An 80,983-nucleotide genomic window follows, 5' to 3' on the forward strand; every position below is an offset into this window, starting at 1 on the left:
GAGGTGAGTTCCTAGACAGCTCCCACCACACCGGAGGTCTTCGCCATGTTCAAGACCAGACCAGTGTCAACAACGCTCGTGATCAATACACCTAGCGCGCGAGTCGCGGACCACCCGTGCCCGGTTACGTGCTCGGCACCGGTCCCGTGGAGGCTCGGATCACCAGTTCCGGGTCGAAGAGGAGTTCGCCGGTCGGCACCTCGCGGTTGCTGACCAGGGCGAGGACACTCAGGCCCACCTCCAGGGCGAGCCGGTCGGCCGGCTGGCGGACGGTGGTGAGTGCGGGGTCGGTGAACTCGGTGACGGTCGAGCCGTCGTAACCGACCACCGAGACGTCCACGGGTACGGAGAGACCCTGTCGCCGGATGCCCCGGATGGCGCCGAGGGCCATGTAGTCGCTGGCGGCGACGATGGCGGTGGCGCCCTGCGCCACGAGGGCCGCGGCGGCGGCCTGCCCGCCTTCCACGGTGTAGGACTGGCGGACGACCCACCGTTCGGCGTCCTCGGCGCCACGCCGGGCCATCGCCTCGACGAAGCCGCGCACCCGCCGGTCGGCGGGCCGGTTCCCGGCGGGGCCGGAGGCCATGCCGATGCGGCGGTGGCCGAGCCGGTGGAGGTGGTCGACGGCCAACTCGGCGGCGAGGGCGTCGTCGGTGGAGTAGACGGGAACGGGCACGCCGTCGGCGAACTCGCCGTTGATGCCGACATAGGGGACGCGACGCTGGCGCAGCAGCTCGTAGCTCTCGGTGTCGGCGCCCTCGACCGTGTTGGAGGCGGAGAGGAAGACCACGGCGGTCACGCCCTTGTCGATGAGCGCGGTGAGGAAGTCCAGTTCCTGGACGCCGCCGGGGAAGACGGGGCACAGGACGGTCTTGAGGCCGTGGGGGGCGAGCGCGGACTCGATCCGCTCGGCCACGTCGGCGAAGAACGGGTTCGAGACGAACTCGGTGACGACTGCCACCAGCTGGCCCTGGGTGGGGCGCTCGTAACCGAGTTCGGCCATGGCCCGCTCGACCGCCTCGCGTGTCTTGCGGGACACGCCCTGGCGCCGGTTGATCACCCGGCTGACGGTGGCCTCACTGACCTGTGCGCGGGCTGCGACGTCGGTGATGCCGACCTTCATCGCGGTCCTTCCGTGAGTGTGAGCGACACCAGGCCGCCGCGCGGGACGGCCAGGGGCCGTGGTCCGTCGGGCAGGAGCGTCAGCGGATCATTCATCATACGGCCGTCGGGGCCGTGGACCCGGGCCCTCACCGGTCCGCCCCCGCCGGTGACCTCGACCATCACCCGGTCCCTACCGGAGCCGTTCACCAGATGGAAGGTGCGGTACGCGGCCGTGTCGAGGGTCGCGACCCGGTCGCCGTGCACGCTGACCAGGCACTCCTCGCCCCGGGCCGAGTGCACCAGCGGGTACAGCTCGTCGGGCCGCCCCGGCTCGGTCTCGCCGTCGAGAATCAGCTCGCGGTGCCGGCGCCACCACCCGAGCCAGAACCGCACGGTCTCCCGGTGCTCCCGGGGCACCTCGTCGAGGCGTACGGAGATCTGCGGTACGGAGTGCAGGGCCCCGATCAACTGCCGGGCCACGGCCTCGGCACCGGCGCCGCGCGACCACATGAGCATGTCGGAGTGGACGGCGCCGCCGACCGCGAGGAGAGCGGTGTCGAGCGTGTTCACCCGGTTGGCGGTGGCGTCCGCCGGGCAGTCGAAGGAGCGCAGCATGTTCCCGTACGGGGCCATGCCCGGGCCCGTGTACGGCTGCGCAGCTCCAGCAGGATCCCGGGCCGGACGGCCTCGAACTCCTGCCGCAGCCCGTCGAGGAGCAGGGTCATGGCGTGGCCGACGTCGCCGCCGCCGTCGCCCGCGTATACGGCGGCCTCGTCGAGGAAGTCGAGCTTCAGCCCGTCGAGTCCGTATGCGCGGACGAGGGAGACGCACAGGTCGACGACGTGCCGGCGCACCTCGGGGCGGCGGGGATCGAGGACGTGGGCGCCGGGCACGGTGGCGGGGCGGGGGGCCGCGGCGGCCCACCGGTCGTGGCAGTCGGCCTGCGGGCCGAGCAGCAGGGGCGCCACCCAGAGGAGGTGGCGCAGGCCGTGGGCGCGGACGGCGGCCACGTGTGCGGCGAGGTCGGGGAACTTGGCGGGATCGGGCCGCCAGTCGCCGACGCCCGCGTAGCCGCGGCCGTTGCCGTACTCCTGCCAGCCGTCGTCGAGGATCAGGGCCCCGCAGCCGAGCTCGGCGGCGAGCGCGGCCTGGGTCTCGACGGCGGCGGCGGTGACGTTCTGGTTGAAGGCGTACCAGGTGGAGTAGACGGGGACGCGGGCCGTGTCCGGGACGTGCATCGGAGGGTGGGCGGCGGCGAGGTGGGCGCGGATCGGGCGCAGGGCGGCGGCGACGGAGGCCGCGCGGGGCGCGAGCAGCAGACGGTGGGGGCGGTCGGCGGCGGGCAGCCGGAGGTGGACGACGTGGGTGTCGTTCTCCTCGGAGACGCCGAAGCGGACCGTGGCCTCGGTGACGGGGTCGGCGGCGGCCCAGGTGAGGAGGGTGGCGCCGGAGTGCTCGTACAGGGATCCGGCGGCGGGGCCGTCGACGAGGCAGGTGGCGGCCCGCCCGGCCCAGTCGGGGACGAGGGTGCGACGCCAGCCGCCCTGTGGATGCCAGTAACCGGCCGCGTCGCCGAGGGGGACCGAGAGGCGGATCTCGACGGGCACTCCGGGGGCGTGGACGTCGAGGGCGCGCAGTCCGTCCGGCAGGCGGGTCAGGGTCCAGGAGGGGGTGGTGCCGGGGGAGAGGAGGGCGATCGAGACCCCGTCGTGAAGGGGTTCGGCGGGCACCGGGGTCTCGTGCGCGGTGGTCACGGGCTCGTCGGCCCGGGCCTGGAGAGTCATGGTCATTCCTTGACGGCGCCCGCGAGGAGGCCGGAGACGAAGTGGCGCTGGAGGAGCAGGAAGACGACCGCCATGGGGACGGCGGCGACCGACGTGCCGGCGAGGATCGCGCCGTAGTCGGTCTCGTCGAGTCCCTGGAGGGAGGCGAGGGCGACGGGGATGGTGAAGGTGAGCTCGTCGCGCAGCACGATCAGTGGCCACACGAAGTCGTTCCACTGGTAGAGGAAGAGGAAGATCGCGAGGGCCGCGAGGGCGGGCCGCATCGGCGGCAGCGCGACCCTCAGGAAGAGCCGCAGCCCACCGCAGCCGTCCATGCGGCCGGAGTCGAGCAGCTCCTGCGGGAGCGCCGCCATGGACTGCCGCATGAGGAAGATGCCGAAGGGCAGGGCGAGGTTGGGGGCGATGACGGCCTGGTAGGTGCCGAGCCACTGGAGCTCGGCCATCATGCGGAAGAGCGGGACGAGGGTGATCTGGGTGGGCACGACGAGGCCCAGCATGAGCAGCCCGAAGAGGACTTCGCGGCCGCGGAAGCGATAGGTGGCGAAGCCGTATCCAGCGAGGGTGCAGACCGTGCCCGCGAGCAGCGTGTAGACACCGGCGATGCCGAGGGAGTTGAGGACGACCCGGCCGAAGTGGGCGGTGTCCTGGAGGGTGGCGAGGTTCTCGGCGAGGTGGCCGCCGGGGAGCAGCGGCGGGGGGCTCGTGAAGAGTTCGCGCGAGCTGTGGGTGGCGCCGACGACGAGCCAGTAGAAGGGCACGGCGACGACGGCGAGGGCGATGGCGAGGCCGGAGGTGAGCAGGAGCGAGCGGCCGGCCCGCCGGCCCGGGGCCCGGTCCGTCATGGCGTGTCTCACGACTTGTCTCCCAGGAGGCGGAACTGGACCAGGCCGAGGAGGCCGATGAGCAGGGTGAGGGCGTAGGCGAGGGCGGAGGCGTAGCCGAAGTCCGCGTAGGTGAAGGCGTTGCGGTAGAGGTACACGCCGATGGTGAGGGTGGCGTTGTCGGGGCCGCCGCCGGTGAGGACCGTCGGCTCGTCGAAGAGCTGCAGCGTGCCGATGGTCGACAGGACGGTGGTGAGCAGCAGCGCGGGGCGCAGCCCGGGCAGGGTGACGTGTCGGAACGCGGCGAGGGCGCCGGCCCCGTCGACGGCGGCGGCGTCGTACAGCTCCGCGGGCACGGTCTGGAGGCGGGCGAGCAGGATGACGGCGTTGTAGCCGGTGTAGTGCCAGGTGAGGGCGAGGCCCAGGGAGATCCGGGCCCACAGGCCGTCGGTGAGCCAGGGCACGGGGTCGACGCCGACGAGGCCGAGCAGCCAGTTGACGAGGCCGTAGTCCCTGTTGAGGAGGACGGAGAAGACGATGCCGTACGCGACGAGGCCGGTGACCATCGGAAGGAAGAAGCCCAGCCGGAAGACCGGGCGGCCGCGCAGGAGCGTGGAGTTCAGGGCGACGGCGAGGGCCGTGGCGAGGGCCAGCATCAGGGGGACCTGTACGGCGAGGACGATCGCCGTGTTGCGGAGCGCGGTCCACAGCAACGGGTCGTCGAGCAGCCGCCGGTAGTTGTCGAGGCCGACGAAGGTCTCCGTGCCCGCGACGGTGCGGTGCAGGCTGATCACGAAGGACCAGCCGATCGGGTAGAGCTTGAAGACGGAGAAGAGCAGCAGGGCCGGCAGTACGAAGAGGTACGGGGCCGCCCGGCCGCGCCGCCGGGGGCGGGCGGCGGCCGGGAGCGGTGTGGCCAGGCTCACCGGGCGGCCTTCCGGCCGGTCTGGCGGACGAGTTCGGCGGCCGCCTCGCGGAGCACGGTCGCCGGGTCGGCGCCCTTGAGGAGCACCTTGGACTGGGCGTCGGTGACCAGCTTGAGAGCGCGGGCGTAGTCGGAGGTGTAGTTCACGGCCGGGGAGGGGGCCTTGAGGGCGGCGAGGAAGATCTCGCCCTTCTTCTGGCCGCTGAAGAAGGCCGAGGGCTCGTGGAAGACGGCGTCGTCGTAGGCCTTCATGAGCGCGGGGGCGATGCCCTTGCCCCGGTAGATGTGCACCTGGGAGGCGGGGCGGGTGAGGGCGAACTCGACGAAGGACCAGGCGGCCGCCTGGTGTTCGCTGCTGCCGGCGACGGCGAGGTGGGTGGAGTTCACGGTGGCGGCGGTGGGGCCGCCGCGGCGCACGGCGGGCGGGAGCCGCACCTTCCACTTGCCGGCCTCGGCGGGCACCTGCTCCTCGACGATGCCCCCGAACCACGTGGGCCAGGGCACGACGGCGTTGGTGCCCTGCTTGAGCGAGCTCATGAGGGCGTTCCAGCCGCCGGCGAGGTCGCTGACGAGACCGGCGTCGTTCATGGTCTTGATCAGCGTCATGGCCCGCACGGCCTCGGGCGAGTCGAGGGTGACCCGGCCTTCGAGGTCGAAGTAGAAGGCGCCCTGGAGCTGGAGCAGCAGCTGGAAGAAGTTGGCGGCGTCGGGCTGGGAGGCCGGCTTGTCGATGCCGAGGAGGTGGACGCCGGTCTTGGCCTTGAGGCGCTTGCCGGCCTCGATCGTCTCGTCCCAGGTCTGGAGGGCCTCGGCGTCGACACCCGCCTTCTCGAAGAGGTCGGCGCGGTAGTAGAAGCCGGCCGAATTGGCCTCCCAGGGCAGGGCGTTCACACGCTTGCCGTCGGGGCAGACGGTCTGCCAGAGGCCGGCGGCGAAGGCGTCCTTGTGCTTGGTGGCGCCGAGCAGGCCGAGGTCGGCGGTGCCCCTGACGCCCGGGCGGTTGAGCGTGCCCGACGGAGGCGGGGCGGCCGGCTGCTTGACGGAAGTCGCGACCCTCACGGCTGGTGACGAAGGGAATTCGCGAAGTAGTAATTAGGTGAATCTCATACTGAATTACCGTCAATAGGCTCGATCTGTATATCTCGATTCGATAACGAGATTCTTTGAAAAGCCTAGACCTTTCACGTTCGCTTCCTCAACTAGCCCAATTTTTAAGAGAAGTGAGTGTTCATCAGATCGGTCAGGGAAGTAACGGTCTGATATCTCGATGGTCATTCCCGTTTGCCCGAATTCTCCACCGTGTGTGTCTGGCAGGCTTCCGCCACCCACTCCTCCGACCAAGGATTTGAGGTGCGCATGACCAGACATCGCAGGAAGCCTGAACACAGACGCAAGCCCAGGGGGTTGATGCTCGCCACCGTCGCCGTGGCGTCGGCGGCGGTGATCGCGGCAGGTATCGCCTACGCCGGCATAGGGGGTGACGCTCAAGCGGGGACGCCCGCAGCGGGCATACCCGCGCAGGCCGGGTCCACCACGGCCCCCCTCGCGCCGGCCGCCGTGCCGGCCAGGGACGAGGAACCCGAGCCCATCGTCGGAAAGCCCGCCAACGACACCCGGCGGGGGATGGTGTACGACGGGCTCAAGGCGGCCGCCAAGGGCGACCGTTGTACGGGTGTCTACCGCACCGAAGCCGGACTGTGCACCCACGGCCCCGACGCTCCGCCCAAGGGCGTGGACATCAAGGCGGACGTGGCTCCCGCCGTGAGAGCCAAGGCGCCCGCGACCGGGCGGCCGCAGGACGCGCCCGCCGCCGATGCCTCCGGGGCCAGGACCGCGGCCGCCGCGGCACCGGAGCCGGCCGCGACGTCCGGAAGCCAGGCCGTCGCAGCGGGTCCCGCGGGTCAGACCGTCCAGTGCGACGGTGACGGCAGTACCGGCAACCGCGTGCAGGTCGTGTACGTGCACGGCTCCGACCGTGACCGGTACGCCGAGTACGTCGCCTCGTTCCGCAAGTGGGCGGCCGACGCCGACCTCATCTACGCGACGAGCGCCAAGGAGACCGGCGGTGTGCGGCACATCCGCTACGTGACCGCGGCCGACTGCACGCCGACCGTGCTCGACATCGAGCTTCCGGCGTCCGCGCTCGCCGAGTTCGACGCCACCAACAGGGCGCTCGCCGACAAGGGCCTCAACCGTCGCGACCGCAAGTACATGATCTTCGCGGACACCAAGGTCTACTGCGGCATCGGCACCTTCGCCGGTGACGAACGGCCGGGCCAGAACAACCAGAGCAACTTCGGCCCTTCCTACGGACGTACCGACGCCGGCTGCTGGGGCGGTCACACCGCGGCCCACGAACTGGGGCACAACCTCGGCGCGGTCAACAACAGTGCGCCCAACACCAGTCGCGGCGCGCACTGCACGGACGAGTACGACGTCATGTGCTACTCGGACACCCCGTACTACCCCCAGATGCGGTACGTGTGCTCCAATCAGGCGGCCGAGAACATCCTGGACTGCAATCACGACGACTACTTCGACACCAACCCCAGGGCGGGAAGCTATCTGGCCACGCACTGGAACATCGCCGAAAACCAGTTCCTGATGCGGTCCGGGGGCGGCACCGGCCCCGACCCGAACCCCAGCCCGACGCCCACGCCGAGCCCGACGCCGACACCCACCAGGCAGCCCACTGGCGGCCCAGCGGTGACGGTCGGTCAGATCCAGTCGACGGCCGCTGTCGTGAGCTGGCCCCAGGTCGACGGCGCCACCTGGTACCAGGTCCTGCTGAACGGCAGGCACCTCACCTGGGTGCAGTCGGCGGTGCTGCGCATCTACAACCTCCAGCCCGGCACCGCGTACCAGGTCGCCGTCTCGGTCCGTGACAGGTCCGGCCGTGACAGCGGGGCTGGACCGACGGCCACCTTCCGGACGGCCGAAGCGGGCGGTGGCGCGACCACACCCGGCACCCGCTACACCCTCGGCAACGCGGGTACCGGCATGGCCGCGGAGATCTGGGGCGGGCGCTCCGCCGACGGCACGGTGCTCGTCGGGGCGCGGGCCACCGGCTACGCCCAGCAGCAGTGGCTGTTCGACGACGCGGGCGGCGGACTCGTCCGCATCCGCTCCGCCGTCTCCGGCAAGTGCCTGCAGACGGGCGGAGCCCCGGCCCAGGGCATGTGGATCGCCCAGCAGACGTGCGGCAACGTCGCCACGCAGAGGTGGAGGCTGTCCAGCGGCAGCGGAGCGATCACCGTGACCGACCCGAGCGGCGGCTACGCCCTGGCGGTGAGCAACCGCGCGTATTACGGGAGCTGGCTGCTCGACATGCGGCGCACCGACGGCGGTGCGACGCAGTCCTGGACGGTCCAGAAGCTCTCCTGACCTCGATCTGAACCCCCACGGCGACCTCTGGGTCGCCCCAGCGCCGGTGAACGGTCACCGTGGCCGTTCACCGGCGCCACCGCGCCGCACCCACGTACCAGGAGCACCGCAAAGATGCGTACACACCGCGCAGTCCGTCCCGGCACGGGCCTCGGCCTCCTGCTCATGCTCGTCGCCCATGCCGTGGCCCTGCCGACCACGGCCCAGGCCCACGGCGACACCGTTGAGGTGGTGGTGACCGGCCAGCGAGACGGCCATGTCACGACCGAGATCACTTGGGAGAACGACGGGGACGCCGTCGACGAGGCCGTCGCCGCCACGGTCAACGCGACCAGCCCCGACGGATCTCGTTCCATGGGCCCGTGGCCGCTGGTCCGCGACCACGGCACACGTACGGGCTGGAGCACCGCCGAGGTCCTCACCCCCGGCACCTGGAAGGTCACCGTCGACGTGGGCTTCCCCTCCCTCGGTCATGGGGAGGGAGAGATCTCGGTCCCCGCGGTCGACCCGTCACCGCCCGGCCCCCGCCCCACCCCTCCCACGCCCGCTCCGGTCCCCACCACGGCCGCCGCTCCGGTCCCGCCCGCGCCGTCCTCTCCCTCCGCGAGCCCGGTGGGCGACCGGGCAGACCGCACGGCCGAGTGGACCGTGGCCGGTCTGGCCGGGTTCGCCCTCGTCGGCGCCGCGGCCGGCCTGCTCGTACGGCGGGCCCGAGCCCGCAGGCGTTGAGGCCGTGTCATCGCAGCGTTCGACGACGCCCACCGCCTACGACCAGTCACCGCCGAGGCCGCTGGTGAGAGGTTCTGACGGTTTGCCGTCCACGCCGATCGGCACGTCTCCGGCGATCAGCACCCGGTGCATGATCCGCGGGAAGTCGAGGTGTGCGGCGTCACGAGGGGCCATGTGGATGGTGGCCCGATTGTCCCAGATCGCCACACTGCCCGGCTCCCAGCGGAAACGGACCGTGTATTCGGGGCGGACCGCCTGCTCCAGCAGCATCTCCAGAACGGCCCGGCTCTCCGAGCGGGACAGACCGATGATCTGCTCGACGTAGAAACCGTTGACGAACAGTACGCGTTCGCCGGTTTCCTGGATGACCCGTACCAACGGATGCGCGGTGGCCATCTGATGACCGAGCAGCTGCTCTACGTACGCGTCATGGCCGGGCCGCGGTTGGTAGCCGACTCCGAGGCGGTGTTCGGCCCGCAGCCCGTCCACGAAATCGCGCACGGGCGCCGACAGCCCCCGGTAGGCCGCCGCGAGGTTGGCCCAGGTGGTGTCACCACCGTACGGCGGCACGGTCTCGGCCCGCAGGATCGTCGCGGCCGGCGGGTCGATGTGGTTGCTCCAGTCCGAGTGCCAGGGGTGAAGCAGGGTGTCGTTGCGCCGGTGGAGCCACTCCGCCCGCTCCATGCCGTACCGTCCGGACAGCTCCAGCCGATCGGCCGTCGTCTCGATCTCGGGGACGTCCGGCGGGGATGCGCTGCCGCGCCGCGACCGGACGATCGGCCGGCCGAAGCGTCGGGCGAGTGCCACCTGCCCGGCGTGGTCCAGTCGCTGCCCCCGGAAGAAGACGACCTTCCACCGCAGCAGTGCCGCTCTGATCGCTTGGACCACGACGTCATCGAGATCAGCCGTCAGATCGACGCCGGTGATCTCCGCTCCGATGTGTCCCGCAACCGGATTCACCTCGACCCCGGTAGCACGCACCGTCTCTCTCACGACCGCAGCCCCACTGTCGTCATCGGATCTACCTCGAGGCGTTCCCGTGCTGCCCCGGCAGGCAAGGTTCCCACTCCGGGGTCTTTCGAACCCCAGCCGTGCGGGCCGGGCGCGGCGCGGGCGGCCGCCCATGGCCCCACGCCTACGCGGCCAGGGATTGACAGCTGCTGCAGCGTACTCAGCTCCGGTCCGGGCTCAGTTCGATGTGGTCCGGGGCCAGGTCGACCGCCACGCGGTGCTCCATGCCCAGGGCTGCCAAGAACTTCGGAGGGAGCTGGACGCGTCCGGAACGGTCCAGGACGACGTACTCGCGTTCGCTGAGCGATTCCTCGCCGTGTTCGTCGGTGACCACGCGGCGTAGGACCTCTGTGCTGGTCCGGCCGTCGCGGATCGCCACCGTGCGGCGGACTTCGCCCGCCACCATGGGGTCGTGCGTCACGATGACCACCGTCACGCCGAGTTCCCTGTTCACCGTGCGGAAGGTCTCGAAGACCGACGCGGCCGTCTCCGAGTCCAGTTCGCCCGTCGGTTCGTCGGCCAGCAGCACCTTGGGCTGGTTCACCATCGCCACGGCGATCGCGACGCGCTGCTGCTGGCCGCCGGACAGCTCCGCCGGGCGCCGGTGGGCCAGATCGCCGATCCCCAGGGCGTCCAGGACCTCCGCGACCCGGGCGGAGCGCCGTGCGGCCGCGCCGCGTCGGAAGCCACCGCCTCCCCCCAACTGCATGGGCAGGGCGACGTTCTGGGCGGCCGTGAGGAACGGCAGCAGGTTGCGGGCCGTCTGCTGGAAGACGAACCCGACCGCTTCGCGCCGGTAGCGCAGCCGGTCCCGCGCCGACAGTTCCAGCAGGTCGTAACCGGCGACCGTCGCGCTGCCCGCCGTTGGCACGTCCAGGCCCGCCAGGATGTTCGTGAGGGTGGACTTGCCGCTGCCCGAGGCGCCCACGAGGGCCACCAGGTCACCCTGGTCGACCGTCAGCTCCAGCCCTTGGAGTGCCTGCACCTCTAGGCCGTCCGCGTTGAAGATCCGGACCAGGCGATCGCAGGCGATCGCGGTGTCCGTCGTCCGGACGCGGGGCTCCGCGGCGGCCGTCACCCGGCGGCGCAGCTCCTCGTACGTCGGCTGGTCGGTGGTCAACTCTGGTCTCCTGCTCTCAACTCGGTGGTGATCTGCCGTCGCCCGGATGTCGCCGCCTCGACGAGCACGGCCGCGGCCACCAGGGCGGCCAGGCCCAGGGCCTGGGTCAGTACGGGCCCCGCCGTGAGCCGTATACCGGTCGGAACCCGTGCGCCGACCAGCGTGGACAGGTCCATCGCCGGTCCCAGCAACGCCACCGCGGCCGCCGCCGCCAGGGCCCCGCCCAGCGCTGCGGCCAGCGTCTGCGGCAGGGCCTCGGAGAGGATCAGGGCCACGCCCTGTCGGCGGCGCAGCCCCATGGTGCGCAGCCGTGCGAGCAGCGCCGTGCGTTCGGGGACGGTCCGCATCAGCGTCAGCAGTACGGCCAGCAGCGCGAAGCCGGCTGCTGCGGTCACGGAGGCCCAGAAGAGGCGCTGTGCCGACCGCTGGAGCGGATCGGTGCCCAGCTCGGCGACTGTCTCGGCAGCGGTGCGTACGAGATACAGGTCGTCAGCCGGGTCGGTCGGGGTGGCCGGGTCCTGAGCCGCGGCGGGAGCCGGGGTCGGGGCGGCCGACGGGGCCGGGAGCGCGGCCCGGACCAGTGCGCGCAGCTGGTCGCCGCCGACGGAACCGAGGCCGTACCACCGGTTCGGTCGGTCGGCGCCGTCGATGAAGGCCGTTGCGGGGCCCGCCGGCAGGACGACGGTCGCGGCGCCGGGAACCGGCAGGGCCGGGGTGCAGTCGATCACGCCGGCGACCCGGGCCCGCAGCTCTTCGCCGTTGCCGGCCCGCAGCGCGTACGCCTTCGGGCCGGCTTGTCGCGCCAGGCCGGCGCTGAACAGCGCGGGCACCGGGGCCTCGGGGGACCGCGCGTCGCCTCCGGCGAGCAGGGCGGGGTCGAAGGAGCCGCAGCCCAGGGCACGGGACAGCTGCGCGTATGCGGCCGGCTCGGCGACGACCACGGTGACCTGGGTGGCGTCTTGGGCGGTGCCCAGGACGGAGAAGTCGTCGTCGATCCACAGCGGCACGGACGTTCGTATGCCCGGCAGTTCGCCTGCGGCCTTCGCGAGCCCGCGCGGGAGCGGCGTGTCCCCGTATGCGGTGATCTTGGCGTCGCCGCCGACCGTCAGCCGTGCGACGCCCAGCCGGGCCGAGTCCACGGAGTCCAGGACGGCCGCCCCGAATCCGCCGGTGGTGACGGCGAGGAGGAGCGCGAGCATCGGCAGGACGGTGGGACTTGTCCGGCCGCCGGCATGCGGCCCGGCGTCCCGGGCCCCGGAGCCGCGTGCGGCCCGTGCCAGCCCCAGGAAGCCGACCAGCCCGGAGCGGCGGGCGGCCGCCGCCGCGAGCCACCCGGTCACCACCGGCTGGAGCCGGGCCAGCAGCAGCCCCGCGCACAGCGCGAGCAGCAGCGGGGCCGCGACCAGCAGCGGGTCCAGGTCGCTTCCGGCCGGGGCGATCCCGCGGCGGCGGACCTCCAGCACCGCGGCGGCCGTGGTGACGAGGACGAGCAGCTCTGCTACGGGCCTGCGCCACCGTCCGGCCGGGCGCCGTGGGGACAGCAGCACGGCCGCTCGTACCGGGAAGGCCAGCAGCGTGAGCAGTGTGACGGCCGCGGCCGAGAGCAGCGCGGGTGCGAGCCGGGGTGTGGGGAACAGCAGGACGGCGAGCGCGGTGGCGGCAGCGGCCGCCGGGAGCACCGTGACGGCGCTTTCGCCGAGGAGCCGGCCGACGATCGTGGTGCGCGAGCCGCCGCGCGCCAGCAGGAGCCGCAGTTCGGCCTTCCGGCGGTCCGTGGCGAGCGCGCCGGCGAGGCTCAGGACGACGAAGGCGACGGCGCCGATCCCGGCGGGTCCGATCGCGGTGAGCGGTGCGGCGGCCTGTCGGCGGACGTGGGCCTCCTTGAGGAGCTCGGGCAGCCACGAGGTGCTTTGCAGCCACTCGCGGTTGGTCTCCTGGACGAGTGCGGTGGCGGTGGGGCCGCCGACGTACGAGGCGATGTCCTTGGCCGTGGCGTCGAGCCGGTCGGCCCGCAGGCGATCGATGTCCACCGGGAGCCGCCAGAAGTCTTCGGCGGAGTGGCCCCAGGTGTCCAGTCGGTCCAGGTCCCCGGCGCCGACGAAGGCGTCGACGTCCCAGGAGAGGTTCTCGCCGTTGTAGTGCTTGCAGGCGCGGGCGAGGCACTCCAGGTCCACCCAGAAGTCATCTGCTTCGTCGGGGACGGTGAACAGACCGACGACCTCCACGGACGGCGCGTCGTCGGAGATCGGCTTGCTCTTCAGGACGGATCCCAGGCGGGCGCCGAGCGTCCGGGCCGCGCGCTCCGAGAGGGCGACCTGCAGGGGCGGCGCCTCGGCGGCGCCCTGGGAGGCTCTCGCGGGCGCGTCGGCGCGAGTGGTGGGTGCGGCGCTCGGCCAACGCCCCTCCACCAGTTTCACGTGCGCCTCTGCCTGCCGGACGTACAGCAGGGACATCCTGGGCGGGAAGCCGGACGGGCGCGAGAGTTCCGGATTCGTCAGCGTCTGCCGTTCGGTGGTCCGTGTGCCGTGGACCACCGTGTCCGGGTCGACCTGGAAGACGGCTCCCGTACGGGCGAGCATGCTGTTCAGCGTCGCGTCCAGGGCTCGGGGGTCCTCGCCGGACTCGGGAGCCGGCGCGGCGGACAGCAGGCTCGTGTTCCTCGGCCCGCTGTTGTGCAGGAAGGACCGCAGGGCCTGGTCCGCGCTCCGGTCCTGGACCCGCGGCAGCGCGGCGGCCAGCAGGACGGCGACGAACGCCAGCACGGCGCCCAGCACCGTTGCCAGTCGTGCCGCCCGCAACCGGGTCCAGACCCATGGCGCGGGCCGCGGGGCAGGGCGGGACGGCGGGACGGCGGACGGCGGCCGGGTCGTCACATCTCCTCCACGGTGCGCAGCCGGACGGCGACATCGCGGCCTCGGGGGCCGCTGGATACGGCCGTAAGCAGGGGAACGGCGGCGATGGCGGCGGCCGTCAGCAGGGTCTGCCCGAACGGCATGTCCGCCCGCACGGGCGGGAACGGCCGTCCGGCGGCGGGGGTCAGCACGGTCAGGGGCGCCATCAGGTGGACGAGGGCGACACCGAGCCCGGTCCCGGCCGCGGTCCCGATGGCGATCAGCACCCCGCCCTCGGCGGCGGAAGCCCGGGCCAGCGACCGGCGCGGTGCGCCGAGCGCCAACAGGATCGAGGATTCCCGTCCGCGCACGCGCCGTTCGGCGGCGACGGAGGTCGCGAAGCCGATGGCCGCCACGACCGCGGACGCGGCGGCGAGGACGGCCAGCACGCTCTGAGGGCCGGCGCTCAGCGGGTCGTCCAGCAGGCGCGCGGTGGTCTCGTCGCGCAGTTGGACGCGTTCGGTCCTGCTCCCTTCGCGCAGCTCGGCCGCGGCGCGGGCCGGGATCGGGTCGGCGGCCGAGGCGGCGGGCAGCCACCACTCGGTGGGCGGATCCGGCTGCTGGCCTGAGGACTCGAGCAGGAACCGGCCGATCGTGCGCAGGTCGACGGCGAGCGCCGTCCGTCCGGCCACGGGAAGTGCGTCCACGGCGGCGGTGATCCGCACCGGGACGTTCGCGCCGTCCAGCATGACGCGGACCGTCTCGCCCACCGAAGCACCGATCGACCGCAGGTAGCCGGTGGTGGCGACCGCCGGAACCGCGGCGGGCAGTGGCGTGGCGGGCTTCGGGAACAGCATGGTGCTGACACCCCTGTCGGTGCCGAACCCGCCCCAGTAGCGCAGCCGCAGTACGTCGGTGGAACCGGCCGGGACCGGGGACAGTGCGGGGACCTGGAAGGAGGGCCGCCCTTGTGGGGGAGCCGACTGCCAGCCGCCCGTGGCCCTCGCGGTGCCCGGCGCGGTGACGCTCACGGCGCCGCCGTCCACGGTGTCGGAGACGGTGATCCGGCGCACGGTCAGTTCGGCGCCGTCCCCCGCGGGTTCGCCGTTCCCGGCGTACGAGAGGCGCATGCCCGCCAGCGTCAGCGGCGCGGCCGCCGACCCGATCGGGGCACCGGTCAGTGTGTCCAGAGTGAACGGAAGAGTGGCGCTGCCGTGGGCGGGCAGGGTGACCGACGGCGTCGCATGGGTCGCCCCGAACCGGTCGCGCAGCAGCAGGCTCACGGCCGCCCAGTCCGTACCAGTGGACCGTACCGTCACGTCGAGGTTGATCCGGCGGGGGGATCCGGGCAGGGCGAGGCCGGAGGCCTGGGCGGGAGCGGGGGCCGCTCCCGCGGCGCCGGTCGCCGCCGGAGAGGCCGGGCCACCCGCGGCGAGCGGGGCGAACAGCTCCCGCATCCCGTGGCCGCCGCGCAGATCTGCGCGCAGCGGCACCCGCTCGTCGACCTTGGTGGCATCCAGTGCGAGGAGGTCGACGACGGTTCCGTCCGGCAGCTTCTGCTCCCGGCGGACCACCGGGTTCAGGCGGTCCCCGCCCGGCAGCGCCCCGTAGCGTCCGCCCTGCCCCATCGGAGACATGCTGCTCTCGGAGATCCGGAGGCCGCCCGCGGTGGCGAAGTCGGCCTGGTCGCGCTGGGAGGCGGACCAGGCGGTGTGCTGGCCGAGAGCAAGGACCCCGCTCGAGACGGCGAGGACGAGCAGCAGCACGGGCCCGGTGGCCCGGCCGGGCCTTCGGGCGAGCTGCCAGCCGAACAGGGCCGGGGCCAGGCCCCGGCCACGCGCCGACAGCGGTCCCGCAGCCCGCGCTGCGAGCGGAAGCAGCCGCAGGACCAGCAGCGTGCCCCCGCACAGGGCCAGCGGCGGGGCGAGTACCAGGACCGGGTCCACGCCGAGCCCGCCGTCGGCCGATGCGCCGGGCGCGGGGGAGTCCGAACCCGCGTACTGCGACAGTTGCTGGTAGCCGAGTACGGCGAGGAGCAGCACGGCCAGGTCCACGCCGGAGCGGGCAGCACCCGTCACCAGGGCCTGTCTGCTGCCTACGCGGCGCAGCACGGCGGCCGAGGCGCCGCGCAGGAGGGAGGGCAGGGTCGTCAGCAGGACGCACGCCAGCGCGCAGCCGGCCGCTACGGGCCAGACCAGCCAGGTGTCCGGTATCTCCAGGCGGACCCGTCCGAGCGGTCCGAACCGGCCGAACAGGTTGAGCAGGGGCGGTGCGAGCAGCGGTGCCAGGACCGCCGCGGGCAGGGCGAGCAACAGCGACTCGACCGCGGTGAGCGCGCCGAGCCGGCGGCGGGAGACGCCGCGCGCGGTGAGCAGGACACGCTCAGGCTCCTGGCGCACCGTCAGGATGTGGGAGACGAGGAGCAGCGCTGCGGTCGACAGGACGGCGAGCTGGAGCGCGCCCGTCAACAGGGTGGAGCGGGCGACGACCAGGCCCGAGTCCAACTCGGACAGGAGTTGCGGCAGCCCGGTGGCAGCTCGCAGCGAGGCGGTGCGCTCGAGGGAGCGCGCCGCGGGGTCCGTCGCGGTCCGCAGGGCCCCGGCTTCGGACGTGCGGATCGTGCGCAGGTCCGGGGTCAGCAGCGTGAGGCGGTATTCCTGCAGCAGGGTGCCCCCCGTGAAGGCGCTGTCGTCCACCAGGAGCGGGCCGTAGACGGCGAAAGTGTCGGACTGGATCTCCCGGCCGCCGAGCGGGTCGAGCTGCCAGTACCCGGCGTCTGCGTCAGAGGCCCGGTACACGCCGGTGACCAGCACGGTCAGGGGAGGACCACCGAAGCGGTCGTCGAGGTGGACCGGTGCGGGCAGCGCGGTTTCGGCCAGGCCGAGCCGTGCGAGTACCGCGCGCGGTACGGCCACCTGTATCGGCGCCGTCGGGGTACCGGCCCCGGCGGGGACCGGCCCGGGCCACGCACCGGCGAGCAGTTCCACGTGCTCCCGGGCGAGTGCGGCGAGCAGGGTCAAGTCGGCGTCGCGGCCTGGAGCGGCGGCGCCGGGCAGTCCGTACGACCGGCTGCGGGCCACGCTCTGAGAGGCCACCGGAAGCCGCCCGAACACCTCGTCGGCGAAGGTCCGGACGGACTCGTCGTCCTTGGCGCGCAAGGAGGCGGGATGGCCACTGGTGATCACGACGGTGGTCCGGGACTGTTCAGGGCCGGTCAGGGCCCGACGGAGCCCTTCCTCCCCCACACCACGGGTGAATGCCGCAAGCGCAGTCAGCGAGGTTGCGCTGATCAGTACGGTGAGCAGCACGGAGAGAGCGAGGGGCCATCGCCCGCGCAGTCGGCGAACGACGAAGCCGAGCACGTGTTTTGGTTCCTTCCCTGGAGCGTCCGCCAATAGATCACGCGCATGACGCGTGAGTGTCGCCTCGGGAGCCCACGGCCTGCGGACACTCGCTGCTCCGGCGCGCAAATGCCCGCGGTTCATTGCCCATTGGCGGACACCCCTTACCGGATACCGGACGATGCTGCCAGCTTTGAGCCGCAGAGGAAAGGGGCTTGAGTGCCTGATGTTGTAGATGAGTAAATCTGATTCATGGCTGCAGCGGCAGCGCGCGGGACGCCGGCCAGTCCGGCCCGCGCGGGCGACACGACAGGGGAGGGTGCGATGAGGGGCCAGCAGGAACCGGCGGTTGTACCGCCGGCGCGGAAGAGCGGCGACGCTCCGATCGTGGTGGTGGACGACGTGCACCACAGTTTCGGCAGAGGACCGCAGGCCGTCCACGCCCTGCGCGGGGTGTCCTTCGAGGTCCGCCGCGGCTCGCTCACCGCCCTCAGGGGCCGCTCGGGCTCGGGCAAGACCACCCTGCTGAACCTCGTCGGCGGTCTCGACACCCCCGCCGGCGGCCGGATCACCCTCGACGGCACCGAGTTGGCGGCCCTCGACGAGGCGGGCCTGCTCGCCCTGCGCCGCGACCGCATCGGCTTCGTGTTCCAGTCCTTCGGTCTCATCCCCGTCCTCACCGCCGCCGAGAACGTCGGCGTACCGATGCGACTGCGCCGCGTACCGGCCAAGGAGCGCGAGGAACGCGCCCGGACCCTGCTCGCCCTGGTCGGCCTCGCGGACCACGCCGAGCAGCGCCCCGGCGAACTCTCCGGTGGCCAGCAGCAGCGCGTCGCGGTGGCCCGCGCCCTGGCCAACGACCCCGACCTGATCATCGCGGACGAACCCACGGGCCAGCTCGACTCGGAAACCGGCCGATCGATCATCGAGCTGTTGCGCGCGGTGGTACGCAGCCAGTCGGTCGCCATCCTCGTCGCCACCCACGACCCCAACCTGATCGAACTCGCCGACCGGGTCGTGGAACTGCGCGACGGCCGCATCGTGGAGCCCATCGCGGCCGACGACACAAGTCCGACGGCGGACGCGACCCCGCAAGGCGCGGAGGAGCCGGCGAGCTCGCAGCGGCACTGACGGGCGATACCGGGACAGCCACGGAGGTCAGACAGAACCGCCTGCACGCGGCGGCCGTCGTGCGGGCGGCGGATCGGGCAGTGAGCGGCACGGAATCCCTGCAGCCCCCAAGCCCCCGGACCGGCCGAAGCCGACTGATGAGCAGCGACTCACGGAGCACATGACCGAGGGCGAAGACGGGTGACCACCGGGTCTGTGTCGTCACTCCGAGCCGGCGAGGCTCGAAGCCTGCACGGGCAGAAGGCCACAGAGTCGGCCGAAGTCCCGGGTGTCGACGGCGTCGGGGTAACCCCTGATCCAGTCCCTCGGCGGCGGGTCGTGCGGCTCTTCCAGGCCGTGGCACCACTGCGAGATGATGTCGTCGCCGAGAGCGAGGGTCCGTGACGGCGGTGCGCAGTATGACGGCGTGCTGTGGTATGCGGTCGCGGTCCACGGACCAGACGGCTCCGATCGAGGCGCCTTCGTGGGCGATCCAGTTCCGTGCCTGCCTGGCCTTGTGCAGGGTGTCCATGTCCATGGTCTGGCCCATCGCGTGTGCGGCCAGGCCGTGCAGGGTGCCGCCCAGGAGCTTTTCGGCGGAGGCTGCCCCGGCGTCCGGCTCCGAACACTGGCCGAAGTGGCCGGCGACGGAGAGGGCGCGGGTGCGGGAGTCGAGGCCGGTCTGCAGGCCGCCGAGTGTCTTGCGGGTGAGTACGTGGAGCTCGACTCCGATGAGGCGGTGGGGGGACGGCGGCGCGGCCGAGGCGTTCGCCGCGGTAGTGGCGGGCGATTTGGATGCCCTGGATCTGGGCGTCCTGGTGCTCGAGCCGGAACTGGTCGTCCGCCGTTCGGGCCTCGCCCCACGCTGACCGGACCTGCCGTTCCGGGAGCCCCGGCGTACATCTCGCTGAGGAGTCGTCGACAGCCGCGTAGCACTTGAGGACGATCCCGCGTCCGTATCGAGGCGGACTTCTCGGCCGAGAGGGAACCCCGGCCCGCGGTCGCCGTCTTGGTCCTCGTGTCGACTTGATCGTCGAGTCGACCCGAGGAGGGGTGATGGCAGGTCAGGTGCGTAGGACGAGGCGGGCGAAGGCATCGGCGCCGGAGTACCAGGGTGCTCTGGAATCGTTGTCGGTGAACGCCTCACTGCCCGAGGTGTTGGCCCGGGGCATGGAGGAGCTGCGGGCGGCGGAGCGGGCCGGGGACCGGCGGGAGGAGGCGCGCTGCGGGCTGGCCGTGGCGGAGGCCTGCCGCAGGCTCGGGCGCATCGAGGAGGCCGACCGGGCGTGGAAGGCGAGCTACCGGGCGGCGCGTTCGGCCGGTCACGAGGGGGCCATGGCGTGGGCTCTGTGGAGCGGCGGCACGCTGGCCCGACAGCGCGGTGCGTTCAGGCTGGCGTACCGCTTGCTGAGGCTGGCCGCCGAGACGGGCGAGCGGGGCGGTGACGTCGTCGTGCGCGGCTACTCGCTGGCGGGGCTCGCCGAAACCGGGCGGATACAGGGCGATTACGCGGCGGTGAGGAGGCTGCACGAGCAGCTGCTTGCCGAGGCCCGCCGCCGCGGCGAGGCCCGGCACACGGTGTGGGCGCTGGAGGGCATCGCGCAGATGCACCGCAATACCGGCGAATACGACGAGGCCCTGGCCCTGTTCGAGGAGGCGGCCGACACGGCGTCCCGAGCCGAGGACCGGCGCGGGTGGGCATGGGCGCTGCGCGGCATCGCGGACGTGGTGTCCGTGCGCGACGCCGATGTGGAGCGCGCTCTGTCGCTGCTGTCCCAGGCGGAGGAGGCCTGTCGGGAGATGCGGTTGTCCAGTGCGCTCGCCTACAACCACAAGATGCGCGGCAACGTGCTGTACCGGGCGGGCCGCTACGAGCAGGCCCGTGAGATGTACGCGCTGGCCCTTGAGGAGTTCCGCGAGATGGACGAGCCGCGCGGGACGGCGCTGTCGCGACTGGGGCTGGTCAAGGCCTCCGCCCACCTGGGCCGCGACGCCGCGCACACTGCCGCCGACCTGGCCGAACTGCGCTCGACGCTGGACCGTATCGGGCTGCGGCATGCCCGGGACATGGTCGACAAGGCAGCGGCCGAACTGGGGGTGGGCCCGCTGCCGGACCACGGCGGCCACGAGCAGGGCGCCGCGAGGCCCGTGGTGCCGGCGGTCGGGGCCGAGGCGCTTCAGGCCGCCGATGTGGAGTGCCTGCGGTGAGCGCCGTCCCGACACCATTCTCGCCGGTGGGCTCGCCGGGCGCTGCAGTCATGGCCCCGGTGCGTTCCTCACGTGATCGCGACAGTGATCGCGACATTGATCGCGAGATTGATCACGACGTCGATCACGACGCAGCGCCGATCCGTGTCCTGGAGCGTTGTCGTGAACTCGTCCGGCCCGCGCTGGTGGAGGCGGTGGGCAGCCTCCATCCGTGGACCGGTGAGATGGCGGCGTACGCGCTGGGCTGGTCCGACACGGCCGGTACTCCGGATTCCGGCGGGTCCGAGGGCAAGGGAGTACGCCAGGCGCTTGCCGTGCTCGGGGCGGAGGCGGTCGGGGCTGATGGCGCGGAGGCCGTTCCCGGCGCCGTGGCCGTCGAACTCGTGCACACCTTCTCGCTCCTCCACGACGACATCATGGACGGCGACGCCCTGCGCCGGCAGCGGCCTGCGGTGTGGAAGGAATACGGGACCGGCCCGGCCGTACTCGCCGGCGACGCGCTTCTCGCCCAGGCCGTGACCACCCTGGCCGAGACCTCGGGCCGGCACGCGGCGGCCGCGGTCCGCTGCCTCTGCCGGACCCTGAACGCGCTGGTGTCCGGCCAGGCACAGGACCTGCGCTTTGAACACCGTCCGTGGTACGGCCCCGGCGCAGTCGGACCGGAGCAGTACCGGTCGATGGCCGAACACAAGACAGGCTCCCTGCTGGGCTGCGCCGTTGCGCTCGGCGCGGTCCTCGGCGGCGCCCCCGACCGGACCGTGACCACGCTCGAACGGGCGGGGCGCCATCTCGGCCTCGCCTTCCAGGCGGTGGACGACATCCTCGGCATCTGGGGCGACCCCGCCGTGACCGGCAAACCCGTCCACGCCGACCTGCGCAGGGGCAAGAAGACCTACCCGATGCTCGCCGCACTGGCCGGCGGAGGCAGGGCCGCGCATGAACTGGCGGCGCTGCTCGCCCCTCCCCAGCCGCTCGACCACGAGGCCGCCGCACACGTCGCGGCACTCTTGGAGGAGCTGGGCGGGCGGACCGCGACCCGCGAAGAAGCGCGCCGACACCTGGACACCGCCCGCCGCGCGCTGCGCGACACGTCCCTCACGCACACCGCCGCACAGCAATTGGACAGGCTGTTCACGTACGTGCTCGACCGGACCAGGTGATCACCGTTCCGCCTCGGTGATCACCCCGCGGTGACGGCTCGACGACGGGGACCCGCAGCGGAGCGCGGAACGACGGCGGACCGAGAGGACGAGTCGGCGGATCGTCAAAGCTGCCCCGCGTGGGCTGGTACGAAGGCTGCGGTTTCGAGCTGACGGGGACAGGCCCGCGGCCGTCCGGCGGGCCTCATAGCCGACGGCCGAAAGTCAAGCACCATCACTCGTTCGAGTGGGGATCGTGGGTCGGCTCTCCGCCACCGCCATCTCGACCGCTGAGGATTCGGCGGGGCCAACTACGCCGAGGGCGACGATGGAGGACGGCGAGATCGGCATGGAGGGCGCCGGCAGCGACATGCAGGGCCGGATGGAGGTGGGACTACGGGCAGCGCGGAAGGCTCTGACCGCGCACTTGAGCGCGGTGGTCGGCTCCGATGGTGCGGTGCGTGCCCCCGTGTGCCAGCCGGACCCTGGAGTCGGCGTTGCTGTTGGTGCTGTTGCGTCGCCGTGGCGGTCATCTGGTGGCGGAGCGGGAACTCGCCGTGTACCTGGCCACTGCGGGAGCGCAGGGCAGCGGGTTCGATGCGGCGCTGGCGCAGGCGGTGCTGGAGGGCCGCAGAGCCGGTACCGATGTGGTGGCTGACCTGCTGGCCGGCTTCGATCATTTCTCGTTGGCGCGCAAGCGGTTGCTGTTCGACGTGTACCTGGCGGTGGCGGGTGCCGTTCCGTTCGAGGAATCGATTTGGACATGGCTGTGATTGTGGTGTTCGGGACCGCCAGGCACCATCGGCAGAAGCTGGGACGGATGCAGGCAGAAACGAAGGGCAGTGCTCTGCATGAGTCGACGTACCGGTCCATCGGACAGTCCAGGCGCCTGGTGCACCTCGCCGAACGTGCTCAGCAGCACCCGAGCTTCTTCGGTGAGTAGCTGACCAGCAGGTTCTTGGTCCACTGGTAGTGCTCCAGCATCGAGGCGGGAGGTTGACCCCTGGGAGGCTGCGGCACGTCTTCTCGACCGCTCGCTCGACCGGGCGATCGCGCGTCGGACCGCCCCGTACGCGCCGCCACTACGGGGCGCGAATGGCCAAAACGCACTAGGACCGCGCCCCTTGACAGGCGCCGTCGCAGGCCCCCTCGCGCCTCGCGGAGGTACCGTTCTGGACCCGGACGCGCAGGGGGCCGACACCGCCCGCCACCATGGTCGGCGTCCGCGGTGCGCCGACCGGCGGCCATCGTTCCGGCCGCGCGGCGGCGGCCTCTGGGCCGGGCCGGACGCGCCCGGAATACCGCTCGACGATTGGCCGGTTCCGGTAGATCCCGGACGGACCGCCTCCGGTGGATTCTGTAGCCCCGTGTACTTCCGGCGAATCGTAGGAGGTCCCACATGTCCATCATGTCCATCACTCGCGCGGATGAGATTGTCACCGCCTGGCTCCAGGGTGCCGAGACGGCCTTCGGCGCCGACAACCCGGCCGGCCCGCTCTACGTGGGTGGTGCGGCCGGAGAGGCCGCGCTGACCGACGGCACCGAGGCGCTGCTCACCGGGTGCAGCAGCTGTACGGGTTCGCTGCACAGCTACTGCTGCTGACGAACCGCCGTACGGCACCGGACGCACCACCCGGGGAGCCCTCAGGGGCTCCCCGGCCCGGCGAGGCCCGGCGAGGCCCGGCGAGGCCCGGCGAGGCCCGGCGAGGCCCGGCGAGGCCCGGCGAGGCCGGCCCCCGCGTGCGGAAACCCGACCAAGACACCAGGAGAGGACTCAGCATGGTGGAACCGGTGGCAGCGGCCCGCGCGGCCGACGGACCGCCGCCCGAGGGATGGTTCGCGGGCCCCGTGGACGCCTTCGCGGCCCCGCTGTTCGCGGAGCTGGACGACCGGATCCCAGGGATGGCCGGGCTGGCCTCCGACGAGCGGGAAGTCCTGCGCGAGGCGACGCGCGAGGCTCTCCGCCGTACCCTCCAGCTGCGGCTCAACCGGGTGCTCCTGCTTGAGCTGCGGGCTGCCGCCCTCGCCGGCGACCTGCCCGGCACGGACCCGTCCGCGCGATGGGACGCCTTCCTCCGGCAGGCCTCCGCGCCCGGCTTCTCCGAGACCCTGCACCGGCGCTACCCGGCGCTGCGCCGACGGGCCTTCGCCTCCGGACGCCTGCTGACCGAGGGCGCCCTGGAGCTGGGTGCGCGGCTCGCCGCGGACCGGCGGGCCGTCGCCGGCCTGCTCGGGGGCGATCCCGGACCGCTGCGCGCCCTGGAACTCGCCCGAGGGGACACCCACCACGGCGGCCGGGCGGTGGCGCTGGTGGTCTTCGAGACCTCCTGCGTCATGTACAAGCCGCGACCGGTGGAGGTGGACGCCGCGCTGCGATCCTTCGTCGCCGCCGTCCCCGGCGCCGAGGACCTGGGCGTACCGAGGGTGGTGGTTCGGGACGGCTACGGCTGGGCCGAGCACCTCGGGCACCGCTACTGCCAAGGCGAGGCGGAACTCGCCCGCTTCTACCGCGCCCTGGGCGGCTGGCTGGCGGTGATGCGGCTCCTCGGCGGGACCGACCTGCACGCCGAGAACCTCGTGGCCCACGGTCCGGTGCCCGCCGTCGTCGACGCCGAGGCCCTGTTCACCCCCGATGTCGAGGTTCCGCCGAGTGGGCGCGGCGACGCCGTGGACCGGGCGGCCCGGACGATCCGCAACACCGTGCTGCGCACCGGCATCCTCCCGCTGCGCACCGACGGCTACGCCCTCGCAGGCGTGGACCTCTCGGCCGCCGGTGGTCTGCCCGGTCAGCAGCCGCAGATCCGCGTCCCGGTCATCACGGACGGAGGACGGGACACCGCCCGTATGGAGATCGCCGCGGTGGACCTGCCGCCGGCCCGCAACCAGCCCAGCCCCGAGCCGGTGCTGATCCGCCACTGGGACCAGGTGCTCACCGGCTTCGACGGGCTCACCGCGGCCCTGGCGGAGCTCGACGCGGGCGGTGGACTCGACGCGCTGTTGCGGGTGTTCGACGGCTGCCGGGTCCGCAGGATCCGGAGGCCCACACAGACGTACACGGACATCGGCCGGATGCTCTGGCACCCGGCTTCGCTGCACGACCCCGACGCCGCCCTGGCCCGGGCCCGGGACATCCTCCACCGCAACGCCCTCGCCGCCCCGGGCGCGCCCCGCGAACCGGCCGTGATCGACCAGGAGATAGCGGACCTCCTGGTCGGAGACATCCCCGCGTTCGGCGAACGGGTGGGCGGACAACGCCTTGACGCCTTCCTCGCCGGGTGGCGGCGGGCGGACCTCACCCGTGAACGCGACACCATCCGCAGCGCCCTGGTCGGCGCCTACCTGAACGAACGCAGGCTTCCCGACCGGGTACGGACGCCCGCCCGCGCGCCGCACGTCGAGGACCTGGACCGGCGGCGCCGCACGCTGGCGGCCCAGGCCGTGCGGACGGTCTGCGAGGCGGCCGTGCACGGTGCCGACGCCACCACGACCTGGATCAGTCCCGTGCTCACGGACTACGGCTGGGCCGTCCGCCCGCTGGGCGCGGACCTCTACACCGGGCAGGGCGGCGTCGCCCTCGCCCTCGCGGAGTACCAGCGGGAGCAGCGGGCCGGCCGAGCCGATCCGGTGGCCGGTGTCGAGTCCGTCCTTGCCGGCACCCTGGAGGTCCTGTCCGCCACCGAGGACACCACGCCGACCCGTCAGCTCGGCGGGTTCACCGGCGTCGCCTCGCAGGTGTGGACCTGGGCCGTGCTGCACCGCGTCCTCGGCACGCCCGGGCTGCTCGACCGTGCCCGTGCCAGGGCCGCGCTGCTGACCCCGGAAGCCATCGCCGAGGACCGTGCCCTCGACGTGCTCAGCGGCGTGGCCGGCGCGGTCGTCCCCTTGCTCGACCTCGCCGAACTCACCGGCGAGGAGCGGTGGTCGGAAGCAGCCGCGGAGGCCGGTCGGCATCTGGAGCGGACCGTGGTCGTCGACGACCGCGGAGCACGGTGGTCCACGGTGATGTTCCCCGAGGGCATCGGCGGATTCGCCCATGGCGCCACCGGCGCCGGGTGGGCGCTCACCAGGCTCGCCCTCTCGTCCGCCGGGAGCCCGGCCGACCGGCGCCGGTGGTACGAACTCGGCACTCTGGCGCACGACTTCGAGGAGTCGCTGTACACGCCGGAGGCAGGGGCCTGGGTCGATGCGCGGATCGGGGGAGACGTCGACCATTCCACCGCGTGGTGCCACGGCAGCACGGGCATCGGCCTGGCCGCCCTCGACCTCCACCGGCGCACGGGTGACCCCCGCCACCTGGACACCGCGCTCCGCTCGGGGCCGGCCGGCCTGCGCGAGGGGTTCGGCTGGAGCCACACCCTCTGTCACGGCGACCTCGGACTCTGGGAGCTCCTGCACCACCTGCGCGGTCTGAAGGGGTACGAGGGACCGTCCGCCGCACAGGCCGACGCGGAGTTGATCACCGGCATCGAGCAGCGCGGTCCGGTCGGTGGCCTCGCCAAGGAGGCGTTCGCCCCGGGTCTGCTCCCCGGGCTGTCCGGGGTGGTGCACCACCTGCTCCGGATGCACCCCGACGCACGCCTGAGCTCGCCTCTCCTCCTGGCCCACCCCGAGGGGCCGGACACCATCTGACGCGATCTCCCGCCTCGGACGCCGACCGGTGGCGGACTCCGCGAGCGGGTCGGCCCAAGGGCGTACGGGAGTGACCCGCTCCCGGATCGGCCGTCGTCGACGGAGCCGTGGTCGGTCGGCGGCCTCGCCGTACCATCGGCCTCGTCGGCATCGAATCCTTCCGCCGTCGGCGCGGCAGGCCGAGCTCCGTACCCTGTCCGACACCCCTGCTGCTTCGCCGAGGGAGGGGACCATGAAAGGGAGGCGCCCGGTGGGGAAGCGGCCCGTGGAGACGGGGCCGGTGAGGATGGGGCCGTGGCGGTTCGTGCTGTGGTTCGGCGCGGTCAGCCTGCTCGCCGACATCGTGTACGAGGGGGCCCGCTCGGTCACCGGGCCGCTGCTGGCGTCGCTGGGGGCCTCGGCGCTGGTCGTCGGCGTGGTCACGGGCGCCGGTGAGGCGGCGGCGCTCGGGCTGCGACTGGTGTCGGGCCCGCTGGCGGACCGCACCCGCCGCTTCTGGGGCCTGACCATCGCCGGATACGCCCTGACCGTCGCCTCCGTGCCGCTCCTGGGTGCGGCCGGGGTGCTATGGGTGGCGTGTGCCCTCGTGATCGCCGAGAGGGTCGGCAAGGCCGTCCGCTCCCCGGCGAAGGACACCCTCTTGTCCCACGCCGCGGCGGCGACGGGACGGGGCCGGGGCTTCGCCGTGCACGAGGCGATGGACCAGGTCGGCGCCCTGATCGGTCCCCTGTTCGTGGCCGGAGTGCTGGCGCTGACCGGCGGCGATTACGGTCCGGCGCTCGGCCTGCTCGCCCTGCCCGGCCTCGCGGTCCTTGGCCTCCTGTACCGGCTGCGGGCCCGGGTGCCGGATCCGGAAGCCTACGAGCGCGAGGCGGCCGCCACGGCCGTACCGGCGCCGGACCATCAGGCAGGGGACCGACGTCTGCCGAGGGCGTTCTGGACGTACGCCGCGTTCACGGCCACCACCACGACCGGGCTCGCCACCTTCGGCGTCCTCTCCTTCCACCTGGTTCAACGGCACCTGCTGTCCGCCGCGTGGGTGCCGGTGCTGTACGCGGCGGCGATGGCCGTGGACGCCCTGGCGGCGCTGGCCACCGGATGGCTGTACGACCGCCACGGCCCCCGGGTTCTGATCGCCCTGCCGGTGCTCACGGCGGGTGTGGCGATGCTGGCGTTCACCGGCAAGCTGGGGATCGCGGTCGCGGGATCGCTGCTGTGGGGTGCGGCCATGGGCATCCAGGAGTCCACCCTGCGCGCCACGGTCGCGGATCTGGTGCCCAGCGACCGGCGGGCGACCGCGTACGGCCTGTTCGCCGGTGTGGTCGGCGCTGCGAGCCTGGCCGGCGGCGCACTGATCGGCGGCTTGTACGGCTACTCGATTCCCCTGCTGATCACCGTGGTCGTCTCCGTCCAGGTGCTCGCCGTGGTGTTGCTGATCGTCCCCCGCGCTCCGCGGCGTTGATTCCGCCGACGCCGCGGGGCCCGCGCCCGCCGGGAACCGGGCAGCCGTGCCCGTCCACCCGGCACACGTCATCGCCCAGGCGGCCTCATCCGCGTCCCCCGTCGCGCTGACCCCTCGGCGCGCCGCCGTGGCAGCGCCGGGCGGCACCGGCCCTAGTGAGGGGGACAGGAAGTCCCCGATCCGTCGGAGAGCACCATGCACCAGCGCGGCCTCGCAGCCGTCTCGCTCGCCGCCGTCACCCTGTGCACCGCGGTGTGCGGCGGCTGCTCCAGCAGCACGAAGACCACCGGTCAGGCTGGCTCGTCCCCCGCGGCCTCGCAGGCGGCGATGACGTCGGCGAGCGCCTCGCCCAGCGCCTCCGCCGGTGCGGGCGGAGGGACGAGCGTCGCGGTGGCATCCGTCGGCAAGTTCGGCGACATCCTGACCGACTCCCAGGGCAAGACCCTCTACCTCTTCGAGAAGGACACCTCGTCCTCCTCCACCTGCTACGACGCCTGTGCCACGGCCTGGCCACCCGCCCTCACCACGGGCGCTCCCACCGCCGTCAAGGGCGCCGACCAGGCCAAGCTGACCACCACCACACGCACCGACGGCAAGACCCAGATCGTCTACAACGGCCACCCGCTGTACTCCTTCGAGGGCGACAAGGCCAAGGGAGACACCAACGGCGAGGAATCCAGCGCCTTCGGTGCCAAGTGGTACGTGGTCAACCCGGCCGGCGACAAGGTCGAGGGCGACTGATCCGCATGGCCGGCGACGAACGCCCGATGCGGGGAGGGACGCGGCGCGGGCGGACGGTACGGGTCGTGCTCTGGGCGCTTCTGCCGGTCGCGACGGTGGTCGGCGTGTACTGGTTCGGACGCGCGCACACTCCGGCCTACGCCACCAGCCTCTTCGGCACCCGCTTCGGCGACGCCCAGCAGCTGAAGGCCGAGCTCGGTACCGCCCTCCTCGGCCTCGCGCTGATCCAGCTGCTGCTCGCGCTCTGGCTGTACGGTCGGCTGCCCGGCCTGGGGACGGCGCCACGGCCGGTCGGACGGATCCACCGACTCGTCGGCCTCGCGGCCTTCCTGCTGTCCCTGCCGATCGCCCGGCACTGCCTGGTCGGCTACGGGGTGGAGCTGACCGACGCCCGCACCGCCCTGCACTCGCTGAGCGGCTGCTTCCTCTACGGAGCCTTCGTCGCCAAGGTGATCGTCGTCCGGCACCGCCGGCTGCCCGGCTGGGTCCTGCCCGTGGCCGGCGGCGCCCTGGTCCTGACGATCGCACTGCTCTGGTACTCGGCGGCCTTCTGGTACCTCAACACCTTCAACGCGCCGGGCCTCTAGCCGGCCGGGCGTCCATCGCCGCGCTTGAGGAGGGGACACGTGCCCGCATCCGTCGGGCCGGCACGGCCGGGGTGGGCACCCGGGCCGGCACGGCCGGGGTGGGTACAGGACGCCCACCCCGGACCGGGAACCACATGTGTATCGCGAGTGCGGCCAAGGCGTTCAGCGGGGCGGTGGCCTTCAGCCCGGTGGACCGGTGTGCCCTGGCCCTCACGACACGACCGGCGAACGGCTGCCCGTGTCTTGCTGGACCACGGGCGCCCCTGAGACCGGCTTTCACGGTCGCGCTGCGATCGGGCCACGACCGGGCCGCGGCTGGGAAGCCTCGACGACGGCGCAGGGCGCGAATATGGCTGAAAGTAGCGTGGGTTGGGGTGAACCAGGAGATACGCGCTGGTAACTTACGTGAGTTGATCAAGGTCGAGGCCCCCCTCCGCGGAGCCCTTGGCCCGAGCCACCCCCCCCAAGCAAGGAACCGCATTGGCCCGCACCATCCGCACGACGGCCCTTCCACTCGCCCTCTCCGCCCTCCTGCTGTCCGCCGCCCCGGCGTTCGCCGACGCGCCCACTCCGCACCTGGACGCGGTGGAGCAGTCCCTGCGTCAGGTCTCTCCGGGCCTGGAGGGATCCGTCTGGGAGCGCACGACGGGGAACAGGCTGGGTGCCTCCACCCCCGGCGCCTCCGACTGGCTGCTCCAGACCCCCGGCTGCTGGGGCGATCCCACCTGCGCCGACCGCTCAGGCTCCCGGCGCCTGCTGGAGAAGGTGCGCGAGGACATCGCGAACGCCCGGTACAGCGTGGACATATCCACGCTGGCCCCGTTCCCCAACGGAGCCTTCCAGGACGCGATCGTGGCCGGCCTGAAGGAGGCCGCGCAGAAGGGCAACCGGCTTCAGGTTCGCATCCTGGTCGGCGCCGCACCCATCTACCACGCCAACGTGGTTCCGTCCGCCTACCGCGACGAGCTGGTGGACAAGCTCGGTCCGGCGGCCGCGAGCGTCACTCTCGACGTGGCCTCGATGACGACGTCGAAGACCGGCTTCTCCTGGAACCACTCCAAGCTGGTGGTGGTGGACGGCAACTCGGTGATCACCGGCGGCATCAACAGCTGGAAGGACGACTACCTCGACACCACCCACCCGGTGAACGACGTCGACCTCGCGCTGTCCGGCCCGGCGGCGGGCTCCGCCGGACGCTACCTCGACACGCTGTGGGACTGGACCTGCCGCAACAAGAACAACTGGACCGCCGTCTGGTTCGCCTCCTCCAACGGCGCGGGCTGCCTGCCCACCCTGCCCCGGCCCGCCGCCCCGCCCACCGGCGGCGACATCCCCGCCCTCGCGGTCGGCGGCCTCGGCGTCGGGATCCGACAGAGTGACCCGTCCTCGTCGTTCCGGCCCGTCCTGCCGACGGCCTCCGACACCACCTGCGGATTCGGCGTGCACGACTACACCAACGCCGACCGCGACTACGACACGGTCAACCCGGAGGAGAGCGCCCTGCGGGCCCTCGTCGCGAGCGCGACCGAGCACGTCGAGATCTCGCAGCAGGACCTGAACGCGACCTGCCCGCCGCTGCCCCGCTACGACATCCGGCTCTACGACACCCTCGCCGCGAAACTCGCCGCCGGTGTGAAGGTGCGCATCGTCGTCAGCGACCCGGCCAACCGGGGCACCATCGGCAGCGGCGGCTACTCGCAGATCAAGTCGCTGTCCGAGGTGAGCGACGCCCTGCGCGGCCGCCTCACGGCCCTGACCGGTGACGTGCCGAAGGCAAGGGCCGCGATGTGCCAGAACCTGCAGCTCGCGACCTTCCGCGCCTCGGACAAGCCGACGTGGGCGGACGGCAAGCCGTACGCCCAGCACCACAAGCTGGTCTCGGTGGACGACTCGGCCTTCTACATCGGATCGAAGAACCTGTACCCCTCCTGGCTCCAGGACTTCGGCTACGTGATCGAAAGCCCCGCCGCCGCACGCCGGCTGGCGGACGGGCTGCTCGCGCCGCAGTGGAAGTACTCGCAGGCGACGGCGACGTACGACTACACGCGCGGCCTCTGCCAGGGCTGACGCCCTCCCGACCGGCACCTCGGCGCACCTCGGGTCAGCGGCCACCGTGACTCGAGGTGCACACCTGTTGCGGTCCGCGATGTTCGCGTAGTGGATCTCTTTTCGGAACCGGGAAGCGGCTCCGGGGCGGAGCCGATCGTCGGACCACCATGTCGTCCGAGTCGTCGAACGTGTCTGCTCAGGCGGTCCGGTCGCGCATGTGGCCGCCGAGATGGGCATCTCCAGGGCCACGGCCCACAAATGGATCCGCCGGTGGCTGATCCTGGGCCTGCCCACCTCGACCGTGCACCGGATCCTGACCCGCCACCGGGTCAACCGACTGGCCTGGCTCGACCGGCCGACCGGCAGCCTGATCCGCCGCTTCGAACGCGACCGCCCCGGCGAGCTGATCCACGTGGACGTGAAGAGACTCGGCCGGATTCCCGACGGCGGCGGCCACAAGGTTCTGGGCCGCCCGGCCGATCGGGCCACCCGCCCATCAGCCGCGTCGACGAGGCGGCGGGTCACTACACCTAGGTGTTCTGTCCTGGGAGGTTGTGGACGGGTGATGCAGGTCTCGGCTGAGGGATCTTGAACGGGTGAGGGCCTTCCGGGTTCGGTGTGGATTGCGACGTCTACACCGACCAGCAGAAGGCCCTCATGCCCCACCGTAATGCACCCCTGACCGAGACCGGACGCCTGCGCCTGGCCCGCTGCGTGGTCGAGGACGGCTGGCCGCTTCGCCGGGCCGCCGAGCGTTTCCAGGTCTCGCCCACCACCGCCCAGCGGTGGGCCACCCGCTATCGCGCCATGGGCGAGGCGGGCATGGAAGACCGCTCATCGCGTCCCCGATCCAGCCCCCGCCGCACCCCGACCCGCACCGAACGCCGAATCATCAAGGTCCGCCTGTCGCGCCGCTGGGGACCGGCCCGCATCGCAGGCCTCCTGAACCTGGTCCCCTCGACCGTGCACCGGGTCCTGACCCGCTTCGGCCTGGCCCGCCTCACGCACCTGGACCGGGCCACCGGTGCAGTCATACGCCGCTACGAACGCGAACGTCCCGGCGAACTCGTCCACGTCGACATCAAGAAACCGGGCAACATCCCCGACGGCGGCGGGCACAAGACGCTCGGCCGGCAGGCCGGCCGCAAGACCAGGTCGGGCACCGGCTACAGCTACATCCACACCGCCGTCGACGACCACTCCCGCCTCGCCTACAGCGAGATCCTGGCCGATGAGAAGAAGGAAACCGCCACCGCCTTCTGGACCCGGGCCCAAGCCTTCTACGCCGCGTGCGGGATCACCGTCGAACGCGTCCTGACCGACAACGGCGCCTGCTACCGATCGCATCCCTGGCGCGATGCCTTGACAGCGGCCGGGATCACCCATAAGCGAACCCGGCCCTACCGGCCCCAGACCAACGGCAAGGTCGAACGCCTCAACCGCACCCTGCTGGACGAGTGGGCCTACGCCCGCCCCTACCGCTCAGAACAGGAACGACGCGACGCGTTCCCCGACTGGCTGCACTCCTACAATCACCACCGCGGACACACCGCGCTCGCAGGCAAACCACCCGCCAGCCGCGTCCCCAACCTCACAGGGCAATACACCTAGGGCTTGACGAGCGAGATGATCAGCTCGGCCCAGTGTTCCAGGGCCGTGCCCAGACACGTGGCGATCTCGTCGCCTCGTTCGGGGACCGGGTGGAACAGACGGGGCTCTCCGGCAGGCATTGCTACGCCGATCAGGTGCGCGTCCGTGCGTCGGCGCGGGTGCCCGTCCCGGACTTGAGCTATAGCTGATCAGAGGCGTCGGGTTCGCCGGAGCGAACCTGAGATTGCGCCCCGCCACAGTCTGGCACTACGGAGGACGATCGTGGTAAACGGAAGCCATTGGAAGGCCGTCGGACCGGCCGGCACCGGCTTCGAGACCAAGCCCGCCACCTTCGGGGTGGGCGGCCAGTTCGTCGGCAGCGGCGCCGGCGTGGTCGCCAGCTGTGAGGGAACCGACGGCGACGGCGTGACCGGGAGTGGCCGTGGACAGAACAACGCCGGTGTGCAAGGGGTCTCACTCACCGAGCACGGCAACGGCGTGATTGCCATCGCCAATGTCGGCAACAAGGCGTACGGCCTGTGGGCCCGCTCGGATTCGGGTCTTGCGGCCCGCTTCGACGGCAAGGTGTTGGTCGGAGGAGACCTCCAGGTGACGGGCACCAAGGGTGCATTCGTCCGCGTGACCGACGGCACGTACCGGGAGATGTATGCCGTTGAGGCTCCGGAGAGCTGGTTCGAGGACTTCGGATTCGGCCGCCTCGTGGACGGCCGTGCCGACGTCTCTCTGGATCCGCACTTCGCCGAACTCACCGAGGAGGGCCCCTACCACGTCTTCCTGACGGAGTATGAGGCCGCCGGCGGGCTGTTCGTGACGGACCGGAACTCCAGCGGCTTCGGCGTCCGTGCGGCCTCGGACGGTGCCGACGACCGTGAGTTCAGCTACCGTGTCGTGGCCAGACGGAAGGACGTCCAACGCGAGAGGTTCGCGGTCATCCGTGACGAAGTGGACGCCAAGAAGGCCCCGGAGGCGGAGGTCTACTGATCCTCGGCCTCCGGCGGATTGACCTCCTCCTCCGGGCGTTGTCGCTCCGGAGCCTGCTTCCTGCCCACTCAGGTCCTGCCCGTCGCCGAGTATGGGCAGGGTGCCGGCGCATGCCTGACGTAGCGCCGGTAAAGCCGCCCTTCTGAGGCCGGGCTGCAACCTGGCATGGGAGGCGGGGTGACGGGGCGCGGAGGGGTGGCGCTCAGGAAGGTGCCGGGATCTCGTCCAGGAAGACGGTCGCGGAGGTGCGGTATCCGCTGACCTTCGAGGTGACCTGAGTCGGGGTGAGCACCTGGTTCCTGACGTGGAGGACGTAGTCGATCCGCTGGTGGTAGGTGCGGGGTGTGGAGCAGGAATTCCCGCCCAGGTTGAACAGCCACTGGTTGAAGCTGATCGACATCGGGCGCTCGGGGAGGTAGGACGCGCTGTGAGTGCCGAAGAGGTGTCCGTCGACGTAATAGGCGATCGAGGTGTCGTCGAGGGTGAGGAGCAGTTGGTGCCAGCCGGCGTAGCTCCGGCGGCTCTTGGTGGTCTGTCTGTCGACCTTCCATGGGACGGGTTGGTAGGTCTCCCACGACGTGGCGAAAAGGACGGTCGACGGCTCGCCCCAGCCGCCGTTGGGCAGGTACTCGAAGTCGTACTCGGAGTAGTCGTCGGCCATGGGCGCCGTCAGGTCGTTGATGGTGTAGAAGGCCTGTACGAGCTGGTCGCTGTCGGGACCGGACCGTGGGGAGTCGGAGAACCTGACCCGAGCGGCGTACGTGCCGTACTGGAACTTCCTCGCCTTGGTGACGACCTGAGCGTGCCGGGTGGACTCGACGGTCCCGGAGGTGGAGGTCTCCAGGTCCATGACCGTGGTGCCGCCCTCGGTCATGAACGTGACCCTGGTGGGGTCCCAGGTGGCGCCCGGTACGCCGGGACCACCGAAGCCGGAGCGCACGGTCCAGCCGTGGGCCGTGAGCTCCGGGTCCGCGTGTGAGGTGTAGGAGAAGTCGTCGAATAGGGTCTGGCCGCTGCCTGGATGACCTTCCGTGTGGACCGGAGGGTGCTCACCGCGAGGTTCGCCACTGCCCGCGCGGGCGACTCGGCCGACGGGGTGAAAGTCCATCTGCTGGGTTCCCTCCGTACGTGACCGACCGGACCCTCACTGGACTCACGGTGTGCGCTTCCGTCGGCGACGGCGTCGGCGGCGAGTTCGGATACCGCGTCGTGGACCGGCGATGGGGTGTCCCACCCGAGTGGTTCGCTGTCCGACGTGCCCCCTGGGTGTCCAAGGACCTGCCAGGTACTCGGACCGGGGGAGTGGGCAGGCGGACTGCTAGGACGAGGCGTCCTGTGGGGGAGTGGTGCCGACCGATGTCAGGATCCTTTCCTGTGGCTGACCGAGCAGCTCGGGGTGGACGAAGCGCCCCTGCTCATCGGCGGGCTTCTCCTCGTCCGCGGTCAGCGGGTGGGCCTTCGCCCAGCTGTCGCAGCGGACGCCGGTGATCTGCCAGCTGACCTCCAGCCCCGCGAGGCCTCCCGCGATCCCGAAGGCGTGCTCGGCGACGGGCCGGCTGACGTGCAGGTTTGGGGCCGGTGCACCGACGGCGGTGAGCTGATAGCGGAACGACGCGTTCAACGCCTCGAACCATGCGGGGAGTTCGACCGTGGCCTGCCCGTCGGCGTCGAGGATCACCGTCCCGTCGTAGACGTTCTTCATCTCCGAGGACTCCACCGCGGCATGGACGAGGTAGCGGGCCTCGGGGTCGAGGGGGTGGTCGATCCTGAACCGGTTCGCTCCGTCGTGCACCGTCCCGGTGATCACGACGTCGCCGTTGAGGACGGCGGCGTACTTCGTCCCGCTCGCGGTGACCCCGGTGGTCCCGCCGACGGCGACGAGCCCCACCCCCGCGGTGCTGCGTGCCTCGACGCCCGCGCCTTGCGTACTGGTGCCGGAGATGCCGGGGCCGCCGGTGGCGGTGCCCTTGACGCCGGGGTTGGTTGCGCCGCCGGTGCCGGAGACGCCGATGCCTTCGGTGCTGGTGCCGGTCACGCCGGTGCCCTTGGTGCTGGATGCGACGAGCCCCACCCCCGCGGTGCTGCGTGCCTCGACGCCCGCGCCCTGGGCGCTGGTGCCGGAGATGCCGGGGCCGCCGGTGGCGGTGCCCTTGACGCCGGGGTTGGTTCCGCCGCCGGTGCCGGAGACGCCGATGCCTTCGGTGCTGGTGCCGGTCACTCCGGTGCTCTTGGTGCTCGATGCCGAGAGTCCCGCTCCCACGGTGCCGATCGCGAGGACTCCGGGACCGGTGTCGCTGGTCCCCTTCAGGCCGGGGCCGGCGCTGGCGATGCCTTGGACACCGGGGCTCAGGCCACCACCGGTTCCGGAGACGCCGGCCGCCAGCGAGCTGGTGCCGGATACACCCGGTCCCGAGGTACCCGATCCCTGCACGCCGGGGTTCGTTCCGCCGCCTGCGCCCGTGACGCCGGTACCGTTCGTGCTCCTACCGGCTACTCCCGCGCCCTGTTCGCTCTCACCGGCCACACCCGCGGCGGACGCACCGGAGCCGTGGACGCCGAAAGAGTTCCCTTTGCCGACGCCCCGGACACCGGTTCCCTGGGAACTGACGCCCAAGACGCCCACACCGGCGGCCGCTGTCCCCTTGACAGCCGGTTCGCTCCCTCCGCTCTCGGCTACGACGCCCGCGCCCTGGGTGCTCTTCGCCAGGACACCGGGGCCCTGAGTGCTCGACCCGGACAGGCCCGGGCCGGCTGGCGCACTCCCCACCACTCCGGCCGCGGTACCGCCGCCCTGACCGGTGACGCCCGGGCCCTGCGTGCTCGTGCCGGAGAGTCCCGGACCCGCGGTGGCCGTGCCGAAGACTCCGGCGCCCGACGCGCCGCCCGTCCCGGCGACGCCGTCTCCTTGAGCGCTCCGTCCGGAGACCCCGGCCCCGGTCACTGCGGATCCTGTCACGCCGGCTGCCTCGCCCGTGCTCTCGCCGAAGACGCCGGATCCCTGGATGCTCGTCCCCGACACGCCGGGCCCGTCGGTCGAGGCGCCGAACAGGCCCGCGCTGGACTCGCCGGTCCCCAACACCCCCACTCCCTGGGCGCTTCGCCCCTCCACCCCTGGGCCCCCACTGCCGAGGCCGAAGACACCGGGGCTGGAAGGGGCGCCTTCGCCCATCACGCCGGCTGCCTGGGTGCTCTGCCCCCTCACGCCGGGCCCCTGTGCGCCGGTGCCCTGGACGCCGGGACCGGCTCCGTTGGCCTGTCCCATCACTCCGATGCCCTGAGCACTCCTGCCCATGACGCCCGTACCGCCCTGGGCGTGCTTGGACAGGCCCAGGACACCGACACCCTTGGCCTGCAAGTTGACCCCGTAGACCCCGCCGAGCGGGTTCTCCGCCGTCCCCGGACTCCCGCTGGTGCCGACGACGCCGTGGGCGTTCGAACTGTCGCCCCATACCCCGAACTTGACCGGCGGGTTCTCCGTCCCCGGGTCGAAACCGCTGGTGCCTTGCTGTCCTTGGATCGGTCCTGTGGGTGCCATGGCCCTCTTCTTTCCGGATGCACTGCCGACCGGAAGGTCATTGGTAGGTGAGCTGGATGCAGAGCACTCTGACGACGACGTCCGCCGCATTGACGACGTCGACGGTCAGGAAGTACCGATGGGTGTTGTTCGTGATCTCCGTGTCTCCCGTCGGCAAGGTCGCCGTCCCCACCTCATGCGTCTCGATCAAGGAAATGGCACCCCCGTCCTCGTTGGCTATCTGGCGGCCCTTGAGCGCCACTGTCAGAACTCCGTGTGCGGATGCGTTGTCCCCCGTCACCTTGAGCGAGGTGACGCGGGCGTTGTCGGGAAGTGAGATGCTCATGAAGCCGTTGGCGGTAGCTACGTTGACCGGCTTCTCGACCTGGTCGACGCCCTGCGTCCAGGGCTTCGTCACGCCGTCGACCTCGTAGGCGGTCAGGGAGGGGATGAGCGAGACGAACCTCGTCGTGCCCAGCCCGTCGATGAGCGGATTGATGTGCTTGTCGGCCAGCCGAGCGAACTCCTTCTCCAGCTGGTGGAACCGGTCGTTGATGCCGTTGGTGCCGCCTGCCTGGACTCGGTCCTGGTTGTCGATCCAGTCCTTGTGGGCGAACTGGGGCTTGTAGTGCTCAATCATCACGTTCGTCCTTGGCGTTGATTCCGCGCTCATCCCTGCGCAGGTGGAGGAAGGGAGACGAGAAGGGATCCGCGACGTGGTAGGTCGGGAAGGTGTGGACGGGAAGCAGCTCCGCCTCCTCGGTGCCCAGCCCGGCCAGGGCCCTCAGCCGCTCCGTTCGGCACTCGACTCCGAGCGGGTGGAACCAGTTGAGGACGTTGAGGATCAGGTCGTACTGCTCCTTGGTCACGACCACCCCGGACCGAGACGCCGGTTTCCGTTCCAGTTCCGGTTTGAGCGTGATCTCGCACTGGTACGGCCGCAGCCCGTCCGCGGGCAGATACGTTCCGCGGACGAGGATCCGTCCCGGAGCGACGCCGGTGACCCGGCACAGAGGTACACCTGACGTGGACAGTTCCGCCGCCCCGTGGGCCTCGGGGAGCAACGACCATACGAACACCTCTCCCGCCCCGGTGCCCAGCGGGAGCTCGGCGGCGAGACGTGGCGGGGCCGGAGGGACCGCTGCGAGCGGCGCCGGATCGGCGAGCAGCACCGTTCCGCTGTGCCACGGAGCCATGACGAGACAGCTCCGGTACGCCACGCCGGAAGGGCTCGTGGCGAGGGCGGAGCCGCTGTGCCCGGGGCTGAAGCACAAGGGGAGGAGAACATCGCGGGCGACGTCGACCAGGTGTACCCGGGCGGCGGCCGAGGCCTTGCCATGGGTCGCCACGTACAGCACCTTCGATTCGGCGTCCATGCGCAGAGCCACCGGCACGGTGTCGTCGGGGAAGCCGTCGATGACCGCCGGCGGCGCGTGCTCTGACGGGCGGTAGACCAGGATCCGCGCACCGCCGGTGGCTCCGGGGCAGACTACGTAGAACTTCTTTCCGTCCGCCGTGACGGCGGCGGTGCGGGCCGTCGGGTCGCCGGTGACCACGGTCTCCTGCAGGGTGAGCGGGTTGCGCTTGACGCGGCACCACTGACCTCCGTCCACGACGACGTAGAGTGAGGGGCTTCCGGCGGCGACCGCGATCGACCTCGGCGCGGCGGGCAGCGTCAGCGGAGCCGCTTGCTGACCCGTCGACAGGTTGAACGCGCGCAGTGTGCTGTCGCCGCGGCAGCCCACGTAGAGGCGGTCGGCGTCGGCGGCCACTGCGGACGGGCCAGGGCAGCTGATCTCGGCCATGGGGGCGTCGGCCAGGTCCTGCGGCCGCAGCACCGAGATCCGGTCGCGGTAACGGTGCGCCACGAAGAGGTGTCCGCCGCCGAAGGCGAGGGCGCAGGGGAAGGGGGCGACGCGTCGGGAGGGGGTGAGGGCGATCCTGGGAAAGTCACCGAGAGACGGAGCGGTGACGTCGAGGGAGATGATCCGGTGCGTGCCGGGATCGGCGAGGAAGACGTGTTTGCCGTCGGCGGAGAAGCAGGCCGCCGAGGGCATCGTGGAGGGTGCGACCGAGACCATGGCGGGCGTTCCGACCGTGAGTTCGCTCGGACCGGTCACGGTCAACTGCTCCCCGGGGGCCATGGCAACCCGGACGATGGCCGGCTTCTGCCTTTCACGGGACGACTCGATCCCGATGTGGTCGAAACCCGCGGCGAAGGCGCGTGCGGCGAGGGCCGAGGCGGTCAGCTTGTCGTGACACAGTGACAGGGCCCGGCCTTGTGCGTGCAGATCGGCGACTGCCCCAGGGGTCTTCTCCGCCTTTGTCTTCCCTTCGACCGCTGTCGCCGGCACGTACGACCTCAGGACTGTCAGCACACCGGGCGACTGCGCGAGCAGGGCGAGCAGTCGGTCCAGCGCGGCGCCCGTGACCCGTTGCATGACGCGGTTGCCCGGATCGGATCCGTACGCGATGCGGCCGGGGGGCCCGGCGAGGTCGTCGGTGCGGACGAGCTGCATGTTCGGGTCGAAGTCCTCGGTCGGAGGACCCACGGCCGCTTCCGCCGAGGTGCCGCGGAGGCCCGTGCCGCTGATGGTCTCACCGGGATCGAGGGACGTGTCGGACAATCCGATGCGGAAACGGCGGGTGCCGCTCGCGATGTGGCCGCGCACCGTGACCTCGACACCGACAGAGACATCACCGGCGGAAAGGGCGTACAGCGTGCCCGGTTCATCCTGTTGGAACACGGCGTCACCGGCTCCGGCGCGGATGACCGACCAGCGGACCTCCGCGCCGCTGAGAGAAGAGGGATCGGGCTCGATGCCGAGCTCCAAACGCCCTCTTTCCGTCACGTCCGGCAGGGCCTGCTCCGACGTCGTGGGTCCTCCGGTGATCCGGAGGGTGTGGCCGCGCCGCCGGGCTGCGTACACGAGACCCTCCCGGGTGTGCTGGACCCACTCGAAGCCGGCCGCGTGAGCGTGGGCGGCGAGTTCCCCGGCCGTCACCTGGACGCCCCGGGCGGGGTCGGGGTTCTCGTAGGTCAGGAGTACGGCGCGGCCGACAGAGTGCAGCCCGGCAACGACGCGGGTGTCAGGAGTGTCGGTTTCCGGGGAGGTGAACTCCGGGGTGGTGGGCACGTAGGCTCGGAGGACCCGGAGCGTGCCGTCGACGTCACCGGGTAGGTCGGCCAGCCTGTCCACGAGCGCGTCCAGGGCTTCCTGAACGCCCAACTGCATGGAGTGGCTGTCGTCGCCTCCCGCGAAGGCCAGGCCGGGCCGACCGGGATGGCGCAGGAGCCAGGCGGGATCGAAGTCGGGTTCGTCCTGGGCGGCGGTTCCGACGGCCTCCTCCTCGGGCACCCCGAACTCGCCGTCAGCAGTGATCGATTGGCTCACCGGAATCGTCGCAGGCAGGACGCGGAGAGAGAGTCCGCCCGTGACGACGGCGTCGGTCTGTTCCTGGACGACGAAGGGCGCGCAGTCGTCCCCATCGGCGTCGATCGGCCCTGCCGCCTTGTTGACCGCTGCCTGGAGCCCTTCCGGAGTGGGCAGCAGCCAGCGGTGGAAGACCTGTAGCCTGCGGCGGTATCCGTCGTCGCTCTCGCCGGTGAGCGGCTCGAACGTGTGACGTGCGGTTCTCGAGAGGCGTACCTCGTCGAGCAAGCCCCGGTACTGCGCGTCGATCTCCCGGTCCCCGTGGACCTCCTTGCCGAGACCCATGACGAGAGGGGCGGTGCTGGTCAGCGCACCGAGCGACGCGGCAGCGGCGGCCGCGCGGCCCTCGGGGGTGTCCTCGCCGACGGGCACGGATCCGGTGACCTGGCGCGCCACCTCTACGCCGTCCAGGTAGAGCAGCGCGATGGCGGTGGTCCCCTTCCGGTCGAGTACGCCGGCGATGTGGCGGAACGCACCGTCGCCGAGGTCGCGGTCGGCGAACAGCTCGACCTCCTGCGCGCCGTCGGAGAGGGAGAAGCGGAGGTTGCGGTCGATGCCGCGGAACGTGCCCACGGTCAGCGCCCAGCCCACGCCCGCCGTGGTGTTGAGCGGGGTGCGCTTGGCGACGACGGCTCCCGTCGTGATGGCCTGCTCCGGCCGCACGAGCGCCTCGACGGTGAACGAGGCCGTGGCCGGAAGCGCGAAGTCGGGGGAGTCCTTGACACGGATCTCGCTCTCGCCCGGGCCGAAGGCGAAGGCGTACGCGAAACGGCCGGTCCGGCCGGCGTGAGCATGGTGATTCGTACCGCGTCGGTCCTCCACGTCGGGCGCCGCCGCGTCGACGACCTCGGTCACCGTAGCGCCCGCCTCGGGAAGCCCGTCCGTTCCGAGGGTCGGGGTCTCGTCGAGGTGGAAGAGCGCGATCGTGTCGCCGTCGGGCGTGTAGGGCCGGGGCGGGAACCGAGGCGCCCCCAGGTCCAGCCCGAGCAGGTCCAGGCTCGCGCCGTGCGCGGTCGCCGTGTCGCGCTGGGCCGCCACGTCCCGGATCTGGTCGGCGACCTCCTCGTGCTCGACGCCGATGACCCAGAGCAGTTTGGCCATGGTGCCGAGGAGGGCGGTGACCTGCCAGGTGAGCTCGCCGAACGAGTGGCTCGGGTCGAGAGGACGCAGCGCGACGAGCCTCGGTCCGTCGCCGAGGCCGCCGGGTACGGGGACGGCGAGGGCCCGTCCCGCGCGGTGCCCCGCGGCGACGTGCACGTCCACATGCTTGGGCGGCGCGGACTGGTCGCGCTGGAACAGGACCCGGACGGTGAGAGGAGAGGCGACGTCGGCGCCAGGGGCCAGGAGATAGGCGGGGGACTCCGGCAGCCGGCCGTAGCGGCGCTCGTACGCGTCGAAGTCGTACGTGCGGACGGGGAACGTCCCGTCCTGCGCGGGCCCGAGGACGAGGGGCATCCGCTCCATGCCCCGGTCGTACGGGGAAGGCAGGGCGCTACGCATGACCTCGAGGGCGCCGCCCGGCAGCGGGGCCGCGGGAAGGAGGGAACCACCCGAGACGAAGGGGTCACAAGGGGTCGCGGCGGTGTTCACGGGACCACGACCCGGATGTCGATCAGGGCGGAGTCCACGGAGAACCGGGCGATCTCGTCAGGGGCGAGGGAAAGGTTCTCACCGGCGGACAGTTCCTCCGCTCCGCCGTACGTTGCTCCGCCGTAGTAGGTCTGGCCGAAGGCCGGCGCGAAGCGGCGCAGGCGCAGGTTCTGGACGTCCAGCACACCGGTGGCCCTGCGGATGCTGAGCACGATGTCGGAGTAGAGGACGCCGTGCCCGAGGCGCAGCCGGTTGACGGAGGCCCGCACGCCGTCCAGGATCGCGCCCTTGACGGCCTCCTCGTTGTGCCCGGCCTCGACGACGAGCGTGGCCCGCATGCCGACGTCGACCTCGTTGGCCGCGAGCACGTTCGGGAAGACGGCGACGGGCCGCCACTGCCGTACGACATCCGTGACTGCATCGTGGATTCCGGGGATGTGCGGCTTGTAGCCCTTCCATGGCCACCCCGGCTCCGGGGCCACGACGATGTCGAAGAAGTAGGGGGAACCGATCTGGCGCGGGGGAGAGAAGCCGTGCCGGCCGAAGCGGAACGTGCCGTAGGAACGACGGGTGGCCTCGACGCCGCCGAGGGGGTCGAAGACGGCCGCGTCGCGTACACCGTTCACGTCGAGCACCTGGGCGAGCACCGCCTCCTGGGTCCACACAGTGCGGGGCACACCGAGCAGCCGGACGCGGTAGTCGGCGTCGGACTCGTCGAGCTCCCCACCACGGAACGGCTGCCGCACGACAGGTGTGACCTCGGCCGCGCCCAGGTTGAGGTTGTGCTCGGCCCATACGGGTTCGAGCCGCAGCTCGCGGTCGGCGTCGAGGTTCCCGCCAGGTCCGCGCAGGACGGCCTCGGCCTCGGCCGTGGCGGAGTCCTGCTGTTCGGTGAGGACGACGACCTGGGTCGTACGAAAGGCGACGGTGGGCCCGGGCTCCGTGTCCGACCCGACCGTCTCGATGACCGTGCCCAGGGGGAGCGCGTACACACGGTCGCGCTCGGGTCGGGCGAGGGTCAGGGTGACAGTGCCCCGCGCGCGCAGCGCGCGGCGCGGCAGGCCGAGGTCGCGTCCCAGCAGGGTCAGGCTGGGGCCCTCCGCGGTGGTGATGAAGGTGCCGTAGTACTGGGATTCCAGCGCGCGCCACAGCTCGTGGGTGGAGACGGCCGCCGCGTCCAGGACCTTGCGGAGGGCGCTTCCCGAGCCGAGGTCGGCATCGTCGCCGAACACGGCTCTGGCACGGGCGTGCTGGTCGGCGATGATCCGGTCGACGCCTTTGACGACGAACCCGTCCTCGGTCACGCCGAACCGTTCGTCGGAAGTCATGGGGTTCCCCTTGCTCGCAGGGTGAGGGCCGTGCCGGCGATGGTGTCGACGACGGCGTAGACCGTGTAGCGGCGGTCCGCGTGGGCGGCGGCCATGTCCCGCAGCGCCTGCTCGTCCAAGCCGGTGCCCAGATCGAAGAAGCGCGGGTCGTCGTCGAAGAACACCTCGCGGACGTCGGTGACTCTGCGGTCCGAGCTGAGACAGCGGACGAGCTCCATCGTGATGTACTCCTTGCGGGTGGGAAGGTCGTGCGCGTAGGCGCCGAGCGCGAGCGCGTCGAACCCGAAACGGATGTTGAGACGGTCGCTGCCCGCCTGGGTGGAGACGGCCAGCTCCAGCGCCTGTTCGAGGGCCCCGCTGCCCACGACCAGGGAGAGGTCGTGGGTGTGCGGGTCGAGAACGAGGTCGCCGTCGAGGAGGGCGAGGCTGCGGCCGAGACTCGGCGGCGCCTCGCGCGGGCCTTCGCCCGGTATGTACGGGCGGATGCCGGGCACGGCCGAACCGCCCGGCAGGGCAACCGCGCTGCCCGGCAGGGCACCTGTGCCGCCCGGCGCGGCCGGCGTCCGCGGCCGGACCGGGGGAACGTGTCCGGCTGGGCCCGCGACCACCCCGTCGGGCACGCCGGTTCCGAGTCCGTCGTCACGCCCTGCGCGCTGTGCGGTCATCAGAGCGACTCCAGCACGTGCTGACCGGGGTCGGTGACCTTCCAGGTGCCCGGCCCCTGTCCGCTCGCCGTCACGCCGGAGGCGGTGGCGAGCAGCGCCGGCTTTCCGCCGACCGTGAGCTTGAGCGTCAGACCGGCGGGCGTCGTGGGCAACGTCTTGCACGGCTGGGCGACAGGCGGTGTGGTGGGGGTCGCCGCGGGGCAGGGCGTGATCATGCCCGGCACGGGAACCGTTGGCGAGCCGAAGGTCAGTCCGGCCTCGGCGCCGCCGAGGACGACCCCCTTCCCCTGGACGGTGACCCGGGGATCACCCACCTCGATCCTGAGCCGTCCCTGATGCACACACTCGATGACAGCCCCCTGGACGAGTACGTAGGCCATCACTTGATCGCCACCTTCCCTTGGCCGACCGTGAGGGTCGCCCCTCCGGCCGTCAACGTCACTTCCCGAGTGCCTCCGTCGATCGCCACCTTCTCCTTGCCGACCGTGAGCGTCGAGCCTCCGGCCGTCAGCACCACGTCCTGGGTGCCTCCGTCGACGGTCACCTTTCCGCTGGCGTCGATCGTGACGGTGGTGCCGGACTTGTGCGTGAGCAGGAAGACGTCGGCGGCACCCTCCTGGGGACGGTCGCCCACCGGTGAGCAGACGCTCTTCCCGATCGCGATCTTCAGTCCGACGGCCTCCACCACTCTGCGTCCGTCTCGGGCGATGAGGTCGTTGACGCCCTCGCCGGTCGGCTTCGCGACCGGCCCCGTACCGAGCGAGGTGGGCAGACAGAGCCACCAGTCGCCCTCCGCGGCCTTCGGCCGCTCCATCTCGGGGTCGTTGGCCCAGAGGAACCCCGTGACGACCGTGTCGTCGGGGTTGTCCCTGACCTGGTTGAGGAGCGCCCGCATGCCCTCGTAGACCGGAACGGACAGGCCTACTTTGTGCCAGGCGAACGGCGAGGCGATCGGCTTGTCCCGCCGACGGGGGTCGCTGTTGCCGATCTCCACGTCCACGCTGGGCGACGCCTTGGACGCGTCCGGCTCCTGGCCGCTGTCCACGGTGGCGAGCCGCGTGTCCGGCATGGCACCGGCGATCCGGCCCACGTCGACCGACGGGTTGACGGCCGCCTGCTCCCTGGCCTTTCCGGAGATCAGGTCCGCGATCGTCTGCGGGGTCGCCTTGCGGGCCAGCTCACTGCGCCGGGCGTTGCCCGCCTTCCCGAACCGCACCGCCCTGCCGCGGCAGGTGTACCCCGAACGCGTCGAGAACGCATGGGTGAGGTCGAGGACGCGGAAGTCCTTGAAGGGCTTCTCGTAGCCCTCCACGCTCGCCGCCACCAACTGCCCGGCGCGCAGCGCGGGCTCGCCGAGAACGGTGAAGTCGAACACGTCCACCTCGGCCTGGGCCACGTCATCGGTCTCCAGGTTCTGCCTGCCGACGGGGAGCAGGTGAGAGGGCTTGAACTCGGCCATCCTGGCCACGGTCATGGTCTTCAACGCAAGGAGGCAGTCCTCCCCGCCGAGGGCGGACGCGATCGCCGCCAGGTCGGGCAGGGAGCCGAATCCCGTCTCCGGCGGATAGGTGATCGCGGAGCCGTACTGCACCGCCCCGTCCTGTACCAGGATCTCGTCGCCGTACTTCTCCGCGACGTCCACGAGCAGGTCGAAGGCGTTCGGGGCGCTGCTCTTCATGTCCCGGGTGTAGGCGCAGGGCTCGTCCTCGCCGACGGTCTCGACGCCGGCGAGACCGGCGATGTGGCGCGCGGCCTTGGCCGGCGTGGTGTCTTCCATGTCGAGCCGGGCCCGGCGGGGTTTGACCTCGGGGTCGACGTGGTTGGTCAGCCGGTGCGCGGCCTCCTCGAGCCCGATCAGCCGGACGCCGAGCGGCTGGAACTTGGTCGTCGACTTGATGCCGGCGACCCTGCCCGAGAGGACCACCTGTCGTGCCGAGGGGTCGTCCAGGTACCCGAGGTGGATGTTGATGTCGACGCCGCCCTCGGGGTCGTCCCGCTCCCCGAGCGCGGCGGCCAGCGCCTTGTGCACCTCGAGGGGCAGGGTGTCGAACGTGATGTCGAACTTCCCTGCCTGGCGGAACGCGTACGTGACCGTGATCTCGGCGTCGGCCAGGACCGAGCCGCTGCGGACGTCGTTCGACACCGTCACCTGAAGGATCGGGAAGTCGACCTTGTACCAGAGGATCACTCCCATCGTCGTGCCACCCCGATTTCGATCCGGGAGCTGTAGTGGCCGCTTCCGTTGAGGTTTCCGCGGGCCACTGTCGCCTCGACCAGCCGGAAGGCGAGCGGGCCCGCGTCGTGGATCAGGTCGGGTTCGGGGACGAGCTTGCGCAGGAAGAGCACGCGCGGGCCCTCGGGACCGGCTCCGGTGACCCTGAGCACGAGGCAGCCCGGAGGCCTCGGCTGTGCGGAGGCCTCCTGCGGGCACGGGGTACGGCTCCCCTCCACGAGGTCGTAGAGCGTCTCGGGCGGGTCCTGTTCGCCGCCGTGGAAGTTCGCGTACAGGGCGAAGACGAACGGCGTGTTCCCCACGGAGCAGCGGAACGCCTGGGGCAGGCCGGCGTCCGGCTCGACCGGAAGCTTCTGGAATCGCAGCGGTTCGGTCACAGCGTGCCTCCCAACTGGCGCTCCAGCGGAACCATCTCGCTCACCGCCGGAATCGCGAGGGTGCCCGCCGCGAGGGCGATGTCCAGCACCTCTCCGAGGATCGCGGTCACGCTGGAACGGGGGACCTGCTCCAAGGTGATGCTCACGTCCACGGCGTCGCGCTTCTGGTTGGACTGGGTGAAACGAAGCCCCGTGATCTGCATGTCGAGGCTGATGGTCATTCCGCAGACCACGGGAAGCCCGGTCGAGTTCATCAGGGGGGCTGTGGCGCCCGCCAGGGCACGTGAGGTGAGGGCCATCGCCTCCAGGCCCTTCTTGACGATGAGGCGGGTGGTTCCGACGAGTGTGGCCTCGACGCTGATCGTGCGGGTGGTGGGCGACACGAGCTGAGCGAGCCGCCCCCCGGCGATCCTGGCCACCGCGTACCCCTCGTTGAGGGTCAGACTGGTGACGGTGAACAGCGGCACCGCGCCGATGAGCACGGGGACGTTCACGCCGGCGGGCATGACGTCCTCCTACCTCTCCTGGTCATCTTCCTGCTCTCCTCGTGTGGGGGACCGGCGCATCGTCAACCGGCGTCGGGGCAGGGCCTCGGTCTCGTCGGTGATCTCGTCGAGGCGCTCCGCCTCGTGGCTCTTCGCCGCCCCTTCCGGGGCGACCCGGAGAAGGGTGTCCGGTGTATCCGGCGTGGGTGCGACCCTGTACTGCTGCTCCGGGGGAAGCGGTGGGGAAGTCTCCGGCGCATCCGCCGGGGCGGCGGGTGCGGTGGATTCCTCTGCGGGCGGCGACGAGGCCTTCCGCGAGCGCCGGGCCTTCTTCCTGTCGGCGGCGCGCTTGAGCGGGTTGGGCTTGCGGAACTTCTTCCACGCGGCCTGCGGCTGCCGCTTCGCCTTCGCCTTCGCTTTCGCCCCGGGGACTCGCGGCCTGCGAGGCGGACGGGTCGTCCTGGCGATGGCCGCCGCCCTCTCCTCGTCGGTCATCCAGTAGAGGAGATCCGGGTTCTCGGCCAGCCATTGAGCGACGTTCTGCTTCTTCTTGCCCCGGAGCGGTCCAGGGTCCTGCCATCCCTTGATGAGCTCCTTCTTGATCTCCTGCATCTCGCGGATGACCCCCTGCCTGCCACCCTGCCTCCTGGCCTCGATCAGTCGTCGTGTCGTCTCCTTGTAGTAGTTGTTGGTGTGCAGGGTCTGATGGCGTGTCCAGGCTTGGGGGACGATGTTCGGGTCCATGGTGGTGCGTGGCAGGTAGATGCCGTTCAGCGGATGGTCACGGGGATTGATGCCGGCCCATTCGAGGATCTCGCGGGCCACGGCGGCGGAGGGTTCGCTCCAGGCGATGATGTGGTGCGCGTCGTGCCCGGGCGGCTGGGGCATGCCGAGGGCCGTCATCGCCGCGGCCAGGGCGCGAGAAGCCTCCTCCTTGAGGAGGCTGAGCCGCCTCTTGAGCGAGGTGGTGACCGTGAGCTCGTTGGCCGGTGCCTCCCCGCGCTCGAAGTGCAGGGCCTTGTTCTCCCGGGTGGCTCCCCTCGCCTCGTCCGCCGCGCGGACCTCGGCGATCTGCGCCTCCTTCGTGGACCTCCTCTGGATGAGGTCCTCGAGGTTGTCGAGGTGCTCGGCCGCACGTTCCGGGTCGGTCTCCGCCAGTTTCTCGAGCTTCTTGAGCTCCTTGTCGATGGCTTCCAGGTCCGCCGCCTTGTCTGTGGAGAAGCGGTCGCGCAGCTCTTTGGTCCGCTCCCGGAACGCGGCCGCCTCCTCCTTGGGTGCGCGGGCCTTGCGGGGCGGCGGGTCGACCCTCCGCCAGGCGGTCTTGCGCTCCTGGCGGAGGTGTTCGAGGAACTCGCTGAACTCCACCGCGTTGCCGCCGCCCTGCTTGTTCCCGATCTTGCGGAGTCTCGCGAGCATCGCGTCGAAGGCCTGCGCCTGGCCGGCGGACCGGTCGTGCAGCTTCCGGACGAGGTCGATCCCGTACTCCCGGACGGCCTCCATGCGCCGCGCGTCCGCCGCAAGGAGCGCCAGCAGCTCGGCGTTCACATGGGCCTTGGCCCCGATCCGCTGGAACCCGATCTGCTCCAGCATCTTGGCGAACCGGCTGCCCTCACCGTCCTGAAGCGCCTCGATCACCTTCGCCAGCTCGGCGGTCTCGAAACCCTCCGCCGCGGCGAGCTGCCCGAAGGCGGCGGCCAGCTCCGGGGTGAGACCCCCCGATTTGGCGCCCAGGAGGTGCAGGAGCTCCGCCCTGCGCCGGATCTCGGCGACGACCGGACCGAGGCGAGGATGCTCCATGAGGGAAGCCAGCGTGCTCCCCTCGCGGATCTCCACCTCGCCCAGTACGGCACCGAGGCGGGCACCGTCCTCTTCCGGGAGCATCCGCAGCAGCGCTGCCACCTCGTGCTCGTCCTTGAGCCCCTTCAGGACCGTGCTGCCGGCGTGCAGGGCCGCGGCGAGCCGGCTGAACCGAGCGGCGAACAGCTCGCCGTCGCTGACCCTGAGGAGCTTGAGGAAGCGCAGGATGGCGGCGACCTCCTCGATCTTGACGAGGAACCCGACGACGGCCTTGATCTCCGAGATCCAGGTGAGCGCCTCGATGATGACGCCCCATTTGATCCGGGTGACCACGCGGGGACCGACCCCCAGGAGGGCGGCACCGCGCAGACCGTTGACGACCGTCTGGCCGATGCGCGAGCGGATCGCGGCCAGTTCATTCCTCGCGGCCTCGTCCTTGCGGGCGATGTGACCGAGATAGATGAAGCGGGCGAGGTGGTAGAGACCCGAAATGATCTTCTCCGGCTCGGTGAGCATCATCTTGAAGGAGTCGAGCGTGGCCAGGACGAATCCGGTCACCGCCCGGGCACTCTCCTCGAAGTCGATCCACAGCTTGAGGCCGGGGAAGGCGGTCTCCTCCTGCCCGACGGTGCGGGTCAGCGATCTGTCCCGCTCCTCCGTCCCCAGGTTGAACGCCTCGGCGATCAGTCCCGTGAACTCCGTCATGGTGAGGGGCTTGCTCTCGCCGAACCTCTTGCCGATGTCGGTGAGCAGCGCCCAGAGCTCGCTCCCCAGATCGGCGAAGAGCTGCTCGTACAGACCGTGCTGGATGAGCCGGTCCCGTACGGCCTGCAATTCGCTCATGCTGCCCAGCGACCGCATGAGCTCGAGGATCGCGTGACGCCGTTCCTCGAACGTCCACGACTTGACGAGGACCCGCAGGTACTTCGACCTGGTCTCCTCGCCCACCAGGGCGAAGGCCTCCGCCGTCATCTCGCTCAGCTGGGCGGCGGCCTTCTCCAGGCTCGTGTCGTCCCCCGCGAGGCCGGCCTCTACGAGTCGGTCGAGGTCGTGGAACACGTACGCCGCCAACTCCTCGTCCGACAGCCGGTGCGCGCCGGACCGCTTGACCTGGACCCAGTTCGCCGCCTCCACCGCGCTCGGGTAGATGGGGCGGCGCTTCTGGGTCCACACCATCTCGACGCCATAGCGCTCTCCGCTCCGGGTGGTGACGACGCGAGGGACGAAGATGCCGGAGAGGCTCACGAGCATCTCGCCCTGGAACATGTACGTGGTGACCACGTTCCCGCTCGACTCCTCCGTGACGGGCGGTGTGGTCGCGACGCCCCAGAACGACCGGTCCCGCTTGCCCAGCGGACCGTCCAGGACGGCGAACGACCCCGCGCCGAACAGGTGGTCGCCGATCTGGACCGTGTGCATCAGGCTCGGCGAACGGACGTAGCGGGTGGCTTCGCCCAGGTACACGAGCCGGTTCGCGCCGTAGACCAGCACGGCCGTGCCGTCCAGCGGGCTCCGTCCCTCGACGACCTGCTCGGCGGGCGTGTCGCTCGGCGATCCGGTCCGCTCCTCCACCACCACCGTCGTGCCGGCCTCTTCCGCCTCCGCCTCGGCTTCCTCGTCCTGTGCTTCGTCCTCCCCGTGTTCTTGTGCTGGGGCCGAAGCCTTCCGCGCCTGCTGGGGTGGCCCGCCCGGGATGCCTTCGGCGGCGGTGTCGGGCGAAGGGGCGGTGTGTCGTCGTGGCGCACCCTCACGCGTCTCGCCCTGGATTCTCGGCTCGCCACCGCCTTCAGCTGCTTCCTTCGGACGTTCCCCAGTCGTTTCCTTCGGACGTCGGTCGGATCCTTCCTTCGGACGTCTGCCGGTCACTTCCTTCGGACGTTCCTCGGATCCCTCATCCTGATCTTCCTTGGCCGCCTCCTCAGGGGCCTCCTCGTGCCCCCTCGGCCCGGGCGCCGCCGGCTCCTCGGCGTTTGCGTCTGGTGTGGCCATGTTGAAGATGAGCAGGCTCCTGCCGCCCGTGTCAGGCGCGGCCGGCGGCCCGACGTCGCCCGACACCCCACGTGTTGTCGTCCCGCCCATGACCTCTGGGGTCAGGTCCTCTGCCGGGACCCCGCACCCGGGACGAGGTACCCGTGAACGGATGCCGTCCGTCTCCAGTGCGGCAGCTACCGCGCGGAGCAGAATCTGTTCCAGCAGCGGTTCGTACGGACGCCGTTCCGTGCCCTCGGCGCCTGTGAAGAGGACGGACGTCGGCAGATGGAGCTGCTGGTAGGCCACGCCACGTACCGCCGTCTCCTCGGCGGTGCCGGCTGTGGCCGCTGCGGTGTTCACGTCACACCTGCGGGTGGTCCCGGGCCGGTGCCGCGACGATCACGGGGTAGCCGTCCGCGGCGAGCCTCGCCCGCGCCAGGCGCAGCCGCTCGGCGAGTGCCCGCTCGACCACCTCGCCGAGCCGGTCGAGGGCGGCCGCGGACGGGGTCCCCGTGATCGTCACGGTGATGGGGAAGTGACAGGTGATCCTGCGCATGACGTGACTCCTGGCGTGGCTCTCGGCTCGGACTCAGGTGAGTGCGTCGTGCAAGGCGTCCCAGATCTCCGCCGCGATGTCCCGGCGGGTCTCCTCGGCGATGTCCCCTGCCAGGACGACGTGGATCGGGAAGTGGTAGTGGAGATCCGCCCCCGGACCGGAGACCAGCACGGGCTCCGGTCCCTCCACCTCGGGCGCCATGCCCGACCCTTCTGCTTCCTGTTGCGACATCGGGGCCTCCGCGTTCCGGCTAGGCACTGGTGGGGATGACTTCCAGGCAGATGCAGTTGAAGGTGGTCGTGGGCACACCGTCGATCACGATGGTGCTCGCGGTGGACGTGATGAAGCAGTCGCTGAAGGCGACCTGCTGGAAGGTCCAGTCGCTTCCCGAGGCTTCCTGGACGCCGATCTTGAAGCTGGTGTGACTCAGCGCCATCTGGGTGAGCTTGGCCACCACGGGACCGATGGCCTTGACGGCCATGCTGAAGGTGAAGGCCTTCGGCTGGACGACGTGGGCGACGTTGTCGGCCTCAAGCGAGTGCAGGGGCTGCACCGGACTGTTGAAGGTGGGGGTGAACGAGTCGATGGGAGTGACCACGGTGGTGTCGAGCATCACCGTCAACCGGGTGTCCCACTTGACCTCGGGCATCACTTGGCTCCTTAACCCTTGAGCTCCAGCTTGACGGCGATCTGGTGGATCACGCCCGTGTAGACGACGGAGACGTCCATGTCGACGCTCCGAGCCGCCCGGCCCTTGCTGATCTGGTCGACCTCGGTGGCGGTGAGCGTGGCGCGCTCCCGTTCAAGCAGCACCAGCAACGGGATGTGGATGGCGTAGTCCTCGAGGATTCCGCGGGTCACCAGCGGCGCGAGCACGGTCTGGACGAGTGTCACGACGGTGCGCAGGCCCGGGCGGTCGATGCGGAGGTCCCCGACGGCCTGGATCAGCGAGGCCTTGATGCGGAAGCTGATGTCGTCGAGGGTGCGGACGATGTCGATGTACTTCCTATGGCCGCTGTCGCTCGCGGTGAGCCCCTCGCCCAGGTACAGGCCATGACCCGGGAGGATCGTCGGACTCGTCACCCAGTTGACGGAATTGGCGACGAAGGCATCGATCTCGGTGGTGGTGAAGCTGCCGGGCATGTCGATGGCGATGGGCTTGAGCAAGAGGGAGACGTGCGGTTCATAGCCCGCGATCACGCCGGCGACCGCCGCGGCCACGTCGTCCTTGGAGGGCTTGTGGGCGATCAGGACCATGCGGTCCGTGTGGACCTTGCCCGCGTTGAGTTCGGCTTGCTCCTGGGCGCTCAATGTGGAGTCGAGCATGGCCACGCCGATGCGTTCCTTGCCGTCGCCTCCGGTGTTGGACACCGTGTCGACGTGCTTCGCGAGGAGGACGACCGGGGGTTCGCTGACGGTCTGCCCGGCGTCCTCGCCCTGGGCCCCGCCCTCGCCCTTGCCCTCGTACTCGGCCTCGCCTTCGCCTTTGACTTCGGCCGGGTCTCCGGGGCCACTTACACCTTCCCCCTCGGCGCCCTGCTGTGCCGGGCCGGCGCCTTCCCCGGGCTCGTCCCCCTCCTTGTCCGCCGTCTGGGACTCGGGCTTGCAGAGGGGGGTGTTGGCCAGCACCACGATCTGGACGGGGAGGTCTTCGGCCGTGGTCAGCGCGGCGGACCAGTCGGGGGAGTCGTAGGCCACTTCGAGGCCCCAGACACGCGTGGGGGGAGGCTTCTGCTGGAAGGCGATGGAGATGGCGGCACCGAGGTCGCTGAGGCCCTGGGCGATGACGGCGTCACCGGCCCGGTGCGCGGTGGCCAGGGCGTTGTCGAGGGTGTGGTTGAATCCGACGCCGTCCGCGGCGGTCACGTTCGCGACCTTGCGGAGTTCGACCGATTCCTCCCTTTCGATCGCCAGGGCTGTACCGATCGGGAACCTTATGGCGGTCTTGATGGAAGTCGCGCCGGCTGCGGCGTCCTCGGCCAGCGTCGACCTTCCCTGCGGGTAGGCGGCCGTGGCCTCGCTCGGATACGAGAAGGGCTTGGCTTTCGACGTGGCACCTCCGAAGGAACCCTTGCCGATGACGAGGATGTCCCCGAACGCTCGGGTGGCCGGTGCGAAGAGATCACTACTTGCTGTGACAGTGACGTAGTTGAACGGCATCGAATGCTCCTCACCGTGATCGCGCTCGGCCTGGGTGGGTCGGGCGCGGCCGGTGCCCGCGGGGCCCGTCAGGGAGCCGCCTCGAAGGCGGCGACGAATCCCTGAGTCGCCAGCAGATCGCCGACCATCTGCTCGGTGGTGGATGATGTGTCCTTGTCGGGCGTGATGGCCGGGAACACCGCCAGCCACGCGCTGGAGGCGAGGAGAGGGCCCCCGTCGTACGCCTCCGGCCGTGGGCTGGCCGCGTTCACTGCCCGTCTGGCCCTGCTCAGCCGGCGCATCGCGTCGGCCAGGTCGAGCCCGCCGAAGAACAGGACCGACACGCGGAGGGGGAATCCGCGGGCCGGTGCTGACGGATCGAAGGGCGGTGGGTCGGTGTAGCTCAGGGAGTAGTCCCGGTCGAAACGCTCCCCCTCTACGTCATCCCCGTCGGCCGCAGTCCACTCGCCGGCCTCCACGGAGGCGAGGACGCGGGTGGTGCTCGCCGCCTTGGCCATCACCAGTGTCTCCAGCGACATGTCGATCCACTGGTACGGGGGTGTGGCGGGCACGTGGATGGTGACCCTGGCCTGCTCCGTCGTGGGGAGGGACTTGTCCCACGAGGCGTGGACGGCGGTCCATTCCTGGACGGAGGTCTGAAACTCCTTGTGGACGACCTTGACGGACTCCACCGTCCTGACGTCGAGGAGCTTCGGTTCGTACACCGAGGTCAGCAGCGCGCGCACGCGCTTGCGCTCGGAGTCGTCCGCGGGGAGCAGCAGCTCCGTCACGTGCTCCGGCACCAGGTACCGGAGCATCAGATCGTCCGTGAACCGGGTCGTCACCGACATGGCGTTGCCACCTGGCTGACTTCGGGTAGGCAGTGGGTGCAGCCGCTGCCACCCCGGACCACGGCTTTCTCGACGTGGTGGGAGAAGCCCGGGGTCATGTCGGAGGACTCCACGGTGAGGCTGAGGGTCCGGACGGTGAAGCGGGTGTCGGAGGACATGGCCTGGCCGCCCGGGACGGACCGGCGGGGGGAGACGTGCTGCTGACCCGGGTTGCTGTCGAACCGTACGAGGCGGTCGTGCGACACGACCTTCGCGCCGAGGGTTTCCGTAAGGGAAGGGTCGTCAGCACCACGGACGACCGTCAGCAGACACTCGTGATCGACGATCTCGGGCTGCCAGGGGAATGGACCGACCATCACCGTTCCGCCGACCGGGTACCGGTGCAGAACGCCGTCGGCGTCCGTCTGCTCACCGACGCCGTGGACCAGCCGCACTGGTTCGTCGGCCTTTGCCGCCGAACGGCCTCTTGGCTTGCGCTTGTGGTTCCCGCCCATGACATGCTCCTCCGCGCACTCTCATCGACGCCCCCGGCCTTGTTCGGGACGGGGAGGGCCAGGGCGGGTTTCCCCCGCCCTGCCCCCTCGCGTACTGCGCGACACACGGCGGTCAGCCGATGGTGGTGATCAGGATGATGAAAGGCCAGGGCCGTGTAGCCGGCGGGCTGCGGCCCAGGCCGGAACTCGTCCGGTCGACGGCATCGGCCAAGGCAGGACCCTGACGTCTCATGAGGCGCCCAAGGACACGCACCAGGATCTGACGGGGAGGGAAGGCGCCCACGATCTTCGAGACCCGGTCGCCTCGGACGACCTCCGTGTGGATCTCGGATGTGGTGTGGGCCAGCCACTCGCTCACGGCTCCTGCTCCCATTTCGGCGCGGCCGCTTCGTTCCTCTAGACCAGCTTAGGCACGTCCGCGCTTGTAGACCACGCAACGATTCCTTGAGATGGAGCCTGGGCACGCTGTGTGCACATCGGCGAACTCACCTTCGGGGAAGGGGAGTTCGCCGTGAGTGCCGCTGTGCAGACGGTGGGATCCTCACACACAGTCAGCACGATGTGGAGGTATTCACTCAGGGTTAGTGCGGTGTGGGGTCTTTCGCGGCTGTGCGCGCGGAGTGTGCCGGGGTCGTGATCCACGAACGCTGCCAGCCTTCGCCAAGCGCCGACCTGCCAGCACCGCTCACACATGCCGCTGCCAACAGGTACCACCGCGTAGGGCCACCCGCTGGCGAAAGCCGCCTCGACGGCCGCGCCGAACCCCATGCGCAGACGGCACGGCGCAGGAGGGTTGACTTCCATGAAGCTCAACATGGCAGTGGGGAAAGGGTGCTTCGCGGGGAACCGGCTCAACGGTCTCCGGAGAATGCTTGAGCGGTCAACGAGGAGGTTGACCCGCTCTGGAGGCGTTCTTCGGCTGCATGTTCTACACGGTGAGGCGAGGTTCCTGGTCTGTCGGCGGGACAGGCTTGGCATCTTTCTGACCAGTACGGCGTCGGGCCACTGCAGGATCTCCGTCCTGCCCGCGTGTCAGGCCGTACGGCACGACCATGGGTGACGCGGGCGGGGACGGGACCATGCATGATCGAGTGGTCTCGTCGCGTGGTGTCGGTCAGCCGCCGACCACGCTGACGAGGAGACCTCCGGCCCTCTCGAGGAGCTTCTGGGTGGCCTGGTCCTGGCCCGTCTGGAGGAGGCTCTCCCGCAAGTTCCTCGAGCGCTGCCCCTCCTCCGTCCAGCACGGCCCTCCTTGGGATCAGGCCGGGTACGTGATCGAGCCCAGCGGAGGGCAGGGGGCGAGGAGGGACGACCCGGCGCTGGGGCGTTCGACGAAGGCCCGGGCCTGGGCGGCCCGCTGGCGCCGGGTGTCCGACGTGTCGGCGTGCCAGGCGTCGAGCCTGGCCCTGGGGTGGTCCCAGGAGCCGTCGATGAGATCGAGGCTGGTGTTGCCGGAGCTGCGCTGGAACTCCGCCTTGAGGGCGGCCCGCTGGAGCGCGGTCTGGAGCGCGGCGAGGTCGACGCGGGTGGCCAGGACGCCTTGGCTGTGCGGCTCGCGGGTGGGCAGCGGGGCCTGGGGGAGCGGGGACACCCCGGTGTCGAGGCGGCCGATGTTGTCGACCATCGCGTCCTGTGCGTCTCTCACCGCGGTCCGCATCTCCTGGTGCAGCCAGAGCAGTTCGTCGAAGTCGTCCTCGGTGATGCGCATGCGCTGGTAGAGGGCGCGGAAGCGCGGATCCTGGTGCAGCGGGAGCGAGGGGCCGGCGTGCAGCGCCACGCAGTCGTTGTAGCCGGCCGCCACCGCGGCTTCGAGGTGGGCGACCGCCCGGTCCGCCTGCCCGCGCACGAGGGCCAAGCCGCTGAGGTTCGCGTGAGCGCCGGCGGTGATCCACGCCCCGTCGGCTCCGAGCGCCGCGCCGCGGTCCACGACGTCGTGGAGGCCCGGGGCGATGTCTACGGTCCCGTCGGTCAGGTGCGTCACGAGCAGCTCGTGAAGGCGGGCGATCAACGAGTGGGCGGTGTCGGCCATGGATCTCCTCGGACCTGGACGGTGAGAGCGAAGTCGGCCGCCACGTCGGTGAGGGTGCGGCCCGTCGAGATGACGGCTGGATGGGAGGAACGGTTCCTTCCGACCCAGGGCCCCGTGGAACGCCGATGGCCCGGACGGGCAGAGGCGGGGGATACGAGACTCGAACTCGTGAGGGGTAGCCCCCAACTCGCCAACTGCAACCGGACCTAGCCCAAAATGCTTGCCGAAGGACCAGTGCGCCTGCCCGCCGAGGCCGGCCGGTCGGCTTGCACGGTGGGTCCTTCCAGGGGGCGTTGCAGGGGGAGGGGCCCCGGGCGCCGGCTGTCTGGTTCCGGCGCTCGGGGCGGTCTCAGTGCCGTCCGGGGACGGACAGCGGGATGGTCAGTACGGGGAAGGCCGCGTTGCGTGCCGCGTGCAGCAGGTACGGGCCGGGGGAGACGGCCCAGGCCCGGGCCCCCTCGTCCCAGACCTGGAAGGTCCGCTCCGCGAGGGCGATCTCGGCCTCGACCGTCTCGCCGGGCTCCGCCGTGACGGTGGCGAGGCCGGTGAGCTGTCTGGCGGGGCGGTCCTCGGCCGGGGCGACGCGCTCGGCGTAGAGCTGGACGGTCTCGCGGCCCGGTCGGGTACCGGTATTGCGGAGCCTGACCCGGGCATGCCCGTCGGCGGCTTCCAGGGCCAGGTACTCCGAGGTGGTGTAGCCGAGGCCGTGGCCGAAGGGGCACGCGGGGGCTGCGGAGTGCCGCTCCCAGGCCCGGTACCCGACGAAGAGGCCCTCGTCGTACGGCAGGACGCCGTCCTCCGGGGTGACGCGCGTGACGGGGGCGTCCTCCAGCCGGGCCGGCCACGTGGTGGGCAGGCGACCACCCGGCTCCTCCCGGCCGAGCAACACGTCGGCGAGGGCAGAACCGCCCTCCTGCCCCGGGAAACAGGTCAGCAGGACCGCGGCCACGTCCTCCCGCCCGTATGGCCGCGGACCTCTCCCTCCTCCAGATCGCCGCCTTCGCGGTCGGCCTGCTGCCGCCAGCACGCCTGCGTGCCCTCGCCGCCGAACTGTCCGCGGCAGAGGCCGTCGCAGGGCCCACCCCTGGTCATCGCGGCCGACCCGACTGAACCGCGCGGCGGGCGCCCCCGCCTACGCGGACACCGAACGGCGCCTGCGCGATGTGGTGCTCCGATGGCTGATGGAGACGGGATGCTGGCGTCGCGAACGGCCGGACGGGGGAGATCGCCGACGTCAGCGATGCGTGTGGATGAAGCCGAGCTTGTCGATCTCGTCGCCCGATCGGCCGTGGAAGCCGGTGATCTGCCAGCCGGGAGGGGCGGTGTGGGTGACGCAGTCCGAGGTCGGCGTGCCGCCGGCGAGGGTGTGGCCGAGGTTGGTGCTGAACCGCGCGTGGAAGATCCGGGAGCGGCCGTCCTTCTGGGCCCGGCACAAGTACGCGGTCGTGAGGTACTCCCCGCTGCCGAGTGTGAGGGAGGCCGTGGTGCCTCCGGTGCCGCCGTGGGTGAGTGTCGTGCCGTTGTCCAGGGTGATGGCCAGCCGGTCGATCCGGGAGCCGGCGCTCAAGGTGATGGTGGTGGCGCGGGTGCCGGCGGAGACGCTGTCGAGGTCGTTGAAGTGGTCGCCGTGCGGCCCGCCGAACTGCTCGCTCAGCCGGAAGTCCGGGTTGCGCGACCAGGAGAAGCCCACCGCGACCGGGTCGTGGTCGGAGAGCATGAGTCCGTCGCCGGTGAGGAACGCGGCATGCTCGTTGTCGTAGGAGGTGGCGTTCAGGGAGACGAGTCTGCTGCCGCGGTAGAGGACCTTGTCCACGACCTCGCAGGTGTTGGGCACGGTCGGCTGGGACTGGTCGCAGACGAGGGCGTCGCTGCCCTTGGTGGGCGGGGTGCCGTCGCGGATCAGCTCGACCCAGGCGTCGGTGAGCGCGTTGGCGGCGGCGAACTCGGCGATGGTGTCGTCGGCGCGGGTGTAGCGGGTGTTGGTGTCGCCCATGACGACGACCGCGTTGCCCGCCGAGTGGGTCGTGATGAAGGCGGTGAGTTGGTTCAGGTTGTCGGCGCGTGATTTCAGATCTCCCGCGTTCGTACCGGCGTTGGTGTGGAGGTTGTAGAAGTCGACGTACACACCCTCCGCGAGGCGCTGCCGGGCGAAGGTGAAGCCCTTCGGGGTCAGGCAGTCGCCCGAGTCGTACTGGCAGGAGTTCCAGCGGACCCGCTCGAAGTCGTCCGCGTCGTAGGGGGTCTTCGACAGCGTGTTGAGGCCGCTGCCGATGCCCGCCCCGCCGCTGGTGGGGGTGCGGTACGGGTGGGCGGCGTCGGCGGCGTAGAGGCGGGCGTGGTAGTTGAAGTCCTCCTGGACGTGGACGATGTCGTACGCCTCGATCCGTCGGCCGATCTCGGTCGTGGCGGGCTCGCGGGGCGTCGGCGCGCTGGAGATGCTGTCGGGCAGCCCGGCGACGTTGTAGGTGAGCACGCTGAACGTGCCCGAGTCGGCGGCCGTCGCCGGTGGCGCCGTCGCGGTGAGTCCGGCGAGTGCGGCTGCCGCCGCCGTCAGGCAGGCGAGGAGTCGGCGCATGGGGGGCTCCTGGTGGTGGGGGGTTCCGGCTGGGTGCGGCGTCGGTCAGGACCGGGTGGACGCTTCCGCCCGGTCCTGGCCCGCTGCGGATCAGGCGCAGGCGCTCCCGTTGAGCGCGAAGGCCGTGGGGGAGGGATTCGAGCCTGTGTGGGTGCCCTGTACTCCGAACGTCGCGGTCGCACCGGGGGCGATCGCCCGGTTCCAGTCGGCGTCCCGGGCGCTGACGGCGGTGCCGTTCTGGGTGACGGTGGCGTTCCAGGCGCTCGTGACGCGCTGGCCGCCCGGGTAGGCCCAGGCCAGCTGCCAGCCGTCCACGGCCGTCGGGCCGGTGTTCTTGACGGTGACGGTCGCGGTGAAGCCGGTGTTCCAGACGTTGTTCACCGTGTACGTCACCGCGCAGGCGGCGGTGGGCGGTTCGCCGCCGGCGGAGGTTCGCTCGGCGGCGTAGGCGGCGAGCCAGGCCAGGGGGGCGTTCCAGTTGACCGCCACCTCGTTGGTCGAGTACGAGCCGATGTCGTCGACGTAGCAGGCGGCGGGCGCGCAGCCGGTCAGTCTCTCCTGCGCGACCGGGTCCTGGAGCGCGCTGTCGGGACCGCCCGCGAGCGACCCGGCCGGCGGGTGGGGCAGGGAGGCGTCCAACGGATGGGCCCAGAAGCGGTGGTGCTGGTTCTGCGAGGACCTCTCGCCGTGGCCGGTCACGTACGACATGCCGAGGGCGTTGCGGCCGAGCAGGTAGTCCATGGTCTCCAGCGCGCCGGCGCGGTAGCGCCCGTCGCCCGTCAGCTCGCCGGCGACGGCCATGACGATGGCGTCGTCGGCGACCTCGCCGTTCGAGCCCCAGAAGTATCCGTCCGCCGGGACGGGCACGGCGTAGCCCTGGTCGGCCATCCTGGACAGATAGCCGTCGGCGGCTGCCGTCACCGAGGCCCTGATCCGGGCCAGGTCGGACGCGGGCAGGCCGTTGGGGACGGTGGCCAGGACGAGTCGGCCGAGCGCCGCCGTGTCCGCCCAGCCGAAGCCGTACGGGCTGAACGCCTCGGCGGAGGTGTGCCAGGGCGAGGAGGTGACCGCGTCCCGGTAGGCGCTCTCGCCGGTCGTCGCGTACAGCTCGGCGGCTGCCCAGTAGAACTCGTCGGTGACCCGCGTGTCGTCGTAGGCTCCGCCGCCCGTGCTGTCCGAAGCCGGCGCGTACAGGGCGGGGTTGGCCTGTGCCGCGGTCCAGGCCCGGCGGGCGGCCGACAGGCACCGGTCGGCGTACGCGGAGTCGTACGGGCGGAAGACCCGGGCGCACTGCGCGGCGGCCGCGGCGAGGTTGAGGGTCGCCGCCGTGGACGGCCGGTGCAGCTCGCGGGGCTGCGCGTCCTGGTCGGGACGCAGCGGCATGCCGGTCCAGGCCGCGTCGTGGACCTTGTGGAAGGCCATGCCCGCGTACGGCCTTCCTTCGGGCACCTGCATGCGCATCAGGAAGTCGAGCTCCCACCGCGCCTCGTCGAGGACGTCGGGCATTCCGTTGCCGCGTTCGGGGACGCGCAGGGTCGAGTCGCCCAGCGCGGCATCCCCGCCGGCCCGCTTGGCCCGCTCGAAGGAGTTGACGACCAGCCAGGTGGAGATGCCGCCGTTGACGACGTACTTGCCGTGGTCGCCCGCGTCGTACCAGCCGCCCCTGACGTCCTGCGTGTAGTCGCACACGGTGGCCTGGCACGGTACGGACGTGTCGCCCTGGTTGGGCGCGACGTCGAGGTGTCCGGCCGGGCGGGCGTACGCGGAGCCTACGAGGGCGGCGTCGATCGCGATGCCGCTGCGCTGGTGGTGGAAGAACGCCATCGAGTCGGAACGCAAGGTGTCGTAGAGGTCCGCGCGGATGTCGAAGGGTGCGCTGCTGTTGCCGTCCACGGACAGGACGTATCCCGAGCCCGTGCTCCGGTACGAGGAGAAGTCGGCCACCTGGACGGACTGCCCGGAGGGGGTGTCCGCGCCGCGCGGGACGGTCGATCCGGAGGCGACCAACGTGCCGGACGCGTTCCGCAGCTGCCAGGAGAGCGCCTGCGTCGCCGTGGTGACGACAGTGGCGCGCTTGGGCCCGTCGGGCAGGTAGCCGACCTGGTTGACGCGTACGGCCGTGGTCGCCGCCGCGGTGGCGGGGACGTCCGCGGCGGCCGGTGTGGACGCGAGACCGCCCAGGAGGAGGGCGCCCGTCAGCAGGGCGGTGGGGAGACGTAACGAGCGAGGGGGTGGCATGTGCGGCTCCTGTGTGTCGTCGGGGGAGTATCAGCAGGTGAGTCGGCCATCGAGGGATTGTGGTGAGCATGCCAAAGGATTCCTCTTTGCCTCCCTGGGGAGTGGGAGCGCTCCCATGACGATGAAAGATCGAACACCGGTCGAGAGGCGGGGATCTGAGCGCAGGTTAGTGATGCGTGCCCACACCGTCAACGGGTCGACGCCGTGGCGCGAAGTCGACCGCCTGGCCGGTCTGCGGGACGCGGCGCACGTGCGGGTAGCGTTCGGCGCAATGGTGCAGGCGGTCGACCGCCGCGACGGAAGGACCCGATTCTGAACCCCCAGCTCGCGGAGGCCCTGTCCGCGGCCCTGCTCGTCCTCGTGCTGGCCTGTGCGGTCATCCGCCCCTTCGGGTGGCCGGAGGCGGTCGTGGCCGTCCCGGCAGCGGTCCTGGTGATCGTCACCGGGGCCATCTCCCTCGACGACGCCCTGGCCGAGGCGGAACGGCTCGGGCCGGTGATCGGCTTCCTGGCGGCCGTACTGGTGCTGGCTCAGCTCTGCGACGACGAGGGACTGTTCCAGGCCTGCGGGGCGTGGATGGCGCGTACGGCGGCGGGCCGGCCGCGCCGGCTGCTCGCCCAGGTGTTCCTGGCGGCATCGGCGATCACCGCCGTGCTCAGCCTGGACGCCACGGTCGTGCTCCTGACCCCCGTGGTGTTCGCCACCGCGGCCCGTATCGGCGCCCGTCCGAAGCCGCATGTGTACGCCTGCACGCACCTGTCGAACACGGCCTCCCTCCTGCTGCCCGTCTCCAACCTCACCAACCTCCTGGCCTTCGCGGCCAGCGGGCTCAGCTTCACCCGGTTCGCCGCCCTGATGGCCCTGCCATGGGCAGCCGCGATCGCCGTCGAGTACCTGGTCTTCCGGCGCTTCTTCGCCACCGACCTGGACGCGGGAGCGCAGGCCCCCGCCGTCGTCGAACCGCCGCCGCTGCCGCTGTTCGCCCTGGTGACCGTGGGATGCACGCTCGCAGGCTTCGTGCTGACCTCGGTGGTCGGCGTCGACCCGGCGTGGGCCGCCCTGGCAGGGGCGCTCGCCCTCGCCGTACGGGCCCTCGTCCGCCGCCGCACCAGTCCCCGTGCGCTGGTCCGCGCCGCCTCCGTGCCCTTCCTCGCCTTCGTCCTGGCCCTCGGGATCGTGGTCCTGGCAGTGGTGGACAACGGTCTCGACGACGCCCTGGGACACCTGATCCCCGAGGGCACCGGCCTGCCGGAACTTCTCGCCCTCGCCGGACTGGCCGCCGTCCTCGCGAACGTCATCAACAACCTGCCCGCGGTCCTGGTACTCCTGCCGCTGACCGCCCCGTCGGGGCCCGGCGCCGTCCTCGCCGTCCTGCTCGGGGTGAACATCGGCCCCAACCTCACCTACGCCGGCTCGCTGGCCACCTTGCTGTGGCGGCGTATCGTCCACGCCCACGACGGTGAGGTGGAGCTGAAGGAGTTCACCCGGCTCGGCGTGTACGCGGTACCCGCGAGCCTGGCCGTCGCCGTACTGGCACTGTGGCTTTCCCTGACCGTCATCGGAGGAGGCTGACCCATGGCCGTGGTCGTCTGGATCGTCGAGGGCACCTGGCGCGCCTGCGTGGACGCCGCCCGCGCGCACACCCCGGCGGACGCCGACATCGTCCTCCTGCACGTCACCCCCGCCGACGTCCCGGGCGCCGCACACGGCGCCTTCGCCGGACTCCTCGGCCGCGGCCACCCGGCGGGGCACCGCCCGGCCGAAGGCTGGGGGAGGGACCCCGGCACGCGACTGGAGCACCTCGCCGCCACCTCCGCGCGGCAGCTGCTCCAGGACGCCGCCGACCGCCTGGACCGCCCCTGCACGCGTACCGAACGCACCGGCCGCGTCGAGCGCGAGGTCGTCGCCGCGGTCGAGGGCAGCGACCTGCTGATCCTGGCCCGGGACGGCGACCGCACCCACCTCGGACCGCACAGCCTCGGCCCCGCCGCACGCTTCGTCGTCGACCACGCCCCCTGTCCGGTGCTGCTCGTGTGGCCCGAACCGCCGCCGGGGCTGCCCACCATGCCGCCCCCTCCTCCGCATCACACCGTCTGACGGGCGACGAACCCCCGCCGGCCACTGGCGGGGGCCGGCGGGGGCCGGTCACGCGGCCGGCTCCCGCGCGAGCGGGGCCACGGGCGAGAGGCTTCCCGTGGCCTAAGCGGACGGGGGAGGAGCGGAGCTCAGCGGTTGAAGGTCAGCCGCGGTGCCGCGTTCCGGGCCAGTGCGTGGGCCTGGTCGGGCCACCACGTGCCGGCGGGCGGGTCGACGATGCCGTACTCCGGGTCGATCGTGCCGCCGGTGTTGCGGGTGCAGCTGCCGTCGGACTCGCCCGGGATCTTGACCCACAGGTAGGCGTCGACGAGCGGGACGCTGGTGTCGGCGGTCGGGCGCGGACCGAGGCCGCGGCCGGGCGCGTTGCACCAGATCTCCGGGTCGCCGGTGTACTTGCCGGGCTCCGGCTTCCAGGCGCCCAGACCGTTGCGGCTGGTGTCGATGACGAAGTGGTGCAGCGCGTCGCCGGTCGGGGTGCCGACGTTCTGGTCGAACCAGGCGTCGGTCCAGCGCCAGGTGGCGGGGTCGGCGGAGTCGACCGCATTGCCGGGGGTGCCGTCGTTGGGCGCGGCGGGCGAGTAGTACTGGGTGGCGCACCAGTCGGTGTGGCCGCGAGCCCAGTCAGGGCCCTCGGTGGCGAACCACATGCACTTCGATATCCAGGTTCCGTACCTGGCGTTGTGGTCGGTGGGGTGGGTGTTGGACACGTTGAGGACGAAGCCGTCGCTGTTCTGGACACCGGCGTCGAGCAGTCGCCGGGCCATGTCGCCGACGGGCCGCCACAGGACGTTGCCCGCGTCGAGGTAGACCGCGGTGCGGGCCTTGGACTTGATCGTCTTCACCGCGTACGCCAGATCGGCGATGCGGGTCGCGGTGAGTTCGCCGGTCGGGTCCACGGCAGGCCCGCACTCGCGGGGGAGGAGGGCCAGACCGTCGGGCTCGACCACGACGACCGCCTTGCTGTCCCCGATACCGGCGGCGAAGGCGTCGATCCACTGCCGGTAGGCGGCGGAGGAGGCTGCACCGCCGCTGGAGTACTGGCTGCAGTCCCGGCCCGGCACGTTGTAGGCGACCAGGACGGGGGTCCGGTTCACCACCCGCGCTCGGCGGACGAGGCTTCCCACCTTGGCCCGGACCTCGTCGGGCGTGCCCTCGGTGAACCACTCGGCCTGCGGCCAGCTGGCGAGCCTGGCCATGTTCACGGCGTTCGGCAAGTCGCCGTTCCTGAGGTCGGTGAGCGCCTGCTTGGCGGCCTTGCTGTGGGGGTCCACGTAGAACTTCGTGGTGGGGGTGAGCGTGTCCCCGGCGGGTGCGGCCTGCGCCTGCCCCTGTGTCGCGGTGAGGGCGGCGCAGGCCGCGAGCACCGCGAGGGCGGCGGTCGCACGGCGCCGTAGGCTGCGTGGCTTCATGAAGGCTCCTGGTCGAAGGGGTGGGGTGAGACGGGTCCGGTGGTGGCCGCTGGGCTGCGGAAACCGGTCCACAGGAGTCGGATGTCAGTAGCCGTAGATCATCTTGTAGGCGACCTCCGGGAGGAACTGGCCGGCCGTGGAACCGGTCCCGACGCCGCAGTTGCCGTCGGACTCGCCCGGGGCCTTGATCCACAGCAGCATCTCGGCGCCGCCTCCCAACTGGGTGGGGCTGCCGATGCGGCGGCCGGCCGCGTTGCACCACTCGCCGTTGGCGCCGTTGCCGTTGCGGCTGGTGTCGACGACGAACGGCTTGGTGTAGCCGTAGCGGGCGGCCAGTTCGCTGTTGACGGCGTTGCCGTAGGCGGTGTTCTGGGCGGTGGTGTAGTAGTTCGAGATGTTGAGCGAGAAGCCGTGGGCCTGCCGGAGGCCGGCTTCGTGGAGGCGCTGGGCCATCGTCCCGGCGCTCACCCAGCCGGGGTTGCCGGCGTCCAGGTAGACCGAGGTGTTCGGTGCCTGGCGGTTGAACTCGGCGAGGGCGCCGCCGATCATGCCCTGGCGTTCGCGGATCTGGGTCTGGTTCATGCAGCCGTAGTCCGCGAGGGAGTCAGGTTCGAGGATGACGACGGCCGGGCGGTTGGCTATCCCGCCGGCGAACTGCGCGATCCAGCTCGCGTACGCGGAGGGAGAGGAGGCTCCGCCTCCGGACTGCCCGCCGCAGTAGTCGCGGTGGTAGATGTTGTACGCGACCAGGATGGGCAGCTTGTCCCAGTAGTCCGCCGCGCCGACGTACGCGCCCGTGGCGGTACCGATGGTGCCGCTCCAGGAGCCGAACCAGTGGGCCATGGGGGTGTTGGCGATCGACGCGTTGATCGCCGGTGTCCGGCCGTCACCGGGGTTGGCGGCGACCCACTGCTTCGCGCTCGCGTTCGGGTCCACGTAGAAGCCGCTGGTCATGGTGGTCGGGTCGGCCGCGTGGGCGGACGGCGCGACGGCGAGCGCCAGCGGGAGCGCGAGCAAGGATGCCGCGAGGGTGCGGATTCGGCGGCGCATGACGGTACCTCGATTCCTGACGGGGGGACGCGCCGCACGCTCTCGTCCCGAGCGGGCGGCGCACTGAGGAAGTGCGGTGGTACGGCACCTCCGGGGGGAAGGGCCCGGGGGAGAGAGCGACCGCGCTCGACCGAGAACGGCGCCGCCTTCCCCGACGTCCGCTCGGCGGACGCGTACCCCTAAGGCCAGCGCTGGTACGCCAGGGCCATCGCCGCGAACGCGATCCCGGGTCTCTGAGCCCCGCAAGGTGTCAGGTGCGGGTCCAGCGCTGGTTGCTGCCGCTCCAGCAGGAGTAGAGCTGGATCAGGGTGCCGTTGGCGGTGCCGCCGGCGGCGGCGTCGAGGCAGAGGCCGGACTGGACTCCGACGATGGTGCCGTCGGAGTTCAGGCGCCACTTCTGGTTGTCGCCGCCCCAGCAGCTGTAGATCTGGACCTTGGCGCCGTTGCCCGTGCCGGCCGCGTCCAGGCACTTGTCGCCGTAGACCCTGAGTTCGCCTGCGGCGGTAAAGGTCCACTGCTGGTTGGTGCGGTTGTTGCAGTCCCACAGGGCGAGCTGGGTGCCGTCGGTGGTGGCGGCGCCGGGCACGTCCAGGCAGCGGCCCGAAGCGACGCCCTTGATCGGACCGGAACCGGGGGAGGGCGTCGGAGGGGTGGTGGGGGAGGCGGCGTTGAGTGTGTTGAGGACGGAGGTGTACGCGGGCTTCTTGCTGCCGTCGCCGTTGAACAGGAGCGGTGTCTGATCCGCTCGCCAGGAGTCGGTGTCGCGCACGCCCCAGACGGTGATGCCGAGGCAGCGCGGGACGGCCAGGCAGTCGTTGGTCACGTTGGCGTAGGTCGTGGCCGAGGCGCCCTGGATGTCGAGTTCGGTGACGGCCACATCGACGCCGAGGGCGGCGAAGCTCTGCAGGGTGGTGCGGAAGTTGCTGTTGTACGGGCTGTCGCTGTTGAAGTGCGACTGGAAGCCGACGCAGTCGATCGGCACGCCGCGCTGCTTGAAGTCCCGGACCATCGCGTACACGGCCTGGGTCTTGGCCCAGGTCCAGTTCTCGACGTTGTAGTCGTTGTAGCAGAGCTTGGCGGCCGGGTCGGCGGCGCGCGCGGTGCGGAACGCGACCTCGATCCAGTCGTTGCCGGTGCGCTGCAGGTTGGAGTCACGCCGGGCTCCCGAGCTGCCGTCGGCGAACGCCTCGTTCACCACGTCCCACTGGGCGATCTTGCCCTTGTAGTGGGCCATCACGCCGTTGATGTGGTTGGTCATCGCCTGGCGCAGCGCGCTGCCGCTGAGGCTCTGCATCCAGCCCGGCTGCTGGGAGTGCCAGGCCAGGGTGTGGCCGCGCACCTGCTTGCCGTTCTGCACCGCCCAGTTGTAGACGCGGTCGCCGGCGGTGAAGTCGAACCGGCCCTGCTGGGGTTCGGTGGCGTCGATCTTCATCTCGTTCTCGGGCGTCACCGAGTTGAACTCGCGGCCCGCGATCGTCATGTACGCCGAGTCGTTGAGCCGGCCCGAGGCGACGGCGGTTCCGAAGTAGCGGCCGCTCTGGGCCGCCGCGCCGCCGAGCGTGCTCTCGGCGGCGTGTGCGGTCAGCGGTGCCACCAGCACGGCGGCCGGAACGAGGACGCCGCCGACCAGGGCCGTACAGAGGCCGCCGATCTTTCGGCGGACGGCGGTCGGGGGAGTGGCGTTCAAGCGCATGGCTGAGCCTCCAGGGCTGAATTCACGGAAGAATTGGCGCGCGGCAGAACGAAACCGCTGCGGCGGGGTGTTGCGCCCATAGGGAAAGGGCGCTCACCGCCAGGACCTTGGAACTCAGTGTGGAAATTCGACGGAAACATGTCAACGGTTTCGAAGGGTTTTCGACAATCGCCCTTCGAAAGTATTTCGTGGAAATTCGGCGTCAGTACCTGGGCGCCGGGTACGTGATGTCGAACCACGTGAAGTGGGCCTCGTGGGTGGAGGGGCGGCCGTTGGAGGTGGCGTACAGGCCGAGCTGGACGCTGGTGAACAGCGGTGTGAGGAAGGTGGCTTCGACGGTGGCCAGGTCCTGCCAGGCACCGTCGGGTGCCGCATGAGCGAAGGTGTGGTTGAAAGCGCGGATGCGGACTCCCAGGCGAACGGGACCCGGGGGAAGGGGAACGCCGGCCAGGACCTCGGGCCCGCGGCGGAGGGTGAGTCCTTCCGCGGTGCGAAGGAAGAGGAGGTGGGTGTCGTCGTCGAGGACTACGGCGAGGCCTGCCTCTTCGTCCGGTGAGGCGGGAGCGAAATGCAATTCGGTGGAGACGTCGCAGTCGGGCTGTTCCTGGGGACGGGCCAGGAGGGATGCGGTGGTGTGATCGCCGAGGCGTTCGGGGGACAGCTGGAGACGGAGCCCGTCGCCGGTGGTCCAGAACCGCACGCGTGGGGTGCGCAGGACGCTCCAGTCGGCGGAGAGGGTGGCGAAGTCGTCGTGGAGGGGGCGGCGAAGGCCGGTGTGGACGACGGGGGAGAAGACCGGCCAGCCGGCGTCCCAGGTGACCCGGCTGAGGAACGTCTCGCGGCCGATGGCGGAGCCCGGGCGGACGCCCAGGAGGACGGCTCGCCAGTCGCCGTTCGGGGTGTGGACGAGGTCGGCGTGCCCGGTGCAGGTGACCGGGCCCTCGGCCGGTGGGAGCACCGGGTTGCCGGGGGCGCCCTCGTAGGGGCCGGTCACGCGGTCCGCGCGGGCGGCCACCACGCTGTGGTCCACATCGGTGCCGCCCTCGGCGGTGAGCAGGAGATAGGTGCCGCCGATCTTGTAGAGGTGCGGGGCCTCCGACCAGCGGGCGCCTTCGTGGCTTCCCCGCCACAGGACGTACTCGGGTCCCGTGAGCCGGCGCTCGCGGGGAAGGTATTCGCGCATCCAGATCTCGGTGTGGCCGGCGGCCTCGTCCACCACGCGGGCGGCGGTGAACCAGGCTCGGCCGTCGCCGTCGCCGTCGCCGTCGCCGTCGCCGCCGTCGCCGTCGTCCGGCCCGTCGTCGAAGAAGAGCGAGGGGTCGAAGCCCTCGCCCTCCAGCCAGTGCGGTTCCGACCACGGCCCCGCCGGGTCGGTCGCCGTGACGACGAAATGGCCGGGGCCGTCCATCAGCGTGCAGACGAGATGGAAGACCCCGTCGTGGTGCCGGATCGTCGGTGCGAACAGGCCCCGTGAGGGCTCGCACCCGTCGAGGTCGAGCTGAGACGCCCGGCCGAGCGCGGAGCCGATGCGCCGCCAGTTCACCAGATCGCGGCTGTGGAACACGGGAAGGCCCGGGAACCATTCGAAGCTGGACGTCACCAGGTAGTAGTCCGCTCCCACTCGGCAGACGGACGGGTCGGGCCGGAACCCGGGCAGTACGGGATCACCGAACGACGCGGTCATGGAACCTCCACGATCTCGACTGGCATGGTTCTCCTAGGGGGTGTCTCGTCGATCAGGCCGCGAGCCCGGCTTGATCGGCGAGACACCCCCTAGAGGCGAGGCGGGGCGGTGGAGAGCCGGACCTTGAGTTCGGTCGCGAGCTCCATCCGAGGGCTGACCAGGGGTTGGCCTTCCAGAAGCAGGAACAGTGCGCGGGCGGCGAGCCGGCCCATCTCCTCCAGCGGCTGACGTACCGTCGTCAGTGGAGGTGACAGCCATTCGCCCATCGGCAGGTCGTCGAAGCCGACCACGCTGAGGTCCTGCGGGATGCTCAGTCCGCTCTGCCGGGCGGCCTCGTAGACGCCCATCGCCTGCTGGTCGCTACCGGCGAAGACGGCCGTCGGCGGCTCGGGGAGGGCGAGCAGTTCCTGCGCGCACCGGAACCCGCCCTCGTGCTGGAAGTCGCCGAACCGGATGAGGTCGCGGTCGACCTCGATCCCGGCCCGCTCCAGGGCGGCCCGGTACCCGTCGATGCGGGCCTGGCTGCAGAGCATCTCCTTGCGTCCGCCGATCGTGGCGATCCGGCGGTGCCCCAGCTCCAGCAGGTGCTCGGTGGCGGCGAGGCCGCCGGCCCAGTTGGTCGCTCCGATGCTCGGCACGCCATTGCCCGGCAGGTCGATCGGGTCGATGACGACCAGTGCCACTCCGGCCCGTTCGACCTGGGCGCGCTGGGCCTGGGTGACCGAGGCGGTGACGAGGATGACGCCGTCGCTGTGGTGCAGGACCGGCAGTGCGGCCCAGCTCGACGGCGTGGCCTCGCCCGGCGGGACGAGCGACACGACGGTGCCGACGCTCCGCTGGGCGCACTCGGCCTCGACGCCACGCAGTATCTCCACCGCCCACGCGCTGTCCAGACCGCCGATGATCAGGTCGACCAGGCCCGACCTGCGGGCCCTGGGCTGCCGGCCGGGCTGGAGGTAGTTGTGGGATCGCAGCAGGGTCTCGATCCGTTCGCGCGTCGCGGGTGCGACATCGGAGCGACCGTTGATCACCTTGGACACGGTGGCCTGGGAGACCCCTGCCGCCGCGGCGATGACGGCCAGGGTCGGACGCTGCTCGCTCAACTCATCTCCTCTGCGTGGACGTCTTCGTCCGGCGATAGGTACCGCAAACTTTTCGAAAGAGTTTCCGGTCGTGTGACCTGCTTGTCAACCCTGTAACTGGCAGATGTCTTTGGGAAGTTCGGTGGCGGGTCTTGACCGAGAAGCCGCAGGTTCCTAGTTTGTGGCAGCGCAGAATTCGAGAAAGTTACGAAAAGTTTTCGAGCTCGCATCGGCATCACTCACCCCGGAGGTCTCATGGCCAGCACTCCCCCGAGCCGACGAAGCTTCCTGGCCCTCACGGCCCTGACCGCACTGTCCGTCCCGCTGGTAGCGGCCTGCGGCGGTGACGGCTCCGGCGGCAAACCGGCGGCCGACGGCAAGGTGACCTTCGCGTGGTGGAACATCGCCACGACGGAACCGGGCAAGTCCCTCTTCCCGCAGATGGCCTCGGCGTTCACGGCCGCTCACCCGAACATCGGGATCGAGACGACCTCGTTGGAGAACGAGGCGTTCAAGTCCAAGCTGACCGCCACCAGCTCGTCCGGCAAGCTCCCCGACGTCTTCCAGACCTGGGGCGGCGGCGTGCTGCGGCAGCAGGTCGACGCGGGTCTCGTCGAGGACCTCACCGACGCGTTCGGCTGGGCGTCCGACCTCACTCCGGTGTCGCTGCAGGCCTATCAGATCGAGGGTCGGACCTACGGTGTTCCCTACGACATCGGCATGGTCGGCTTCTGGTACAACAAGAAGCTCTTCGCCAAGGCCGGGGTCACCGCGCCCCCGGCCACCTGGGCCGAGTTCCTCGACGTGGTCAGGAAGCTCGAGACGGCGGGCGTCACTCCGATCGCCCTCGCCGGCAAGGAGAAGTGGCCGGGCCACTACTACTGGGCCTACCTCGCGATGCGCGTCGCGGGCCTTCCCGCGCTGCAACAGGCCGCGACCGGCAAGGACTTCACCGGCGCCGGCTTCGTCCAGGCCGGTGCCCACCTCAGGGAGCTGGTCGACCTCCAGCCGTTCCAGCCGGGCTTCCTCGGCGCCGGCTACGCCACGCCGGGCGGCCAGGCCGCGACCATGGGCAACGGCAAGGCCGCCATGGAGCTGATGGGGCAGTGGGGACCGTCGGTGCAGAAGGACGCGGGCGCCGACCTCGGAGCGGACCTGGGCTTCTTCCCCTTCCCGACGGTCGACGGCGGTGTCGGCCGGGCCACCGAGGTGTTCGGCGGCGGCGGTGGCTTCGCGCTGCGCAAGGGCGCCCCGAAGGAGGCGCTGGACTTCCTGAAGTTCTTCGTCCTGGAGAACGAGTCCAAGCTGCTGGCCTCCAACGGCTACCTGCCGGTGGTCAAGGGCGCGGAGCGACAGCTCAGCGACGCCAACAAGAAGGTGGTGGCCGACAGCCTGGTCAAGGCGACGGGTTTCCAGCTCTTCCTCGACCAGGCCTATCCGCCGGCGGTCGGCCAGGAGGTCAACGACAGCGTCGCCGACCTCATCGCGGGCAAGAAGACGCCCGAGCAGGTCACCCAGTCGATCACCGAGGCTGCGAAGGGTGCCTAGCTCCGTGGCCACCCCCACCAAGGGCCGGGTCAAGGAGCGGACGGAGAACGTGGTGCCGGTCCGCCCGCCCGACACGGCCCGGTCACTCCTGCGCGGTCTTGCAAGCTGGGCCTCGGTCGCCTGGTTCCTCGTCCCGGCCCTGGTCCTCTTCCTGGTCTTCGTCCTCGCCCCGATCGCCGTCGCCGTTCGCACCAGCTTCTTCAAGTGGGGCGGGATCGGCCCCATGGACGACTTCGTCGGCTTCGAGAACTACACGAAGCTGTTCGCCGATCAGGTCTTCCTCGGCGACATGGGGCGCGGGCTGTACCTGATCATCCTGTCGATCACGGTGCAGTTGCCCTTCGCGCTGTTCACCGCCGTACTGCTCAACCAGAAGCTGCGCGGCCGGGCCGTCTACCGGATGCTGTTCCTCGCGCCGTACATCCTGTCCGAGGTGGTCACGGCGGTCCTCTTCACCATGATCTTCCTCCCCGGCGACGGCGTGGCCGACCATCTCGTCGGCGCCCTGGGCCTGGAGGGGCTGCAGGGCAAGTGGCTCGCCGAACCCTCGACGGTGATGCCGACCCTGTTCCTGGTCATGACCTGGAAGTACTTCGGCTTCCACATGATGCTCTTCCTCGCCGGGCTGCAAGGGATCCCGCGCGAGATCCTCGACGCCGCCTCCCTCGACGGCGCCGGCGCCTGGCAGCGCTTCCGGTACGTGACGCTGCCGCTGCTCGGCCCGACGATCCGGATCAGCGTCTTCCTTTCGGTCATCGGAGCCATCCAGCTCTTCGACCTCGTCTGGGTCATGACGGCGGGCGGCCCCAACCACTCCTCCGAGACGATGGCGCTCGCGATGTTCCAGTTCGGGTTCAAGCGCTACCAGGTCGGCTACGCCGGCGCGATCAGCGTGGTGCTCTTCATGATCAGCCTGGTCTTCTCCCTCTTCTACCAGCGTTACGTGCTCCGCCGTGACGTGAGCGGGGCCGTCACCACAGGAGGCGGCCGATGAACGCGCGCAGGGCGGTACGCGGCCTGTCGACGCACACCGTGGTCTGGCTGATCGCCGCGTTCGTCGCCGGTCCGCTGATCTACGCGGTGATCTCCGGGTTCAAGAGCACCAGTGAGCTGACGAGCAATCCGTTCGGGCTTCCGGCGCACTGGAAGACAGGCAACTACACCGGCATTCTCGGCGACGGGATGTTCTGGCGGCAGATCGCCAACAGCGCGGGCATCGCGATCGGCACGGCCTTCTGCACGGTCGCGGCCTCCGCCATGGCGGCGTACGCGCTGGCCCGCTACGCCTTCCGGGGCAGGGAGCTCTTCTACACGCTGTTCACGATCGGGCTGATGTTCCCGTTCGCGGTGGCCGTCCTGCCGCTGTTCCTGCTGCTGCGCACCTTCGACCTGCTCGACAACCCGCTCGGAGTGATCCTCCCGCAGGCGGCCTTCGGGCTCCCCATGACGATCATCATTCTGCGCGGCTTCTTCCGGACCATCCCGGCCGAGGTCGAAGAGGCGGCCATCATGGACGGCTGCGGCAAGTTCCGCTTCTTCTGGAAGATCCTGCTGCCGATGGCGCGGCCGGCGCTCGGCACGGTCTCGGTGCTCGCGATCGTCGCGAGCTGGAACAACTTCTTTCTGCCGCTGCTGGTGTTCAACGACCCGAAATGGCAGACGATCCCCGTCGGCGTCCAGCAGTTCCAGGGCCAGTACTCGACCGACTACGCGCTCGTCCTCGCCTACATCGTGCTCGCCATGGTCCCCGCCCTCGCCTTCTACGCCGTCGCCGAGCGACAGCTGATCGGCGGCCTCACCGCGGGCGCCACCAAGGGCTGACCGTCCCGCGCCACCAAGGGCTGACGCGTCCCGCGCCACCCCCACTCCGAGGAGACCTCGTGAAACGTCTGAGCGCATTGACATGCGCCATTTTGTTAGCGCTAACATCGCAGGCCGCGGCCGAGTCCCCGCGACCCGCGGCCGATCCCGAACGCATCGCCGTCGACTTCCGCACCGAACTCCAGCCCATCGACGGATTCGGCTTCTCGATGGCCTTCCAGCGGGCCGACCTGCTGCACGGCGCGCGTGGCCTCAGCCCGGCCAAGCAGCGCGAGGTGCTCGACCTGCTGCTCAGCAGGGAGAAGGGCGCGGGCCTCTCGATCCTGCGCCTGGGCATCGGGTCGTCGACCGACAGGATCTACGACCACATGCCGACGATCCTGCCGGCCGACCCCGGTGGTCCGGACGCCACGCCGAAGTACGTCTGGGACGGCTGGGACGGCGGCCAGGTCTGGCTCGCCAAGGAGGTCAAGGCCTACGGAGTCAAACGGTTCTTCGCCGACGCGTGGAGCGCCCCGGCCTTCATGAAGACCAACGGAAGCGAGAACGACGGCGGCGAGCTCCGGCCCGAATGGCGTCGGGCCTACGCGAACTACCTCGTCCAGTACGCGAAGTTCTACCGGCAGGAAGGCATCGGGATCACCGACCTGGGGTTCACCAACGAACCCGACTGGACGGCGACCTACGCCTCGATGCGGTTCACCCCGCAGCAGGCCGTCGACTTCCTCAAGGTGCTCGGGCCGACCGTCCGCGCGTCCGGACTGAAGACCCGGCTGGTCTGCTGCGACGCCGCCGGCTGGGACCGACAGGTCGCCTACACCCAGGCCATCGAGGAGGACCCGGCGGCCGACAAGGCCGTGCGGACCGTCACCGGTCACCGCTACAGCGGCCCTACCGCCGTCCCGCAGCCGACCGACGAGCGCGTGTGGATGTCGGAATGGTCGCCGGACGGCTCCACCTGGAACGAGAACTGGGACGACGGCAGCGGCTACGACGGCCTCACCGTCGCGGCCGACATCCAGAACACCCTGACCGTCGCCCACGCCAATGCCTACGTCTACTGGACCGGCGCGTCCCTCGGCGCGACCCGAGGGCTCATCCGGCTCGCCAACCCCGGCGACGACTACCGGGTGTCCAAGCGGTACTGGGCATTGGCCGCCTTCAGCCGCTTCATCCGCCCCGGCGCCGTCCGCGTACCGGTCGCGAACGCCGACTCCGCCCTGCGGATCACCGCCTTCCGCAACACCGACGGCAGCCGCGTCATCGAGATCCTCAACACCGCCACCACCGAAACCTCCGCCGCCTTCACCCTTCGCGGCGGGCACGACCGGCACCCCGACGCCTACGTCACCGACGAGACCCGCTCGATCACCCCGGCCGACATCGTCGCCACACACGGTACGGCCCTCACGGCGACGCTCGCCCCGCGCGCCCTCACCACGATCGTCCTCGACTGAACCGCCCCGCACCCCAGGAGTCATTCATGCCCGTGTCCCGGCATCCCATCGCCCTGTCCGCCGCGGCCTGCCTCGCGGCCGGCCTCGCCGCCGCGCCCGCGACGGCCGATCCCCGCCCCAGGACGCTCGGCGAACTGGCCGAGAAGCACCACAAGTACTTCGGCGCCGCCACCGACAACCCCGAGTTCACCGACGCCGCCTATCTGAAGCTCCTCGGCAGCGAGTTCGGGCAGACCACCCCCGGCAACGCCATGAAGTGGGAGACCACAGAACCCCGGCGCGGCGTCTTCGACTTCACCGCCGCCGAAGAGGTCATGACCTTCGCCAAGGCCCACCACCAGAAGGTCCGCGGCCACACCCTCGTCTGGCACAACCAGCTCCCCGCCTGGCTCACCGAGCGCAGCTGGACCGCCGACGAACTGCGTGCCGTCCTCAAGAACCACATCCAGACGGAGGTCCGGCACTTCAAGGGCCGGGTGATCCACTGGGACGTCGTCAACGAGGCCTTCAACGAGGACGGCACCTACCGCGAGTCGCTCTTCTACAAGACGCTCGGCCCCGGCTACATCGCCGACGCCCTGCGCTGGGCCCACGAGATCGACCCGCACGCCAAGCTGTACCTCAACGACTACAACGTCGACGGCATCGGCCCCAAGAGCGACGCCTACTACTCCCTGATCAAGCAGCTGAAGGCCGACGGGGTCCCGGTGGGGGGCTTCGGCATCCAGGGCCATCTGGCGCTCCAGTACGGCTTCCCCGCCGACGTCCGGCAGAACATGCAGCGCTTCGCCGACCTCGGGGTCGAGGTCGCGGTCACCGAACTCGACATCCGGACGCCCCTCCCCGCGACACCGGAGAAGCTCGCCACCCAGGCCACCTGGTACGCGGACTACGTCAAGGCCTGCCTGGCGGTCCAGAAATGCGTCGGCGTCACCGTCTGGGACTACACGGACAGGTACTCGTGGATCCCCTCGGTCTTCCCGGGCGAGGGCGCCGCGCTGCCCTACGACGAGAACCTGACGCCCAAGCCCGCGTACCAGGCGATCAGGAAGGTGCTGGGCGGATGATCAGAACGGCGATCGTCGGAACGGGCGGGATCGCCGGCATCTGCCACGTTCCCGCCCTCCGGGCACAGGCGCACCGGGCCGAGATCGTGGCGGCCGTCGACGTGGACGCCGCGCGCGCTGAGGCGTTCGCGGCCGAGCACGGCATCCCCGCGGTCTACACCGACCTGCACGCGATGCTCGACGAGCAGAGCCCTGACGTCGTGCACCTGTGTACGCCGCCGTACCTGCACGCCGAACAGGCGATGGCCTGCCTGGAGTCGGGCGCGTGGGTGTGGTGCGAGAAGCCGGTGGCCCTGTCGCTGGCCGAGCTCGACCGGATCCAAGCCGCCGAAGGGCCCGCCGTCGCGGGCGCGGTGTTCCAGCACAGGTACGGCTCGGGAGCCCGGTACCTGCGCGACCGGATCACGGCCGGGACCCTGGGCCGTCCACTGGTCGCGCAGTGCGTGACAGCTTGGTACCGCGACGACGCCTACTACGAGGTGCCCTGGCGCGGTACCTGGCGGAGCGAGGGCGGCGGCCCGACGCTGGGCCACGGCATCCACCAGATGGACCTGATGCTCCAGGTGCTCGGCGCATGGGCCGAGGTTCGCGCGATGGCCGGTCGCCTCGACCGCGCCGTCCAGACCGAGGACGTGTCCGCGGCCCTGGTCCGGTTCGAGAACGGAGCCATCGCGACGGTCGTCAACAGCGTCGTCTCCCCACGCGAGGAGAGCTACCTGCGGTTCGATCTCACCGAGGCCACGGTCGAGCTGCGGCATCTGTACGGGTACTCCAACGCGGACTGGACGTTCACCTCCAGGTCGTCCGGCGTGAAGTGGGCCCCGCCGGACGACCTGCCCAGCTCGCACACCGCCCAGCTCGCGGACTTCCTGGACGGCTACGAGGCCGGGATCCGGCCTGACCTCGGCAGATCCACCATGGAACTGGTCACCGCCTTGTACAAGGCCGCGATCACCGGCCTGCCGGTCCGGCGCGGAGAGATCGACACGGTCGACCGGTTCTACGGCTCGCTCGACGGGGGACGTCCGGAGGTGTTCCGATGACGTTCGAACTCCTCGAGTACGAGGACTCGCTGATCGTCCGGACCCGCGGGACCGACCTCTTCCGGTATGTGCACCGGCCGGTCATGGACCCCTTCGAATCGCCGAAGCCCTACCTGCATCCCGTACGCACACTCGCCGGCGACGTGGTCACCGGGTACCGGCCGCACGACCATCGCTGGCACAAGGGGCTCCAGATGACGGCGTCGTGGGTGTCGGGGCAGAACTTCTGGGGCGGTGGCACCTACCTGCGCGGCCAGGGTTACGTGGACCTGCCGAACCTCGGCACGATGCGCAGCCTCGCCGTGTCCGCCGAAACGGGCCACGGCCGGGCCGTCGTCGCCGAGGACCTGGCCTGGCACACCATGGCGGGGGAGCACTGGATCGACGAGCGCCGCACGCTGACCGCACGCGACGTCGAGTCCGACTCCTGGACCCTGGAGGTCACCACCGCGCTGACCAACGTCCACGACACCGCCCTGTCGTTCGGCAGCCCGGGCACACAGGGCAGGGAGCTGGCCGGCTATTCCGGCCTCTTCTGGCGTGGCCCGCGCGACTTCACCGGCGGTGACGTGATCGGCCCCGCGATGGGGGAGAAGGGCGACTGGCTGGCCTTCGTGGGCACGCACGACGAGGTCGACCGTTCCTCCACGCTCCTGTTCCTGGACGATCCGGTAGTGCCCTGCCAGTGGTTCGTCCGCAGTGAGCCGTTCCCCGCCGTCAACCCCTCCCTGGCCTTCGACAAGGAACTGCAGCTGCCCCCGGGCGACACGCTGTCGCGCCGCTACCGCATCGTCGTGGCCGACGGCGCATGGACCCCCGCGCGCCTCTCCCGCCACATCGAGGAACACCCGTGGTGACCCCGTTCCCCGGCGGCGTGGGGATCTCCGGATTGACCGTGTACGACTGGGAGGCCGCCGACGGGCTGTGCGGCGGCACACCCCACATGCACCTCGTCTGCTCCGAGGCCTACGTCGTCGTCGACGGCGCAGGCAGCGTCCAGACGCTCGCCACCTCCGGCTTCGCCGACACCCCGCTGCACCCCGGCGACGTCGTCTGGTTCACCCCCGGCACGATCCACCGCCTCGTCAACGACGGCGGCCTGCGCCTCGTGGTGCTGATGCAGAACGGCGGACTCCCCGAGGCCGGCGACGCCGTCTTCACCTTCCCCGCTCCTGTGCTGGCCGATCCCGACGCCTACCAGGCGGCGGCCGCCCTGACCGGCGACCGGGCCGCGGCAGCGCGCCGCCGCCGCGACCTGGCGATGCAGGGTTTCCTGGACTTGCGCGAAGGCGGGCTGCGGGAGTTCCACATCGCGGCCCACCGCCTGAAAGGCGAGCTCCTGGGCGACTGGCAGATCCGCTGGCGTGACGGCCCCCTGGCCGCAGCCGAAGGGACCGGACGCCAGCTGGAGCGGCTGAAGGCCGGAGACCTCTCCCACCTCGACCACGGCGCAGTGTCACGACTGGAGCGCCCGGAGCACCAGCTCTTCGGCATGTGCGGCCTCCTTCACTCCTATCCCGTCCCCGACTCCCCGACGCGGCCGGTCCGCGGTGCGTCGGGGTCACCTCACCCCCGTCCCCCCAAGGAGCTGTTCTGATGCGGTTTCACCGACCACCCCTGGTCCTGAGTCTCGTACTCGCGGTCCTGTCGTCCCTGTTGCTCGGGACCGCTCTCCTCAGTGCCCCGCCCGCCGCCGCGGCGAGCGTCGACCCCAACGGCTGGTATGTGCTGGTCAACCGCAGCAGCGGTAAGGCCCTGGACGTCTACAACCTGGCGACGGACGACGGCGCGCGCATCACCCAGTGGACCAGGAACGACCAGAACCAGCAGCAGTGGCAGTTCGTCGACGCCGGTGGCGGTTACTACCGCATCAAGTCCCGCCACTCCAGCAAGGTGCTGGACGTCCAGGGCGGATCCACCGCCAACGGCGCCCCGATCGTCCAGTGGACCGACCTGAACGCCGCCAACCAGCAGTGGCGGCTCGCCGACAGCGCGGGTGGCTCTGTGAGGCTGATCGCGCGCCACAGCAACAAGGCCCTCGAAGTGCAGGGCGGCTCCATCGCCGACGGCGCGAACATCGTCCAGTACGACGACTGGGGCGGCAGCAACCAGCAGTGGCAGCTCGTCCAGGTCGGCGCCGGCAACCCCGGCACGTGCGATCTCCCGTCGACCTACCGCTGGAGCTCGACGGGCGCGCTGGCGCAGCCCCGGTCGGGGTGGGTCTCGCTCAAGGACTTCTCCGTCGTCCCCTACAACGGCAAGCAGCTCGTCTACGCGACGACGCACGACACCGGGACGAATTGGGGCTCGATGAGCTTCAGCCCGTTCACCAACTGGTCGGAGATGGCCTCGGCGGGTCAGAACGCGATGTCGAGTTCCGCAGTCGCGCCCACGCTCTTCTACTTCGCGCCGAAGAACATCTGGGTGCTCACCTACCAGTGGGGTGGGACCTCCTTCTCCTACCGGACGTCGAACGACCCCACCGACCCGAACGGCTGGTCGTCGCCGAAGGAGCTCTTCTCCGGCACCATCGCCAACTCCGGAACAGGCCCCATCGACCAGACGCTCATCGCCGACGGAACGAACATGTACCTGTTCTTCGCCGGTGACAACGGCAAGATCTACCGGGCCAGTATGCCGATCGGGAACTTCCCGGGCAGCTTCGGCACGACCTCGACAGTGATCATGAGTGACACGACGAACAACCTGTTCGAAGCCCCGCAGGTCTACAAGCTCAAGGGCCAGGACCGCTACCTCATGATCGTCGAGGCGATCGGCTCACAGGGCCGGTACTTCCGCTCGTTCACGGCCACCAGCCTGAACGGCTCATGGACACCCCAGGCCGCGACGGAGAGCACCCCCTTCGCCGGCAAGGCCAACAGCGGCGCCACCTGGACCAACGACATCAGCCACGGCGAACTGATCCGCGCCGGCGCCGATCAGACCATGACCGTCGATCCCTGCCATCTGCAATTGCTCTACCAGGGACGCAGCCCCGGCTCCGACGGCGTCGACTACGGCCTCCTGCCCTACCGGCCGGGCCTGCTGACACTCCAGCGCTGACGCCCTGACACCGGCGTGGGGGGGGGGGGGGGGGGAGGGGAGAAAGCACAAACCAGAGCTCGCCCGTTTTGCGAAAAACCCAAACCCCTCCCTTCCCGGCCCCCAACCACACCACCACCCACAAAC

63 protein-coding genes and 3 pseudogenes are annotated in these 80,983 nt (G+C 71.0%); 29 read left to right on the forward strand and 37 right to left on the reverse strand.

Features of this window, described 5'->3' with window-relative positions; all coding sequences use genetic code 11:
* Window positions 1-124: 124 nt before the first annotated feature.
* Genes ACZ7HT_RS29145 through ACZ7HT_RS29170 form a run of 6 tightly spaced genes read right to left on the reverse strand, consistent with a single transcriptional unit; the run spans window position 125 to window position 5,693 of the window.
* Window positions 125-1,123 carry a LacI family DNA-binding transcriptional regulator gene (locus ACZ7HT_RS29145; RefSeq protein ID WP_471171350.1) on the reverse strand — a complete coding sequence of 333 codons (999 nt, stop codon included), beginning with the start codon at window positions 1,121-1,123 and terminating at the stop codon, window positions 125-127.
* The gene (locus ACZ7HT_RS29150; protein ID WP_471171351.1) at window positions 1,120-1,737 is read right to left on the reverse strand and encodes a hypothetical protein; all 618 of its coding nucleotides are present in this window, start codon (window positions 1,735-1,737) and stop codon (window positions 1,120-1,122) included. Before ACZ7HT_RS29150 ends, ACZ7HT_RS29145 begins: the two co-directional genes overlap by 4 nt.
* Window positions 1,671-2,888, reverse strand: a complete 1,218-nt coding sequence (locus ACZ7HT_RS29155; protein WP_471171353.1) for a glycoside hydrolase family 36 protein — start codon at window positions 2,886-2,888, stop codon at window positions 1,671-1,673. Before ACZ7HT_RS29155 ends, ACZ7HT_RS29150 begins: the two co-directional genes overlap by 67 nt.
* Window positions 2,889-2,890: 2 nt before the next feature.
* A complete protein-coding gene (locus ACZ7HT_RS29160; protein WP_471171354.1) occupies window positions 2,891-3,742 on the reverse strand; it encodes a carbohydrate ABC transporter permease in 852 nt (283 codons plus the stop codon).
* Complete coding sequence (locus ACZ7HT_RS29165; RefSeq protein ID WP_471171355.1) at window positions 3,739-4,635, reverse strand: carbohydrate ABC transporter permease; 897 nt, start codon at window positions 4,633-4,635, stop codon at window positions 3,739-3,741. The genes ACZ7HT_RS29160 and ACZ7HT_RS29165 overlap by 4 nt, the downstream gene beginning before the upstream one ends.
* Entirely contained in the window at window positions 4,632-5,693 is a 1,062-nt protein-coding gene (locus ACZ7HT_RS29170) for an extracellular solute-binding protein (RefSeq protein WP_471171356.1), read from the reverse strand. Before ACZ7HT_RS29170 ends, ACZ7HT_RS29165 begins: the two co-directional genes overlap by 4 nt.
* A gap of 348 nt (window positions 5,694-6,041) precedes the next feature.
* Here ACZ7HT_RS29170 and ACZ7HT_RS29175 point away from each other — a divergent pair, with 348 nt between their 5' ends.
* Window positions 6,042-8,018, forward strand: coding sequence for an RICIN domain-containing protein (locus tag ACZ7HT_RS29175; protein ID WP_471171357.1), 1,977 nt, complete (start codon window positions 6,042-6,044; stop codon window positions 8,016-8,018).
* Between the two features lie 114 nt (window positions 8,019-8,132).
* The gene (locus ACZ7HT_RS29180) at window positions 8,133-8,747 is read left to right on the forward strand and encodes a hypothetical protein (RefSeq protein WP_471171359.1); all 615 of its coding nucleotides are present in this window, start codon (window positions 8,133-8,135) and stop codon (window positions 8,745-8,747) included.
* A gap of 36 nt (window positions 8,748-8,783) precedes the next feature.
* Here the strand turns inward: ACZ7HT_RS29180 and ACZ7HT_RS29185 are convergent, their stop codons facing one another.
* The 4 genes from ACZ7HT_RS29185 to ACZ7HT_RS29200 all read right to left on the reverse strand — a co-directional run bounded on the left by ACZ7HT_RS29185 (window position 8,784) and on the right by ACZ7HT_RS29200 (window position 16,894).
* Complete coding sequence (locus ACZ7HT_RS29185; RefSeq protein ID WP_471171360.1) at window positions 8,784-9,740, reverse strand: TauD/TfdA dioxygenase family protein; 957 nt, start codon at window positions 9,738-9,740, stop codon at window positions 8,784-8,786.
* Between the two features lie 178 nt (window positions 9,741-9,918).
* A complete protein-coding gene (locus ACZ7HT_RS29190) occupies window positions 9,919-10,878 on the reverse strand; it encodes an ABC transporter ATP-binding protein (protein ID WP_471171361.1) in 960 nt (319 codons plus the stop codon).
* Window positions 10,875-13,640: a hypothetical protein gene (locus tag ACZ7HT_RS29195; RefSeq protein WP_471171363.1), complete on the reverse strand. Its 2,766-nt coding sequence runs from the start codon at window positions 13,638-13,640 to the stop codon at window positions 10,875-10,877. The genes ACZ7HT_RS29190 and ACZ7HT_RS29195 overlap by 4 nt, the downstream gene beginning before the upstream one ends.
* Window positions 13,641-13,747: 107 nt before the next feature.
* Complete coding sequence (locus ACZ7HT_RS29200; RefSeq protein ID WP_471171364.1) at window positions 13,748-16,894, reverse strand: FtsX-like permease family protein; 3,147 nt, start codon at window positions 16,892-16,894, stop codon at window positions 13,748-13,750.
* Window positions 16,895-17,374: 480 nt separating this feature from the next.
* Here ACZ7HT_RS29200 and ACZ7HT_RS29205 point away from each other — a divergent pair, with 480 nt between their 5' ends.
* From ACZ7HT_RS29205 to ACZ7HT_RS29265, 13 genes and pseudogenes are all read left to right on the forward strand, one after another.
* Window positions 17,375-18,181: an ABC transporter ATP-binding protein gene (locus ACZ7HT_RS29205; protein WP_471171365.1), complete on the forward strand. Its 807-nt coding sequence runs from the start codon at window positions 17,375-17,377 to the stop codon at window positions 18,179-18,181.
* A 710-nt stretch (window positions 18,182-18,891) separates the two neighbouring features.
* Entirely contained in the window at window positions 18,892-19,029 is a 138-nt protein-coding gene (locus ACZ7HT_RS29210; protein ID WP_471171367.1) for a hypothetical protein, read from the forward strand.
* Between the two features lie 199 nt (window positions 19,030-19,228).
* Window positions 19,229-20,368 carry a tetratricopeptide repeat protein gene (locus ACZ7HT_RS29215; protein WP_471171369.1) on the forward strand — a complete coding sequence of 380 codons (1,140 nt, stop codon included), beginning with the start codon at window positions 19,229-19,231 and terminating at the stop codon, window positions 20,366-20,368.
* Window positions 20,365-21,528: a polyprenyl synthetase family protein gene (locus ACZ7HT_RS29220; protein ID WP_471171371.1), complete on the forward strand. Its 1,164-nt coding sequence runs from the start codon at window positions 20,365-20,367 to the stop codon at window positions 21,526-21,528. The genes ACZ7HT_RS29215 and ACZ7HT_RS29220 overlap by 4 nt, the downstream gene beginning before the upstream one ends.
* A gap of 476 nt (window positions 21,529-22,004) precedes the next feature.
* Entirely contained in the window at window positions 22,005-22,280 is a 276-nt protein-coding gene (locus ACZ7HT_RS29225; RefSeq protein WP_471171372.1) for a hypothetical protein, read from the forward strand.
* A gap of 626 nt (window positions 22,281-22,906) precedes the next feature.
* Window positions 22,907-23,110: a DUF6229 family protein gene (locus tag ACZ7HT_RS29230; RefSeq protein ID WP_041133069.1), complete on the forward strand. Its 204-nt coding sequence runs from the start codon at window positions 22,907-22,909 to the stop codon at window positions 23,108-23,110.
* Between the two features lie 176 nt (window positions 23,111-23,286).
* On the forward strand, window positions 23,287-26,136 hold the full coding sequence (locus tag ACZ7HT_RS29235; protein ID WP_471171374.1) for a type 2 lanthipeptide synthetase LanM family protein: 2,850 nt from the start codon (window positions 23,287-23,289) through the stop codon (window positions 26,134-26,136).
* A 250-nt stretch (window positions 26,137-26,386) separates the two neighbouring features.
* Complete coding sequence (locus tag ACZ7HT_RS29240; protein ID WP_471171375.1) at window positions 26,387-27,598, forward strand: MFS transporter; 1,212 nt, start codon at window positions 26,387-26,389, stop codon at window positions 27,596-27,598.
* A gap of 195 nt (window positions 27,599-27,793) precedes the next feature.
* Window positions 27,794-28,339 (forward strand): COG4315 family predicted lipoprotein, encoded by a 546-nt coding sequence (locus tag ACZ7HT_RS29245; protein ID WP_471171377.1) that lies wholly within the window; start codon window positions 27,794-27,796, stop codon window positions 28,337-28,339.
* Between the two features lie 65 nt (window positions 28,340-28,404).
* Window positions 28,405-28,926, forward strand: coding sequence for a DUF6529 family protein (locus ACZ7HT_RS29250; protein ID WP_471171379.1), 522 nt, complete (start codon window positions 28,405-28,407; stop codon window positions 28,924-28,926).
* Window positions 28,927-29,406: 480 nt separating this feature from the next.
* The gene (locus ACZ7HT_RS29255; RefSeq protein ID WP_471171380.1) at window positions 29,407-30,993 is read left to right on the forward strand and encodes a phospholipase D-like domain-containing protein; all 1,587 of its coding nucleotides are present in this window, start codon (window positions 29,407-29,409) and stop codon (window positions 30,991-30,993) included.
* Window positions 30,994-31,087: 94 nt separating this feature from the next.
* A pseudogene (locus ACZ7HT_RS29260) lies at window positions 31,088-31,474 on the forward strand (helix-turn-helix domain-containing protein); the annotation flags it as partial.
* Window positions 31,475-31,632: 158 nt separating this feature from the next.
* On the forward strand, window positions 31,633-32,586 hold the full coding sequence (locus tag ACZ7HT_RS29265) for an IS481 family transposase (RefSeq protein ID WP_471171485.1): 954 nt from the start codon (window positions 31,633-31,635) through the stop codon (window positions 32,584-32,586).
* On the opposite strand, the gene ACZ7HT_RS29270 is transcribed toward ACZ7HT_RS29265, so the two are convergent.
* Window positions 32,583-32,705 carry a hypothetical protein gene (locus ACZ7HT_RS29270; protein ID WP_471171382.1) on the reverse strand — a complete coding sequence of 41 codons (123 nt, stop codon included), beginning with the start codon at window positions 32,703-32,705 and terminating at the stop codon, window positions 32,583-32,585. The two genes, ACZ7HT_RS29265 and ACZ7HT_RS29270, sit on opposite strands and share 4 nt — an antisense overlap.
* Before the next feature lie 217 nt (window positions 32,706-32,922).
* Here ACZ7HT_RS29270 and ACZ7HT_RS29275 point away from each other — a divergent pair, with 217 nt between their 5' ends.
* Window positions 32,923-33,567 carry a hypothetical protein gene (locus ACZ7HT_RS29275; protein WP_471171383.1) on the forward strand — a complete coding sequence of 215 codons (645 nt, stop codon included), beginning with the start codon at window positions 32,923-32,925 and terminating at the stop codon, window positions 33,565-33,567.
* A 202-nt stretch (window positions 33,568-33,769) separates the two neighbouring features.
* Here ACZ7HT_RS29275 and ACZ7HT_RS29280 read toward each other — a convergent pair.
* From ACZ7HT_RS29280 to ACZ7HT_RS29370, 19 genes and pseudogenes are all read right to left on the reverse strand, one after another.
* Window positions 33,770-34,627, reverse strand: a pseudogene (locus ACZ7HT_RS29280) (glycoside hydrolase family 16 protein); the annotation flags it as partial.
* A 258-nt stretch (window positions 34,628-34,885) separates the two neighbouring features.
* The gene (locus ACZ7HT_RS29285) at window positions 34,886-37,102 is read right to left on the reverse strand and encodes a beta strand repeat-containing protein (RefSeq protein WP_471171385.1); all 2,217 of its coding nucleotides are present in this window, start codon (window positions 37,100-37,102) and stop codon (window positions 34,886-34,888) included.
* Between the two features lie 37 nt (window positions 37,103-37,139).
* Window positions 37,140-37,721, reverse strand: a complete 582-nt coding sequence (locus ACZ7HT_RS29290) for a hypothetical protein (protein WP_471171387.1) — start codon at window positions 37,719-37,721, stop codon at window positions 37,140-37,142.
* Entirely contained in the window at window positions 37,714-41,979 is a 4,266-nt protein-coding gene (locus ACZ7HT_RS29295; protein WP_471171388.1) for a LamG-like jellyroll fold domain-containing protein, read from the reverse strand. Before ACZ7HT_RS29295 ends, ACZ7HT_RS29290 begins: the two co-directional genes overlap by 8 nt.
* Window positions 41,980-42,101: 122 nt before the next feature.
* A complete protein-coding gene (locus ACZ7HT_RS29300) occupies window positions 42,102-43,433 on the reverse strand; it encodes a baseplate J/gp47 family protein (protein ID WP_471171390.1) in 1,332 nt (443 codons plus the stop codon).
* Complete coding sequence (locus tag ACZ7HT_RS29305; protein ID WP_471171391.1) at window positions 43,430-44,098, reverse strand: hypothetical protein; 669 nt, start codon at window positions 44,096-44,098, stop codon at window positions 43,430-43,432. Before ACZ7HT_RS29305 ends, ACZ7HT_RS29300 begins: the two co-directional genes overlap by 4 nt.
* Window positions 44,098-44,478 carry a hypothetical protein gene (locus tag ACZ7HT_RS29310; RefSeq protein ID WP_471171393.1) on the reverse strand — a complete coding sequence of 127 codons (381 nt, stop codon included), beginning with the start codon at window positions 44,476-44,478 and terminating at the stop codon, window positions 44,098-44,100. Before ACZ7HT_RS29310 ends, ACZ7HT_RS29305 begins: the two co-directional genes overlap by 1 nt.
* Complete coding sequence (locus ACZ7HT_RS29315; RefSeq protein ID WP_471171394.1) at window positions 44,478-46,292, reverse strand: hypothetical protein; 1,815 nt, start codon at window positions 46,290-46,292, stop codon at window positions 44,478-44,480. The genes ACZ7HT_RS29310 and ACZ7HT_RS29315 overlap by 1 nt, the downstream gene beginning before the upstream one ends.
* Window positions 46,283-46,708, reverse strand: a complete 426-nt coding sequence (locus ACZ7HT_RS29320) for a hypothetical protein (protein ID WP_471171396.1) — start codon at window positions 46,706-46,708, stop codon at window positions 46,283-46,285. Before ACZ7HT_RS29320 ends, ACZ7HT_RS29315 begins: the two co-directional genes overlap by 10 nt.
* The gene (locus ACZ7HT_RS29325) at window positions 46,705-47,214 is read right to left on the reverse strand and encodes a hypothetical protein (RefSeq protein ID WP_471171398.1); all 510 of its coding nucleotides are present in this window, start codon (window positions 47,212-47,214) and stop codon (window positions 46,705-46,707) included. The genes ACZ7HT_RS29320 and ACZ7HT_RS29325 overlap by 4 nt, the downstream gene beginning before the upstream one ends.
* 9 nt (window positions 47,215-47,223) lie before the next feature.
* Window positions 47,224-50,562, reverse strand: a complete 3,339-nt coding sequence (locus tag ACZ7HT_RS29330) for an AHH domain-containing protein (protein ID WP_471171400.1) — start codon at window positions 50,560-50,562, stop codon at window positions 47,224-47,226.
* 760 nt (window positions 50,563-51,322) lie between these two features.
* Window positions 51,323-51,517, reverse strand: a complete 195-nt coding sequence (locus tag ACZ7HT_RS29335) for a hypothetical protein (RefSeq protein ID WP_384521596.1) — start codon at window positions 51,515-51,517, stop codon at window positions 51,323-51,325.
* A gap of 33 nt (window positions 51,518-51,550) precedes the next feature.
* Entirely contained in the window at window positions 51,551-51,748 is a 198-nt protein-coding gene (locus ACZ7HT_RS29340; RefSeq protein ID WP_471171401.1) for a hypothetical protein, read from the reverse strand.
* A gap of 19 nt (window positions 51,749-51,767) precedes the next feature.
* Entirely contained in the window at window positions 51,768-52,166 is a 399-nt protein-coding gene (locus tag ACZ7HT_RS29345) for a hypothetical protein (RefSeq protein WP_471171403.1), read from the reverse strand.
* Window positions 52,167-52,177: 11 nt separating this feature from the next.
* The gene (locus ACZ7HT_RS29350) at window positions 52,178-53,677 is read right to left on the reverse strand and encodes a hypothetical protein (RefSeq protein WP_471171405.1); all 1,500 of its coding nucleotides are present in this window, start codon (window positions 53,675-53,677) and stop codon (window positions 52,178-52,180) included.
* Window positions 53,678-53,745: 68 nt separating this feature from the next.
* Window positions 53,746-54,507, reverse strand: coding sequence for a hypothetical protein (locus ACZ7HT_RS29355; protein ID WP_471171407.1), 762 nt, complete (start codon window positions 54,505-54,507; stop codon window positions 53,746-53,748).
* Window positions 54,498-55,001, reverse strand: coding sequence for a hypothetical protein (locus ACZ7HT_RS29360; protein ID WP_471171408.1), 504 nt, complete (start codon window positions 54,999-55,001; stop codon window positions 54,498-54,500). Before ACZ7HT_RS29360 ends, ACZ7HT_RS29355 begins: the two co-directional genes overlap by 10 nt.
* Window positions 55,002-56,259: 1,258 nt before the next feature.
* Window positions 56,260-57,030, reverse strand: a complete 771-nt coding sequence (locus ACZ7HT_RS29365; protein WP_471171409.1) for a hypothetical protein — start codon at window positions 57,028-57,030, stop codon at window positions 56,260-56,262.
* A gap of 349 nt (window positions 57,031-57,379) precedes the next feature.
* Window positions 57,380-57,988 (reverse strand): annotated as a pseudogene (locus ACZ7HT_RS29370) (glycoside hydrolase family 3 C-terminal domain-containing protein); the annotation flags it as partial.
* A gap of 5 nt (window positions 57,989-57,993) precedes the next feature.
* Between ACZ7HT_RS29370 and ACZ7HT_RS29375 the strand changes: the two are divergent.
* Window positions 57,994-58,140 (forward strand): hypothetical protein, encoded by a 147-nt coding sequence (locus ACZ7HT_RS29375; protein WP_471171499.1) that lies wholly within the window; start codon window positions 57,994-57,996, stop codon window positions 58,138-58,140.
* 124 nt (window positions 58,141-58,264) lie between these two features.
* Here the strand turns inward: ACZ7HT_RS29375 and ACZ7HT_RS29380 are convergent, their stop codons facing one another.
* Window positions 58,265-59,605, reverse strand: a complete 1,341-nt coding sequence (locus tag ACZ7HT_RS29380; RefSeq protein WP_471171411.1) for a jacalin-like lectin — start codon at window positions 59,603-59,605, stop codon at window positions 58,265-58,267.
* A gap of 90 nt (window positions 59,606-59,695) precedes the next feature.
* Window positions 59,696-61,843, reverse strand: coding sequence for a glycoside hydrolase family 9 protein (locus ACZ7HT_RS29385; protein WP_471171413.1), 2,148 nt, complete (start codon window positions 61,841-61,843; stop codon window positions 59,696-59,698).
* A gap of 115 nt (window positions 61,844-61,958) precedes the next feature.
* Here ACZ7HT_RS29385 and ACZ7HT_RS29390 point away from each other — a divergent pair, with 115 nt between their 5' ends.
* From ACZ7HT_RS29390 to ACZ7HT_RS29400, 3 genes are read left to right on the forward strand one after another with little or no spacing between them, the layout of a single operon-like run.
* Window positions 61,959-62,159, forward strand: a complete 201-nt coding sequence (locus ACZ7HT_RS29390; RefSeq protein ID WP_471171501.1) for a hypothetical protein — start codon at window positions 61,959-61,961, stop codon at window positions 62,157-62,159.
* Entirely contained in the window at window positions 62,156-63,415 is a 1,260-nt protein-coding gene (locus ACZ7HT_RS29395; protein ID WP_471171487.1) for an SLC13 family permease, read from the forward strand. Before ACZ7HT_RS29390 ends, ACZ7HT_RS29395 begins: the two co-directional genes overlap by 4 nt.
* 3 nt (window positions 63,416-63,418) lie before the next feature.
* A complete protein-coding gene (locus tag ACZ7HT_RS29400) occupies window positions 63,419-63,940 on the forward strand; it encodes a universal stress protein (RefSeq protein WP_471171414.1) in 522 nt (173 codons plus the stop codon).
* 128 nt (window positions 63,941-64,068) lie between these two features.
* Here ACZ7HT_RS29400 and ACZ7HT_RS29405 read toward each other — a convergent pair whose 3' ends face one another.
* The 5 genes from ACZ7HT_RS29405 to ACZ7HT_RS29425 all read right to left on the reverse strand — a co-directional run bounded on the left by ACZ7HT_RS29405 (window position 64,069) and on the right by ACZ7HT_RS29425 (window position 70,879).
* Window positions 64,069-65,349, reverse strand: coding sequence for a glycoside hydrolase family 6 protein (locus ACZ7HT_RS29405; RefSeq protein WP_471171416.1), 1,281 nt, complete (start codon window positions 65,347-65,349; stop codon window positions 64,069-64,071).
* Between the two features lie 84 nt (window positions 65,350-65,433).
* The gene (locus ACZ7HT_RS29410; protein WP_471171418.1) at window positions 65,434-66,399 is read right to left on the reverse strand and encodes a glycoside hydrolase family 6 protein; all 966 of its coding nucleotides are present in this window, start codon (window positions 66,397-66,399) and stop codon (window positions 65,434-65,436) included.
* Window positions 66,400-66,649: 250 nt separating this feature from the next.
* Window positions 66,650-68,092 carry an endo-1,4-beta-xylanase gene (locus tag ACZ7HT_RS29415; protein ID WP_471171419.1) on the reverse strand — a complete coding sequence of 481 codons (1,443 nt, stop codon included), beginning with the start codon at window positions 68,090-68,092 and terminating at the stop codon, window positions 66,650-66,652.
* A 202-nt stretch (window positions 68,093-68,294) separates the two neighbouring features.
* Window positions 68,295-69,776 (reverse strand): glycoside hydrolase family 43 protein, encoded by a 1,482-nt coding sequence (locus tag ACZ7HT_RS29420; protein ID WP_471171421.1) that lies wholly within the window; start codon window positions 69,774-69,776, stop codon window positions 68,295-68,297.
* Window positions 69,777-69,865: 89 nt separating this feature from the next.
* Entirely contained in the window at window positions 69,866-70,879 is a 1,014-nt protein-coding gene (locus ACZ7HT_RS29425; protein WP_471171423.1) for a LacI family DNA-binding transcriptional regulator, read from the reverse strand.
* A 234-nt stretch (window positions 70,880-71,113) separates the two neighbouring features.
* On the opposite strand from ACZ7HT_RS29425, the gene ACZ7HT_RS29430 reads away from it, so the two are divergent.
* The 9 genes from ACZ7HT_RS29430 (at window position 71,114) to ACZ7HT_RS29470 (ending at window position 80,857) form a co-directional block, all read left to right on the forward strand.
* Window positions 71,114-72,406 carry an extracellular solute-binding protein gene (locus tag ACZ7HT_RS29430; RefSeq protein WP_471171424.1) on the forward strand — a complete coding sequence of 431 codons (1,293 nt, stop codon included), beginning with the start codon at window positions 71,114-71,116 and terminating at the stop codon, window positions 72,404-72,406.
* Between the two features lie 88 nt (window positions 72,407-72,494).
* Window positions 72,495-73,400: a carbohydrate ABC transporter permease gene (locus tag ACZ7HT_RS29435; RefSeq protein ID WP_471171489.1), complete on the forward strand. Its 906-nt coding sequence runs from the start codon at window positions 72,495-72,497 to the stop codon at window positions 73,398-73,400.
* Window positions 73,397-74,227 carry a carbohydrate ABC transporter permease gene (locus ACZ7HT_RS29440; RefSeq protein WP_471171426.1) on the forward strand — a complete coding sequence of 277 codons (831 nt, stop codon included), beginning with the start codon at window positions 73,397-73,399 and terminating at the stop codon, window positions 74,225-74,227. Before ACZ7HT_RS29435 ends, ACZ7HT_RS29440 begins: the two co-directional genes overlap by 4 nt.
* 59 nt (window positions 74,228-74,286) lie before the next feature.
* Window positions 74,287-75,684, forward strand: coding sequence for a glycoside hydrolase family 30 protein (locus ACZ7HT_RS29445; RefSeq protein ID WP_471171428.1), 1,398 nt, complete (start codon window positions 74,287-74,289; stop codon window positions 75,682-75,684).
* A 26-nt stretch (window positions 75,685-75,710) separates the two neighbouring features.
* Window positions 75,711-76,751, forward strand: a complete 1,041-nt coding sequence (locus ACZ7HT_RS29450) for an endo-1,4-beta-xylanase (protein ID WP_471171429.1) — start codon at window positions 75,711-75,713, stop codon at window positions 76,749-76,751.
* Complete coding sequence (locus ACZ7HT_RS29455; protein ID WP_471171431.1) at window positions 76,748-77,794, forward strand: Gfo/Idh/MocA family protein; 1,047 nt, start codon at window positions 76,748-76,750, stop codon at window positions 77,792-77,794. Before ACZ7HT_RS29450 ends, ACZ7HT_RS29455 begins: the two co-directional genes overlap by 4 nt.
* Complete coding sequence (locus tag ACZ7HT_RS29460) at window positions 77,791-78,651, forward strand: DUF6807 domain-containing protein (protein WP_471171432.1); 861 nt, start codon at window positions 77,791-77,793, stop codon at window positions 78,649-78,651. The genes ACZ7HT_RS29455 and ACZ7HT_RS29460 overlap by 4 nt, the downstream gene beginning before the upstream one ends.
* Window positions 78,648-79,391, forward strand: coding sequence for a cupin domain-containing protein (locus ACZ7HT_RS29465; RefSeq protein ID WP_471171491.1), 744 nt, complete (start codon window positions 78,648-78,650; stop codon window positions 79,389-79,391). The genes ACZ7HT_RS29460 and ACZ7HT_RS29465 overlap by 4 nt, the downstream gene beginning before the upstream one ends.
* Complete coding sequence (locus ACZ7HT_RS29470; RefSeq protein ID WP_471171434.1) at window positions 79,391-80,857, forward strand: non-reducing end alpha-L-arabinofuranosidase family hydrolase; 1,467 nt, start codon at window positions 79,391-79,393, stop codon at window positions 80,855-80,857. Before ACZ7HT_RS29465 ends, ACZ7HT_RS29470 begins: the two co-directional genes overlap by 1 nt.
* Window positions 80,858-80,983 lie beyond the last annotated feature (126 nt).

The organism is Streptomyces sp. NPDC037410 (genome assembly GCF_055602235.1).

Bases quoted from the DNA above. Each gene is read 5' to 3' on its own strand.
- ACZ7HT_RS29145 (WP_471171350.1), bottom strand. From the start codon at position 1,123: ATGAAGGTCGGCATCACCGACGTCGCAGCCCGCGCACAGGTCAGTGAG.
- ACZ7HT_RS29150 (WP_471171351.1), bottom strand. From the start codon at position 1,737: ATGGCCCCGTACGGGAACATGCTGCGCTCCTTCGACTGCCCGGCGGAC.
- ACZ7HT_RS29155 (WP_471171353.1), bottom strand. From the start codon at position 2,888: ATGACTCTCCAGGCCCGGGCCGACGAGCCCGTGACCACCGCGCACGAG.
- ACZ7HT_RS29175 (WP_471171357.1), top strand. From the start codon at position 6,042: ATGCTCGCCACCGTCGCCGTGGCGTCGGCGGCGGTGATCGCGGCAGGT.
- ACZ7HT_RS29180 (WP_471171359.1), top strand. From the start codon at position 8,133: ATGCGTACACACCGCGCAGTCCGTCCCGGCACGGGCCTCGGCCTCCTG.
- ACZ7HT_RS29205 (WP_471171365.1), top strand. From the start codon at position 17,375: ATGAGGGGCCAGCAGGAACCGGCGGTTGTACCGCCGGCGCGGAAGAGC.
- ACZ7HT_RS29210 (WP_471171367.1), top strand. From the start codon at position 18,892: ATGAGGCGGTGGGGGGACGGCGGCGCGGCCGAGGCGTTCGCCGCGGTA.
- ACZ7HT_RS29230 (WP_041133069.1), top strand. From the start codon at position 22,907: ATGTCCATCATGTCCATCACTCGCGCGGATGAGATTGTCACCGCCTGG.
- ACZ7HT_RS29235 (WP_471171374.1), top strand. From the start codon at position 23,287: ATGGTGGAACCGGTGGCAGCGGCCCGCGCGGCCGACGGACCGCCGCCC.
- ACZ7HT_RS29245 (WP_471171377.1), top strand. From the start codon at position 27,794: ATGCACCAGCGCGGCCTCGCAGCCGTCTCGCTCGCCGCCGTCACCCTG.
- ACZ7HT_RS29265 (WP_471171485.1), top strand. From the start codon at position 31,633: ATGCCCCACCGTAATGCACCCCTGACCGAGACCGGACGCCTGCGCCTG.
- ACZ7HT_RS29270 (WP_471171382.1), bottom strand. From the start codon at position 32,705: ATGCCTGCCGGAGAGCCCCGTCTGTTCCACCCGGTCCCCGAACGAGGC.
- ACZ7HT_RS29285 (WP_471171385.1), bottom strand. From the start codon at position 37,102: ATGGCACCCACAGGACCGATCCAAGGACAGCAAGGCACCAGCGGTTTC.
- ACZ7HT_RS29290 (WP_471171387.1), bottom strand. From the start codon at position 37,721: ATGATTGAGCACTACAAGCCCCAGTTCGCCCACAAGGACTGGATCGAC.
- ACZ7HT_RS29295 (WP_471171388.1), bottom strand. From the start codon at position 41,979: ATGGAGCGGATGCCCCTCGTCCTCGGGCCCGCGCAGGACGGGACGTTC.
- ACZ7HT_RS29300 (WP_471171390.1), bottom strand. From the start codon at position 43,433: ATGACTTCCGACGAACGGTTCGGCGTGACCGAGGACGGGTTCGTCGTC.
- ACZ7HT_RS29305 (WP_471171391.1), bottom strand. From the start codon at position 44,098: ATGACCGCACAGCGCGCAGGGCGTGACGACGGACTCGGAACCGGCGTG.
- ACZ7HT_RS29310 (WP_471171393.1), bottom strand. From the start codon at position 44,478: ATGGCCTACGTACTCGTCCAGGGGGCTGTCATCGAGTGTGTGCATCAG.
- ACZ7HT_RS29315 (WP_471171394.1), bottom strand. From the start codon at position 46,292: ATGGGAGTGATCCTCTGGTACAAGGTCGACTTCCCGATCCTTCAGGTG.
- ACZ7HT_RS29325 (WP_471171398.1), bottom strand. From the start codon at position 47,214: ATGCCCGCCGGCGTGAACGTCCCCGTGCTCATCGGCGCGGTGCCGCTG.
- ACZ7HT_RS29335 (WP_384521596.1), bottom strand. From the start codon at position 51,517: ATGCGCAGGATCACCTGTCACTTCCCCATCACCGTGACGATCACGGGG.
- ACZ7HT_RS29340 (WP_471171401.1), bottom strand. From the start codon at position 51,748: ATGTCGCAACAGGAAGCAGAAGGGTCGGGCATGGCGCCCGAGGTGGAG.
- ACZ7HT_RS29345 (WP_471171403.1), bottom strand. From the start codon at position 52,166: ATGCCCGAGGTCAAGTGGGACACCCGGTTGACGGTGATGCTCGACACC.
- ACZ7HT_RS29350 (WP_471171405.1), bottom strand. From the start codon at position 53,677: ATGCCGTTCAACTACGTCACTGTCACAGCAAGTAGTGATCTCTTCGCA.
- ACZ7HT_RS29355 (WP_471171407.1), bottom strand. From the start codon at position 54,507: ATGTCGGTGACGACCCGGTTCACGGACGATCTGATGCTCCGGTACCTG.
- ACZ7HT_RS29360 (WP_471171408.1), bottom strand. From the start codon at position 55,001: ATGGGCGGGAACCACAAGCGCAAGCCAAGAGGCCGTTCGGCGGCAAAG.
- ACZ7HT_RS29365 (WP_471171409.1), bottom strand. From the start codon at position 57,030: ATGGCCGACACCGCCCACTCGTTGATCGCCCGCCTTCACGAGCTGCTC.
- ACZ7HT_RS29375 (WP_471171499.1), top strand. From the start codon at position 57,994: ATGGCCGCGGACCTCTCCCTCCTCCAGATCGCCGCCTTCGCGGTCGGC.
- ACZ7HT_RS29380 (WP_471171411.1), bottom strand. From the start codon at position 59,605: ATGCGCCGACTCCTCGCCTGCCTGACGGCGGCGGCAGCCGCACTCGCC.
- ACZ7HT_RS29385 (WP_471171413.1), bottom strand. From the start codon at position 61,843: ATGCCACCCCCTCGCTCGTTACGTCTCCCCACCGCCCTGCTGACGGGC.
- ACZ7HT_RS29390 (WP_471171501.1), top strand. From the start codon at position 61,959: ATGACGATGAAAGATCGAACACCGGTCGAGAGGCGGGGATCTGAGCGC.
- ACZ7HT_RS29400 (WP_471171414.1), top strand. From the start codon at position 63,419: ATGGCCGTGGTCGTCTGGATCGTCGAGGGCACCTGGCGCGCCTGCGTG.
- ACZ7HT_RS29405 (WP_471171416.1), bottom strand. From the start codon at position 65,349: ATGAAGCCACGCAGCCTACGGCGCCGTGCGACCGCCGCCCTCGCGGTG.
- ACZ7HT_RS29410 (WP_471171418.1), bottom strand. From the start codon at position 66,399: ATGCGCCGCCGAATCCGCACCCTCGCGGCATCCTTGCTCGCGCTCCCG.
- ACZ7HT_RS29415 (WP_471171419.1), bottom strand. From the start codon at position 68,092: ATGCGCTTGAACGCCACTCCCCCGACCGCCGTCCGCCGAAAGATCGGC.
- ACZ7HT_RS29420 (WP_471171421.1), bottom strand. From the start codon at position 69,776: ATGACCGCGTCGTTCGGTGATCCCGTACTGCCCGGGTTCCGGCCCGAC.
- ACZ7HT_RS29430 (WP_471171424.1), top strand. From the start codon at position 71,114: ATGGCCAGCACTCCCCCGAGCCGACGAAGCTTCCTGGCCCTCACGGCC.
- ACZ7HT_RS29440 (WP_471171426.1), top strand. From the start codon at position 73,397: ATGAACGCGCGCAGGGCGGTACGCGGCCTGTCGACGCACACCGTGGTC.
- ACZ7HT_RS29450 (WP_471171429.1), top strand. From the start codon at position 75,711: ATGCCCGTGTCCCGGCATCCCATCGCCCTGTCCGCCGCGGCCTGCCTC.
- ACZ7HT_RS29455 (WP_471171431.1), top strand. From the start codon at position 76,748: ATGATCAGAACGGCGATCGTCGGAACGGGCGGGATCGCCGGCATCTGC.
- ACZ7HT_RS29460 (WP_471171432.1), top strand. From the start codon at position 77,791: ATGACGTTCGAACTCCTCGAGTACGAGGACTCGCTGATCGTCCGGACC.
- ACZ7HT_RS29470 (WP_471171434.1), top strand. From the start codon at position 79,391: ATGCGGTTTCACCGACCACCCCTGGTCCTGAGTCTCGTACTCGCGGTC.